Consider the following 115,343-nt stretch of genomic DNA (forward strand, 5'->3'; position numbering starts at 1 on the left):
GTTTCAAAACCCTCGACGAAGGCCAACGCGTACAATTCAACGTTGTTGAAGGCAACCGCGGCCCGCAAGCTGAGAACGTTGTAAAGCTGTAAGCTTTGACAACTTCAAACTGCCCTTAACTAAGTTAGGGGCAGTTTTTCTTTTCGTCTTCGAAAAATCAATTGAGGGGGCTTACCATGTATAATCGAGGAAAATCGCAAGAAGAAGTTCCACAGGTGGATACCGCGATCTGGACCTGCACCAAGGAAGATTGCAACGGCTGGATGCGGGACAACTTCGCGTTCGATGCTGCACCGACTTGTGTGCTGTGCTCCTCCCCGATGGAAAGCGGCACGAAACTGCTGCCGGTACTTGATAACCCGAATGGTGATTTGAAGGCAATAAAGAAAGGCACACAGATTGAGAGATCTCCTGAGTAAGATTTTTTGGTCTGTCTCAAAGCCTGTTCCCTCCTCGCGAGGGGGCAGGCTTTTTTGTTTTTTCCGGAAAAAACATGGAGGAGGTCACGGCAGACGGTCGAATTAAATAATAAAATGGAATTGATTCAAGTAGAAGGGTGTGAATTTCAGTGAAAGTTGGAGTTCTTGGCGCAGGTGTAATGGGTTCCGGTGTGGCGCAAAGCGCGGCACAGGCCGGGCATCAGGTGGTTGTAGTGGATTTGCATGAAGCGGTGCTGGAGAAGTCGAAAGCGTCGATTTACCAAAACGTGCGCTTCGCAGGCTTTTACCAGAAGGATAAACAGTTAGATTCGGTTGATGTCGTGATGCCGCGCCTGACGTTTACCACCGACTACGCGGCGCTGGCCGACGCGGAAATCATCGTGGAAAACGTGCCGGAAGTATGGGAGATCAAGCGTGACGCGTATGTCAAAATGAACGAGATCTGCGGCGAAGACACCGTGTTCCTCGTCAACACGTCCTGCATCTCGATCACCAAGATCGGCAGCTTGATGAAGCGCCCGGACAAAGTGATCGGCGTGCACTTCATGAACCCGGTGCCGATGAAGCCGACCGTTGAGTCGATCAAAGGCTGGCACACGTCGGAGGAAACCATTCAGTTCACCAATGACTTCCTCGGCTCGATGGACAAGAAAGCAATCATGGTCAACGACCTGCCGGGCTTTGTATCCAATCGCCTGTCGCATCTGCTGATGAACGAAGCGGCTTATGTCGTGCAAGACCAGGTCGCCGATCCGAAGTCGGTCGATGACATTTTCAAAGAGTGCTTTGGCCACAAGATGGGCCCGCTGGAAACGGCCGATCTGATCGGGCTGGACACCGTCGTGCAGTCGCTCGACATCTTATATGAAAGCTATCAGGACCCGAAATTCCGCGTCTGCCCGCTGCTGCGCAAGATGGTCGAAGCCGGACTGCACGGGCGCAAGTCGGGGCAGGGTTTTTATTCTTACTAATATCTACCAGAAATTAGCTCAATATGGTACACTAGCCCCAACAAACGTTGTGCGAGGGGGAGCATTATGAATACCAGAAGATGGATCGGTGCTTTGTTTCTTCTGATTGGCGTCCTGTTTTTGACCGGACAGACCGAATTTTTCGCAGAAACGTTTTCTCCGGGGATCATTTTCGGGATGTTTTGGCCAACTTTGTTTGTGATTCCGCTGGGGCTGGCGTTTCATGTTGGCTTCTTTGCGAGCGGCGGCCGGAATTCCGGGCTGCTGGTGCCGGGCGGGATTTTGCTTGGCGCCGGGGTCGTGTGCCAGATCTCGATGCTGTTTGACGCATGGGGCTACATGTGGCCGGGCTTTTTGGCGGCGGTGGCCTTGGGGCTGTTCGAACTGTATCTGTTTGGAGAACGTCAGCCTGGGCTGTTGATCCCGGTCGGAATTCTCGGCGCGCTGTCGATCATTTTCTTCATCGTGTTTGGGCTGGGGCAGCTGGCATCGTTTGGACAGTACGGGTTCGCCGCGCTGTTCCTGCTGATCGGGCTGGCGCTGTTCCTGCGCGGTGGCAAGTCGAACAACGGGCAGAAGAAGTTGAAAGATCTGGTTTAAAAAAACAGCCATGGCGGGCGACGATGCCCTGTCATGGCTGTTTTTTGTTTGGGCGCATCACATGCTCACGATGCAGTCCGGCACTTCGTTGCGCACGTTGCCGACCATTTTGTCGACCGGATAGGCGTACATCTCGTCCTCTGGGTACGGCACGAGCAGGGAGTGTAGCAGTTCTGCATCCTGCTTCTCGCGGTCGAGCCAGATCGCTTCGTCTTCGCGGCGCAGGATGACCGGCATGCGGTCGTGGATCGGCGCGACGAGTCCGTTCGGCTTGGTGGTCAGGACCGTGCAGCTGTGCAATTTGCCGCCTTCGGGGGTTGTCCATGTCTCATAGAGTCCGGCGAACGCGAACAGGTCTTGATCTTTCAGCAAAATACGCATCGGCTGCTTGCCGCCGTCTGCTGTCTTTTGCCATTCGTAAAACCCGTCGGCCGGAATCAGGCAGCGCTTGCGGAGAAAGGCGCTTTTGAAGGCCGGCTTTTCGGCGACCGTTTCCGACTTGGCGTTGATCATTTTGTAGCCGATCTTCTCGTCTTTGGCCCAATGCGGCACGAGGCCCCATTTGAGCTGGCCGATGCGGTTTTTCCCTTCGCTTTGGATCACGGCCGTGATGTTTTGCCCAGGCGCGATGTTGTAGCGGGGGACATAGCCAAATTCCGGCTCGGCAGCCTCAAAGCGCATCGCCAGCTGATCGGGCGTAACGGTCAATGTAAAACGTCCGCACATCGTTCGGAACACCTCCTGTTCCACTATCATACCATGATGGGCAGTTCCGCCAAAAATGTCATGCTTTACATGTGGGTTTAGAATGAAGTAACATTTAATTATACTATCTAGTCAGTACAAGAACAGGAAGGTGGCTATGTGTCATGGTGCTCGTGACCGAGCCGCCCCGGCTGCAATTGGTGCAGTGGGTGGCGGAAGTGCGGGAAAAAGCGGTGGGTCTGCCTTGGGAGCAGTACGAAACGGAGGCGGAGTTTGGCGCTTTTTCCGTGAGGCTGAACGAAGCGGAGACGGGCTGGCTGCTGGAGCGGAACACGACGGAAGCGGTGCTGCTCGCCGCTTTTTGCGTGGCGTTGTCCGAGTGGACGGGGCGCAATACGCAGTGGGTGAAAGTTGGCCGCCTGCCGATGCTGATCGACATGCAGGGGGAGGAGAACCCTGCGGCGATCTTGAAGCGGGTAGGGGAGCAAGTGCAGCGCGTTCGGGACAATGAAGAGCTGCGCGAATTGGCCGGGATGGAAGAGGTGCTCGCCAAATATGCGGTGCCCACTCCAGAAGTCAAGCTGCACGTCGGCGACGGCGCGCTGACCGAGCCGCACCGTTATCCGCTGGAACTGCGCGCGGAGTGGATCGAGGGGCAGTTGTTTATCCGGCTGCATTTTGCGAAAAGCGCACTCAGCGAAGTGACTGCAGGGTGGCTGGCGGAGCGGTTTCAGGCGGCGTTGCAGGAGCTGATTCGGGCGTAGAAGCGGGGGTTTTTGCCAAGATGGAATGGAAGACACTGGTCGAGTATGCCGACAGCATCAACAAATGGAACAGGGCCAGCGGATCGGCGCTGGTGGTGATGCGGCAGGGCGAGATCGTCTGTGAGCACTATGCCGGGTATCACTCGTACGAAGCGGGCGCACGCCCGGTGGGGGCGGATTCGCAGTTTAACGTGGCGTCTGCCCGCAAGAGCTACATTGGATTGGCAGCGGCGTGGGCGGTGCGGGAAGGGAAGATCGGGAGCCTGGATGATGCGGTGACCGACTACCTGCCGGAGCTGGATGCAGCGCTCTTGGCGGGGACGACGATCCGCCATCTGGTGACGCATACGCACGGGCTGCATGAGGACACCGCAGGTCGTCTGTTCCGCGAATTTGCGCCGGGCACCTCTTGGGCGTATCGCGGGGTGAATGTGGTGATGCTGACCGACATCATTGAGCGTGTGACCGGCAAGACGGTGGCGGAAATTTTGCAGGAGCTGGTGTTTGCGCCGCTTGGGCTGACCCAGACAGGATGGCGGACGGAAGCGTCGGAGCAGTTGGTGAAGGTGATCTTGGATACACCGCAGGAGACGGAACTGGTGCTGGGCACAGACGGCAGCGGCGGCGGCATGCAGCGCAATCTGTTTGTGTCGGCGAGGGATTTTGCCAAGTGGGGGCAACTGCACTTGACGCAAGGGCGGGTCGACGGCAGACAGGTTGTGTCGGCCGGAATTGTTCAATTGGCGACAAGCGTGCAGAGTCCGGAGCTGCCCGACCCCGATCTGCCGCCGAACGGATTTTTCTGGTATGTGCAGGATCGCCCAGCCGCCAGAAGCGAAATTGGCAGCACCGTTCCGCAGGGGGCGTTTCAGATCCTCGGCGTGACCGGCCCGCTAGTGCTGGTCGTGCCTGAGCACGAGCTGGTGGTCGTGCGGATGTCGAACAAACGCTACAACTACAGCGGGCCGGACGGGGACTATCTGCACTATTTGCGCGAGTTTGGCGACCGCGTGATGGAGTGTGTGCGATGAAGAAGCGGCCGTAAAGGTCAGACCTATTTTTACACATCTGGCGAAGGGGCTTGATGCTGACAGCCGTTTTGTGCTTAAATGGCGCAAAAGGGAGTGAGCTAAGCATGGAGCGGGACAAACGGCAGGGTATGACGCTGGTCTACACCGGGGATGGCAAAGGCAAGACGACAGCGGCGATGGGGCTTTGCGTGCGGGCAGTTGGGCGCGGGTACAAGGTGCTCGTGCTGCAGTTTATCAAGTCGCCAGAGCGTACATACGGTGAGGGGATCGCCTTGGAAAAATTGGGCGTGGAGATCCGCCAGCTCGGGATCGGTTTTACGTGGACGAAAACGCCGGAGGAGCATCGTGCTGCGCTGGCCCAAGCGTGGGCGGTCGCGAAGGAAAGCGTCCTGTCCGGGGCGTATGACGTGGTGATCTTGGATGAGCTGAACAATGCTTTGTCGATCGAGCGTTTCCCGGTGGCGGACGTGCTGCCGCTGGCGGAAGTGCTGGATGTGATAAGGACTCGTCCGCACTATGTGCATCTCCTGATCACGGGGCGCAACGCCAAGCCGGAAGTGATCGAATTGGCCGATCTGGTGACCGAAATGAATCCGGTAAAGCATTATTACGACGAAGGCATCCCGGCTGTTTTTGGCATTGAGTATTGATTTTTGTATTGATTTTTTGCAAAAGATGGCTTAGTCTTTTGCTTGAAAATTGAACCAGGAAACCAAGCCTGCACAGGGCTTGGTTTTTTTATATGCGAAGAAGGGATGATGCGGGATGATGCAAGCGGCAAAAGAGCGTTGGGACTTCTTGACCAAGCCGCCGGGGAGCCTCGGCAAGCTGGAGGAGATCGGGATTCGGCTGGCCGGACTGCAAGGCACGGTGTTCCCAAAAGTGGACAAGCGCGCCGTCGTCGTCATGTGCGGCGACCACGGTGTGACGGAGGAAGGGGTCAGCGCGTTCCCGTCCGAAGTGACCGGGCTGATGATGCAAAACTTCGCCAACGGCAAAGCGGCCGTCAACGTGCTGGCCCGCCAGATGAGCAGCGACGTGCTGGTCGTCGACGTCGGCAGCCGTGTGGAAGGCGAAGTGCCCGGCGTGATCTCGCGCAAAGTGCGCCAGGGCACAGCCAATTTTGCAAAAGGCCCCGCGATGAGCCGCGAGGAAGCAGAGCAGGCGATTGCGGTTGGCGTGGAGATTGTGGAGCAGTTGCACCAGCAAGGCGTGCAGGTTGTCGCGCTGGGGGAGATGGGGATCGGGAATACGACACCGAGCGCGGCATTGGCTGCGGTGTTCACGAGCAAGTCTGTGCCGGAATCTAGCCGTGCAACGAGCGAAGGAAGTGCGAAAGATGCTGGACACGGCAAAGCTGGCACAGCATTGGCGAATGGGTCAACCCTGCTGCAACTCGTCGGTCGCGGAACGGGCATCGACGATGAAAAGGTGCTGCACAAAGCGGGCGTCATCGAGCGTGCCATCGAAGTAAACCAGCCGGACGCAAGTGATCCGCTGGACGTGCTGGCTAAGCTAGGCGGCTTGGAAATCGCCGGTCTTGTCGGCGTGGTGCTCGGAGCGTGGGAGCGCAAAATCGCGGTGCTCGTCGACGGCGTGATCGCTGCTGCGGCGGCGCTGGTGGCAGTAAAAATGCAGTCGCAAGCGAAAGAAATCCTGTTCGCTTCGCACCTTTCCCAAGAGCCTGCACACCTCGTCATGCTGCAAGAAATGGGCCTTCAGCCTCTGCTGACGCTGGACATGCGTCTTGGCGAAGGAACCGGCGCGGTGCTGGCGATGCCGCTGCTCGAAGCGTCGTGCAGGCTGGTCGAGGAAATGGCAACATTTGCTGATTTGGGTCTCGACAAGCCCTGATTTTTCACCTATACTTTGAATCGTTCGATAACAAGTGCATAGGATAACGTTCAGGTGCTCGCAAGAGCTTAATAGGGAAGCCGGTGTAAGTCCGGCACGGTCCCGCCACTGTAATTGGGGAGCATCCTCTAACATGCCACTGTGTCAAATGGGAAGGCAGAGGATGTGATGATCCATGAGTCAGGAGACCTGCCTGTCATGTTTTCCATACCTTCTTACGGGGATATAAGGGGGATGGTCGATCTGGTTTGTCATGGACGTTTTTTCTGTATATACCCATGTGGACATTTGACGCCTTCTCTTTGGAGAAGGCGTTTTTTATTTGCAATTTTGCAGACAGGGAGTGAGTGGAGATGCGCGGGAAGCTGTTGATCATCGGCTTTGGGCCGGGGAGTTTTCAACACATCACAGAGCGGGCGCGGGAGGCGCTTCAGGAGTCGGACGTGATTATCGGGTACAACACCTACGTCGATCTGATCCGTGGTTTGCTGACCGACCAGGAGATCGTCCGCACCGGCATGACCGAGGAAGTCAGCCGGGCGATCGAAGCGGTACGGCAGGCCGAGCTCGGCAAAAAAGTCGCCGTGATCTCCTCCGGTGACGCCGGAGTGTACGGCATGGCCGGCCTCGTCTACGAGGTGCTGGTGCAAAAAGGCTGGCGGGAAGCGGACGGCGTGGAAGTGGAAGTGATCCCGGGCATTTCGGCGATCAACTCCTGCGCCTCGCTGCTCGGCGCGCCGGTCATGCACGACGCCTGCACGATCTCGCTCAGCGACCACCTGACGCCGTGGGAGCTGATCGCACGCCGGATCGAAGCGGCCGGGATGGGCGATTTCATCGTCGCCCTGTACAACCCCCGCTCCGGCAAGCGGACGCGCCAGATCGTCGAGGCGCAGCAGATCCTGCTGAAATACCGCCCGGCCGACACGCCCGTCGGACTCGTCAAAAGCGCCTACCGCGACCGCCAGTCGGTCGTGCTGACCACGCTCGGCGAGATGCTGGACCACGACATCGGGATGCTGACCACCGTGCTCATCGGCAACACCTCGACGTTTGTGTACGACGGCAAAATGATCACCCCGCGCGGCTACCAGCGCAAATATACGCTCGACAAAGCCGAGCAGCCGATCCGCGCCAACGAGCGCCTGAAAGAAGAGCACGAGCCCTGGGCGCTGCACGGCGGCGTGTCGGAGCGGAAAAAGGAAACTACACAGGCCCTTGCCCAACAGGCGGTCGCCATGCTGGCAGAGCGGGGTCTGCTCCAAACAAAAATCATCGAACCCAACACCAACAACCCGTACGACGCAATGCCTGCCATTTTAGAAATCGCAGTCTCGCCGGGAGTTGGCAACAAGAAGCTCTCCGCAAGGCAAATGACCGCGCTGATGACCGCAGCCGGAGCGGAAGGCGAGATCGAATACACACCGCACCACTACGTGCTGCTCCGCGTGATGACGAAAGAGCCCGAGCAGATCGTCTCCCAACTGGAACAGGCCGGGCTGCTCGTCCAGCCGATCGGCGACGTGGTGCAGGTGAAAGCTTGCGACTTCTGCAATGGCGAGAAATCGCAGTCGATCCCCGAAGCGGACGAGATCGCCGAACGCTTCGCCGGGCTCACCGTGCCCAAGGAATTGAAAATCGGTTTCGCAGGCTGCGCGATGGCCTGCTACGGCTCGGTGCATGAAGACATCGCCGTCATCTACCGCCGGGGCAAATTCGACCTCTTCCTCGGCGGCAAAACGATTGGACGCAACGCCCACGCCGCCCAGCCGGTCGCAGAAGGCATCCCGGCTGACGAACTGGTCGACACGGTTGGCCGCGTGCTGGCCGAATACAAGGAAAAAGGCCACCCCGACGAGCGCTTCCACAAATTTTTCAAACGCATCGGCTCGGTCGCAGGCTACCACCACAACGAACATGTACCCGCCGTCACCGTCGATACGGTCTGCGGGGATTAGGAGGATGACGCTCATGAAACATGCGATTTTGCTGGTTGGACACGGCAGCCGCGACCCGGAAGGCAATCAGGAACTGCTCGCTTTCGCCAAGCGCGTCGAAACGGAGCTCAGTCACGAATTTCCCATCGTCGAAACCTGCTTCCTCGAATTCGCCGCGCCAAGCATCGCCAAGGGCATCGACACCTGTGTGGCAAGAGGTGCGGAAAAAGTGACCTTGGTGCCGGTGATCCTCTTTGGCGCGGGGCACTCCAAACTGCACATCCCGCACGAGATCGACGAAGCGAAAGAGCGCCATCCGCACGTTAACTTCTCCTACGGCAAGCCGATCGGGGTGCATGCGAAGGCGCTGGACATCCTGACTTCGCGTCTTGACCAGGCCGGATTTTCCGCGCCGCAAGAAGGGCGTTCGGACGACGCGGTGCTGATCGTCGGGCGCGGCAGTTCCGACCCGGATGCGAACAGCGACCTCTGCAAGATCGCCCGGCTGCTGTTTGAAAAAGTGCCGGTGCGCATCGTCGAGACCTGCTACATCGGCGTGACCGAGCCCGATTTTGCCGGCGGGGTGGAGCGCTGTGTGAAGCTGGGAGCGAAGCGGATCTTCATCCTCCCGTACTTCCTGTTCACCGGCGTGCTGATCAAGCGGATGGAAGCGATGACGGGAGAGTTCTCCAAGGCGTATCCAGACGTACAGTTTGTGCTCGCGGAGTACTTCGGCTTCCACGACAACCTCGTGACCATCCTCCGCGAACGGGCGGTGGAAGCGGCGAACGGGGAGACGAAGATGAACTGCGATCTGTGCAAATACAGACTCGCCGCGATGGAAGACCATCACCATCATCACCACCACGATCATGATCACCATCATGAGCACGATCACCACCATGACCACGACCATGAGCATCACCACCACCACGAGGAGGTGGGCAAATGATCCTCCACCTCGCCGGAACGGGCGACGCCCGTGAACTCGCTGTGCAGCTTCGCGCGGCCGGACACGACCTGACCGCCTCAGTCGTCACCGACTCTGCTGCCAACTCGCTCACCGAAGCGGGCATCCCCGTCCGCATCGGACGCATGACCGCAGACGACATGTCCGCCTACATCCGCGCAAACAACGTCACCCTCGTCGTCGACGCCGCGCATCCGTTTGCCGAAGAAGCGCACAAAAACGCCATCGCAGCCAGCAAAACATGCGCTGTGCCCTACATCCGCTTCGAGCGCGAATCACTGTCTTTCGAACACAACGCGCTCCTGCACTTCGTCGACGACTACGCCGCTGCAGCCGACAAAGCGGCCGAACTCCAAGGCAACATCATGCTCACCACCGGCTCCAAAACATTGCAGATCTTCACCCAAAAACTGCTCGGCGCTGCCGGCGTCACCTTGACCGCCCGCATGCTCCCGCGCCTCGACAACATGGAAAAATGCGCCGAGCTGGGTCTCGAACAAAAACACATCATCGCCATGCAAGGCCCTTTTTCCAAAGAGCTGAACAAAGCGCTCTACCGCCAGTACAAAACGGACGTCGTGATCACCAAAGAAAGCGGCCAGCAAGGCTCTGTCGATGAAAAAGTGGACGCCGCCCTCGAACTCGGCCTCCACGTCATCGTCATCGGCCGTCCCAAACTGGAATACGGCCTGGCCTTCCATGATTTTGACGCCGTCATCCAACACATCAGCGCCCTTCGAGAGGAGATCCCCCATGGACTTTAAAACCGAATTTGTGCCGCTCACCGTACAGCCGCAGGAGATCGAAAGCTACAGCTTCGACATCATCACGCAGGAGATCGGCGAGCATCCGTTCAGCGAAGATCAATACCCGGTCGTGCAGCGCGTCATCCACGCTTCTGCCGACTTCGACCTCGGCCGCAGCCTCGTCTTCCACCCGGAAGCAATCGAGGCGGGCATCGCAGCAATCCGCGCAGGCAAGACGATCTACGCCGATGTGCAGATGGTGCAGGTCGGCATCTCCAAACCGCGTATCACCAAATTCGGCGGTGACGTCCGCGTCTACATCTCCGACCCGGACGTGGCGCTCGAAGCAAAGGCGGCCAACCTGACCCGCGCGATCATCGCGACGCGCAAAGCGGTTCGTGAGCAGCCGGACGGAATTTTCGTCATCGGCAACGCGCCGACCGCCCTGCTCGAGCTGATCCGCCTGATCAAAACCGGCGAGGCAAAACCGTCGCTGATCATCGGCATGCCGGTCGGCTTCGTCTCCGCCGCCGAGTCCAAAGACGAGCTTTCCAAGCTGATCGACGGCGACGTGCCGTTCATCACCAACATCGGGCGCAAAGGAGGCTCGCCCGTCTCCGTCGCCGCAGTTAACGCCTTGTCCCTGATGGCAGAAAAATGAGCGAAGCGGTCGCAGACAAGCCGATGCGCCACGGCTACACCACGGGAGCCTGCGCAGCGGCTGCAACCAAAGCGGCCTTGACCGCGCTGATCACCGGACAGCCCGTGGCGAGCGTCGACCTGCTCCTGCCGATCGGCGAGACGGCCGTCTTCCAGATCGAAGACCTTCGCATCCATGCAGACCGCGCCGCTTGCGGCGTGATCAAAGACGCGGGCGACGACCCCGACGCCACGCACCAAGCTTTGATCTGCTCCGAAGTGAGCTGGCTCGGCCCGGAGCGCGACGGCGAGATCGAACTGGACGGCGGCATCGGCGTCGGGCGCGTCACCAAGCCCGGCCTGCCCGTCCCGGTCGGCGAAGCGGCGATCAACCCGGTGCCGCGCCGCATGCTGCGCCAAGTGGTCGCCGCCCTGCAAAACGAATACGGCATCAACCGCGGCGTCCGCGTCGTCATCTCCGTCCCCGACGGCGAAGAGATCGCGAAAAAAACGCTGAACGCCCGACTCGGCATCCTCGGCGGCATCTCGATCCTCGGCACGAAAGGCATCGTCGTCCCGTTTTCCACTGCCGCCTACCAAGCGTCGGTCGTGCAGGCGATCAGAGTCGCCCGCGCCGGGGGCTGCGACCACCTTGTGCTGACCACAGGCGGTTCCAGCGAGAAATACGCGATGCGGATCTACTCCGAGCTGCCCGAGGAAGCGTTTATCCAGATGGGCGACTTTGTAGGTTTCTCCCTGCGCCACTGCAAGCGGCAAGGCGCGGCGAAAGTCTCGCTCGTCGGCATGATGGGCAAATTCTCCAAGGTCGCCCAAGGCGTGATGATGGTGCATTCCAAGTCCGCACCGGTCGATTTCAACTTCCTCGCCGACATCGCCGCCGAGTGCGGCGCAACGCCCGAGATGCTGGAGGAGATCCGCACCGCCAACACCGCCGCACAGGTCGGAGATATCATGCATGCGGGCGGCCATGGCGACTTTTTTGAAAAATTGAGCCGACACGCCTCCCGCCATGCTTTGAACGAAGTAAGGGGCGGGCTCTGGATGGAGACGGTGCTGACGACGATGAAAGGCGAAATGCTGGGGAGGGCAACCATCGATGAACGATAAGATCCACGTGATCGGCCTCGGCGATGACGGAGACGTCGCGCCGGAGCAGCACGCACTCATCTACAGATCCAACATCCTGATCGGCGGCGAGCGACACCTCGCGTTTTTCCCGGACTTTGAAGGGGAGACATGGGTGATCAAAGGCGCGCTGAACGAACTGGTCAAGAAAATCCAAGCTGCAAAAGGCATCATCACCGTCCTCGCCTCGGGCGATCCGCTCTTCTACGGCATCGGCGGCTACCTCGCGCAAAAATTGGACGGAGTGGTGATCCATCCGCACTTTTCGTCGGTGCAGCTCGCCTTCGCCCGTCTCGGGGTGAGCTGGCAGGACGCCTATATCGCTTCTCTGCATGGCAAGCCGATCCACGGCCTCGCGCAAAAGATCGACGGTCGGGACAAAGTTGCCTTGCTCACCGACGACAAGCAGACCCCGGCGGTGATCGCCGACTACCTTTTGTCGTTTGGCATGACCGAGTATCAGGCGTTTGTCGCGGAGAATCTCGGCGGCACCTCGGAGCGCTGCGGCCGCTACGGACTGGAAGAGCTGAAAGGTCAGACCTTTTCACCGCTCAACGTCGTGCTCCTCTTGAAAAAAGCGGGCCACGCTGCGCCGCATTGGGGATTGGGCATCGACGACGACCAATTTTCCCAACGCAAGCCGGACAAAGGCCTGATCACCAAAAAAGAAGTCCGTGTGCTCAGCTTATCTGAGCTTAATCTGCGCCCGGACAGCAGCGTCTGGGACATCGGCACCTGCACCGCCTCGGTCGCCATCGAAGCGGCCCGGATCGCTCGTGAAGGCGCGGTCTATGCCATCGAAAAAAACGAACCGGATCTGCAAAACGCCCGTGAGAACGCGCAGAAGTTCCGCGCCGACATCACCTTTGTCCACGGCAAAGCGCCGGAAGGATTGCAAAACTGGCCCGACCCGGACGCCGTCTTCATCGGCGGCAGCGGCGGCGAGATGGCCGACCTGCTGAAGCTCTGCGCCGAGCGCCTGCGCCCGAACGGCCGGATCGTGCTGAACGCCGCCACGATCGAAACGCTGTACGAAGCGACGCAGACGTTCGCCGCAGTTGGCCTGACCACCCGCGTCACCCTTTTGCAAACTTCGCGCAGCAAGCCGATCCTGCACATGACCCGCTTCGAGGGGCTCAACCCGATCTACATCATCACCGCTTACAAGGAGGCTCGCGAAGCATGAGCACTGCGACTACCACTACCACGAAACTCGGCCGTCTCTACGGCCTTGGCGTCGGCCCCGGCGACCCGGAGCTGATCACCGTCAAAGCGTTCCGCCTGCTCAAAGAAGCGGACGTCATCGCCTACCCGAAAAAGCGCCAGGGCAGCAAAAGCTACGCCCACGCCATCGCCGACACCTACATCAACCCCGGCGAAAAAGAGATGCTCGGACTCGTTTTCCCGATGACCAAAGACCCCGACATGCTCCGCGCCTCTTGGACGCAGACGACCGAGACGATCTGGTCGCATCTGGCAGCAGGCCAAGACGTCGCTTTTGTCACCGAAGGCGATCCCAACCTCTACTCGACATGGATTCACATGGCGCGGATGATGCAGGAAGCGCACCCGGAAGTGGAGATCTCCTCCGTGCCCGGCATCTCCTCCGCCCTCGGCGCGGCAGCACGGCTCGGCATTTTCCTCGCCGACGGGGATGAGCAGTTTGCGATCATCCCGGCGACCGACAACCGCGACGAGATGAAGCGCGCGCTGCAAACGCACGACTGCATCGTCTTCCTGAAAGTCGCCAAAGTCCTCGACGGCATGATCGACCTGCTCGGCGAACTCGGCCTGACGGAGAAAGCGTCTGTCGTTACGAAAGTCACGTCCGGCGAAGAGCAAGTCTGGCAAAATATCACCGAGCTGAAAGGCTCCGAACTCAACTATCTCACGCTGATGGTGGTGCGCAAATGACCGCGAACAACACACTGGAACCAAAAGTCTACATCGTTGGCGCAGGCCCCGGCGACCCCGACCTGATCACCGTCAAAGGCCTGCGCATCCTGCAGAACGCCGACGTCGTACTCTACACCGACTCGCTGGTCTCCGAAGACCTGATCGCCCGCGCCAAACCGACCGCCAACGTGCAAAAAAGCGCGGGCATGGATCTGGAAGAGATCGTCGACCTGATGATCACAAGCACCCGCGCAGGCAAAAGCGTCGCCCGCGTTCATACCGGCGACCCGGCGGTGTACGGCGCGATTTTGGAGCAGATGAGCCTCTTGAAAAAAGCTGATGTGACGGTTGAGATCATCCCCGGCGTCTCTTCCGTCTTCGCAGCGGCAGCCGCTCTGCAGACCGAACTGACCGTGCCGGAGCTGACTCAAACGCTGATCCTGACTCGCGCTTCCGGCCGCACGCCTGTCCCGGAGCGCGAAGAGCTGCAAAGCCTTGCCGCACACCACTGCACGCTGGCCTTGTACCTGAGCGCAACGCTAACCAAAAAGGTGATGCGCGAGCTGATCGACGCTGGCTGGAGCCCCGATACGCCGGTCGCCGTTGTCCAACGCGCTTCCTGGCCGGACCAGCTGATCGTCCGCACGACGGTAGCTGGACTGGACGATGCGATGCGCGAACACGGCATCCGTTCGCACGCGATGATCCTCGCAGGCTGGGCGCTCGACCCGACCCTCGTCGAGCAGGACGGACACCGCTCCAAGCTGTATGACAAATCCTTCACGCACCGCTTCCGCAAAGGGGTGACCGCGCATGAATAACCCGTACGCTCTCGTCGCAATCACGAAGCACGGGGTGGAGAAGGCCCGCGAACTGCTGGCAAAGCTGCCCGGGTCTGATCTGTACTACATGAGCAAGTTCGCGCGCGGGGATGAGGAAGAAAAGGGCATCGAGCTGTTTGAAGGTTCGGTGCGGCTGATCCTGCCCGACCTGTTCGCTCGCTACAACGGCATCATTTTGTTCATTTCACTCGGGGCGGTCGTGCGGATGATCGCGCCGATTTTGCAAGATAAAAAGACAGATCCCGGCGTGGTGGTCATCGACGACCGGGGCGAACATGCGATATCCGTCCTGTCCGGGCACCTCGGCGGCGCAAACGAACTGACCCGCCACATCGCGGAGCTGATCGGCGCGAACCCGGTGATCACTACCGCCTCGGACGTGCAGAAAACGATTCCGGTTGACCTCTTCGGGCGGCAATTCGGCTGGGAGATTGAAAGTTTTGAGCGGGCTACCCCCGTCTCGGCGGCGGTGGTCAACGAGGAGCCGGTCGTCATCGTTCAGGAATCGGGCGAGACCAACTGGTGGCAGTATGACCGACCTCTGCCCGACCACATCCGACGCGTCTCTACGGAAGAAGCACTGTCGAGCGCAGGAACGTGGAATGCAGCTCTTGTGATCACGCATCGTCTTTTAGATGAAGCAGAAACGCAAACCCTGCTGGCAAACGGCGTCCTTTACCGTCCGAAAAACATCGTGCTTGGCATCGGCTGCAATCGCGGCACGGAGCTTGCCGAGATCGAGGAAGTGGTGCAACAGACGCTGGAAGAGCTGCGCATTTCGATCAAAAGCGTGCGCAACATCGCGACCATCGACTTGAAAAAGGACGAAGCGGGCCTGCTCGCCCTCTGTGAAAAATACGGCTGGCCGCTGGTGACGTACACGCCGCAGGAGTTGAACGAAATCGCGATTCCCACCCCGTCCGAGACGGTGTTCAAATACACGGGCGCATACGGCGTCAGCGAACCGGCGTCGATGCGTTCGGCCGGCGTGACCGACCTGTTACTAGAAAAGAAAAAGTCAGGCAATGTGACCTTGTCCATCGCCATCGTACCGGGAGGATGACACCATGACAGACCACATCTCCAACCGCCCCCGGCTGGTCATCGGCGGCACGGGCAGCGGCGTTGGCAAAACCACGCTAACGCTCGGCCTGATGGCCGCCCTGAAGCGGCGCGGCCTCAAGGTTCAAGGCTTCAAATGCGGCCCGGACTACATCGACCCGACCTACCACACCGCCGTCACGGGACGCCCGTCGCGGAATCTGGATACGTGGATGGTCACGCCTGACGTGATGCGCGAGGTGTTCTGGCGGGGAAGTGAAGAGGCAGACATCTCGATCATCGAAGGCGTGATGGGCTTTTACGACGGCAAAGACCCCAAGACAAACCAAGGCAGCACAGCCGAAATCTCGATGCTGCTCGAAGCGCCTGCACTGCTGCTCGTCAACATCGCGAGCATGGCGAGGTCGGCAGCGGCGATTGTGAAAGGGTTTGCCACGCTGACCGAAGGCGTGCAGATCGCAGGCGTCGTCGCGAACCAAGGGGGCAGTGCCGGGCACATCACGCTGGCGAAAACGGCGATCGAGCAGGAATGCGGCATACCGCTGCTCGGCGGGTTCGTGCGCCAAGAGGGGATCGAGATTCCGGAGCGCCATCTGGGACTGGTGCCGGCCATCGAGCGCGGGGAGTTGACGCCCTTGTTTGAAAAGCTGGCCGATCTCGTGGAGGATGCGCTGGATGTTGATGCGATTTTAGAAATCGCGTGTTCGGCACCCGATCTTGCGCCTGCACCAAATGTGATTTTTGGAAAAGGGGCAGGGTCTGCGCGGGTGACGAAGATCGCGGTTGCAAGGGATGCGGCGTTCAACTTCTACTATCAGGAGAACTTGGAGCTGTTGGAGGAAAAAGGTGCCGAGCTGCTGTTCTTCTCGCCGCTCGCCGGAGAGAAAGTTCCGGCAGATGCAGACGGCTTGTACATCGGCGGAGGTTTCCCCGAGGAGTTTGCGGCGGAGCTTTCCGGGCATGAAGATGTGCGTGCCGATCTGAAGGAGCGCATCGAAGCGGGCTTGCCGACGCTGGCCGAGTGCGGCGGGTATATGTATCTCTGCAAGTCGATCACCGACCGCGCCGGGGCTGCTTTTGACATGACCGGCTTGGTGCCGGGGGATGTGAAGATGCAGTCGCGCCTGGCTGCTCTTGGTTACCGCGAAGTGACGGCACTGGCAGACAACTTCCTTTTTGCCAAAGGGGAGCAGGCGAGAGGACATGAGTTCCACTACTCGACATTGGCAGAAGACGGGGAGCTTCCGGCGGCGTATTTCATCAAAGGACTGCGCGGGGAAAAAGCGGAGGGGTACTGCACGGGCCAGCTCGTCGCGGGGTATACGCATCTGTACTTCCCGTCCAATCCGGCGCTTGCTGAACGCTTTGTGGAAGGGGCCAAACGCTATGGCCAGACACGGCGGTAATCTGCAGGCGGCGTCTGAGTTGTACGGGTTGCCTTGCGAGCAGTTTTTGGACTTCAGCGCAAATATCAACCCGTTTGGGCCGCCTTCGTCTGTGCTGCAGGCGATCTTGCACGGAGTGGAGTCGGTGGTGCATTACCCCGACCCGGATGCGTCCGACCTGCATCAGGCTTTGGCGGAAAAAGCGGGTCTGCCTGCCTCGCATGTGCTGGCGGGGAATGGTGCGGCTGAATTGCTGTTTGCTATCTTTCATGCTTTGAAGCCGCAAAGGGTCGGGCTGTTGCAGCCATGCTTTGCGGAGTATGCCGAAGCGGCGAAAGATGCGGAGCTGGTCAGCGTTTGGGCGCGGGCGGAGGAGGATTTTCTGCCTGCGAAGCCGGAGTTGCTGGCAGTTTGCAGGCAGGTGGATGTGTTTGTGATCGCTTCGCCGAACAACCCGAACGGGCGCGTTGTGCCGCTGGAGTGGTTGGCGGAAATGGCCGATGTTTTGGCGTCACGCGGGGCATGGCTGGTGGTGGATGAGGCGTTTGTGGATTTTCTGCTTGATCAGGAAAGTTTGCATAGGGCGAATGTGATTCTGCTGCGTTCGTTGACGAAGTTTTACGCCATTCCGGGTCTTCGGCTTGGCTACCTGCTTGCGGAGCCTGAGCTTGTGGAGCGGGTGAAGCGCGAACTGCCGCCATGGTCGGTCAACGTGTTGGCGCAGTTGGCGGGGAAGGCAGGGTTGCAGGACACCGCGTTTGCAACACGCATCTTGGCGTGGCTGGCGGAAGAGAGGCCTTTTCTTGCTGAGAGTTTGAAAGAGCTGGGGGCGACGGTGTACAGCGGGGAAGTCAATTTTATTTTGTTCCATGTTCCGCTGCCCGACCTTGCCGAGCGTCTTGGCAGGCGCGGCATTTTGATCCGCAGCTGTGCGGACTATCCGGGGCTAGGGGAAGGGTTTTACCGTGTAGCAGTAAGGATGCGTGCGGAAAATTTGCAGTTGCTGCAGGTGATGAAGGAGGAGATCGCATGCCATACGTTCTCGTAACCGGGGGAGTGCGCTCCGGCAAAAGCGGCTTCGCGGAGCAGCGGGCCGGACTCGACCGGCGAGTCTTATATGTCGCAACAGGCCAGGCGTGGGATGAAGAGATGCAGCAGCGCATCAACCTTCACCGCGACCGCCGACCCGCCGATTGGGGCCTGCTCGAATCCGGCGCTCTGCTCACCGAAACGCTTTCGAAGCACCTGGAAGAAGGCTGGGACTGCGTCCTCATCGACTGCCTGTCCACCTGGCTGTCCAACATCCTGATGAGCCTCCCCGAGTCCGACCTGCGTGCCGACACCACCCGCGCCCAAGTCCTCGCCGAAGCCGAGCGCCTCGCAGCGATGTTCAGCCGCCCCGACCTCCACGCCGTCCTCGTCACCACCGAAACCGGCCTCGGCGGAGTCGCCCTGACCAAGCTCGGCCGCGCCTTCGCCGACCTGCTCGGCGAAGTCAATCAACTCCTCGCCCGCCACGCGGAGGAAGTCCACCTCGTGATCGCAGGCAGGGCGTTGCAGTTATGAAAAAAGAATTGGATGCATTCTGGCATGCTGTTGCTTTTCTGACCCGATTTCCAGTTCCGAAAAAAATAGATGGGGACGCCTGGCCGATGAGCCCTCCTTACTATCCGGCAGCAGGGGCTTTGTTGGGGGGCGTATTAGCACTTATTTCCTTCTTAGTAGGTGAACACTTACCACCATTCGTTCTCGCCATGCTCCTCGTCACCGTCTGGGTCTACCTCACAGGCGGGCTGCACTTGGATGGGCTGATGGACACGGCGGACGGGTTTGGCAGCCAGCGCTCGCGGGAACGGGTGCTGGAGATTATGAAAGACTCGCGCGTGGGCGCGATGGGCGTGTTGGCGGCGGTGCTGCTGCTGGGGAACAAGGTGGTCTTGCTTGCCCATTTACAAGGGAACGAACTGTGGCTCGGCATCCTCACAGCCGTCATCTTAGGCCGCTCTGCGATGCTCGTCGCCCTCTACGCCTTCCCTTATGCAAGAACAGAAGGCCTCGCGCAAACGCTGCGCACCCGGCCGCGCTGGTATCGGCTCTGGCCGCTTTTGCTCGCCGCCCCCGGTCTGATTTTGCTGAACTGGACTTTGATCTTCCCAGCCCTTGCCTGCTGGATGCTCATCTCCACTTCCAAACGCAAGATCGGCGGACTCACCGGAGACATCTACGGAGCACTCTGCGAACTGGTCGAAGTCACCGTCCTGCTCGGATTCCTGCTGACATGACAACGACCCTTTTGCTGATCCGCCACGGCGAGACGGACGCCAACGTGCAACGCCGCTACATCGGCCGCACCAACGTCCCGCTCAACCAAAACGGTCACGCCCAAGCCGCCAAGCTCCGCACCGCCCTTGCCGATCACACCATCACTACCATCTACCACAGCCCATACCAGCGCACTCATGCCACCGCCCTCCATCTCGGCGACAACCTGCACGCCGACCTGCGCCTTGCCGAGCTGGATTTTGGCGACTGGGAACATCTCACGTACGACGAGATCCCCGACCGCGACCACCTCGACAAGTGGTACGACGACCCGTGGCGCCTCGCCCCGCCAAACGGCGAGACCCTGCACCAACTCGACCACCGCCTCACCCTCTGGCTGTACGACATCATACGCCTGCACCCCAACCAAACCATCGCCGCCGTCTCCCACGGAGGACCGCTGCGCTGGCTGCTGGCCAAATACCTGCACCGCGATACCGCCCAGTTCCACACCTTGCGCCTCCCGCCGGGCGGCCATGCCATCCTGAAGCTCACGGAAGGAGACCTGCGATGAAAACGATCCCAAGCATTATGATCCAAGGCACCTCATCCGATGCGGGCAAAAGCCTGCTCGTCACCGGCCTGTGCCGCATTTTCCGCGAAGACGGCCACCGCGTCGCACCGTTCAAATCGCAAAACATGGCACTCAACTCCTACATCACCCAGGACGGCGGCGAGATCGGCCGCGCCCAAGGTGTGCAGGCCGAAGCGTGCGGCATCGAAGCGACCGTCGACATGAACCCGATCCTGCTCAAGCCCAAAGCGCACATGGTCTCCGAAGTCATCGTCCACGGCCGTCACTTCGCCGACATGGAAGCGTTCGCCTACCGCAACGATTTCGTGCCGCAAGTGATGCCGAAAATCGAAGAGTCCATCAACCGTCTCGCCGAAACCTACAACCTGCTCGTCATCGAAGGCGCAGGCAGCCCGGCCGAAATCAACCTCAAAGACCGCGACATCGCCAACATGCGCATGGCCGACCTGCTCGACTGTCCCGTCTTTCTCGCCGCCGACATCGAGCGCGGCGGCGTGTTCGCTTCCATCATCGGCACGCTCGAACTGCTCGAACCGCACGAGCGCGCCCGCGTCCAAGGCTTCATCATCAACAAGTTCCGCGGCAAAAAAGAGCTGCTCGACAGCGGCCTCGACTGGCTTGAACAGCGCACCGGGATTCCTGTGCTGGGCGTCATCCCGCACTTTGAGCATGACATCGACCCGGAAGACTCACTGGCGCTCGACGCCTTGAAGCTGAAAAAGCGCGACCTGCTCACCGCCGACCTCGACATCGCCGTGATCAAGCTCCCGCGCATCTCCAACTTCACCGACATCTCGCCGCTGCAGGAAGAGCCCAGTACCAGCGTCCGTTACATCTCGTCCCTGCGAGGATTTGGACAGCCCGACCTGATCGTCCTGCCGGGCAGCAAAAACACGGTGGAAGACCTGATCTGGCTGCAAGAGCAAGGGCTCGCCGACGCCATCCGCACCGCACACGCCAAGGGGAGCCGGATCGCCGGCATCTGCGGCGGGTTTCAAATGCTCGGCGAGACGCTGCATGATCCGGAGCGCGTCGAGTCGACTTTTTCCACGCTCGACGGGCTGGGCCTGCTCGCCACATCGACTACCTTCTATGCCGACAAACGCACGATCCGCAACAAGGGACAACTGCTTGGCCCCTTCGCCGGACACGAAGTCGAAGGCTACGAAATCCACCTCGGCCGCACCGAGCGCCGCCACGACGCAGAGCCGTTCCTGCAGTTCGAATCGGGCGACCATGACGGCGCGGTCTCCGCAGACGGCACCGTTTTCGGCACCTACCTGCACGGCCTGTTCCAGAACCGCGCCTTCACGCGCCATTTCCTGAACAGCATCCGCGCCGAAAAAGGGCTGCCCCCGTGCGGCGACGAGGTGACCGGCGAAGCGGAGCGCCGCGAGCAGAGCTACCAAAAGCTCGCCGCCCATCTCCGCCAGCATCTCGACATCGATCTCGTCTACCACATCCTGAACACCTGGAGCGGGGTGAAACAAAGTTGAGCGACATTCGCCACACCGTCACCGGCGGCGCGCTGATCGTCACCGCCGACCGCCCGTTTCACACCGTCAGCTCGTCCTTGTTTGGCGGCGGTTGCCAGCAGAAAAAATACCTCGTCAACGCGCAGGTCCCGCACGGCTACAGCTCTGCCGACCCGTGGCGCGATCTCGAACAGCGCGTGCACGACCTCGGCTTGCCGATCGACGAGACGGCAGGGATGATGACCGCCGCCGATGTCGATCAGGTGGTGGAAGGCGTTGCGTTTGGCGACCAGTACTGCCTGCACACCTATGTCACCGCCGGAGTTGGCAACGCCGCCCGCGCCGGGGTGCGCCGCAAAACCTACCCCGGCTACATCGCAGGCACGATCAACATCATCGTCGCCATCGACGGGCGGTTGACTGAAGCGGCGCTGATCAACGCGGTGATCACGATCACCGAAGCGAAGACGGCCGCCTTGCAAGACAGCGGCATCGTGATCCGCGACGGTTCGGGGCGCACGGCGACCGGCACGACCACCGATGCGGTGATCGTCGCCGCCACGCAGAGCCCGCAGTACCAGGGCATCCATCAATACGCCGGACTCGCCACCGAACTGGGAGGAAGCATCGCCGATTCGGTCTACCACTCGCTGAGCCAGTGCCTCGCTTCCGCAAAAGGGGGGCAGCGCCAATGACGCTCGCCTTCGCGTACCTGATCGACCTGCTGGTCGGCGATCCGCGCTGGCTGCCGCATCCTGTGGTCTGGATGGGCAAAGCAATCTCCGCCCTCGACCGCCTGCTCTCCAAACGCCAGCGGAGCAAATGGGCGCAACGGCTAAAAGGCACCCTGTTCCCGCTCGTCATCGCAGGCGGCGTCTATGCACTGAGTTACTTTTTTCTAAAAGAGCTCTACGCGCTGCACCCGTGGCTGGGGCTTGCGCTGGAGGTCTGGCTGATCTCCACAACCATCGCCGTCAAAGGGCTCGCCGATGCCGGGCGCGGCGTGTATGAAGCGCTCCAGCAAGGCGACTTGCCTCTCGCACGCCAACGCCTCTCCTGGATCGTCGGGCGCGACACCGAGCATCTCAATGAGTCGGAAATCGCCCGCGGCGGCATCGAAACGGTCGCCGAAAACATCGTCGACGCTGTCACGTCCCCGCTGTTTTACGCGCTGCTCGGCGGCGCACCGCTCGCACTCGCCTACCGCGCCGTCAACACGCTCGACTCCATGGTCGGCTACAAAAACGACAAGTACCTGCACCTCGGCTGGGCTTCAGCCCGCTTGGATGACCTCGCCAACTTCATCCCGGCCCGGCTGACTGTGCCGTTCCTCGTCCTCGCCGCCGGAACAAAGGGCAACGCAGCTTGGCGTCTCGCCCTGCGCGACGCCAAAAAACACCCGAGCCCGAACAGCGGCTGGGCGGAAGCGGCGGTGGCCGGCGCGCTCGACATTCGCCTCGGCGGAGAAAATCAATACCACGGCGTGAAGTCCTTTCGCGCGTTTCTCGGCGACCCGGTGCGGCCGATTGCACCCGGTCACATTTTGCAAACGATCTCCCTGCTGTATCTGTCTACCGCACTATATCTGGCGTTTTTATTGATGATGAACTGGCTGTTTCGATAGGGGGTCTCATATATGAAAGTCTATCTGGTGGGCGCGGGTCCCGGCGACCCGAAGCTGATTACCGTGCGGGGCGTCGAATGCATCCGCGAAGCTGACGTGATCCTCTACGATCGTCTGGCCAACCCGCAATTGCTGGACTATGCAAAAGAAGGGGCAGAGCTGCTCTATGTCGGCAAACTGCCCGACCGGCATTCACTGCCGCAAGAGGAGATCAACGCTCTGCTCGTCGCGCAGGCGCTGCAAGGCAAAGTCGTCACGCGCCTCAAGGGCGGCGACCCGTTCGTCTTTGGCCGGGGCGGGGAAGAGGCATTGGCGCTGCGCAAACACGGCATCCCGTATGAAGTGGTGCCGGGCATCACCGCCGGAATCGCCGCGCCGGCCTATGCAGGCATCCCAGTCACACAGCGGCACATCGCGTCCTCATTTGCCATCGTCACCGGCCATGAGTGCCCTGGCAAAGAGCAATCGAGCATCCGCTGGGACAAGATCGCCACGGCGGTCGACACGCTGGCTTTTTACCTCGGGGTGAAAAATTTGCCTTTGATCTGCGAGCAGCTCATCGCGCACGGACGGGCTGCAGATACGCCGGTCGCGATCATTCACTGGGGCACGACGGCGGAGCAGGTGACGGTGCAAGGGACGTTGGCGACGATCACCGCGATCGCCCGCGAGCACAACGTACAAAATCCTTCGATCATCCTCGTCGGCGAGGTGGTCAACCTGCGAGAACAACTTCACTGGTTTGATTCGGAAAGGGGCAACCTCACATGGAATGGATCAGCGCGTTAACAATTTCGGCTCTGCTTGGCATGCGGCATGGCTTCGACCCGGACCACATCGCCGCCATCACCGACATGACCGGCACCAACACCAAGGCCCGACGCGGCTTGAAGCTTGGCATCCTCTATGCGCTTGGGCACGGCCTGATCGTCTTTTGCATCGGCCTGATCGCGATCTTCTTCGGACAGCACCTGCCGGAAGGGGTGCTGACCTTTACGGAAGGGCTGGTCGGGGCGAGCCTGCTGGTGCTGGGCTTCATCATGCTGCGCTCCCTGGTCACCGAGCGGAAGAACTTCACCTTCAAAAGCCGCTGGATCATGCTCTATGAACTCCTGTCCCGCAAAGGGCGCAAAGACGGCGCGCCGATCCATTTTGGCCTGATTGGTGCAGCTGTCGTCGGCGTCATTCACGGTCTGGGCGCGGAGACGCCAACCCAGATGATGGTGCTCGGACAAAGCTCGCAGGTCGGCAACACGATGCTCAGTCTGGTACTGCTGCTGATGTTTGTGGTCGGACTTCTTATGTCGACTTCGGCCGTGTCCTGTTTCACCGCGTGGGGCTTTTTTAAAGCTCGTTCCTTCCGCGTCATCAACGTGATTCTCGGCTTGTTGACGGGCGGTTACAGCTTGTATCTCGGTGCGGTCATCCTGCAGTCGGCGCTCTCTTGAGTTGCTGACTGCTTTTTTTATGTATACCGGGTGACGCGGAAACGAAACAGCTCTACGCCTTCCTCATCCTGCGCAATGCCCGCTTTTTCTTTGGCGTACATCAGCTGCTCTTCGACGGTGTTGACCCCTTCGAGGTCGGGGAGCAGGACGGCGCTGCGGTCGCCTTTTTGCACGATCAGGCCGTAGATGCGCGGGTTCAGTTCGCTGGTGTCGGTGACAGGCTTCTCCGGCTCCAGCACATCCACTTTGTAGATCAGCTCGTCCAGCTCATTCTCCTCGACCGGAAAAAAGCGGTCATCTGCGATCCCAGCTTCGATGGCGTTACGGATGATCTCTTCGGCGAGCGTCGGGGTCACCGCGTCGACTGTGCCGATGCAGCCGCGCAGTCGTCCGAGCTGCTTGATCGACACGAAGCAGCCTCCGGTGCGCTTCATTTCCTCAGGCATCAGCGTGGGCGGCGCGATCACTTTTTCTTCCTTCACATACGTCTCCAGCGCCTCACGCGCCAACCGCACAAACGGTGTTTCCGACGCGCGGATCTCCTCCAGTCGTTCCGCCCGAGATTCGATGATGTTTGGGAGCAGGGAAACGCCGTCGCCGCCCTTCGGCGTCACTGTTGCCACCGTGTAGCCAACGCCAAACGGCCCTTCGTAGGACAGCAGTTGGGATGCCAGCGGCACGCGGTCAAACGCGCCGCACAGCACCGTCATCGACCCAACCGTGTCTTCCGCCGCCGCTTCCAGCATCGACTCGTCGAGCGTAAGCAGCCGCGCCAAGTCACTATCCCGCAAACATTCTTGCAGAGCCGCATCAAACTCCACTCCTTCCTCGCGAAACCCCATCGGCGCGTCCTGCGCCAGCGCATGCGAGTTGTCGCCGCTGGCCAGTACCACCGCGCGACGGCCCAGATTTTGCACAGCAGTTTGCACGCACATCCCCGCCCGATACAGCATCTCCGCGCTCACTCCGCCGGGGCAGAGCAGGACGATCGGTCCTGTGTAGCCCGCCTTTTCCAAAAAGTAGAGCGGGACGCCTGCGCCGTAGTCCACTTCGCTTGCAATGCCAAACTCTGCCTTCAGACTGTCATCCATCAAATACAAAGACACATCCCGATCCTCTGCCGTCTTCACGATTTCGGCGGCCAGCTCCACATCGCTCTGATAGGAAAACGTCACATCCGACTGAAACTCCGCCAAGTCGCCTTGCAGCACGTCGCCGCCCATGATCGTCACCGCGTCTTCAAACATCGGCCCGTGCGGCGAGATGACGACTACCACGTCGGGGCTTGCCTGCACCAAGTCCTGTGCCGCGCGGAGCATCGCGTCTGCCGTGTCGCGCACCATGGCTGTCTCTTCGCCGCCGATATCCGGAATGATCAGCGGCGGATGAGGCATCAGAGCACCCAGCAAGATTTTTCCGTCCATACAAAAAGCCCTCCCGACAATAAGATTTGTCTTATTGTCGGGAGGGCGTATGCAAACTATACCAATTTAGCCAATCGCAACCGCTTGTTCCATCAGAACGCGGCGGCCTTTGCCAAACGGCACCAGCATCGGCGTGCCAAATACCGGGTCGGCGATGATCTGGCAGTCCATGTGGAACACGTCTTTGACGAGGTCGGTGGTGACGATCTCCTCCGGTGTGCCTTGCGCGTAAATCTGTTTGTCAGACAAGGCGACGATGTGATCCGCATAGCGGCAGGCGAGGTTGAGATCGTGCAGCACCATGACGACGGTGCGCTGTTCGTTGCGGTTGAGGTCAAACAGGATGTCGAGCACTTCGATCTGATGCGTCAGGTCGAGGTACGTCGTCGGCTCATCCAGCAAAATCGTGCTGGTGCCTTGAGCCAGCGTCATGGCGATCCAGGCGCGCTGGCGTTGACCGCCGGAGAGCGAATCGACCGCTTTTTCCGCAAACGGAGTCATGCCGGTCGCTTCCAGTGCGCCGCGCACCATCTTTTCATCTTCTTCCGACCATTGCTGGAGCCAGTTCTGGTACGGGTAGCGCCCTTGCTTGACCAGTTGCAGCACGGTCAGCCCTTCCGGCGCGACCGGGCCCTGCGGCAGGATGGCCAGACGCTTGGCGACTTCCTTGGTCGGCAGTTTCGCGACCGCCGCGCCATCGAGCAATACTGCGCCGGAGACCGGCTTCAGCAGGCGGGCCAGCGAGCGGAGCAGGGTCGACTTGCCGCAGCCGTTGCTGCCGATGAAGACGGTGATCTTGCCTTTTGGGATCGTCAGATTCAAGCTGTCGATGATTGTGGCCTCGCCGTAGGACAAGGTGAGGTTTTGCGTTTCCAACGCCTCCATGTGAATCTCTCCAATCTCATCTATTGATTGCGATGTTTATATAACAGGAAGATAAAGAACGGAGCGCCGATCGCTGCCGTGAAAATGCCGACCGGAACATCGAGCGGCTCAAAAGCCAAGCGTCCGATCATGTCGGCCAGCAGCACGATCAAGCCGCCGAACAGCCCGGCGGTCGGGATCAAAGCGCCAAGCGCCGAACCGACCATCTTGCGCGCGATGTGCGGAGCCAACAGCCCGACGAATCCAATCGCGCCACCCACCGCCACCGCCGAACCGGCCAGCGCCACGGTGAACATCAGGAGCAGGAAGCGGTGCTTGTGCACCGGGTTGCCGACGCCGGTCGCCACTTCATCGCCGAGCTGCTGCACGTTGATGCTGCGGGCGAAGACGATCGACAAGGGGACAAAGATCAAGACCCAAGGCAGGATCGTCAGCACGTTTTGCCACGAAGAGCCGTACACCGTGCCGGCCAGCCAGATCATCGCTTTCGAAGTCAACTGAATCGGTGCGGCTACGATCAGCAGTGTCGTAAGTGCAGTCATCGCCGACCCGATGCCGACGCCAACCAGGACGAGCCGCAGCGGCGTGACTCCATTTTTCCAAGCCAAGACATAGATGAGCAGAGTGACCAGCGCCGCTCCGACAAACGCCGCGAACGGAATGTAATGCACGCTGACCCCTTCAAAAAGCGTGATAAACGCGACCGCCGCCACCGACGCGCCGCCGGTGATGCCGACGATGTCGGGCGAAGCGAGCGGGTTGCGGATCAAGCTCTGCATGATCGCTCCGGCGACGCCAAGCGCGATGCCGACCAGGAGCGCCACGATGATGCGCGGCAGGCGCAGGTTGAGCACGACGAGCTGTGCGCCCGGATCGCCGCCGCCAAACAGCGCGGAAAGCACATCGAGCGGCGGAATGTACATCGCGCCAAGCCCGGTCGAGATGATCACAGCAAGTAAGACCAGCACGGTGAGCACGATCGACAGCACCAGCGCTTTGCGGTCGACGAGGAACGAAAGAGGCGGGGTATTCGTGCGGAAGTTCAAGTATTTCTTCATTTCCGGGTCAGCCCCTTTCGCGCCACGTAGACAAAGAACGGCACGCCGATCAGCGCAGTCATCACGCCAAGCGGCAGTTCATCCGGCATGACGATCCAACGCGCCGCAACGTCAGCAGCCAAGACCAGCACTGCGCCCAGCGCCGCGCTGTACACCAGCGCCCAGCGCAGATCGATGCCGACCATAAAGCGGGCGATGTGCGGAATGACCAGCCCGACAAATCCGATCGGCCCGGCGACGGCAACCGATGCGCCGGACAGAAGGATGATCAGGATGCCGGTGACGCCTTTAAGGAGAGCCGTGCGTTGCCCAAGGCCTTTTGCCACGTCATCGCCCATCATCAGGACGTTGAGCTGACCGGAGATGAGCAGCGTTCCGATCCAGCCGACAGCGAGGTAGGGCAGAACGGAGGTCAGGAATTCCAGCTTGCGTCCGGCGACCGAACCGGCCAGCCAGAACAGCACTTCTTCTAAAGCGCGTTCATTGACGACGAGCATCCCGTGCATCATCGACGAGAACAGCGCCGTCATCGCAGCGCCCGCCAGAGTCAGCTTGAGCGGCGTCAACCCGTCGCGGCCCAGCGCCCCGAGCACATAGACGATGACACCGCTGACCGCCGCGCCCAAAAAGGCGATCCAAGCGAACTGGGACAACGAGTTGACGGAGAAAAACGTGATTGCCAGTACAATAAAGAACGAAGCGCCCGCGTTGATCCCAAAGATGCCGGGATCGGCCAGCGGATTGCGCGTTAACGTCTGCATCAGCACCCCGACCATTCCAAGTGAGGCCCCGACGGCGACGGCGATCAATGCGCGCGGCACCCGGACTTCCTTGATGACGATCTGTTCATTGGTGCCGGTAAAATTCGTGTAAGCGTCGACCGCAGTCTGCCAGGAGGTGTCCATCACGCCAAAGACGATAGAGATGAACATCAGGCTGATGATCAACGCGATCAGCCCGATCAGGCCTGCGACTTTGCCAGTAGCATTCGGCAGCAGTACAAACATGAGTATAAGTCCTTCTTCCTGATAATTTGATGAGATTCTTGATGTCGAAACATGGATACGTACTTAGTGTAGGAAAAGGCAGAGTTCCTGTCAATGAATTTGAGACTCATTATCATTTGTCAAAATCACCTATTGACAAGGTACGCGGCGGCAGGTTAGGATATGGCTGTAAATGAGAATCATTTTCATCGAGGGGGAACCACAAAATGTTTTCGAAAATGAACCGGCTGAAAAAGTCCGGCTTCACCATGTTCACTGTACTCTTATCTTCTATGCTGATCCTGTCCGGCTGCGGCTCCAAGACGGAAGAACAAAAGCCGGCTGCAGAACCTGCAAAACAAGAAGTAAAATACACCGTGAAACACGCGATGGGCGAAACGCCGATCGAGGGCACACCGGAAAAGGTTGTTGTCCTGACCAACGAAGGCACCGAAGCGCTGCTGGCGATGGGCGTTAAACCGGTTGGCGCCGTTAAGTCCTGGACTGGCGACCCGTGGTATGCGCACATCAAAGCAGACATGGAAGGCGTGCAAGTGGTTGGCGACGAGTCCCAGCCGAACCTGGAAGCGATCGCAGCACTCCAGCCGGACCTGATCATCGGCAACAAGATGCGCCAAGAGAAAGTTTACGAGCAGTTGAAAGCGATCGCACCGACCGTCATGTCGGAAGATCTGCGCGGCAACTGGAGAAAGAACTTCACCTTGTATGCAGAAGCTCTGAACAAGAAAGCAGAAGGCGACAAAGCGCTGGCCGATTGGGATGCACGCGTAGCTGAGTTCAAAACCCAAGCTGGCGACAAGCTGAAGACCGAAGTATCCATGGTTCGTTTCATGGCTGGCAAGACCCGCATCTACTATAACAACACCTTCTCCGGCATGATCTTCAAAGAGCTTGGCCTGGCGCGTCCGGAAAAGCAAAACGTTGAAGAATTCGCAGCAGAAGTTGGCAAAGAGCGCATCCCGGAAATGGAAGGCGACATCCTCTTCTACTTCACCTACGACACCGGCAACGGCGAAGCAAACAAGACCGAGCAAGAATGGCTGAACGACAGCCTCTTCAAGAACCTCGAAGTTGTCAAAGCAGGCAAAGCGTACAAAGTTGACGACGCGATCTGGAACACCGCAGGCGGCATCCGCGCAGCAAACCTGCTGCTCGATGACCTCGGCAGCTACCTGCTGAAATAGTCTTTATAGGAAGAAAGAGCCCTTGCCCTGTGCAAGGGCTTTTTGTTTGCCCTATGATGAAGTTGGGATAAAATGGTTGACGATAACTTACTTACTATGTATTTTATTATTAAAACATTTCTTTTTGAGGAGAGATACTTTTTGAAAAAGCCTGTACTTAAAGCGTTGATTTTGACAACAGGGTTGTTAGGGGTGATGGGAGGGACTGCAAGCGCGAGCTCGAACGAGTCTGACCAAACGACATTAATCGTTGTGGATAAGGTGAAAGAGAAAAAACTCGATCAAAGGCTGCAAGCACTGGGATTCCCTTTCGCAGAACTGGCTTCTATGCCGTACGACATGAAAGAACACTTGATTAACCAAGGTGTTGTGAAATACATTGGTACTGAGAAGCGGGAATTTTATTACGATTTTGATGGTACTTTGCGTGAAAAAGACCCGAGTGGCACAGGCATTGAAGGCACCATCGATCTCACTGACTTGTCCTTAGTAATCACAACGTCTCAACTGGCCACCATGAACAGTAAAAAGCGTTTTACAGTCACTCAAAAATGGGAGTGGTCAAATACTGTTGGATTGAATGGCGACACCTACTTGAACTATGTTGATAAAATTGGTCTTTCTTACAGCAACGATTTTGATTCCGATCCGTATACCAATGGCGGGTATGCATGCTCCCACTCCGGTCAGCATTTCTTTAGTGGGAATCACTATTGGTTGAGCGACTGCGGTGGACGCCCGTCTGATATCTCGTATGGGGGTGTGGGCTGGAATGTCGATATTCGAGGAGATTATCGGGATTACGGTTGGTCAGCGATGAATGTTGTCGCGAAGAACACCTCCGACTGGAACACATCCACTCGTTTCTTGACCAAGTACGCGCACGATACTTCCACATCGGGTGTAGGTGTTGGTTTGAACATCGGTTTCTTCTCTCTCAACTTCACTGGAAACGGCAGCTGGGATGAAGGATCTGCACAAAAAACCATTTGGTACTAATCATCATTTTGATCTCATGAGGTGAGGATTATTAGAACTTGGTCTCCGAAAAAGAAGTATGGTTCAGCTTTCGTGGTAATTTTTCTGTTGGTGATCACCTTGGTTCTTCTTCAAAACAATGATACAAATACCAGCTCTACCTCAGAGATAAAGATCGTAAAGAAGTATGAAGAAGATGCCGAATGCTGGATTGTCGGTGTGAATCCCCAGGGAGATCCGCTTAAGCAGATAAAAATCAAGGTCGAGGAACGAGAAGTGTGGAAGTTGTTGCAGCTTAACCACGTTTATGCAATGACCTACTTCCAAGAAGGTGACCGAGACCCGGTATTTGTGGAGACCGTCGAGGAGTCCCGGTGATTTCATTAAAAAGAGCCCGTGCTTCTTGCAAGGGCTCTTTTTAACCGCATGTATGCAGAATTTGAATTAATCGCTCAGTCACAGGACGCAGGCACTATCCGGTGTCTCGACCAGATTATTATTGTTCATCTCGCCATGCGCCTCCTTTCATTATTTGGGGTTATACGTGAGAGGGAGGAAAAAGTTTCTAGGTTGAAGTGATGAATCATCACATGTTAGAATTATCTTATAGAGTTTGCGTAAACTAAAAAGAGACCATAGGTGCTGGAACACCTACGGTCTTTACACAACTGATACCCCAAAAGGGTGTCGGCTCATCGTTTGGCGAAGAAGTAGACCTCCTAGGCCGGGAAGCTCAAGGGAGGTCTACTTCTTTTTTAGTAAGTTGAGTATGCCGATCACCACTGACAGTACACCGAAAATGATCGCAGCAACTAACGAGCCAAATCCAATCATCACAGTGAACCATTGAGTATCCGTCATACCGATCTCACCCCCTTTCCATCGGGGATGAGCCGACCGCCCTTGAGGAGCCTATGCAATTGTGTGGTTGTATTCTATCATAGGGGAATGGAAATCGGTATGCTTTTTGATTTAGTTATAAATAAAAGTTTCATCCTATAGGCGGTTGATTTCTTTCCGAAGATCCTTATGGCAATACGCAGTACCTTATAGAAAGGTAACCATTCATTGTAACCTCAAGATGGATATTGTATTCTAATACTGGGAAACATAAGTAGAGATCCCAAAGTTTCGAGGATCGAACCGCTTTTTCAACAGAAATTGAATCCTCGAAAAAAGCAGCTGCCCAAGCCCGTTGTAATGTTCGCGGAACCCGCACCAGAACTGTATCTTTGTCCGACCAACTAGGTCGGTTACATTGAGAGACCCGAGTAGAAGGGGACTGAAAGTAAATCCGAAGGATACGAAATCTCAGCTTCCTTCGTTGTTACATTGAGAGACCCGAGTAGAAGGGGACTGAAAGAACATATCGGAGGTCATACAAAATGGCAGTCGTAATTGTTACATTGAGAGACCCGAGTAGAAGGGGACTGAAAGTTTCTTTTCGGAATATTAAAGATGCAGCCCGACCTTCAGTTACATTGAGAGACCCGAGTAGAAGGGGACTGAAAGGAGGAGAGCGCTGTTGTACGCCGCGTACCGCTCCATCGTTACATTGAGAGACCCGAGTAGAAGGGGACTGAAAGGATTCAGGCCAAGTACATCAAATACATCTTCTACGCCGTTACATTGAGAGACCCGAGTAGAAGGGGACTGAAAGAGAGAAACAGCGGCTTGAGAAGCGCGTCACAAAAGCGTTACATTGAGAGACCCGAGTAGAAGGGGACTGAAAGCGGGACCAGATTATATCCCGCCTGCGCCGCCTGTAGGCGTTACATTGAGAGACCCGAGTAGAAGGGGACTGAAAGAATCCTCCATCAGAACCAACTCCTGAGCCAGATCCCGAGTTACATTGAGAGACCCGAGTAGAAGGGGACTGAAAGGGCCTGATCGTAAAAGCCAGGCCGCACGATGAACAGAGGTTACATTGAGAGACCCGAGTAGAAGGGGACTGAAAGTCTCAATCTCGACAATCTCGTACAGTCCACGTGCGTTGTTACATTGAGAGACCCGAGTAGAAGGGGACTGAAAGAGAAGGTGCCGAGTGGATCGCACGCCGGCACATCATGTTACATTGAGAGACCCGAGTAGAAGGGGACTGAAAGTCTGCAGCATCGAGATCGCCGGATACGGCTGTCGGTTGTTACATTGAGAGACCCGAGTAGAAGGGGACTGAAAGCACAACACCGCCGAAGAACGATGATGAGACTGGTGCGTTACATTGAGAGACCCGAGTAGAAGGGGACTGAAAGGAACCTGGGAGTGAACGGAAAGTTCTCCGAAACGTCGTTACATTGAGAGACCCGAGTAGAAGGGGACTGAAAGGGAGCCGACGAAGGAGCCGGAGCAAATCCCGACCCCCCCGTTACATTGAGAGACCCGAGTAGAAGGGGACTGAAAGTGCTGCCGGACAGTCTGACTTTGATGTCTGCGTTCCGGTTACATTGAGAGACCCGAGTAGAAGGGGACTGAAAGCTCGTCCCGTCCGCGCTAACTCGCGCCAACTTCGACGGTTACATTGAGAGACCCGAGTAGAAGGGGACTGAAAGTTCCCGTTGGGACGAATAACATCGGCAAAGTCGACGTGGGTTACATTGAGAGACCCGAGTAGAAGGGGACTGAAAGTGTGGAGCCGTCGATGGAGCCGTAGAAGGCGCGGGGGTTACATTGAGAGACCCGAGTAGAAGGGGACTGAAAGTTCGACTCGACCATCTCTGCACATATCCTTGACATGCGTTACATTGAGAGACCCGAGTAGAAGGGGACTGAAAGATTGACACAAACAGCTTCCGAAACGCACTGGAAATCGTTACATTGAGAGACCCGAGTAGAAGGGGACTGAAAGGAACCTACGCATAGCAGCGGTTTTCATGACCATGTGGGGTTACATTGAGAGACCCGAGTAGAAGGGGACTGAAAGTGGGAGAGGCCGACGGCGATCGCCGCAAGAATCTCTGTTACATTGAGAGACCCGAGTAGAAGGGGACTGAAAGAGGTTGATCACCTCTTGCTTCGGTTTCCCGTGCTCCAGTTACATTGAGAGACCCGAGTAGAAGGGGACTGAAAGGGACAACCTGGCGGAGTCGGTCGATTACACCGGCCCGTTACATTGAGAGACCCGAGTAGAAGGGGACTGAAAGGGTGAGCTACACCGACGAGAAGGGCAAGAAGGTGGAGTAGTTACATTGAGAGACCCGAGTAGAAGGGGACTGAAAGGGACGATGGTCGATCTGGAAACGTCTCTCGCTGACAGTTACATTGAGAGACCCGAGTAGAAGGGGACTGAAAGGGCTTGTAGACCGGCCCAAACTTTTCGAACAACTTGCGTTACATTGAGAGACCCGAGTAGAAGGGGACTGAAAGACAGAGTCCAACCGGGTACTTCATCAAGCGTGCAACTGTTACATTGAGAGACCCGAGTAGAAGGGGACTGAAAGACCAAAGTTGGAGGTTCTCGTTGGGGACAGCCTCACCGTTACATTGAGAGACCCGAGTAGAAGGGGACTGAAAGAGGTTAGGATCGGCACGGTATCGCCGGTCTGTACGATGTTACATTGAGAGACCCGAGTAGAAGGGGACTGAAAGGACACGGATATTTACGGCTCAACCTCCTGACCTCCCCCGTTACATTGAGAGACCCGAGTAGAAGGGGACTGAAAGAGCACGACGAAGCCAAGTTCGACAAGGAACTTGACAGGTTACATTGAGAGACCCGAGTAGAAGGGGACTGAAAGTCGTGCTGCTTGAGCCAGTAGAAGTCCAACGACACATGTTACATTGAGAGACCCGAGTAGAAGGGGACTGAAAGACTCCGCACCGCTGCCCGGCAAGGCTTAGAGCGAGAGGTTACATTGAGAGACCCGAGTAGAAGGGGACTGAAAGTGGGATGCTGCGGATGACTCGAAACGGAATAAGGCGCGTTACATTGAGAGACCCGAGTAGAAGGGGACTGAAAGCGACGACATCCCGAATCCGATCGCCCGCACTCATCCAGTTACATTGAGAGACCCGAGTAGAAGGGGACTGAAAGACTCCCAAAGCTCTTGGAGAGGTAGGCCCGTCCAGTATGTTACATTGAGAGACCCGAGTAGAAGGGGACTGAAAGCATTAGCTAAGAACCCCCTATGCCTTCACGTTTTGCTGTTACATTGAGAGACCCGAGTAGAAGGGGACTGAAAGTCGCCGCCTTCGCCTTTGATCGCGTAGACACGGCGCGTTACATTGAGAGACCCGAGTAGAAGGGGACTGAAAGCTTTGTAGTAGACCGCCCGCACCTGCTGATCCGTCAGTTACATTGAGAGACCCGAGTAGAAGGGGACTGAAAGGGGCTTCCTTTGACCAACTGATCGCCCGCACCTGCAGGTTACATTGAGAGACCCGAGTAGAAGGGGACTGAAAGCGATCCGAAGCGGGATCACGTTTTGGGGAAGCCAGCGTTACATTGAGAGACCCGAGTAGAAGGGGACTGAAAGGTTACAGTCACGTCAGACAGGGCCGCAAACGTGCCAGGTTACATTGAGAGACCCGAGTAGAAGGGGACTGAAAGTGGAAGACTTCGGACAATCACTTGAGAACATTTACAAGTTACATTGAGAGACCCGAGTAGAAGGGGACTGAAAGTCAAGGCGAAGGGGCTGCACACCTACATGATGTGCATGGTTACATTGAGAGACCCGAGTAGAAGGGGACTGAAAGGAACATACAGCCGCGCTTGGAGTACGTCACCAAAGAGGTTACATTGAGAGACCCGAGTAGAAGGGGACTGAAAGCCGACGCACTCTTGCGAGGAGTCGACGGTAGTTTCGTCGTTACATTGAGAGACCCGAGTAGAAGGGGACTGAAAGATCCGGGAGTTCTTGCAAGCTGGTGTCGATCGACTTGTTACATTGAGAGACCCGAGTAGAAGGGGACTGAAAGAGAGTGTGTTGTACCTGTACATTGGCGGCGCGTTTGCGTTACATTGAGAGACCCGAGTAGAAGGGGACTGAAAGCCTTAGCCACAGTTCGGGCAGTAGGTGTGCGTCACAGGTTACATTGAGAGACCCGAGTAGAAGGGGACTTAAAGTCTTCGTATTGTTGCTGGTTTCCAACTTGAACTCTGCGTTACATTGAGAGACCCGAGTAGAAGGGGACTGAAAGATCGCGTTCTCGTTCGCCTTTAGTTCGATGAACGTTTTGTTACATTGAGAGACCCGAGTAGAAGGGGACTGAAAGTATGTGGCTGGATCTGCTCCGGCCTTGCGTGGCCGTGTTACATTGAGAGACCCGAGTAGAAGGGGACTGAAAGAGCTGTACCACTCCATCCGGGAACACTCTTCGCACCGTTACATTGAGAGACCCGAGTAGAAGGGGACTGAAAGTGAGCGCCCATTCAACCGCAACAAAAGCAAGGTGAAGAAGTTACATTGAGAGACCCGAGTAGAAGGGGACTGAAAGCAAATTAAAAGACCCCGCCTACCCGCGGAGTCCAGTGTGTTACATTGAGAGACCCGAGTAGAAGGGGACTGAAAGTCGACGTAATGGCCATTGTGATAAACGCGACCGGCCAGTTACATTGAGAGACCCGAGTAGAAGGGGACTGAAAGCCGGGCATACCGTCACTTCGTGCAGCTTCTGCATGATGTTACATTGAGAGACCCGAGTAGAAGGGGACTGAAAGGGAACTGTGCCGGGTACCAGGCGGCTACACATCGATCGGTTACATTGAGAGACCCGAGTAGAAGGGGACTGAAAGCGCAGGAGGGCTGTTGCGCGGTTTTTCGGGCTGTCTGTTACATTGAGAGACCCGAGTAGAAGGGGACTGAAAGCAGGAAAACGCCCAATCGGAGCCGACGGAGCTGCATTCGTTACATTGAGAGACCCGAGTAGAAGGGGACTGAAAGAAGAGGAGAAATTCAGACTGGCGACCATCACCGAGCAAGTTACATTGAGAGACCCGAGTAGAAGGGGACTGAAAGAGTTGGAGCAGGCCTGACGGCAATGGCCGCACTCTCAGTTACATTGAGAGACCCGAGTAGAAGGGGACTGAAAGTGATAAACAGACCAGTTCACAACGGTTACGATGCTATAGTTACATTGAGAGACCCGAGTAGAAGGGGACTGAAAGTCGGGTTTCATGATCTCCCCGACGATGTCTTGCAGAGCGTTACATTGAGAGACCCGAGTAGAAGGGGACTGAAAGCCTCTCGATCAGGTAGGTCAGAATCACGCCGCACGCAGTTACATTGAGAGACCCGAGTAGAAGGGGACTGAAAGGTTTGCTCGGACACGCAGCGACGGGTCGAACTCCAAGTTACATTGAGAGACCCGAGTAGAAGGGGACTGAAAGGGCCACAAACGGAATGTCCACAATAAAGGAGCCTGTTGTTACATTGAGAGACCCGAGTAGAAGGGGACTGAAAGAGTTGTGATGCAGGCGGCAGACACATACACCGTTGTCGTTACATTGAGAGACCCGAGTAGAAGGGGACTGAAAGGAAAGAGCGGTATTTCGGTCCCACGCTGGGAGGTTTCGTTACATTGAGAGACCCGAGTAGAAGGGGACTGAAAGAACCGGGCGGTGCGCTCCAGGCTGTCTCCGATCTTGAGGTTACATTAAGAGACCCGAGTAAAAGGGGACTGAAATTCGAGTGATCCACATTCCAGCGGTTTTTTGGTCGTAACAATGAGAGATCAGAGTAGAAGAGTACTGTAAGTTTGTCAGGAAGTCTGCACGCTTGCAAAAGAGTCGATTCTGCGGAGATGTTAAAACGAATCAATCCGAACAATATAGCCAGAAGATGCTCCCGATTTTTTACACCTGCGTTTCAACGTATCAGAGAATTGAGCTAAACGAATAATCATACAGGGATCTTCCTATGAACTGGGAAGGTCTTTTTTTATTGTAGCAAAGAATCGATAGTTTCATTTACATTAGCGTACAAATCTTTGATATCAATTAAAGTGAAAGCTTACAAAATATCCAGTAAATGTATAATGCATAAATGATTCGCCCATCATGAAAAGCATAGACGATTCAGAACGAAAGTTGGTGCTGGCCATGAGAGCGTTAGTCGAGCAAATCACAGAAGCGAAGTATCTCGCGCAAGACAACACGGACCGGTATCGACCGATCATCAGGTACCTGTTTGAGCAGCACGAGATCTATCGTTATCAAATCTTTAAAAAAGAGATTTACGAGCACATGAAAAGTTCGTACCCGGATGTCAAGTACACCGAAGAAGAAGTTGAGCAGGACCTTAAAATGCTCGTGAAATGGGGCAACTTGATCGAGAGACAAGACAACCGAACGAACAAGACCATTGCCGAGATTAAACAAAAAAACTTTCGATACCAACTCACGCCGCTCACCGTCGAATTTGAGCGCACTTTAACCGGATGGGAAAGCAAAGAAAACACCAGCCGAGGCGCGCTTGATCGGGCGATTTTTGATCGTTTGCTCGGCATCTTAAAACGCATTGTCGAAACACATTCCAGCCTCGACGATGCCGAACTGCATACGACATGGTCTGAACTGTTCCATTGGTTCAATGAACTCAGCAAAAATACGGTCGACTTCTTTGCCGACACCGAACACCTCGAAAAAAGCATGTCACAACAGTCGGAGAGTTTCCAGCAGCAGAAAACCGTCTTCATCGAATACTTGAAAGGTTTCATCATCACCATGCAACGCAGAGCTCCCCTCATCGAAGGGGTGCTCACCCAAGCCGATCCGCAAGCTGTCGAAATGATCATCACACGATTGGTCCAATACAGATTGAACGAGATGATCTCCTTAGGGGAAAAAAGGTCGGAAGCAGATCAAAAAACAGCTCTCCTTAAACAGTGGCAACGTTTACAGGACTGGTTTGCCAGCCGCAGATCTGAAGACAGCGAGCAAAATCAACTCCGGCAGCAAACGGCCCGCACCATTCAGAAGCTGACTCGACTGCTGGTACGCAACGATGACCGGCAATTGGCAGGACGTAATCGGCAAAACGATTATCTGTATCTGGCCAGGAAGTTTTTGCAAACCAGCGACTTGGCAGAAGCACACCAGTTATCCGCCTGTGTCTTCGGACTCTCAAATCTCCGGCATTTTGTCGGCGTGGAGACCAAGAGCGAACAGGAAGCAAGCCTTTGGGAGCGTCAACCGGACGTGCATACGACAAAGCCAAACTGCCTGCGCGGCGGACATGGCAAACGGGTCACCGGCGAAGTTACGGACCGCAGCGCCGAAAAAGACGCCATCCTAAAAGATCGCCAGGAAGAAGGCCGCTTCGAAGAAGAGCTGCTCACCATGCTGCAGAAAAACCAAACGATTGCAGTCGGCGAACTAGGGCTTTTGCACCCGAAAGCCCGGCGCGTGATTTTGGATTGGATCGCAAAATCATCCCGAATCGAAAAGGGCGGTCGCAAAGGCATGTGCCGAGGCTTGCATTTTACGATCACACGCCGCAGCGATCGTCCAGTCCAGATGGTCTGCTTGGACGGAACCTTAACACTGCCCGACTATTTGATTGAATTGCGGAGGTGAGAGACAGCATGGACGAACAGAATTTTGAGTTTGATGAGGAGACCAAAGAGTGCGTGCACGCCCTGTTCGAGAACTTTTGGATCTCCCGAACGATGAGCTTGGAAATGTACGTCAAAATTCGCGAGCGGGAAACGATCCTGCGAAAGTACTTTGAGGACACCTTCCGCTGGCGGTTACAGATCAACAAAGAACTGGTGAAGCTGGAGAAAGTGCCGGTCGTCGCTGAAACATGGATGGGAATCTCCGCGTTCCGAGAACGTTTGGACTATGTGTTGTTTTGCTGCCTGATGTCCTTTTTGGAATCCAAACTCCCTGGGGAAAGGTTCTTGTTGTCCACGCTCTGCGATGAACTGCTCCTGCTTCTTAATGAGATCCAGCCGGATACGTTGAAATGGACCGAACAGGCGCATCGCCGGTCGTTTATCCGAGTGTTAAAGTACGCGGAGACGTTAAAAATCCTCACCGTCGAGGAAGGGAATGTATTTGATTTCGGAGCCGATGAAGAACAGGAAGTCCTGTTTGTCATCACGGCGCTGTATCCCTACTTTTTGCGGCGAACGGCGAAAGAAATCAAAGCGTACACGCATTTTGAAGAGTTCCTCCAAGAGGAAAGTCTAAACGACTACCATCGATTGTACCGGCACATCTTCACGTCGCCGCTGGTCCACCGCAGCGAATTGACGCTCGGTGAGAAGTTTTGGCTGGATAACGTGCAGCGCAGAATTGGTGAGACCATTGTAGACACCACCAATTTTGAACTGGAGGTTTACCGGGAGGCCGCTCTGTTGACGAGCAGCTCTCCGATCTCCCATGAAACTTTCCCGGATGCAAAAGGCATCTCCATGGCCGTGCTTCACTTGGCCCAGGTGGTGCATGGAAAGGTGAGTGAAACTCATGAATGGGCGACCGATGTGCAAGGGCGACTGTTGCTCGCAAACGCGCAGTTTCGGGAAGGGGTACACGAGACCAAGCTCCGGTTTGGTTACGGGTGGAGCAAGGAAATTCAAACGTATGACCTCGATACCTTGGTCAGAGAAGTGCTGAACCTGCTGAAAACCTGGAAGTTGGCAGAGGAGAGCGAAGACAGCGTATGCTTGTTTGCGCCACTCGTTCGAATGGTCGGTCAATACCCGATAGACTATCAGAACAAAATTCAAGCAGAAGAGGTGAGCTAAGTGAAAAATCGATGGAAACTGCATCGCGCCGGCTTTTTTAACTTTTGGTACTTTGATGAGGAAGAGCTGTACTTTTCGGATGGCAAGATGCTCTTGCGTGGTCATAACGGGTCGGGGAAGTCGGTCACGATGCAGAGTCTGCTGCCCTTTCTGCTCGATGGCAACAAAAGTCCCAAACGTCTCGACCCGTTCAACAGCAGTGACCGCAGAATGCACGACTACCTTTGCGGCGAACGGGAGACCAATGAGGTCGAAGATCGGATCGGCTACCTGTTTCTGGAGTACAAAAAAGAAAAGACGGGACAGTACCTCACGACCGGTGTCGGCCTGCAAGCAAAAGCAGGTTCTAAGGATGTTGATTTTTGGGGCTTTGTTGTGACCAACAACCAGCGGGTAAACCGGGGGGATCTCTGTTTGTACCACCAGCCGGCCGCGGGGAACAGCAAACTCCCGCTCACGAAGAAAGAGCTGGTCAAGCTCTTCAAAGAAAAAGAGTGCGGCTCGATCGTCTCCGGTCAAAAAGAGTACATGGAGCTGGTGAACAAGCATCTGTTCGGCTTTGAGAACCTGGACACGTTCCAGCACCTGATCACGCTGCTGGTCTTGTTGCGCAGTCCCAAACTGTCCAAAGACTTCAAAGTCACAGACATGCACGACATTCTAACCAAATCGCTTCCCGAGCTTACGAATGAAGAGCTGATGCCGTTCACCGATTCGATCGAAAATCTTGACCAGCTCGACGAACGGATCAAGCAATACGAAGCCAGCAAATCCTCCGTACAGGCGCTGGAAACGATCTATCGGAAATACAACCGCTTCTTGCTGAGTCAAAAGGCGCGCGCCTATCTGGAGGCCGAATCGCTGTACGCAACGGCGACGGGCAATCATCACAAACTTGAGAAGCAGATCGCCGATACTGATGACAAACTCAGCCTGATCACAGCAGAACTGCAGCAGTTGCAGGTGGAGCGCAGCTCGCTGGAAGACCAACAACGAATCCTCCGCAAAAACAAAGTGTTCGATTTGGCGAAAGAACACCAAGGTCTGTTGCGCAAAGCAGAGGAATCCGCCGCTAAAATTCGAGAAACCGAAGCGGAACAAGTGAAAAAACAGCAAGCTGAACAAAAGCACCGTCTGGCGCTGCAGACGCAGGATGAGCAACTGTACGAGACAGAAAAAGAGATCCGCACCCTGGAAGGGGAACTCACACAATCCGCGCACGAGTCGGAGTATGCCGAACATCGGCTGGAGCTGGACAAGTTTCGCCGACAATTGTCAGAAGGCAAGTTTTCTTTCGATTATTGGAAGCAGTCTGCGCAACAATACCGGGATCGTCTGCGGGAGATCGTCACCAAAAGCCAAGCGGAACAAACGGCGAAAGGGCTCTACCAATCGAAAACGGATGAAATTGCCCGTGACGAGGAAGATCTGCGGCTCAGTATGGCCGCTCGGGACTCCGACTGGACGGCGTTTGAGCTGCATCAGGAGAATTTCCTCGACGCTTTCCATCTCTGGGCAACCGAGAACAAAGAACTGCATCTCGGAGTCGAAGAGCGGGATCGCATTCATCAACTCGTATTGAGTTTATACGACAAGGCAGAATTTGAAGAGATCCGATTGATCGTCGAAGCGGTATATGAGCGCCGGAGCAATACGCTGAATGAACGGATTGCCGATGTGCGCAATGAGCAAAAAGAATTGCAGCACAAACTCAAGACCCTGCAACAGGACCTCAAGGCATGGACGCTCCAGAAAGATCCGGAACCGGCACGCCACCCGGAAACACAGCAGGCGCGTGAGACGTTGGCACGCGAAGGGATTCCGTTCCTTCCCTTCTATGCGGCGGTCGATTTCCGTGAAGAAGTGCCGGCGGAGGTGCGCAATCGTCTGGAACATGCGCTGCGTGAAACGGGCCTGCTCGACGCTCTGCTGGTGAGCGCGATGCACGCTAACCGTGCACAGATCAGTGACAAAGTGCTGACGCCGGGCAGTCAACAGTCCGGTGCGACATTGGCCGCGTACCTGACACCGCTGCCGGGTCTCGCTCTGCCGACTGAGGAGATCATGTCGATCCTGCAAAGTGTTTCGATGGAAGACACTGCAAGCGAATTTCGAATCACGCATGATGGTCAGTACAAAATGGGAGTTCTGGAAGGGATCGCGCCGGATTTTGGCGATTCGGTTTTCATCGGCCACGAAGCGCGCGAAAGATTCCGCCAGCAGAAAATCGCCGAGCTGCAGGAGCAGATTCGTTTGCTGGAACACGAACTGTACAACTACCAACAGGCCGAAGAGTCATTTGTAGCTGCCTTGCATTTGTCCAAGGCGGAGAAAAGCAACTTCCCAAAGGAGCGGGAGATGAAAGCCGCATACAGCAAATGGAATCTTGCCAGCGGCATCGTCACCAAACTGCAGGAAAGTCTGCGGCACAAAGAAACTGTGGCTCAAACTTTGAGAAGCAAGTGGCAAAGCATCTTGCGTGAGTTGCTGGCGATGACGGAGGAACTCACGTTGGAGAATTCCCCCGAAGCATACGAGTTCGCGCATGAAAGCCAGCAACTTTACATCGGCTACCTGAACGACGTAGAGCGCATGTATCAAAGTTTGTTGTCCGGGCGCGCCAATCGCCAAACCGTGCTGACGATTTTGGAAGAAGTGACAGAGGACCTCGACCGGGTGAAGCATACCTTGTCCGGTTATCAAACGGAACGGGACAGTCACTTGCACGCCGCAGAGGCACTTCGCATCCTGTTGGATGAAAAAGGACTGGAATCCCTGCAACAGGAAGTCGCCAACATCGAACGGCGCCTGCATGGACTTCCCGCTGAGATTGAAAAGAAAAGTAAACTCCAAGGCAGGACCGAAGCAGACCTCAATCGTTTGGAAATGCATTTTGAATCATCTTCCAACCAACTGCGTTTCTACGATAAATATGCTTCGGCCTGGCAAGAACTCTTTCAGAAAGAAGCAGCCCTCGGCTTTATCCAATCGGAAGCAGCGGACGCCCTCCTCCGCCAAGGGGACATCAAGGGCATGGCAGAAACGATCGCCGGACAGCTGGAACTGTCGGATGTGTCGCTGGATCAGTTGAAGAGCGAACTCTTTGAGGCGTTCCATGTGCACAAAGATTACCTATTGGGGTACTACATGGAGCGCAACGAAATTGTGCTGACCGCGCCTGGTGACATCGACGCATTTGAGGATGCAGGTCTTACTGCCAAACGGAAAGAGCTTCATGAAGCAACGAAGCGATTCCTGATCACGCTCGAGCATGGGGATCATCGAGTTTCGCCCAAACAGATGGAAGAGCACTTTGACGATCGCATTGAAAGAACCAAACGGGAACTCAGTGAAAAAGAGCGGGAACTCTTCCGCAAGATTCTCATGAACAACATCGGAGAGGTCATCCGCAACAAGATCGCCAAAGTCGTGGACTGGGTTGAACAGATGCGGGAGCTGATGAAGCAGCGCAAAGGTGATGACAGCTCGAACGGTTTCAAAGTCTTCCTGAACTGGAAGCCCAAAGCCGACATGAAAACGGACGGCGGCGTCTCCATCATTGAATTGTTGCGCAAAGACCCCAAAGTGCTCCAAGAAGCGGATCTTGACCACATCGCAGCTCATTTCTCCGCCAAGATCAACAAGGCCAAGCTGATGCTTACTGACGAACGCAAGGACAAGGTCTTCCGTACCTTGCACCACATCGTCAAAGAGACGCTCGATTACCGGCAGTGGTTTGAATTTGTCCTGGACTGCCAAAAAGGCGAGGAAACCCTGCACGAGCTGACCCAGAAAAAATTCAACAAGCTGAGCGGAGGGGAAAAGGCGATGGCGATGTACATTCCGCTGTTTACCGCGGTGTACTCCCGCTACTTGGATGCCAATTCCGACGCACCGCACATCATCACACTGGATGAAGCATTTGCCGGTGTGGACCACTCCAACATCAACAAGATGTTTGCACTCGTGGAAGAGCTGGGTTTTGACTATGTGATGAACTCGCAAATGCTGTGGGGCGATTACGAATCGGTTTCCACGCTTTCCATCTATGAGTTGATCCACCCGCCGGGTGCAAAAGTTGTGGCGATGGAAAGGTACATCTGGGACGGAGAAAAACTGATGGAGCGACAAGCAAATGACATTGCGTAAAGAAGCTGCGCAGTACTTCAAGGAGGAGCCCGGCTTTCACCGGCTCCTTTCCTTGTTGATCAAGAGATACTACAGCCTGGGCCGCATCGGCGGCAGCGTGCGGCTGGAGCGGATGACCGAACGAGAGAAAAACGAGCTGTCTCGTTTCTTCAATAAAAATTATCGCCGCCAAGATCAAGTTTCGATCACCATGGAGCAGTTTGAGAAAGCATTGCAAGCCACCCGATTTGCCGAGGTGGATCTGTACGAGCTTCTGACGGAGTACAACGGCGCTCCGCTTCGCACAAAAGCAGAAGTCAAGGCGAGCCAACAAGAACAGCGCGCCCGATTCTTCACAGGTCTGTTTCGCGCTTGGAAGCATCCGCAAGCAGCCCGTTTGCTGGAAGCCATTCTGCAAAAGCAGGAGGGAACCCGCCGACTGCACCGCTGCTACGATGACAATCCAACAGAACTCCGGGCGAATCTGAAAACGGCGATGCGTGCTTTGCAACAACTGCCGCTCGCGAAGCCGATGCGTCTCCCGCTGTTTGCGGCTTCTGTTACTGGCAATCCCCATGCGTTCGACAAGAAGTTCAGCTCGGGAAAGATCTTCTTGGATCTGCTTCACCTGCTGGCCGATGGAAAAGGGGGCAAGAACGACAGCGAAGCCTTGACGGAATTGCTGTTTTCCTTTGGGTTGTTGCGAGATGACTTGCTGAACAACGTGTCCTGTACGGGCTTGATGGCATTTCATCGAGAGTCCGGGCAGCCGATTTTGTCCTGGCAGGCCGCTTTTCACGAAAAGCGCGTGCAAATTCTTCCGTTGCGTGATCTCGTGCAACCTCTGTCGATCCGTCCGGCCAGCACGGCCAACCTCGTGTTTGTCGTTGAGAATTCCGGCGTTTTTTCAGCGCTGTTGGACGAGTTTGCAGACGCGCCGCACGACCCGCCGATGGTCTGTGTGAACGGGCAGTGCAAGCTGGCCTCGCTGCTATTGATCGACGCGCTGGCACAAAGCGGGGCGACCGTGTACTACTCAGGTGATTTTGATCCGGAGGGATTGTCCATCGCCGACCGGCTGGTGCAACGACACCCGCAGCACGTGGTGCTGTGGCGGATGGGGCGAGAGGAGTACCAACGCTGCCGCTCGGACAAGACGGTTGACTCGCGCAGGCTTAAACAGTTGGAGCGGCTGCAGTCGCCATCGCTTGCCGAGGCAAAAGCAGCGCTGGCACAAAGCAAACGGGCGGGGTATCAGGAGCAGTTGCTTCCTCTGCTCAAAAGGGATATTCTGCAACATTTCTACGATCACCAGAGAAGTCAGGGGGAAGACAAGTATGCAAATCTTGGTTGACGGTTTCGGCACGTCGATTCGCAAAACAAGCGAGCGTTTGGTCGTGCGCGACAAAGACAAAAAAATCATTCAGGAAGTCCCCTTTTTCGACCTTGACGACATCCTCATTCTGTCGCGCGGGATCACGCTCTCCTCAGACGTGATCGAAAGCTGCGCCGAGCAGGGCATCCAGATTCATTTTCTCACCTCGCAAGGGCGACCGTTTGCTAAATTAGTGTCGCCTGGATTGCAAGCCACCGTCGCCACGCGGAGGGCGCAGATCAGCGCTTACGAAGACGGGCGGGGTGTGGAGATCAGCAAGCTGTTCGTCGGGGCAAAACTGCGCGCCCAGCTTAACCTGGTCAAATACTGGGCGAAAAACCGGCGCGGCCAAGACATTGCCGGGCAACTGAAACGGGCGGCCGACAAGATCGAGGAACGCATCGCCGAGCTGGAGGGCATTGATGGTGCACGGATTGAAGAGATCCGCCAGACGATCATGTCCTGTGAGGGCCGGGCTGCCAGCGTGTATTGGGAGGTCGTGAAGGCGTTGGTGCCCGACGCGCTGGGCTTTACCAGCCGGGATCATCGCGGTGCGCAAGACCCGGTCAATGCGGTCTTGAATTACGGCTACGGGATCTTGAAGTCGGAGATCTCCAAAGTGGTGTTGCTCGCCGGATTGGAAGAGTGTGCCGGCTTCTTGCATGCTGACCGTTCCGGACGGCCCTCTTTTGTACTCGACTTTATGGAAGAGTTTCGTCAGCCGATCGTCGATCGGCCATTGATTTCACTTTTGAATAAGGGATTCACCCCGGTTGTCAAAGACGGTGCGTTGTCGGGCGATACGAGGCGCACCATCTCCCAGGCGATTCAAGAGCGTCTGGAAGGCAAAGACCGCTACGAAGGCCGGCGCTGCCAATTGCGGACGATCGTGCAGCGTCAGGCACACCATCTCGCCACCTATTTTCGCGGCGAACGAAACTATAAACCATTTGTCTGGAGCTGGTAGCCGTGCAATTGCTCGTGATCTATGACGTTGAAAACGACCGCACCCGCGTCAAGGTGTCGGAAGCTCTTAAAGATTACGGTCTGTCGCGCATCCAATACAGCGCTTTTCAAGGGAATTTGTCCCCCAATCGGATGCAGGAGCTGTACTATCGATTGAAAACCACGCTGGGCGTTGAAGTCGGCAATATCCAGATGTTCCCGATTTGTGACAAAGACGCCAAGCAGATTAAGGAGATCGAAAATGTGTCCTGTGGCTGAAGACCTGATCCCGCTTGCGGTGACCGACCTCAAACAATATTTGTATTGTCCGCGCATTCCCTACTTTCAGCATGTCCTCAATGTGCCGCGCCCTGTGACGTATAAGATGAAACACGGCACGTTGCAGCATCTGGAGCTGGACCGTCTGGAAAAGCGGCGCGGCCTGCGCTCCTACGGACTGCGTGAAGGGCAGCGCATGTTTCATCTGGCAGTGACCAGCCCGGGATTAGGGTTGCACGGCATCTTGGATCTGGTGGTGAAGTACGAGGGCAAACAAGAGACGCGCTATCTGCCGATCGAGTTCAAACATCAAGAGGGTCCGGTGCATACGAACGTCAAGTATCAACTCGCCGCCTACGCGCTGCTGCTGGAAGAAGCGTATGGGACAGCTGTACACGATGGTGTCGTCTATCAGATCCCGGGCAAGACGGTGCGGCACGTGCGCATCACCGATGAAATGAGAACCTACGTACAGCATACGCTGTCCGCCATCCGCAACATGATGCGAAACGAAGCGTTCCCCGACCCGAAGACGAGAGCCCGCTGCGGCGATTGTGAATACAGGAGGTACTGCAATGACATCCGCTAACCGACTGCTGTTTATCGCCAGTCATCCGCTGCTGCTCCAGCGTCGCCGTCATGAACTGACCGTGCAAGCGGGCGGTTGGATCGGCATTCAGTGGCTGACGCTGGCTCAGTTTACGGACAAACTGCTGGAAGCAAACGGTTTGGCGTACATCCGGGTGACGCAGCCGCTCCGGGAAGAGATCGTGGAGAGCCTGGTGCAACACTTGGGGGTGAAAGGGGAGCTTCCGCACTTGCAGGCCGCGATGATGCACCCCGGGATGAGCAAATCGATTGCGCTCTGGTTAGAGGACTTATGCAAAGGAAAAGGAGCGGGATGGGAACAGGCGCTTGCACAGTCTCCAGACCCGTTGCTGCAGGAACTGCACACGGTGGCAACCGCTTATTTCCATTGGACGCTGACGGCGGACACTCCTTATAAAGAAGCGGAGCAACTTTACAGGAGAGCTGCAGCCCTGCTCCGGGAGCAGGAACTGCCGGGGTGGTTCGGAGAGCGGGTGATGGCAGAAGGCGTGCTGGCGGGCACTGCTGGTGAGCGCGAACTGCTGCAAGCGCTCCAAGAGCTGGACCGCGAAGTTGCGCTCAACTTCACTTTTGAAGAAAAAGCGAACCGGGACGAACCTGTCGCATTTCACTGGTACCAGGCGGAATCGGCGGCGGAGGAAGTGGAATTTTTACTGTCCGATCTAAGGGATCGCAACGAGTGTGCCATCGTGGTGCCGAATGAAGAGTACCGCAGACGGGTGAATCGGGAACTGAGCGCCACTTTCGGGCTGAAGCAGCCGGAGAACATTCCGTTGATCCATGAACGAGCGGTGCAGCAACTGCTGCTGTTGCTTCAGTTGAAAAAGACGGACGGTGAACGGGAGACCGTGATGCAAGCCGCTTGCGCATTCTCTGAGGTGTCAGGCATGGACTCGCAGGAACTGGCTTGGGGCAGGGAACAGCTGCGGTTGACCGGGATTGCCGGCGGGTTGGAGCGGATGTCACGGTTCTTTCACTCCGAAGCGGCTCGCAGCAGCAAACGGCTGGAGCATCTAGGGGAGGCTGATGAAGGCGAACCGGTGCGCAGACGGCTGCGGGGAGCACGATCTTGGCTGCGAATGCTTCGGGTGATGCGGGGCCTGATCAGCCAAATGCCGTCCAATTCGACATGGGCGGGCTATGCCCAGGCGATGAATCGGTGGCTGGAACATCGCTACGTACAGCCTCTGGAGAGCGTCCGCACCCTCTTGCGCCATCGGGAGGAGATCGACACCGCATGGGCGGCAGGCACGCAGAACGAGCCCATCCCTTTTCCCCGCTTTCAACAATGGTTTCAACAACGGGTCAGCGCCACACCGCTTGAACAGGAAGGGGCGAAAGTCGCCGAGCTTGCTGTTTTGCTGCCGGAGGAGTGCGCCGGAGTCACGTTTAAAAGGCTGTATCTGCTCGGAATGGCTGACGAACTGCTTCCCGGCACCTATGCTCCTCATTGGATCTGGGAGCTTTGCCAGCGGGGCGGGATCTTCCCGGTCGGACAGATCCCGGATCGGCATAGCCACGAACAGGAGCAGTTGCTTCGGCTCGCCTGTGTGTTTAGCGGTCAGGCCCAAGCGGTGATCGCCTTCGCCCCGCGCCAAGTGGGCCGAGGGCAGCCGGCATCGCCTTGCCGTTTCCTGCTGGCCGAATTCGGGGAGCCGGAGGAGCGGGAACGTGTGGAGCTAAAGAAGCGGGCTCGCAGACCGGACTATGTAAGACCTCCGCAACAAGAAGTGCCGTTCTATGATCCGATGATTCCATTGCATGTGACCGGATTGGATTTGTACAGACGATGCGCCTTCCGTTTGTTTGCCGAGCGCACCTTGCGAGTGGCCGATCATTTGGAACGCCGGGACGGAATCACGGCTCTCGACCGCGGCAATCTCCTGCACCGCGCACTGCGTCTCACGTTTGCAGAACAGGGCACAACGGACGAGATCGTGCAGCGTGCCGAGGCGCTGCTTACGGAGGAACTGGCTCAGTTTGAAGCGAGGTGGCACCTGTCCGACACGATCTGGCAAAGTCAGAAAGCCGCCATGCAACAGGAATTTCGCGCTTTTATACAAGGCGAGGCGGAGCGGGTGGCCGGGCAAGGGATCCAAACGTATGCGGAATGGGGATTTGGCATCGTGCATGCTGAAAAAATGTCGGCCGATTCGACGCCGGAACCTTTGGTGTTGCAAGATGAAGAACGGACGATGCGCTTATGCGGGATCGTGGATCGCATTGACGTCTTGAACGGCAGCTATTCGGTCATTGATTACAAGTTGTCCAACTCCCCGGCATCAAAAGCCATTGCCGAAGGAGAAGACTGGCAGATCGCCTTGTACTTGTTGGCATACCGGCATTTTGCGGCAGGGACGGTCCTGCCGAAACAGGGGCGCTATGCCGTTCTTCGCGAAGCAGGGGACGGGGGCGAGATCAGCTTCGAAGCGGATGGCAGCGATTTTCAAAGTTTTGCAGATCGTTTGAAAGACGACGTCTTGCAAGTGACCGACCGGCTCGTGGCAGGCGATGTGATGCCTCGTCCTTGGAAAGCGAGCGAGTGCAAGACCTGCTCTTTGCGACAGGTCTGCAGACATGAAGAAGTGCGACAGGGGGATGCCTAACTTGATCGAGTTGACGAAAATGCAACAGCAAGCGGTTGAAGCCAAAGGCGAACGAATTCTCGTGTCGGCCGGAGCGGGATCGGGCAAGACGAGGGTACTGGTCGAACGTTTTGCCCACCTCGTGGAACAGCACGGATGCCCGCCCGAGAAAATTGCAGCGCTTACCTTTACCGATCAGGCAGCAGCTGAGATGAAAGAACGCATCCTCGCCAGAATCAGAACTGGGCAGGCCGACCTGCACGTGTTGACCTTTCACCGCTTTTGCGGGCAGATTTTGCGTGAGAACCCTCTGTTGGCAGATGTGGACCCGGCTTTTTCCATTCTGCCTGATTCCAGAGCCAAGCATCTCTTGCGCCGACTGGTGATGCAACAACTGCGCGAGTCGGAAGATCCGCAGATCGGACTGCTTTTGCAGCAGGTGCAAAGCGTTGACCTTGCGGACATCCTTTTGGCACTGATGCAAAAAGGGCGGGAGCGCCCCCTGACGTGGGATGAGTGGCGTGTGCAGACAGAGCAGACTGCCATGGACTTGCGCAAGCGCGCATGGTCATCTTTGCAGGAGTCGTTGCGAGCCTTGCAGGAATTTGAGCAGAGCCGAGTTGTCACGGCTCCGGGCACAGTGCTGCGCATGGAGAAGATCGGGAAACTGTGGAACGGTCTTTCGCCGCAACTTCGAGCTTCCGGTCCGGAACGGTGGGACGCAGATGCAGTTTCCGAGATGTATCCTGTGCTGGAAGCGATCATGTCAGAAGTGACGCTGACGGTCGCACAAGCTGCCAAACCGTTGTTTGCCAGACTCAGCAAACTCAAGAAAGAAAAGCTTTGGGAAGACCTCTTAACCGACCAGACAGCTAGCCTGCGTCATTCCTTGTTCGATCTCATGAGCCGGACGCATCGCGAGTATGAGGCCAGCAAACAGACGGCCGGCTGGTGTGATTTTAGCGACTTGCAGGACCGGGTGTATCACCTGCTCAGCCGGCATCAGGGCGTTCGGGAGCGCTATGGCAGTTTGTACTCGCACGTGCTGGTCGATGAGTATCAGGACACCAATCCGCTACAGCAGGCGATTTTAGAACTGCTGGAACAAGGCCGTCGAGAAACGAACACTGCGGGGTCCCTCTTCATGGTTGGTGACCGTCGCCAGTCGATCTATCGTTTTCGCGGCGCAGAGGTCAAAGGTTTTGATGCGGTGCAGGCGGCATTGGGAGAACGGGATTGCTATCTCGAGCTAAGGGACAATTTTCGTTCAACAGCAAGTCTCCATGCGCTGGTCAGCGATCTCAGCGCCACGCTGTTTGCAGAGCCCGTTCCAGAGACAAAAGAGGCCGTGCGGGCAGATTTCCCAGACTTGGAGATTCTGGTTCCTGCCTTCGAGGAGCGCCGTTCCATGACAGAGAGCGAAGCGCACCTCTTGGCACGCCGACTGCGCCAATTAGGTCCGGGCGTGTGGGGTGACACAGCGATCCTGTTGCAAACGCGCACTCATCTTGCTGTATTTGCGAAGGCGCTGCATTCCTCCGGTATTCCTTATGTGATGCACGAGGACAGCCGTTTTTGGAGCAGTCAGGAGGTTCAAGATCTTCTGCATGTGCTGCGCGTCCTCGCCGATCCCGAAGACGCGGTGGCTCTGCTTGGCTTCTTGCGTGGTCCGCTGATTCGCATGCCGGATGTGGAACTGTGGAAACTGGCGGGGGCTTCGGGGCTTGTGCAGGGTTTCTGGATGGTGCAGAGCGCGGCGCGGGCAGAGCTCGAACGCTGGAGAGTAGAACTGTCCACACAGCCGCTCACCGATTGGCTGCATCATCTGCTTTATGGTGAGCGGTTGGAAGCCAAAATCGGCGGGCGTTCGCTTGGTATCTTGGTACAGCTGGCAGAAGAAGGCGAAGAGCATGGCATTGTGACATTGGATGCACTGCTGGCTTGGTGGCGCGACCTGGAAGCCGCCGGGGAAAAAGTCTCGGGACGATCCCGGACACAAGAGCAAAACGCCGTCAAAATTATGACGATACATGCCGCCAAAGGGCTTGAGTTCCCCATCGTCTGCCTGCCGGATCTCACGCACCGTCAAAGCGCGATGATGAAACGCTTCCATCTCTGTGAACAGCAGGGACTGGCCATTCGGTCGGTGGCGAAACAGGGCGGACAAACTCTTGCTTATGCCGCCGCTGCACAGCGGGAAACGGCGGCGCTGGCTGAAGAGAAAAAACGCTTATTTTATGTCGGCGTTACGAGGGCGAAGGAGAAAGTGATTCTCTCGGGGGCAGCTTCTGCCTGTACGGAGAAACGTGCGCTCGAAGAGTGTTCGAACTGGTGGGACTGGCTGCCGTTCCTGTTTCCCGACCTGCAGGAAAAGGGGCTCTGCGACAGAGAAATCCTCGGGCGCGGATGGAAGGCACAGGTGTTAAACGATGCGTCCATCCCCGTTTTTGCCAAGGTTCGTGTGCAGGAAGCGGTGGAGTTGCTGACGGAATCAGATCAAGCAGAACGCCAGGAAGTGCCGCGTCTGTTGTTCCGCCCGTCCCAAAAGATCTGGCGTGTCACTGAGCTAACGGCACGTTTAACTGGCCAAGAGGAGAACGAGGCACCCCCGTGGATGTATCAACCACGCAGCCAGCGCGAACAGGGGTTGCGACCGCAGGAGTGGGGGCAGATCGTGCACGCGGTGTTTGAGCATTTGACACCTCATGATGATGAGCAGGCCATCCGTGCGCAGCGAATACCGGCTGCCTTGGCGCGGGCGGGATATGCGGACGCCGCCTTGACCGCCGAGGTCTGGGAGCGTATGCGCGAGGAGTTGGCGATGTACCGGCGAAGTGCACTGTTTCAAGAGATGAGCCGCGCTGTCCACCGCGAGCATGAGGTGCCCTTTTCCATGGAACTGGCGCCCGGCCTGCAAGTGAACGGCGTAATCGACGCGCTCTGGCTGCGCGACGACGGAAAAGCCACGATTGTGGATTACAAGACCCGGCGTTGTGAGACGGAACGCGAGGTGGAGCAGTTGATGGCGCAATACGGCACGCAGGTCCAGCTGTACGCTCTGGCCGTCGAGCGCTTGCTGGGCTGGGAGGTGGACCGTGTCGGTGTGTATATGACGGCAATGGGGCGGTTTGTGGAAGTGGGATATGGGAAGGAAGTGCGGGAGGAGTTGTTAAAAGGGGCGAGTTTGGTGGCGGAAAGAGAGCAGGAAGTGTGGGACCTCTCCTCGTAAGGGGGGAGGTTTTTTCTAATATGAAAGATTCTTTACCTACTAAAATTTTCATTGGTTTTGGGGAGGTTCATATTCATTAGATCATGTATTGTATATACTATAGGCACAAGAAAGAATAATTGATTACGAGGTTTGTCAATACAAGGAGGATTTTATGCTTCAAGATATAAAATTTTCGAAGTATCGTTTTGTCTTAGAGGCAGGAGAAAAGGGATTGGAACTTCCTCCATTTAAGTCTTCTGCGTTTCGTGGTGGTTTTGGACATGTATTCAAGCAACTTACTTGTGCATTCCCTGGTAAAGCATGCTCAGAGTGTTCAATTCAGAACACTTGTCCGTACATCTATATTTTCGAAACAAAGCCGCCGGTAGATTCTAAAAAATTGAGTAAGAATGAAAACGTGCCCAGACCCTACATCATTGCTACGGAATTTGAGGGGAAGCAATACTTTCGACCAGGAGAACTATTAAGCTTCGAATTGTTTATTTTTGGAGATGCACTGCCATACGTGCCATTTTTTGTTCATGCATTTGAAGTGCTTGGCAGTGTTGGTATTGGAAAGGAGCGAAGGCCTTACATTCTGCATCGTGTCGAAGTAATTGATGTACAAAGTGGGTCAGCGTTCTTAATCTATGATGCGAAGTCAAAACGCATTAGGCATAAAGAAGTTCTTGTAACAGGTAAAGAATTGTTAGAGAGATCCTCGAAAATAAGTGAAGACACAGTAACCGTTTCGTTTACTACGCCTTTACGTATCAAATGGAAAGGACATTATACAGCGACTCCTGAATTTCACCTTTTGATCCGAAACGTGGTGCGACGCGTTTCCACACTCCTTTATTTCCATCATGGAGGAAAAGACCTGCAACTTAATTATTCAGAGCTTTTCCAAAAAGCGGAGCAGATTGAAATGATCGATTCCCGTGTCAGATGGGTAGATTGGGAACGTTATTCGGCCAAGCAGGGAACCCGTATGGCTCTTGGAGGAATTTTAGGAGAAGCCACATATCGTGGGGATCTTAAAGAGTTCATTCCTTGGTTGCTTTTTGCAGAAGCGATTCGGATGGGGAAGTCCACTGCATTTGGACTAGGAGCTACGCACCTTACATGGGGTGCGTAGGATCGAATATAGGCAGCTTTCTGAGAATATAATAATCACATGTTACTGAGGGAGGAGGGTAGTCGATCATGCTGATTCGGAAAGTTTTTCGATTAATTGTGTTCGGGTTGTTCACGCTCCATATTGAAAGAGTGGAAGTCCAGCATTAGGGACGGGCGGGAGGGGATATTTCTCTCCCGTCCTTTTGACACGTTGTAGTGGACTGAAAACAGTAACATGTCATTGAATTTTGACCCGCTAATAGGGGATTGAGGATGGCGAACGTTAACAAAATGTGGTATATAAGTATTAGTTCAAGAGTGTAAGGAGGCTAAACAGTGTTCGATTCCTTTCAAAATGCTTGTCGAGACGTAATGAAGTCGAGAGGATGGCAGTACCTGCTTGGAAAAGACAAGGAATACAAACAGTCACTTCTTGACCACAGCATGGCCTTGGTGAATCTCGGGCAGGTTCTGCTTCTGCACGGAATTATCACAGCAAGTGAGGAACAGACTCAAGCCCTCCTTTTAGCTCTTGCCGTTCATGATGCGGGTAAAGAACACGCCGCTTTTCAAACCTATATGACGGATGGTGGGAAATCCCCAGGTCATATTGATGTAGATCTCTCCAGAGAAGTTGCTCTTCAGATCAGTGAAAAGATGGAATGGAATCTTCCATCCACTGTCCTTGACGCAGCAGTATCTCTTCATATGAAGGCCTCTGACCGGAACGGGGACAACCTGTTCGAGGTGCTTATGGGTCACTCCGACACGGAGTGGAGGAAGATCGCCCAATGGGTGCAAGATATCGATCGAATTGCATCCGCAAAAACGCCACAAGCAGCCAAAGAGGTGTGGAACCGATCACAGTCTTTGTCTAAACTCCGCAAGGCCGCGCATCATTCCATACGTCTGCGCGGAGTAAGTTCCGTTTATGTACATAACGCGCTTCGCAACGCATTCCAAGAGGCAGGTTGGTCTGTTCTGATGTATTATCCGTTTGGCAACTTATATGTCGCAAGAGAACCAGATGCGCAACTGCCGGACCTGCCCGCCATTAAGGGGCAGCTCAAACATCAACTGGAACAGGTTATGGCGCAGGGAACAAAAGACAAAGTAAAACTGATGCATGGCAGTATCATTGCCACCTACTTTGTGAAACCAGATTTGTTTACGCTTGATGATTTGTCTCCTTTATTGGCTGAGGCAGAGATGCGTATTAACGAGCAGCCGGCGTCAAACGTTTCCACGGAGACGATACTGTCTTACTGGAACGTGCGGTCGATCCTATCTGAGACCGGCGATTCAAAGTTAGCCAAAAAAGCCGCTCAAAAGGATCCCAGAAAATTAGCAAATGCAATTCCGGAAGCGTATCATCCCAAACTCATTTTTGATGCATCTGACATTACAGACTCCGACCGCATCCGTTTGGCACAGCGTTTAGGGGAAGCTCGTAAGGAAATGGCGATCTTCAAGATGTTTAAAAATGTCATGTCCGCAATCCTGGAAGATAAGCTGTCTGCATTAGAACACAGCTATGATGAAGTATTTGGCAGTGGGGCATATGCATCCTTGCAAACGACGGCCACGTTGATGCCTGCGTTAGATATGGCGTTTGCGGTTGATTACTTTTGGGAACTGAATGCTGAAAAGTACGGTTTTCAGGGAAAGATGGGTCACCTGGAAAAGAAACAACGCCGGCATAAATTGATCAACATCTTGACTGATCTTGCCGGAAAAGTGTTTGCAGAACTCAAAATTGAGCGAACTGTGGAATCCCTTGTTCGTTCTATGAGCGAGCAATTCATAGAGGACATCGACTATCCGGTATTTTCATCAAAGGATATCGTCCAGTTGGCTAAGGAGCAATTGCAAGCAGCGATCGTGGCAAAAACCAATGTCAATTCTAGCAAAGCTGTACCTCACCTTTGCCCTTTGTGCAACAACGAGTTTAAAGAAGGCGTGCTTGCGATCTCTGATTTTGTAAACAAAGCGACCGCCTTTTCGAATCGCATCAGCGCTTACAATGCGAGCAAGTTTCAAATTTGTCGCTCATGCTACTATGAGCGATTGCTGCAGCAACTGCTGCTTGGAGGGAGACCGGGTGAATTCCTTTGCGTTATCCCGACGGGTCAGGTGCCTTTCACTTTTGATGAAAGGCTAGAGGAGAAAATTCAGAGTTTCGAACGAAGTGTGTGGAACTTTACAGAAGGGAAAGGCGCTGTAACCCACGCTTTGTCTCTGACATTCGAAAGCATGCTTGCTCGAAATTTGGATAACCACGGGGAATTGTTTGGGAGCGAGTCCTTTGCAGATCTCTTTGTTTACACAAAGTCAAAAGATCGCTTAAAGGAAGAGCGAAAGAACCTGTTGAGTATATTGACGGATCTGTGTGGTGATGATTTAGAACTCGGCAATGCCTTTGCAAACGCCTCCTACTCATCATTTGATGAACTGCTTGATGCCTTGCTCGATGGAAAGCATGTGGACGAGCCGTCTTTTGAAGAGGTAAGGCTTGCCGTCCGAACTTCATCACCGATCAAGGCGATTTATCAAACTCCGAACTTCATTCTTTTCCCGACCATTCCTCCGATGAGCCGGGATTCGGCACTGAAAAATGATGGGGACGGAGAGGCGAAGTATGCGTACAAGCAGTTGTTCCTCGCTACACTTTTTGCAGAATATCTTGGGATGTCGGTCGCAGTCCTGAATGATTTGGAATCTGTGCATCTCTTGGTAGAAGGTATGAGCGGAAGTGTATATGTGCCTGACCATCCGCGAGTTCGTAAGGAGATTATTGAGGCGAGAAAACAGAGCCCGGGTTCCTCCGCTTCTTGGCTGCTTGAGCACGAAGCGCTGACATGGCGCCGTGCCATTCAAGGTGCGATTTTGTTGAAAGAAGCGGTGGGTTTTCCAGAACGAGACGACATTCCAAGAATCCTTGCATTCACTTATCCGGGACAGTTGCTTAGACGCATCGAAGCCAAACAAGGGAATAAGCACGTCGTATCCCTCTTTGAATGGGAACAGATCCAAAAAATACAGGAGGTATTAGCATGATTCGAGCGCTGATTGTTGTCAAACGAAAACAAGGTAGCGATCCAACCAAAGATGCTCGTTTACAGGAAGCAGCTGAGGCATTTGCCCGCTATTTGCACTCTTTCCGTACTGAAAAGTCGAAGGAATCAAAGCATGGCAAGATGGGGCCGATCGGTAAGCTGTTGTCCCGTATGCGTTCAGGAAAAAGAGGCGACCAGGTATTAGGGGAAGCGATTCGCATTCATGAAATGACTGCTAAGCCCTTTGAAGGACAGAAGTCTACCTCGATCACGGTGGAGCAATTCAATTCGTTAAAAGAAGGTGTCTTCAAACTTACCGAAGTATTGGATGATCCTAATACTTCTCCGGCCGACCACAAGCGTATTTTGGAAACTGTTGATGCTGTGATCTACTTCCGATTGGAAAAAGCACGTAAAGAAAATCTGGTCAAAGGGCTGGAACGTTTCCGTGCCTATTTGCAGACGAAGTATGATACTCCGGAAGAGTTGGCGGAAGCATGGGACGATACTTCGGTGACGTGGGAAAAGATTCCTTTCCCTACTTCTAAGTATGATAAAAATCCAAAGATCAAAGCTGAAATTGCCGAGTACCTTGCAAAATTAAAAGAGGTACTTCTTGAAGAGGACATGGATGAGGAGGATACACAAGCATGAAGATTCCGAACGCATTTGAGCTGTTGAAAAACTATTTTGTGGAACAACCGAAAGCAATCACCGGTCTGAAGACCATTCAGATTTATCTCTATCGGGAAGTGCTGGATTATACCGTTCTCCGTACCGAGGAAGACCGGGAAATCAATACGATTGTTACACCGGCTATGATTGGGTTGGGGGAAGTCAAAACTCGTGTTGCTTTCTTGGGCAGCAAGCAAAAGGCTGTAGAATCGCGCCAATTGGAGAGATTGCTGAGGACTTCGGCTGAAGATGCCGGATATAAGATCGAGGAGTGCTACCTGAAGGATCATCTCTGCCTTGAATGCCCACGGTGCGGTCTTTTCGGGGGAACGAATGCTTCTTCCTCCAAAAAAACGAAATCGAATATCAAGCACCGGATCGCCTACTCTACTGCGTTCTCGCTTGATTCCGTAGACGACCTCCGCGAAGCGATCACTTTTAACGGTATCAGTGACCAGTCACAAACAACAGGCCAAACACTGGGGGAACGTGTTGCCGTAAAACCGGGGACGTTTTTTCCTTCCATTGTTACCTTGACCGGTGTTACTTGGCTAGAAGTTGTACTGGTATTGAAAACACTTCTTTCTTCTCATAAATATGGAGCGGAAAGCCGGATCGGCGGCGATATTCGGAACCATGTTGTGGGGATCGCTGCTGGTTGGGAGGAAGTGATGACACCACTTGAGTTCACACTCGAAATGCAGGCTGCGGATGAAATGAATGAAGGTTATGTGGAGCGGATCATCCAAAGATATGCTGAAGGCGCAGGAAACCCGGAAAAAATTCGTGTCTTGAACTCGGAAGAACTCTCGCAAGTGTTGGAAACTGCACGGAAACAACCTTTGGATCGAGAGTTTCTCACGGCAGCGTTTGACCACATCAAACAGATGCGTAAGGAGCAGGAATCGAAATGAGTACTGGCGTTTCGACGCAGGCTCATTTTCGCGACCCGCAAATGCGTATCTTTCATGTGAAGCTGATCCCGCATGATATCCTGTGGTTTGCTTCGTTCGATGCCGGTGCGGTCACTGTCACCGAACCGGCGATTCACAACTACGCTTTATCCTATGCGGTCAGCAGGTATGAGCGAGCGGTATCATTTTCGGATCAACCGACATACGAGTTGGACTTGGAACAGATGGACTGGTACGCAACTCCTGCCAAAGCGAAGAGATTCGCAAGGTTGAAGTTTACTTGGAATGCCATCGACACGATGACGCAAACCACGGAAACACCAAACTTTGAAAAAACCAATTCCCCCAAAATGGGCACTCGACATGTATTAGCTCCTGCTCCGGCTACAGAGTTTGAGTTTTATCTGTTCAGCCGAAAAGGGGAGATTCCACCGCGAATGATCCGGCTTGGCAAGAAAAGAGCTCCTTGCGTTTTGAAATGGGAGGAAGTAAAACACCAAGGGCCAGTCAAAGTCGAACTGGCTCGTCCCACTCATTTGGTCAATCCTTTGGATGTAGTTGGTGAGTTCGAGCAGTATCGCATGGTTTCCATACCGCCTTCTTTCTTGGCGGACGATGCTTACATTCGTCAGGGTTTGGTTGTGCGTGGAAGTGGACATGAAGTTGTGGTTCCTCGTCGATTGCTGGATTGGGACGGTGAAAAATGAGAGTCGAAGGGTATCAACTCGCTCTTGTAGAGAGCAGCACATACGACCAGTTCGCTACGGGTCGAAAACCTTATGCCCATCAAGCTCGAGTGCTTGAAGAATGGGACAATGAAGCGTGCTTTTTCATAACAACTCGTACTGGATCAGGGAAAACGGCCACTGCCGCTTTCCCTGTATTTGCAAAAGGCGAATCTGCTGTGTTTGTCTATCCCACAAACGCCCTGCTTGAAGATCAAGTACAGAGCCTGCAAGGGATTGGCAGCAGTCTTGGGAAAAAGGTTTTGGTTCTGGATGGAAGCGCTCCTTATGATTCTGTAAGTCTGCAAGAGTCAGACACGTTGATTCTTGTGCTCAATGGAGATACCCTGGATCATTTTCAGTATGTAAATAAGGATGTTCCGCTCAAAACCAAGGGTGAGGCAATTGTTCATTTGCTTGCGATCGATAAGCCAAAGATCATTGTCACGAACCCGGATGTTCTGTTCCTACTGAGCGGGATGAAATATTCAAATTCGGCAAAGTCAATCGGCTACTTACAAAGCTTCGTGTTTACAACTCTTGTTGTGGATGAGTTTCATTTGTACAGCGGACTTGAATTGTCGCATTTGTTGTTTCTGATCCATTACCTGCGGAGTCTGAATGTTTTCCAACGACTCCTGTTTCTTTCAGCAACTCCGAGTGAAAAAACCTCAGGATATGTAGAAAAACTCTTTAATCCAACTCTGGTTACAGCAGACCCCGGTCGTTACAAGGTGCAGGGCTACCGAGAAGTTATGCATCCATTAGATCTGCAAGCGGTGCTTACGGAGGATATCGTTGTTTCCGTCATGGCCGAAGTTAAAAAAAGGCTTAATGAGCTGCGCCAACAACCTCTCTCCTCGGAAGAAGACCCAGTGCCCTTGGTGATCATTGTAAATTCGGTCATACAGGCGATGCGAATAGAGGAAGAGTTAGTTAACTTGGAGATTTCCATCGAAGAGATAGCTTCCTATCGGGGATTGATAAATTCCAAGGAGCGCTCGTTGATGGGCAAGAGAATCGTAGTGGGGACATCCGCGATTGAGGTAGGTGTAGACTTTGATTGCTCCACTCTGTTTTTTGAAGCGTCCAACGCATCGTCCTTCCTTCAGCGCATAGGTCGTGCAGGACGGCACCGATTTGGTAAGGTATTGCTTTTTGCTGACCATCGTATCAGTCAATCACTCACAGAGTTACCCAATGAGATTGGACGCTCAGAGTTGGAAAATTGGGTTCGACGGTCTTATGTGTTAGCTGATGACATGGCTTGGTTTGTGGTGAGCAAGGAAGGACTCTTGAGCGCCTACTGTTTGATTGAAAGAGGAAACCGTGAACTTGAGGCAACCTGGAATTTGACAGAGGAACAACAGGAGTCTGCCAAGCAGAAGCTGTTGGAGATATTCCAAGTATATTTAGGATGTCTGTCTGACTGGATGAATAAGGCTGACTTCATACAGCTCGGGAGGCAATTTTCAAAGCAGATTGGACCTTGGGTAGAAGTGCTCATCAATTCACCTTCTTTTCGAAGTGGTAACTACAGTGTTTGGGTAAACAGTTCACGTGAGCTTTGGTTAGGCAGATCACCGAGGGCAGGTGAATTTACGGCAGATTTAAAGCGGGTTCTGGAACAGGGAGTAGGACTAGAGTTTTACCAAGTGACTTCAAAGAAAAAGAAAGGCCATTTTTCTGCGAAGGTCCAGACATTTGGTAAAAAGAAAAAGACTGAAGTGCGGATTCAGCTTACTGAGAACCGCAAAATGGCAGAAGTTGATCCCTTCGACCTAACATTTGTGAATGAGGAAGGCACTGTGGTCTCTCATCCGTATCTAAAAGGAATTCCGATGATCTATATAACGGTACCGAAGCGTGACGTACTGCATGTTTTAGATTGGCGGATCGAAACTTGGGATGTGGCCGGGAAGGACGAAATCGCAGCCTTTGGCGGTCATGCACTCTTGTTGAGCGCTCTTTTTTTTCTGACGAATCGTAATAGAAACATGCCGATTTCTCATTTGTGAAATAAATCAATGAGAGCGATTCCTTTTTTACAAAAGTATATGTTATATTTATAGTGAGAGGTGTAAGGGAGGAGTCGCCAATTGAATAATGTTATGACAGAAACGATAGGGGAAAAAATCAGAAGACTCCGTCTGGAGCGAGGCATGAGCCAAGGCGACTTGGCGGATGGCTTTGTCACTGTTTCGATGATTAGCCAACTGGAGCGCGGGAAGAATACAGCATCGATTGAACTGCTTCATCATATTGCACGAAAATTGCAAGTTCATCTGCATGAATTGGTGCGTAATGAACTGGATCAGATGGAACTGTACAACCGGCACAAGTTAGCAAAGATTTATTTAGACCTTCAGCAACCAGATTTGGCTGAGCCTATGCTTGATTTTCTGAGAGAGCAGGCGGAACTTTCGCATGCGGATCAGTTGGACATTTCAATCGACTTTTCTGAATGTTACAATCAGCAAGGCAGGTACGATCTCACCCTCGAGCTTTTATCACCGATTGTTGCGGAGTTGGAAAATCATCTGTTTGACGATGTGCATGTTATGGCCAAGATTCGCAAGCAGCTTGGAAATGCACGGTTTATGATGAACGACTTTACGCAGGCGTATTATAACTATCAGAAAGCATACGATTTGGTAGAGCGGTTTACGGAGCACGATGAGCAGGCCGCTTACATTTCGTTTAACTTGGGGCATACGTTGCGTAAGCTTGGACAGCACCAGTTGGCGATTTTTTATTTGGAGCGTGCACAGCGTTATTTTCAAAATAGGCAGGATGTCAGGCGCGTAGCAGACACGCTTTTTGCTAACGGGCAGATCTATTTCGAGGCCTCAGATCAGAAACGTGCCGCGGAGCTGTTCGAACAGGCACACGTTTTATACACGGGGTTGAACATGATCTCGTGGGCTGTAAAGGTTCAGCATAATGTGGCGGCTTTGTTGGCTTTGAAAGAGGACAAGGATGCCGCGATTGTAGAGTTGAAGAAATGTGCAGAGTTTTATTTGCGGGAGAGGGATCACAAGAATTATTTGCTTGTGCTCTCGAAGTTGGCTGAACTGTATGTAGGGTTTCTTCCTGAAGAAGCCGAGAATCATCTAAAGCTGGCGAAGGAGATAGTGGTTCAACATTCTTTAGAAGAAACTGAAGAGTGTGCCGCATACCTTCGGGTTTGTTCAAAACACTTTCTAAACTGTCAGAGAAATATTGAAAGTGTTCGTACCTCATTAAACTCAGCGGAACTGTATGCTAAAATGGGTATAATTGCTGAGCAAGTGGAATCCTTGGAAGTTGCTGTAGATGCTTACCGTGGATTAGGAGAACTTGATGCTGCACTCGACTTGGAAAGAAAGCGCGTTGTATTACTTGGAAAAATGTATCGAAGGGAGGGAGTAAAGTGAAAAAATTGATGCTGACACTTTGTTTACTGTTGTCTATCTCATTGGGACTTGGTTTGAGTGTAGATGTAAGCAATCAGGCTGAGACATTGCCTGGTCCGGGACCGATGGTAATTGCTGATATGGGTTGATGTCGTTATGCAATAAAGCGAATGGTGTTAAACCATTCATTGTTACCCCAAAACGGATAGCCTATTCGGGAATGGGAATAATAAGGGTAATGGAAAGAGGTTTCGAGGATTGAGGCACTTTTTCTGCAAAATCACGATCCTCGAAAAAGAAGGGGAAATACACCAGCTCTGAAGCCTGTGGAAGCCGCATCAGGGCTAGGTTTTTAACCGGACAAAAAAGTCGGTACCAATGAGAGACCCGAGTTGAAGGGGACTGCAAGCATAGCACCAGAACAGCGAGCAAGATTGTAACGAATAGTACCAATGAGAGACCCGAGTTGAAGGGGACTGCAAGAGATCAGACATTTCGCCTTTCCACCAATCTACCAATACTGTACCAATGAGAGACCCGAGTTGAAGGGGACTGCAAGTGACGACCAAACGCTAGTTGTGGCCGTGCAGAACGAGTACCAATGAGAGACCCGAGTTGAAGGGGACTGCAAGGCAAATACATGGCAGGAGGAGGAGTGGCTGTACTATGGTACCAATGAGAGACCCGAGTTGAAGGGGACTGCAAGGGATGGAGTGGTACAGCTGGGTACCAAGGATCATGGGTACCAATGAGAGACCCGAGTTGAAGGGGACTGCAAGTCAAATGGTTGTTCACACAGCGGGCACATACCGCCCGGTACCAATGAGAGACCCGAGTTGAAGGGGACTGCAAGCTCTATTCTTGGACGTGTGAGTCGATCGGTTCCGGCGTACCAATGAGAGACCCGAGTTGAAGGGGACTGCAAGAGGCAGACCGATTGACGAACTGCAGACGCTCTTTCATGTACCAATGAGAGACCCGAGTTGAAGGGGACTGCAAGACGTCGCGACGATCTGCGGAACGCACGGCCAAGCGGTGTACCAATGAGAGACCCGAGTTGAAGGGGACTGCAAGAAAAATCCTCTAGTTTGACTTCTTTGCCGGATATGCTGTACCAATGAGAGACCCGAGTTGAAGGGGACTGCAAGGAGGGTATCTTGACCAACACTAACATCGGTGAAGTTTGTACCAATGAGAGACCCGAGTTGAAGGGGACTGCAAGTGAGAACATCCCGAGAACAATGACTATACTTTTGTGAGTACCAATGAGAGACCCGAGTTGAAGGGGACTGCAAGAGGAACGTTCGTTGCTCCGGGGTCAGGTTGCCCTTTGGTACCAATGAGAGACCCGAGTTGAAGGGGACTGCAAGTCGGCTTCTCAGTCCACAGGCCGAGGTGCTTGCCGAGGTACCAATGAGAGACCCGAGTTGAAGGGGACTGCAAGGGAAGTCAAAAACCGGCTATCCTTCTGCCACCGGGACGTACCAATGAGAGACCCGAGTTGAAGGGGACTGCAAGTCCTATGGAGACGGCGGCAGGATCTCGCTGACGGCGCTCGTACCAATGAGAGACCCGAGTTGAAGGGGACTGCAAGTTTTGGTACTCCGAGTAGCCGAACCGACTCTCTTTCGTACCAATGAGAGACCCGAGTTGAAGGGGACTGCAAGACCATTGCTCCAATGTGTCCGGGTTGATGAGTGTTTGAGTACCAATGAGAGACCCGAGTTGAAGGGGACTGCAAGAAGTTAAGCGCATTCGGACTTACGCAGATCGGGCGTTGTACCAATGAGAGACCCGAGTTGAAGGGGACTGCAAGTACTGGTACTGGCAGCAACAAGCAGCGGAGAACTATGGTACCAATGAGAGACCCGAGTTGAAGGGGACTGCAAGTGTACGTACGCCACGATATGTAGATGCGGATGATACAGTACCAATGAGAGACCCGAGTTGAAGGGGACTGCAAGTCGGCTTTAGGAAACTCCAAACGTCCATAACCAGCGCGTACCAATGAGAGACCCGAGTTGAAGGGGACTGCAAGTCGGCTTTAGGAAACTCCAAACGTCCATAACCAGCGCGTACCAATGAGAGACCCGAGTTGAAGGGGACTGCAAGATCGGCTCGCCTTCGCCCGAACGTCGTCATCGCCTTCGTACCAATGAGAGACCCGAGTTGAAGGGGACTGCAAGTAGGGGACTGGCACCGGCGGGCCTTGGGGAACGGGCGGTACCAATGAGAGACCCGAGTTGAAGGGGACTGCAAGCATGGATACCGGCCATGTTTTCCGGAGTGTTCGACGTTCGTACCAATGAGAGACCCGAGTTGAAGGGGACTGCAAGATTCCCAGCTGTAGTGCTGCAGCACTGCTCCATCACGTACCAATGAGAGACCCGAGTTGAAGGGGACTGCAAGAAAAGAACCCGTTGCTTTACAGCTTTGCGCTCCGGGAGGTACCAATGAGAGACCCGAGTTGAAGGGGACTGCAAGAGTTTCATCGGCTGCACCTGACAGAGTTTTTTCCGTCGTACCAATGAGAGACCCGAGTTGAAGGGGACTGCAAGCCAAATGCGATTCAATGGCGTTCCAAAACGCAGACGAGTACCAATGAGAGACCCGAGTTGAAGGGGACTGCAAGTGACTACAAACTTTACTGAAACACTCGACAAACGAAGTACCAATGAGAGACCCGAGTTGAAGGGGACTGCAAGACGTTTGTTCTCACCTGGATCTCGGAGATGCCCAGGAGTACCAATGAGAGACCCGAGTTGAAGGGGACTGCAAGGACTTTGAGAGCAAACAAGGTACACCGGACTCATTAGGTACCAATGAGAGACCCGAGTTGAAGGGGACTGCAAGGAGGGGTCAAGATCGGTAAGACATACCGGCAAAGACTTCGTACCAATGAGAGACCCGAGTTGAAGGGGACTGCAAGAACGATTCATGGTGATATCACCTCCTTCCGTTGATAGTACCAATGAGAGACCCGAGTTGAAGGGGACTGCAAGGTCAAAGTCCTCACTCTCGCCTAGCATTCCCGCAAGAGTACCAATGAGAGACCCGAGTTGAAGGGGACTGCAAGGATTTTTGAAGCAGGGTCGGTTCTTTCTTTTCGCGTTGTACCAATGAGAGACCCGAGTTGAAGGGGACTGCAAGTGAGCCACCTTTGTAGACCAGGCGGTAATTGCTGGATGTACCAATGAGAGACCCGAGTTGAAGGGGACTGCAAGGGACGTAGGTGATAAGAGCGTTGCACAAACGGTAACAGTACCAATGAGAGACCCGAGTTGAAGGGGACTGCAAGACACGCAGCTTTAAAACTTCGACCAGGATAGCCCAAAGTACCAATGAGAGACCCGAGTTGAAGGGGACTGCAAGGATGGGGTTGAAACGCTACTGGTAAACGATGCACTGGGTACCAATGAGAGACCCGAGTTGAAGGGGACTGCAAGGACCGGCCCGGTCAGCAGAGCGAACGCACCGCTCACCGTACCAATGAGAGACCCGAGTTGAAGGGGACTGCAAGACGGTGTAAGTGAAACCGCGAGCGGGATCTCGATGCCGTACCAATGAGAGACCCGAGTTGAAGGGGACTGCAAGCTGTAAACGTCGATCATTACATTGCAATCGTGAAAGAGGTACCAATGAGAGACCCGAGTTGAAGGGGACTGCAAGAGTCACTCCATTGCCGTCAAGATCCTTGTAAGTAACAGTACCAATGAGAGACCCGAGTTGAAGGGGACTGCAAGCGAGTGGCCCGCCGCCGATGATCAACGTCACGGCCCGTACCAATGAGAGACCCGAGTTGAAGGGGACTGCAAGAGCGCAACTTCGACTCGACTGACAGCGTCAGCCTCGAGTACCAATGAGAGACCCGAGTTGAAGGGGACTGCAAGCTGCAAGTCGATTCTTGGCGATTCAACGACCTCGGGGGGTACCAATGAGAGACCCGAGTTGAAGGGGACTGCAAGCAAGGAAGCCACCGCCATCTGCCGTTACACCTTTGAAGTACCAATGAGAGACCCGAGTTGAAGGGGACTGCAAGAGGGAGCGGTCGGCACGTCTGCCGTTGCCATCTCGCCGTACCAATGAGAGACCCGAGTTGAAGGGGACTGCAAGCCTTCGACAAAATATGAGCTCCTTCTATCCTAGCATAGTACCAATGAGAGACCCGAGTTGAAGGGGACTGCAAGATTAGCGCACCCGAGAAGGTACATCCGCGCTGGATCGTACCAATGAGAGACCCGAGTTGAAGGGGACTGCAAGCGCAATCGTCGCAGACATCATCATACGTGCTGATCTCCGGTACCAATGAGAGACCCGAGTTGAAGGGGACTGCAAGTAAAAATCTCAAACGCCTGGTCGAGCGGCACGTCCTGTACCAATGAGAGACCCGAGTTGAAGGGGACTGCAAGTAAGATTTACTTTGTCCAGTTCATTCCGCCCGCGTTTGGTACCAATGAGAGACCCGAGTTGAAGGGGACTGCAAGGGTGTCGCAAACTCACCCGTTTCATGTGTTACGTCCGTACCAATGAGAGACCCGAGTTGAAGGGGACTGCAAGGAACAAACGCAAGAGAGAGCCATATTTGATCCTTGTGTGTACCAATGAGAGACCCGAGTTGAAGGGGACTGCAAGTCATCGAGATTGCGAGATGCGGCGTCGTGTTTTCGTCGTACCAATGAGAGACCCGAGTTGAAGGGGACTGCAAGAGTATCAAGAGCGCTTCACGCTGCAAAACGAAATCTGTACCAATGAGAGACCCGAGTTGAAGGGGACTGCAAGTTTCAGGTGCGCCGCGTCCGCCATATACGCCCGAATCGTACCAATGAGAGACCCGAGTTGAAGGGGACTGCAAGGGACTTGCGCGAGATCAAGGCAGTTGTTCTTAAAAAAGTACCAATGAGAGACCCGAGTTGAAGGGGACTGCAAGGATAATGCATTTCCCACCGGTCGAGGTACGCATATTCGTACCAATGAGAGACCCGAGTTGAAGGGGACTGCAAGAAGTCGAAGAGAACGAACGCCTCACGGTAGAACTCGCTGTACCAATGAGAGACCCGAGTTGAAGGGGACTGCAAGTCGTAACCTGCCGCAACCGCAGGCGCAATCCGACGCGTACCAATGAGAGACCCGAGTTGAAGGGGACTGCAAGTGTACGGGAATAGGTTGGTTAGAAAACACAACTAGTAGTACCAATGAGAGACCCGAGTTGAAGGGGACTGCAAGCGGCAAAAATTATCACCTTTGCGGAAGCTCTTAGCCGTACCAATGAGAGACCCGAGTTGAAGGGGACTGCAAGACTTGCTTTACTCCTTCTGGAAGGCCGCGACCAATGCGTACCAATGAGAGACCCGAGTTGAAGGGGACTGCAAGGCTTCAAGAGCTCTCGGAAATACGTGGTGTAGGTGCTGTACCAATGAGAGACCCGAGTTGAAGGGGACTGCAAGGCTTACTTCGGCCTTGAACTCGTCGTATGCGGCTTCGTACCAATGAGAGACCCGAGTTGAAGGGGACTGCAAGCCTTTGCTGTGAGATTTAGAATGCTTTCGGCGGTAGCAGTACCAATGAGAGACCCGAGTTGAAGGGGACTGCAAGGGCTCGTAGAAGTCGACGTGCATCTGCCATGCAAGCAGTACCAATGAGAGACCCGAGTTGAAGGGGACTGCAAGTTCAGTCCGTTGTTGGCGAATAAACCAAGGGCGTTCGTACCAATGAGAGACCCGAGTTGAAGGGGACTGCAAGCGGCAAAACGCAATCGCGTATACTGCCGCGGGCCGGAAGTACCAATGAGAGACCCGAGTTGAAGGGGACTGCAAGGGGTGCAGGTACGGATTGAGACAGTGGATGCCGAAACGTACCAATGAGAGACCCGAGTTGAAGGGGACTGCAAGCAAAAGTAGATTCGCGGTGGAAGACCTCTTATACAGGCGTACCAATGAGAGACCCGAGTTGAAGGGGACTGCAAGTGCTGTACATTTTTCTCTTCGATATACAAATGTCCGGTACCAATGAGAGACCCGAGTTGAAGGGGACTGCAAGCTTTAATTCACTGCTCTAAAACAGTGATGGTCATTCTTGTACCAATGAGAGACCCGAGTTGAAGGGGACTGCAAGTCATGGATACAACGAAACTTTCGGAGGTCAATCTGGCGGTACCAATGAGAGACCCGAGTTGAAGGGGACTGCAAGTCGTACCCCTTTGGGCTGCGATATACACCAATGACCGTACCAATGAGAGACCCGAGTTGAAGGGGACTGCAAGCCAATAAAACCGCTGATATCATCAGCCACCGCACTTCGTACCAATGAGAGACCCGAGTTGAAGGGGACTGCAAGTTCGATGAATTGCAACAGTTCGTCAAAACGCATGTGCGTACCAATGAGAGACCCGAGTTGAAGGGGACTGCAAGCATGTATAACTGCTGCCGGATTGATACCAATTCATTGCGTACCAATGAGAGACCCGAGTTGAAGGGGACTGCAAGTGATTTCATCCATGCTGTCCTTGACGACGATACAATGTACCAATGAGAGACCCGAGTTGAAGGGGACTGCAAGAGGAACTTCGCGGAGTGGCGCGACAGGAAACGATAGAGTACCAATGAGAGACCCGAGTTGAAGGGGACTGCAAGAGAATCGGATATTCCGCCCCTTCCGGTATTTCGCAACGTACCAATGAGAGACCCGAGTTGAAGGGGACTGCAAGTTGCGGTTCATGATTGGCAGAAAAACCTCGCCATCGCGCGTACCAATGAGAGACCCGAGTTGAAGGGGACTGCAAGACATTCGGATAAAAATGCTGCTCGTCGTGTTGCTGGTAGTACCATTGAGAGACCCGAGTAGAAGGGGACTGAAAGCGCCTCGAGGAGGCCGGGGCAACGGCCGCTGTCAACCGTCACATTGAGAGACCCGAGTTAAAGGGGACTGAATGCGGGCAAGAGGTTTGCTGCGCTTTGATTTAACGCAATCGTATCCATTTTGCTAGAGACCCGTGTAGAAGGGGACTGCAAGTGATATTATGGAAGTAAGGGAAAACAGTTAGTCACTCGTTACATTGGAATGCTTGTGTACAGGGGACTGAAAGCGGAAATAAAACTTATGCCGGAGCATTTGTCATGTATCATCAAGGATCCATATCGAGAGACTTCGGAAAGTTAATCTAGAATTCTACAACAGTTCGACGTTAGGACAAGGAGGGAAGTGCCTTGAAAATAAGGAAAGTTTCGATAAGCAATTTCAAAGGAATCGAACAGTTAGAAGTTCCTTTTGTGAATGAATATGAGGAAATACGAAAAGTGACTACCATTTTTGGTGATAACGGTTCGGGCAAAACCACTGTGTTGCAAGCGATTGCTCTCGTTATCTCCATGGCAACAAGAAAAACATGGAGCGCCGACCAATTTCAATGGCACGGATTTTTGCCTGGTCGGATGAGTTCGCTTGGGAAAACGAAAATCGTTGTCGAGATTGAGTTTGACGATCGTGAGATTGAATCGGTACATAAATTGTTTAGCATCTGGCGGCAGGGCCTCCCGGACGAGGAAAAAAGAAGACTTGTTGAACCTGGCCACGAGAAAAGGGTCACCTTGGTTTATGAAGATGGTGATGTAAGGGCTGAGGAAGGTTTGAGTGCAAAAATGCAGTTCCTTGGTCGCTGCTACATCAAATCATTACTCTCACGCGACCCGCATTTCCGTGATTTGTTCCATGGGGTAGGAGATGTATTTTGGTTTGATCAATACAGGAACCTTGCCAGTGGCTCTCAAACTGCGAAGGACGCACAAACAACAAGTTGGGCAGCAGGAGCAGGCGCTCTGCGGATGTATCTTGTGGGATGGTGGTTCCACAGGTCTGTATTAGGGAACAAAGCAAAGCTTGACTATATTGAGTGGCTGGAAGGCCAATTTTCGAAAATCTTCTCAGGAACCCGGTTTGAAGGTCCGGAAGCGATGCACGAGCTTGCTTCCGACTTAGAAGATTACTACTTTTTGTTAAGTCGACAAAACAAAAAATATGATGTGAGCGAAATGTCTTCTGGTGAACAGGCGATATTCTGTGTACTTTATGAGTTCATTCGCCAACAGATCGCACATTCGATCGTTTTGATCGATGAATTGGAACTGCATTTGCATCCGCCGGAGCAGCAGGCGCTCTTCCTGGCATTGAATAAAATGGGGGACGACTGTCAATACATCATCACAAGCCATTCTACCTACCTTCAGAATCTGATTCCGGATGAAGATATGTATCGGATACAGGGAGGTAAATTATGCCTGTAAACCAGCTCTATGTCATCCAAGGTCGGCAACATTGAGAGACCCGAGTAGAGGGACCGAATTGACCTGAATTAAACAAGAGCCCTTTTCCTCAAGACCGAAAAGGGCTCTTGTTTTTGCTTTAATCGAAGAATTTGACGAAGAGAGTTACAATCAGGCCAAACAGTAGGATTTCGATGAATGCTTTCAGTACCCAGCCCTTTTGTCTCTCGCGCTGGAAAAACAGTCGTAACAGGACAAAAATGATGTAAGAACCAATCAGGATTTTCAGATCGCTCATAACGAATCCTTTCCCTTCTTACTTGCTAGTAAACGGTCCAAGTTGTGACTTTTACACTTTGATCGGGGACTAGCTGTTACAGCCGATACTAAATGACCAAAAGCTGACGCTATTGCCTGTCCAAAAATTGACGGATATAATGACCACGTACACATTCAAAAAGGAAAAAGACGACTCTGTATGATGTGCCGCTGCTCTAACAGTTGCACCAGAGTCGTCCCCAAAAAATCACATGATCAGTTTATCAAATTATTGGCTCGATGAAAATAGAGAACGTGGTGTTTTTCGTTAGGAGTGCAGAGCAGCATATCTGCCCTGTTTGTGAGCATGAACTGTTCGTGATCGGTAGCCGGAGTCGCATTGGGCGTAAGCCAACCAGTGAACGGGTCACCTATATCATTCGTCGTTTGCGTTGTAAGGGTTGCGGGAAGATCCATCATGAGTTGCCGGACCTGCTCGTTCCTTATAAACGTTATGAAGCCGAATGCCTTGAAGCAGTCTTGTCTCAGGCGCAGACCCCGGACGTTGCCGCTGATGAATCAACCCTGTACCGCTGGCACATTTGGTTCAAGGCGTGCTGGCAATACTGGGTGAATTGTTTATCAACGATTGCGGCGCGTACAGGAAATCCGGTGGAGCCATTGTCCGTACCTTCACCGTCTGCACTCCAAAGGATCGGACAATACGTTGGACAAGAGGCAGGTTGGCTGGCGAGAGTTGTCCGACCCATCGTTCATTCTCAATTATGGGTACATACCCGTTTCGCCTTCTTGTCCGCGATTCCCTAAGGTATCGTGAATCTACATCCTATTGGAAAGGACTGTAGATTCCTATGAATAGTGAAAAAAGGGCAGAAGAGATCGCCGTCGAACGGATGCAACTGATCTCTCCGCTCTTGGCCGATGGTATTGACCCTGGAAAAGCCAAAGAGCTGAAGAAAGTCATTTGTGAGCAAACCGGCTTATCCGAGCGAACCCTCCGTCGTTACCTATCTGCCTACCGAACCGAAGGTTTCGCCGGACTTCGACCTCAAGGGAAGGGTCAAAGGCAAACAGCCGAAGCAATCACCCCCTATCTCCTGGAGCAAGCCATCCTGCTTCGCCGAGAAGTTCCCAGCCGCAGTGTTGCACAGATCATTCAGATCTTGGAGTGGGAAGGCTTAGCGAAGCCTGGTGAGATCAAGCGCAGCACCTTACAGGGAAAATTGATGGAGCGCGGCTACAGTACTCGCCACATGCGACTATACTCAACCTCTGGCCTTGCGGCCAGACGCTTTCAACACAAACAGCGTAACCAACTGTGGCAAGCTGACATCAAATTCGGGCCGTATCTACCGATTGGTGAAGGCGGAGCCAACAAGCAAGTCTATCTTGTTGCATTCATCGACGATGCAACTCGTTACGTGTTGCATGCGGCTTTTTACCCAACACTCGATCAAACGATTGTGGAAGACTGTTTCCGTTACGCGATTCAAACAAATGGCGTACCTGATTCTGTCTACTTTGATAACGGCAAGCAATTTCGAACCAAAAGTATGACACGCACATGTGCCAAACTTGGCATACGTCTTCGTTTTACGAGACCTTATGCAGCTGAATCCAAAGGGAAAATCGAGCGCTTCAACCGGGTCATAGACAGTTTCCTAACGGAAGCTGCGCTTGAAAAGCCCCAGACACTCGACCAGCTCAATCTGTTGTTCCAAGTTTGGCTCACCGAATGTTACCAGACCAAACCCCATTCCGCACTCGATGACAAATCTAGCCCGCAGGTGGCATTTCGAAGCGACTCGACGCCGCTCCGGCTCGCCGAGGAAACTCTCATTGCGGATGCGTTTTTACACAGCGAAACGAGAAAAGTGGACAAGGCTGGCTGTATTAGTTTTATGGGGAAGAAATACGAGGTCGGGCTTTCTTTCATTGGACAAAAGGTTGAAGTCGTCTACGACCCGCGTGACATCTCGACGATTACAGTTGAGTATGGAAGCCATACACCGTGGCAGGCGAAAGAACTGATCATAGGTGAATGGGCAGGAAAACGCCCCTCTATCCCGTCGACGATTGAACCGCTTACAGTCGAAGGTTCACGGTTACTGGACGCTGCGGAGAAGAAGAATCAAGTCAGGAAAGAACGTCAAACACGCGCCGTCTCATTCCGCAAAATTCGGGAGGAGGCGAACCGAGATGTTTGAGGCGTTTTATGAAATGGCGAGAACCCCTTTTTCTCGTGATATGCCTACTCATGAGCTGTATGCGTCGGATGTTTTGGAAGAAACGCTTGAGAGATTGGAATATACGGCCGAAAGGCAATGGTTCTCCGTTGTGACCGGTGATTGCGGGACTGGTAAAACAACGACCATCCGCCGATTCGCGGATGTGCTCGACACATCGAGATTTAAACTGTTGTACCTATCCGATTCAAAGCTAACGCCACGCCATTTTTACAAGGGATTGCTTGAACAGTTGGGGTGTGAGGCGAAGTTTTATCGAGGGGACAGCAAGAGACAACTGCATCGGGAAATTGAGCTGATGCGGGGGATTCATCGCTTGCAACCAGTCGTGGTAGTCGATGAAGCGCATCTGTTAGACAAAGAAATGTTTGAAGAAGTGCGGTTTCTGCTGAACTTCAAAATGGATGCCCAAAGTCCAATGGCTCTGATCTTGGTCGGACAAAATGAACTGTGGGATCGCCTTCAACTTCAGATGTTTACGGCCATTCGACAAAGGATTGATCTACAGTGCAAACTGATTCACTACGACCGCGCACAGATTGGGGCGTACATAGCTCGTCATCTGGAATATGCGGGCGTTAGCCGTGACATTTTCACGGATGGTGCGGTCGATGAGATCTATCGTTATTCAAGCGGTACGGTTCGATTGGTGAATAAGGCGGCAACACATAGTCTGATCTATGGAGCAGCAAATAAGCATCGAATCATTGACGACCACATGGTGAAACGGGTGATCGCGGGAGAATTGACTTGATTCTCCCGTTTTTTCTTTCCTGTTTAACACCGCTCACGCGGTCATCTTCTCCGTCAATTCTTGGACAGTAGAGACTGTCAAATTACGGACATTATAGGGCAGTAGTAACAACTAGCGTAAAACGAGCGCTGATCGCCCAGTCTTGGTAATTAAACGGCGTGGGCATGCCGTATTTGTCGTTTAACCATCGTAGGCGGTTACAGCCGATGATAACCACTAAGTTCCCAATCGCTAAGGATTTTAACTATAGAGAATAAAAACCTCAGTCGATGACTGAGGTTTTCCCATTGTCTTAATATGCATTGCCCGCTCCGCGAACATTGTAGTAAGACAAGATTTGCATTTTGATTTGGAGACCGCTTTTGTTGAGTGGGATGGAGTTAATGGTTTTACTGTACCAAGCTCCAGATTGTCGGTACGTGCCATTAATATCAGCCGGACTTCCATGAACGGTGTCATCTCCGAAGTAGTTGTAGGTCACTACGGAATATTTCACTCGTGGGACAAATTTAGTAGGGTCGTCGTTTTCTTGCCACCCATTCAATACAATCGTACCGGAAGAGTCTGATGTGAAACTGGAACTATAGACTGTTGCACCGTATTCCAAACCTTGATTTTGGCAGCAGCCAAAAGAATAGTAAACCAGGTCAGCCTCAGGAGAAACTGCTGCGTTCGTAACTCCATGAAAAGAAAACAAAGTTGCAGCCATGGTTGCTAGGACAAGTGCTTTTTTCATATTAGTTTTGTCTCCCCAGTGATTATTTCTTTGCAGGTTTCTCTTTGATTTCGGAGTAAACAACCTTCCAACCGGCATCTTCTTTTACCATTGGCAGCACAGAAGAGTCCTTTTCACCCTCAGAAGTTACATACTCGATCGTAATATCAACATGCTTAGAATTTTTCTTCTTGATATCTGTGATTGCGATATTCGTAACAGGGCTAGACTCGTTCATTTGTTTATACGCAGCCAAGAGAGAAGCTTCGTCGGGGAATCGCACATCCTCAACATACTTCACTGCTTCCTCAGCGTTTCGATCTTCTACCGCATCAAGATACTTTACAGCAATCTGCTTCGCTTCTTCTTCAGCGGTTGCAGATGCGAAAGTTTGGATCGAACCGAATGTGAGTGCGCCTGCCACTGCAATGACAGCGGCACCAGCAACAAACAGGTTCTTCTTTTTCATATCAACAGCTCCTTTTGGATAGATATGGCATACCTTTATTAATGCACAATAGTTATCTAAAAATCAATCGATCAAAAGATGTATACTTATGTTTTGGACTCGTTATGCAAGCGTCCATTTTCCATCTGTTGTCAGAATAGTGCCAAGTAGAATCTCTCTAGGTGTTTCCTCATTATTCTACTGTATAATTTGTTTATACAACACCTACCTTAAATGATAATACTGTGATATGTTATAAGAAGGTAGTAAAGGGAGGCTATACTATTGAATGAAAACAAAACGGAGACCATAGGCGAGAAAATAAGACGGCTCAGATTACAAAAAGGGATGAGTCAAGGAGAACTGGCCGATGGTTTTGTGACCATATCCATGATCAGTCAACTTGAGCGCGATAAGAATACCGCTTCTGTCGAGCTGTTGCAACATATAGCAAGAAAACTACAGATACAATTGCACGAACTGGTTCGGAATGAAGTTGATCAAATGGAACTTTATAACCGCCACAAACTTGCCAAGATTTATCTCGATATTCGTCAACCGGAATTTGCAAAACCACTTCTACTATTTCTTAGGGAACAGTCAGAACTCTCTTACGCGGATCAACTAGAGGTTATGATTGACCTAGCCGAGTGTTTGAACCAGCAAGGTGAACATGACGCAGCAATTGAACTTTTAGATCCTATAGTGATCGAATTAGAGAAAAACTTTTTTGATGATATTCATGTCTTGGCGAGTATGCGCAAGCAGATCGGTAATGCACATTACTCCAAGAGTGAGTATACGAAAGCGTACTATAACTATCACAAAGCTTTTGACCTGATCGGACGTTTCTCTGATAATGATCAACAGTCCGCGTACATCGCATTTAACTTAGGTCAAACCTTGCGAAAATTAGGGCAGCATCAACAGTCGCTTTTTTATCTCGAACGTGCCCAAAGGTATTTCCAAAACACTCAAGATGTTCGACGTGTAGCAGATACATTGTTCGCAAATGGACTTGTGTATTACGATGCACTAAATCAGAAGCAGGCTGCCGAGATGTTTCAACAGGCACACGTACTATATACAGGTCTAAACATGATCGAATGGGCAGTAAAAGTGCAGCACAACGTGGCTACCTTTATTACCCCGGCTGAGGATAAGGACGCAGCTATTGAAGAGTTGAAAAAGTGCGCTGATTTTTATCAAACAGAAAGTGATCATAAGAACCATTTGTTAGTTCTTGCAAAATTGGCAGACCTGAATATTAATCGACAACAGGAGGAAGCGATAAGAAATCTTAAATTGGCAGAAGAGGTCGCCTCAAAACATACGTTAGAAGAGACGGAGGAATACGCTTCCTACGTAAGGGTTTCCGCCAAATTCAATCTTTGTTGTAAAAGATATGAAGAAAGTATTCGTAATTCATTAAACTCGGCTGCGATTTTTGCTAAACTAGGTATGGTTGCCGAACAAGTCGATTCATTAGAAATTGCTGTGGATGCGTATCGTGGATTGGGTAAGCATGAGTCAGCACTGGATCTAGAGAGAGAACGAAACGTATTGCTCGGAAAATTGTATCGAAGGGAGGTAGTAAGATGAAGAAGATTGTTTTTCTGTCAGTGTTAGCAACCTGTCTGATATATGGGTTGGTTTTCCAGGTAGAAATAAAAATTAACGCGGAAGTAACACCTGGTCCAGGGCCGATGGTAACTTCGGAGGGGAAATAACTTTTACATAAGCCATGGTAGCTAGCTATGGCTTTCTTATTTTATAACCGATAGCAGGTAGGTTAAGGAGAATGTCAGCGAGGTTGACGAGTAGAAGAAGAAGTATGCCTTCGCTGTTTAATAGTTCGTATTCCATGGTTTATTTTCCATCAAGATTTTCGGAAGACATGATGCCAACTCTCCAAATGAGAGAATTCCTCATGCACCAACTGCACAACGCTACGCAGATAGCAAATGGTTTGTGGGGGCAGGTATGGTTGGCGTATCTGATGAGATAGCGGCTGTCTTTCATGCATGGGGTGAGTATCGGTTCGTGCAGGACGCCTAAACGTAGTATGAACTGACTGGTATAATCCGTAAAGAAAACTCATGGTTCTATGCAGTCAGCGTTGACTCGAAAAAGGGAAGGAAAGACATCTGTACTACATCGTCAGAGCCATTGGAATTTCATAATAACATTGGATGTAGAGGTGATAACTAAATGAACAAGTTTTGATCAAGAATTTATTTTTGGAAATTAACCCTATATTGTAGAGTAATAGATTGAGTGATACATTTGAAACATATGCACTTACCAATTTATAGTAGGGAGGATTATTATGAAGCAATATCAGAAGATGGTCGTTATCTTTGTAGATTTATTAGGCACCGAAAACAATGTAAAATTTGAAGATAAATTATTTATTCACCGGATTTTTCACAGTGAAGCAAAACAAAATGAATCAAGAAATTTGGAAAATGTGGTATATGATCGGAAAGTATATAGTTTTTCAGACTGTGCCTATTTCTTCTATTATTACAAGGATGGTATTGAGGAAAGTAGAAAAGATGATATGAAACTTTTACAAATAGCTATGCATAATACTGCGCTTTCATTGTTGAGAATACTTAATTCAGGTTATTTGGTACGTGGCGGTATAATGTTAGGTGATGCATATTTTGATGAACTTGGTTTTTTTGGTCCAGCAGTTGAAGTGGCCTATAAATTAGAAAGTAAATATGCAAAGGTGCCAATAGTTGCATTACAACCGGAATTGGGGCAAAGATTCAGTTCTTGGGAACTATCTCAGACCAATATGGAGTTAGTTGAGTTACTAATGACAGGTAGGCCAAAGTTGGTTGAACAGTTTGAGGAGAAATATTTCCTTAATATGTTTTATCAATTAGAAGCTTTTAACCCCTCGTTACATTTAGAAACGGAAGAAATAGAGATCAATTGTCTTAAGAAGAAACTTTTTGAAGTTATCTCAAGGGATAAAGTCAAATGTGCAGAAAATGCTGATGTTATGTTGAAGTTGAATTGGATGGAGGAGTATGTCAAAACTAAACGCAATTATTTGAGACATGACATCGTTGGTAATGGCTTTAGTGGAATAGTTTCTGATGAATAGATTCGAGTATAATAAGTCACCGTTCAATATTGGACGGTGACTTATTGTACAAGAAAGAGGTCTCACAATATAATTAGGGGTGAAAAAATGACGCATCTTATCACGGCTTACTTTGATCTGTTAGGTATAAATTTTCTTCTTCCTACCAAAGGAAGCACAAAGTTTTATGCTGTAACTGTACACGCATTGGCAAGAAATATCTGTTTGATAATTTATCAAATTCATCATGATATATTAGGTGGTATTGACTCGTTGGATAATGATTACAAAAAAATCAGAAACAAGGTTCACCTACATCAAAAGAAAAATAATATAAAAGTGTATAACGAAATATCCTCCTACCATATGGAGACATTTGGAAGTGATATTGATAACATTGGGTTCTACTTAGACGGTAAAGTATTAGCAGGCAGTACAGTATATCCAACCTATCTCTTCTACGACACAACATTTTATTCTAGTGGCAGCATTGAAGCAACAGGGAGAAGTATTCGACACTTCTATGAAAAAACAGGACAGTTATCTGTAGACTTAATGGTAAAAATTAATGAACTTGCTAATGAGGAATTGCCATTTTTCAAGCAATCATCTTTGTTCTATGATGAGGATACGAGTTACAGGTTAAAAGATACCCATTGGGATTTAGTGTATTCTAACGATCAAACGCAAAATGTATTTACTACAAGACTACTGCTCATCACTCAGGAAGCAACCTCGTGCATTTGGTTAGGAAACGCCCTTCAATCAGAGCAGAACTTAGGGTGGTATAACAATTATATATTGTTACGTTTCATATCAATAAGTATGGACGAGATTATGGATAATCTGATGAATATGAAGCAGCACATGACACTCTATTTCGACATGTTAGATATGCATAGTAATGGACGTGTTTCGTTTTTGATTGACCAATATTGTAAAGGGATACAAAAGGAATGTCAGACTCTACGAAATATGCTCCATTATGATAAAAATGGGGAGAATTATTGGGATTACTTTCATAATAAACTGTATAACCAGCCTGGATATGTAGAAATTATTATAAACTCCATTTTGAATGAATATTTGGTCCCGATAAGAAAAATAATATCAAACTATCTTGATGTGGATAACAAAAGAAGCATGAGTGATTTGGAAAAGATCATGGTCAGGTTACGCGGTAGAATTATGGGGAATTTGAGATAGATATTGATGTTACGTAAGCGTAAAACAGCCCCCACCTTGTGTCGTTTGCCGAAAGGTGGGGACTGATTGAAAGATATTCATCGTAAACAAAGCACGAATAACCTTCAGCTACGCAAGAACTGAAGGTTATTCGTGCTTTTTATTAAATACTCGGCAGATGAGCGGCAGCGTGTCCGACCACGGGAGCAAGCGATCCAGCTCATGGTGATCATGAGGGTTCGCAAGGTTGGGCAGGGTCTCGAAGAGATAGGTCAGGTAGACCAGCGGATTTAACCCGTTCGCCTTCGCCGTCTCGACAAGACTATAGATCACAGCACTTGCCTTTGCGCCGCGTGGAGTATTGGCGAACAGCCAATTTTTACGTCCAATCACGAATGGTTTGATGGCGCGTTCACTTCGGTTGTTGTCGATCTCCAAACGCCCATCGAGCAAAAACGCCGCCAATGCTACCCATTGGTTCTGGCAGTACTTTATGGCCTGCCCCAGTGCGCTCTTCGGTAACGCGCGGGATTTTTGAGTCTGTAGCCATACCGAAAATTCGTCCAGTATGGGCCGACTGCGCTCCAAACGGGCCGTGTACCGTTCTTCCGGCGAAGCATCTTTCATCTCGCGTTCGATCGCGAAAAGACGATTGCAGAACTCGAGCCCTTCTTTCGCGGTTACAGCTGCGGTTCGGCTGGAGGCCGGCAATGCTTTCAGAGCCTCGTCGAACTTGCGGCGAGCATGTGCCCAACACCCGACCAGGGTTACGTTAGGAATCTTCTTATACCCCGCGTATCCGTCCACATGCAGGTAGCCGTGAAACTCGGACAGGAACTGTCGCGGGTGTTCGCCTGCTCGTGTCGGCTGGTAGTCATACACGATGATCGGATGACTGTTGCGCCCGGTACGGTAAAGCCAAAGATACGATGTGCTCTTGGCTGCCCGACCCGGCTCACGCAGTACTTGCAGGGTCGTTTCATCGGCATGCAGAATGTCTTGCTTCAGCATGTGCTCTCGCATACGATTCTCCAGCAGGCTCAGCCAGCGGTCAGCCGCATAGATCATCCAGTTGGCCATCGTTTGTCGCGACAGATTAACTCCGAGAAGCATGAGTTGCTGCTCTTGACGATATAAGGGCAAACCTTCCCCGTACTTTTGATTCATGATAAAAGCCAATGCGGATGGGGAAGCCAAACTGCCAGGATATACAGGTTGCGGCATGGGAGCTGTCAGCACGGGAGTGCTGATCTCCTCACGTTCACAACGGCGGCACGCATACACATAGCGAACATGCTTTAACACTTTTATTTGAGCCGGGATGATTTTCAGCTCTTGGCGAACCTCCGTGCTCATTTCATGGGTGGGACCACCGCAGCACGAGCAGACCTGCTCGTCTTCCGAGAGACGGTATTCCACCGTTTCAACCGGCAGGTTTTCAAGCAACTCTTCTCGCTGTCCGCGTTTCTTCTTGCGGACGTATTGAATCGTTTCTGCGGTCGGCTCTGGCACGGCAGTGGAGGATTCGGATTCCGCTTCGTTAAACAGTTCCAACTGATCCGCGTTTGTCCGCTCACTTGAGGCACCGAAACGCTTCTGTTGGCTGAGACGAAACTGTTGTTCCAACCAGTTGAGCTTAGCTTTCAACTCTGCGTTTTGCATTCCAAGTTGTATGTTCTGTTTTTGAAGTTCTTCAATGGTGGTTGGGATGGTTATTGTAGGTTTCATATTTTTTTCTTCGCCTTGAAGCTCCCATTCTCCTAGTGAGAACAAGAATTTTTTCATACTAAATCACCGTCTGTGCGGTGAGTTTCGGGTGTGCTTTTCGTTGCTGAAGCGACAAGCCATCCAGAAGCCACCGCAACTCTCTTCGACTGATCTGCATCGTTGGACCAGATGTCTCTTGCGGCCATTGGAAGGTTCCTCGCTCTAAACGGCGATAGTAGAGCCAAAAGCCGTTATGCTCCCAGTGTAGGATTTTAAGTTTGTCGCGTTGCCGGTTGCAAAAGACAAACAGGCATTGGGAGAAGGGATTCAGTTCGAAGCTCTCCTGAACCAAGGCGGCCAAACCGTCTATCGACTTGCGAAGATCCGTGTGGTCGCTGGCTAAGTAGACACGAGTTATGTCGGTTTCGTTTAACATATCGTTTGCAAGGCGAGGACGACATCCGCCAACAGGTCTCGATTGAAACCTGGCTTGACTTCGATCACGGCAGAGCCAATTTTGACCTGCAAGCAGGAGTCGGTTTCGTTGCTTGGCTGTTGGTCTGCGCAGACCTCCAACCAACGAGGTGAAGGCATCTCAGTGTTGGAAAGCTTGCGCAGCCAATAGTAGTACTGGCGAGGATTGATCTGATGAGTTGCACACCACGCCGCTACACTTTGACCGCTGGTGCGGCAGTCAGAGATTCGAGATTCCCATACAGCTCGAAGCTCGCTTCGAGTCATAAAAAATTCCTCCTCATTTCCGTCTGAGGAGGATTATCTCATGCTCTATGTTTCGTGTGGAGGTGGGGAGTATTAGACGCTTACGATGTTACGTCCACAAGTGCTACGAGCACATGCGTTATTTGTACCTGTTGCCACAAAAGGAGGTTGGTACATTACCTCTAAGTCGGGAAGTTCAAGGTAGGTCTGCTTCATTTTAGAATGTTGAGTATGCCGATGACTCATTTGTGAGTTAGAAATAATAAGCTATATGAAACTGACAAAAGACCTTTGCATAACTGCGCAAAGGTCTTTTTCCTGTGCTATGAACTCATACCTCACAAAGGTAAACCGCTTCGGAGTAGAGGCGGAGCGATTGCTTCCACCGATCACACAACCCTTCCCACACGTCCTCTTGGAAGTCGGGCGCAGTGAGGAGGTCGAGGGGGACGCGGAGGTTGAGGAGGCGGCCTTGGACGATGCAGCGGGTCACACCGGCCGGCATGACTTGGTTGGCGGTGACGAGGGCGTCGAGCTCTTCGACCGTGGTCGCCGGGTAGCGCAGGAGCACATGGCCGGGGGACGGGATCGAGACTTCGCCTGCGGCGATGCGTTGGACGGAATGGTCACGGCAGTAGGAGGTGACGATTTGGTGCCACGCGTTTAGGCGAGAAGATGGGTCGTCAGCGGCTGACGCCGGGTAGAAGAAGTACTCGGTGCCTGTCGAGTCGACTAGGGTGGCGACAGGCTCAATCGCAACCAGATTTGCTGATTCGGTGTTCAGAGTTTGTGCAAAATCGGCTGTCAGTAACGATACTGATTCAGCAGTCAGCGAAGTTGCTGTTTCAACTCGCAACAGCGGATCTTGCAAGAGCTGATCCAGCCAATCCCCGGTCGGAACGACATGATGCCAGCTCTCTAATTGAAAGAAATCATCATGCACCAGCTGCACGACGCTGCGCAGGCAGCCGAGCTTTTGCAGGGAGCAGGTGCGGTGGGCGCCGTCGAGGATGAGGTAGCGGCCGTCTTTCATTTTCGCAGCGAGCGGCGGGTTGCGCAGGACGCCTTCGACGAGGATGGACTGGCAGGTCTTGTCGAGCCGGACACACTCGTGGGTCTCATGCAGGCAGAGCTGATCCATGTCGACGACTTTTAACTGGGAGATCGCATCATACATGATCGTCACCTCCAAGGTAGATATGATCTGGGTGCGGGTGGCTCAGGAAATCGTGGTGCGAGATCGACCAGCCGTACGCGCCCGCATACAAGAACAGGATGACATCGCCGATCCGCAGGTTTGGCACGGTCACGTCAGACGCCAGGACATCTTTGGGCGTACAGAGCTGGCCAACGACGGTCAACTGCTGGTCTTCCACACCTTTGCGCTCGAACCCATACTCCCAACGCTCACTCGGCACGACGACGAACGGATGGTTGTGCTGCCACGAAACGGGCAGGCGGAAGTGCTGGGTGCCGCCGCGGATGATGGCGTAGGTTTTGCCGTGGTTTTCTTTGATGTCCAGCACTTCGACCGCATAGTAGCCGCAGGACGCGGTGTTGTATCGACCGCATTCGAAGAGGACGGTCATGTTTTCCGGCAGGTTGGCTTCGAGCATTGGCTGCAGCCCCCCGACGAACAAATCCCAATCAAACTGATCTTCCAAATCCGCATAGTTCACGCCGATTCCGCCGCCCGCATTCAAATACGAAAGCTCAAGGTCATGTTCCGCTGCCCAGCCTTTGATGCGCTCGATGTAGTACTTGACGAGCTTGACATGCTCGGCGGCATTGAGGTTGTTGGAAAGCGAATGCAAGTGGAAACCTTCTAACTTCACATGCGGCAGGCTCTTAGCGAGCTGGATCGCTTCCGCAATCTGCATCTCATCAATCCCAAACTGGGTCGGACGGCCGCCCATCGCCAGGGTCGCGGTCGGCAGCGGGCCGCGCAGGTTGACGCGGAGCAGGATCGGCATGACGGTGTCGCGCTTGGCGCAGAGCTCGTTCAGGCGGCGCAGTTCGTGCATGCTTTCGACGTGGATCAGGGAGACGTTGTGCTCCAGCGCACCGATCAGCTCTTCGTCCGACTTGCCCGGGCCGCCGAAGATGATCGGGGTGTCTTGAGAAACGGAACGCACTTTGCGAACTTCGCCGATCGACGCGACTTCGAAGCCGTGGACGATCGGGGCGAGCGCGCGGAGGATCGGGAGCTCGGAGTTGGCTTTGATCGCGTAGAAATAGCGCGTGTTGGCCGGCATCGAATCGACTCGCGCCTGCACATGCGCGCGCAGATGATCGAGGTCGTACAGGAAGGCGCAAAACGGTTTGTCGCTTTCCAGTTTGGCGGTTTGGATGTAGTCGGCGATTTTATTCATGGGGTGGGTACCTCCGTGGGGATCAGGTTGTGAAACGTTTTCCGATGCGCATTAAGGGCGCGAAACGAGATGCCCCGCTCATCGCCGAGCACAAAGGCGCGGACGCCGCTCACATACAAGGGCTCGATATCGTCTGCAGAACGCGGGATGGCGCAGTAAGGAACGCCGTGCGCTTGCGAGCGTTTATGCACGTGGCGCAGCGCCGTCTGCACCGTTTCGCTGCGGGTCTGCCAGGGCAGGCCGTAGGATTGGGACAGGTCGGCTGAGCCTTCGAGGATCATGTCGATGCCGGGGACGGACAGGATCTCGTCGATGTTTTCCACGCCGGTGCTGCTTTCGATCATCGGGATGACGAGGATCTCTTCATTCGCTCGTTTCATATAGTCGACCAGGCTGCTTTTGCCAAACGCGCCGGGACGGCCGCCGTTCAGACTGCGCATGCCTTCCGGGTAGTAGCGGGAGGCGCGGACGATCGCTTCGGCCTGCTCTCGGGTCTCGACGTGCGGGACGACGATGCCCATGGCACCGCCGTCGAGCGCGCGGAGGATCGTTTCTTTGCTGGAGTCGGCGACCCGCACCAGCGGCGTGATGTCCAGCGCTTCGGCGGCACGGATCAGATGTTCCAAGGTCTCGGGGTTGACCAGCACATGCTCGGTGTCGAGGATCACAAAATCATAGTCGGCCAGCGCGATCATCTCGACCATCACCGGATGAGGAACGGAGCAAAAGAGGCCAAACGCGGGGTGTCCCGCCTGCAGCTTCTTTTTCAACTCATTCGGTCGCAGCATATGCCTTCACTTCCTCTCTTTTCAGAAACGACAAGGATAACGGATTGGGAACTTCCTGAATGCGAATCTCCGTCTCCGGGTAGAGGCGGCGCTTGGTCAACTGCTCGACATAGGAGGTCTCTGCGAACAGGTCAAACAGCTCGAAACGCTCTTTCATCGCCGGAAAACGTGCCTGATACGCTTCGATCACGCCGCGCAGGAGCATCCAGAACTTCGCTTCGTCATAACCAAAATGGCGGTCGAGCAGCAGCGCAAGTTCGCCGAGGTTGACGAAGAAAAAGGCATCGTGCATAAAGTCGCGCACGTGGATCAGATCGTCCGTCTCCAAGAACGAGTTGCGGTTGACGCGCTGGTGCGCTTCCGGGGTGGCGAGCAGCGCCGGGATCGCATCGGGGTCAGCAACGTGTAACGGAGAGAAGCGGACGCCGTCGTGGAAGTCTTTCAGCGCAACGCGGACCGGGCGGCCGTTTTCATGCACCAGCACCATGTTTTGCGCATGCGTTTCTAAAGCCAGACCGTGCGCGTAGAGCAGGTGCAACACGGGCAGGACCGTTTTTTGGAACAGGTCGGTCAGCCAGGTTGTGATGCCGTATTTCTCAATCCACGGCGCGATCAACGGCGTGCCGTCGAGGTCGAGGGCGGTCAGGCCGTTGTAAGGCACCGCTTCTTCTCCGGGAGCTAGGAAGTTGTGAATGCTCTCCCGCCAGATGCAGCCGAGGATGCCGTAGGTGACGCTTTGCACGAGGTCGGACAGCGGCTCCGGGTTGTAGGTGACGCCCAGCACTTCGCCGAGCAGGATCAGGCGGGACTCGTCGCGCAGGAAGGGGTCGTTTTCCGCGATGCCTTTCAGCCAGTCGGTCACTTTCGGCGCGTTTTGCACGGTGTGCGGCGCAAGGACGCGGCCGGTCGAGGTGTTGACGATGCTCATCGAGAGCTTGAGGTAGGCGCGCTCCGGTGCTGTCGCGTTGCTCAACGTGCGGATCGACTGCTGCGGGTGGTAGGCGTCTTGGGACGCGCCGAGCAGGATGATCTTGCCTGTGCGCAGTTTGTCGTGGAACGCGGACTGGATGCGATTTTCCCACTGCCACGGATGGGCAGGTACGAAATAGTAGTCAGCCGGGTCGAAGCCTTGCGCACGGATGGTGTCATGGAAGCGCTGCACTTGTTCAGCACCAAGTTCTGTTTTCCAAAATTCAGCCAGGTCGATGCGCTGCGAGGCAGCCAGACGCGTCTCAGCGGTATGTACGGCAAACCAGACCGGGCGAACATCCGGGCGCGTCTCCGGGCCGTACTGGTACTGGTCTTCCGCATCAAAACCCATGCGGGACTTGTAGCTCGGATGGTAGGGGTGGCCGTCCATCACATACGATTCCAGCTCGTCATACGGGCGGTCTGCAAAGCGCAAGCCCTGCTCATGGCGGAAGTGCTGAGCCAGCGCGTCGTTAAACAGCGTCTGCTCCAGCTCCCGGCAAAACGCGGCCAGACGGTCCGGGTCGGCGCCGAGGTGCTCTTGCACGTCGATCATGAACTGGGTGAGCGATTCGGCTTCTTCTCCGTTGCGAAGCACAGGCTCCGCAGTCAGTTCAATGCGCCCGAACGTATGCGTGCGCTTGCCGTGGCAGGTGTAGGTCACGCCGTTGCCTTGAATTTCAAACTTCCCGCCGTTTTCAAGCGGCTTCAACAGACCTTCGTAAATCAAACCTTGCACAAGCTGGCGGAAGATCCGGCGTCTGACGTTCACGTATTGCTCCGACTGCAGGGCCGGGATCAGGGATTGATGGGACTGGCTCATTGTGTCACCTCGCGTTTTTGAAAAAGGGGATTGGGAATCTCAACGTACAGCGGCGTTTCACCGCGCTCTTGGAATCGGGAAATCAGATTGGCTTTCGCTGCAAAATGCGGCGTGGTCAACAGGCTATGCACCCCGCGCAAAGCACGCTCCGACGCAAAACCGGCATGGCTTTGGATCGTATCGGCCACCACCGCCCACAGGTCGCCTTCCGAAACTTCGGTATCGTGCGCCAACGCATGGAGCAAGTGGCCGGTGTGGTTGACGAGGATGTAGTACTTGAAACGGTGCCACGCCTGCGCGTCCTCATACAGCGCCACGCTGTCTGCCGTCAGCACATCGCCTGCTACCTCGCGGGAGACGGAGACGCCTTCCAGGTCGCGGACGTAAAAATGGGCCGGCCAGCCGTGGTCAAGCGTGACCATCGAGTTTTGCACATGCGCTTCAGCGCTGTACCCGTGGCGGAAAAACAGGTCGAGCAGCGGGAGCAGGGAGATCTCCACATACCGCTTCAGCCAGGCTTTTACAAAATCAGCATCGAGCGCCGCGCCGCGCACTTCTGCGGCTTGCTCAACAAAACGGTACAGGGGTGCTGTCGTTTCACCGGGGCGCGTTTCCAGCAAGGAGGCTACCACGACGGGCGTCTGTGCATCGTCGTGTTCAGTGCGAACCGGATTTTGACGGAAGATGACCGCAAAGCTTTCGATCAGCTTCATCCGTGTTGCTTCGGGCAAATGGGAGGCAACCAGCGTCCGATAGCCCGCCTCGGCCAGAATTGTAAAACCTTCATACGGCAGAGGCCGCAGACTTTCCGTATACGTGGCCGCGTCCAGCGTGCGCTCCAACTGGTCGAGCGGGTTGACGCGGATGAAGTTGGTGATGCGGACGTTCAGCGGGAGTTTCAGATACGCTGCCAGCTCCGGCGACCAGACCGTTCTTACCGACGAGGTCGGATGCACCGGCACGCCGAGCGCACCGAGGTAGACGAGCTGCCCGCTTTGGATCAGTTCCTGCACTTCCGGCCAGGTCAAAAGGTGTTTGGCCTGCCACGGATGGCACGGGAGCAGTTGATAATGCTGGCGGTCGAAGGACAATTTCAGATGCGCTTCTTCCAGCAGTTCGGTCGGGAAGGGGGGATGCCGGTGCCTTCGACCCACGCTTCCTGCACCAGTTCCGGCGCGGCGGCGAAATAGCAGAGCGTAAACGAGGCGTGCAGCTCCGGCGCGTACAGTCCGAGATCGTCTGCCGAAAATCCTTCCGAGCTCTTCGGTGTCGGATGGAACGGATGCCCAAACACGAGACCGCTTTCCGCCCGCTTCGTGCGCTCGCCGCCGGTCAGTTCCCAGAGGTTCGCGCCGTACTCCGTGTGATGCTCGACGAACCGGGTCGTTTTTTCAATCGAGTTCTGCACTTGTGCCACCAGATCGGCGACGCGGCGGCTGCGCGACGCGGCGTCCGGGTCGCGCTGGCCGACTTCGGTCAGCAGAGGTTCGGCCAACAGCGCACCGTCCGCTTCCTGAAGCGGGGAGTCTTCTGTTTGCAGCCAGAAGCTTTGGCCGTAGCGGTGATGTCCGAACAGGGAGGTGTAGGTGACCGCGCCGTAAATGCGCGTGTGTGTCGTCGGCAGTTCGAGGCAGAACGGATGCCCTTCCGCTTGCATCGCTTCCAGCACAAGCGCAGGCAGCTTTGCAAGACGCGGGTCGTCAGCGGCGAGGACGGGTGCCGTTTGACCCGTCTCGCGTAAAAAGGTGTTCAGGAGGCGTTCGGCAGCAGCAGAAGTTGCTGCCGAACGGGCCTGGTTGAGTTGAATAGCCATCAGAATCCCCCCTAGTACAGGTTCAGGCGGGTGCCTGCGTTTTCGCGGACTGCGCGCTGGTATACTTCGTGAGCGGAAGCGATGTCTTCGATCGCGAGGCCCATCGGGTTGAGCAGGATGATCTCGTCTTCATTTTCACGGCCCGGTCTGGCACCGGTCAAAATCTCGCCGAGCTCGGCATGCAGTTTTTCGCGGGAGAAGGTGCCTTCGAGCACGAGCTGGTTGATCACTTTTTTCTCGCGGTTGCATTGATCCCAGTCGTCGACGACCACTTTGTCCGCTTTCAGGAACACTTCTTTTTCCACGTCCATGATCGAGATGTTGGAGACAAACGCGCCTTTTTTCAGCCAGGAGAACGGGATGTACGGCTTGTCGGTGACGGTGCAGGTGACGACGAGGTCGCCTTGGCGGACGGCCGTTTCTGCATCGGGGGAGACGATGACTTGCAGCCCGGCGTGTTTTTCGGTCAGTTCATTGGCGAGACGGCCGGCCGCTTCCGGGTTGAGGTCGAACAGGTGGATCGTGGTGATCGACGGGAACTGTTCGAGCAGGGATTGCAGCTGCATTCTCGCAATGATGCCGGAGCCCATGCAAGCGACGGTGGTGAAGCCTTCGCGGGCCAGGTATTTCGCCGCCAGCACGGTAACGGCTGCGGTGCGCATGCCGGAGATCAGCGAGCCTTCCATCACGGCGATCGGGTAGTTGGTCTCCGGGTCGTTCAGCACGATCAAGGCGGACGCACGCTCCATGCCGCGCTTTTGCGGGTTGTCAGCTTTGGAGCCGATCCACTTGATGCCCGACACTGGCGCTTCGCCGCCAACATACGCGGGCATGGCGATGATGCGGTCGGCGATGTGGCCGTTTTTCTCATCGACGCGCAGGTAAGGCTTGAGCGGTTGGACGATGTCTTTTTTCGCGTGCAGTTCGAGGGCGTTGCTCAGGGCTTTCACGTACAGGTCGGAGCTGCCTCCGCCGATCGAGATGATGTCTTGCTTGCTCAGGTAGAGAATGGACGGGTTGTTCATGATTGTGGTTCTCCTCTCAGGGTTGAAGTTCATAGGATTTAGATGGTGTTGGTTGGGACAGGTCTAGTGGCGGCGCAGGGTCTGCACCCAGTCCGCGTCATACACGGTGTCGAGATAGCGGTCGCCGCGGTCGGGCAGGATGACGGCGATACGCGCCGTTTCCGGCAGTGTCGGCAGGATTTTCTGGAGTGCGGCGATCACCGAGCCGGACGAGCCGCCGGCGAAGATGCCTTCTTCGGCGAGCAGTTGGTTGCAGCCGGCGACCGACTCAAGGTCATCGACATGCACGACTTGCTGGATCTCTGCCGGGGTGAAAATTTCCGGCACACGCGACGCGCCGATGCCGGGCAGTTCGCGCGGGCCCGGTTTGGCGCCAAAGATGACGGAGCCCACCGCGTCGACGGCGATCACTTGCAGCTGCGGGAACTTTTCGCGCAGACGGCGGGAGATGCCGAGGATCGAGCCGGTGGTCGAGACCGGGGCGATCAGGTAGTCGAGCGCGTCGAGGCTCTCGGCGATCTCTGTGCCTGCGCCGTGGTAGTGCGCCTGCCAGTTCAGCTCGTTGGCGTATTGGTTGATCCAGTATGCGCCGGGCACCGTCTGGATCAGCTCTTGCACGCGGTCGATCCGCGTCTGCAGGTAGCCGCCCGCTGCGTCGGGGACGCTGACCATGTCGATGTTCGCGCCGTATTGGCGGATGATGTTCAGGTTGGTCTTGGTGATCTTCGGGTCGACGACGGCGGTGAAGCGCAGGCCGTACAAGCGGGACACCATAGCCAGCGCGATGCCGAGGTTGCCGGAGGTGCTTTCGATCAGGTGCGTGTCTTTGCTGAAAATTCCGTCGGCCAAGCCTTTTTCGATGATGTAGCGGGCGGGGCGGTCTTTCATGCTGCCGCCCGGGTTCATCAGCTCCAACTTGGCATATATGTCATGGCTTTTAAACAGCCTGCTGAGCTGCACGAGCGGCGTGTTGCCGATGCAGTCGGCGATCGAGTTCAGGGCCGGGCGAATGCGCTCCGGCGTAAGTATGGAGGATGCGGTCAAGGTGGACACCTTCCTTTTCGTTGCGGGAATGAGAATCATTATCACACCCAACTTATATTGAATGATAACGATTCTCATGTCAATATATTTGTTACTGAGAATTGTTATCATTGACATTTGTTTGATGTTCAAGTACCATGCAAATGAGAATGATTCTCTTTGATAACGAGAGCCCGGAAGTGAAAGGGGACATGAGGATGAAAAATCGAGCGACCGGCGTTTCTGCTGCAGGCAGGCTCGAGATGGAACGCATGGCGGAGGAGCAGGTGTTGCTCGATCTGATCGGGGCATTGCTTACGGAAAATGTTTGCGGGATCGCAGACGCTGCTGTGGAAGTCATGCAGGATGAGGAACTGTTTTTGCGCGTGGACCTGGAAGGGGAGCGGCGGTATCTGCTGGTGCCGGTGCGTCCGGGGTTCACGACGCGTTATATATGCAGAGGGGCCGATGTGGTGGAAGTGCAGGCCGGGGAATACGGCGCGGGTGTGAGTGCGCGGTTGAACCCCCTGCAGCTTTTGCGCCGTGTCGGGGAATTGGCACAGGTCAGAGGCGAGAAGTTGCCGGGCTTGGAAGGGTTTGCGCGGGATGTGGAGACTTCGTTGGTACATACAAGGCTGTCGTTGGAGGCGGTGTTTGGGCAAGGGCTAGCGGAGCCGGATGTGCAGGATGTGCAGGATGTGCAGGCAGTGCAGGCAGTGCAGGCAGTGCAGGCAGTGCAGGCAGTGCAGGCAGTGCAGGCAGTGCAGGCAGTGCAGGCAGTGCAGGCTGTTGACCCGTTTGCATCGTTTGCTGAGGCTGAACGCTATGCCGCGTTCCGAGATCGCCCGTTTCATCCGACCGCCCGAGTGAAAGGCGGTTTTGATGCTGAAGAGTACCGCCAGTACTGCGCCGAGTACGGCGGGGAAGTCGTGCTGCGCTGGCTGGCGGTGAGAAGAGATGTCGTGCTGGCGGGGGCTAAGGCGGGAAAGGGTACGCAGTCGGAAGCAGAAGGTGAATTGCCGGATGACGCAAATCGGAGAACGGCTGACTGGAAGAAGAGCGATGTGGGCTGCGAGAAGTCAGAGATTTCTCAAGTGGGCAACTTGCGCCGATTGCATGCCGATGTTGCAATGCCGGTGGAGCCCGCTGAACTGATTTTGTCTCAGGAAGAGCAAGTGCAGCTCTGGAACGCTTTTGCAAAAGCGGGCATTTCCCGCGCGGACTACCTCGCGCTTCCAGTGCATCCGTGGCAGTACGAAAGGGTGGTGCTGAAGGAGTTTGCACCGGAGATTGAAAAGGGCGTGTTTGCGCCGCTGGAGTATGCGGGCGGGAGGTTTACAGCCACTTCGTCGGTGCGGTCGCTGGTGCCGGTGGCCGACACGCTGGATCACGTGAAAGTGCCGATCGGCATCACGTCGCTTGGGGCGATGCGCTTTTTGCCGGCTCTGTACATGCTGAACGGGGAGCGGGGGCAGCGCGTGCTGTCTGACGCGATCCGCGCGGATGAGGTGTTGGGGCGGACGCTGCAGCTGTGTGACGAAGGCATCTGGTGGGCGTATGTTGTGCCGGGCAGCGACCTGTTCGAAGACCGTCCGCGCCATGTATCGGCGCTGATCCGCCGTTTTCCGCAGGAGGAGCAGTTGATTCCAATGTCGGCGCTGTGCGTTTACGGACTGCCGAACTCCAAAGATCATCTGTTCAACACCTGGCTGGCCCGGCGCGGGGAAGCGGTCACGCCTGACTCGATCCGCAACCTGTTTGGCGAAGTCTGCGCCACGTTCCTGGACACCGCCCTGCGCCTGCTGCGCCTCGGGATGCTGCCGGAACTGCACGGGCAAAACGTCGTGCTCGTGTTAAAAAACGACCGGGTGCAAGGCCTGCTCCTGCGCGACCACGACACGGTGCGCCTGCATCTGCCGTGGCTGGAAGCGGCTGGACTGCAAGACCCCGGCTACATCGTCAAGCCGAACCGCCCGAACTCGCTCTACAACCAAGCGCCCGAAGCGCTGGTCTACTACCTGCAGACGCTCTGCATCCAAGTCAACCTCTACGCCATTCTCGACGCGCTCTCCCGCACGTACGGAATCGCCGAAGAGGAGCTCTGGCTCGTGCTGCGTGAAAAATTAGACTCTGCGCTCTCCGACGTTCCGTTCACCGCTGAACAGCGTCGTGTTCTGCACCAACAGCTCTTCGAAACTGCCGAATGGCCGACCAAACTCCTGATCACGCCGCTGCTCCAGCAGGACGGCCCGGCTGGCGGCAGCATGCCCGCAGGCATCGGCGCGGCGGTCAATCCGTTCCGGCAACAGGCGGTCAAGGCGGTCCGGGCATGAGTTCGAGCATGAAAGCATCCAATTGGCTCTGGAACTTCCGCGTGCTGTGGAGCGCGCACTTTTTCTCGGTCGCGTCGCTGACCGTGCTGGCGCCGCTTTTGCCGTTTTACCTGAACGAGATCGGCGCAGGCGACACCAAACAAGTCCTGCTCTGGAGCGGCCTCGCCCTCGCGGCGCCTGCCGTCTCCTACTCGCTGACCGCCCCGCTCTGGGGCAAGCTCGGCGACAAATACGGTCGCAAATTGATGGTCGTCCGTGCTTTGTTTGGCTTGGTACTGACCCTGCTCTTGATGTCGATCGCGAAAAGTCCGTTTGAGTTCTTCCTTTACCGCCTGTTCCAAGGCGCATTCGGCGGTGTTGTCGACGCGGGCGCGGCATTTGCCGGGTCGCAAGCGCCGGAGGACCAGCGCGGCCGCGTGTTTGGCAAGTTAGAGAGCGCCGTCTCCGCAGGCTCCTTGATCGGGCCGCTGCTCGGCGGACTGCTCGTCAGCTTCTGGGGATTCAAACCGCTCCTGCAAGGGCTGGCTGTGCTCGTCGCGCTGATGGCGGTCGCTGCGATCTTCCTTTTGCATGAAAAACGGAGTCGGGAAACGACCGAAACCGAGGCGTATGAAACGTCCTCCGGCGTCTTCCGCACCTTGCAGTCTTTCCTGCGGTCGCGCCGTCTGGTCGCGTTTCTCATCGGCGGACTGTGCGCCAATGTCGCTGCGTACGGACTGGTTCCCGTCTTTGCGCCGCATGTGCAGAACCTGACCGGCGATGGGGAAAACGCCGCCGCCTGGGTCGGGATGCTGCAAGCGGTGATGTGGGGCACCGCCTTGTTTGGCGCGGCCTGGTGGGGCAGACGCAATGACAAAGCTCCTGTCGAACGCAATTTTGCCTGGGCAGCGCTGCTCTGCGGCATCGCCGTCATCCTGCAGGCAGTGCCGGAAAAAGTGGAGTGGCTGTTTGCCCTGCGCATGCTGCAAGGGTTCGCTTTTTCCGCGCTTCTGCAGTCCGTGTTCTTAGAAATCTCGAAAAGCTCCTCCGCCGCCAATCGCGGCGTGCGGATGGGCAGCGCCTCGTCGATCCTCGTCGCCGGACAGGTCGGCGGCGCGATGCTGGGCTCGACGCTCGGCGGTTTTTTGAGCGCGCCGTACGTGTTCCTTGTACTCGGTTCCGTGCTGATCTTCGGCGCGGTTGTGGTGAAATTTGCCGGTCATCTGCCGAAAGTGTCTTCTTTGCGCTACGGCGGCGGGGTCTTTAAACGATAAAAATGGTTGAGGTGACAGTGATGAACGCTAGCCTGTTAGAAAGCGCTTTGGAATCTGTGCAGTGGACAGAAGTGCGCAGACGAATTTTCCGCCAGTTGATCGAGTCTTTGATCTACGAAGGCATTGTAAGTCCAGAGACGGCGCACAACGCGGACGGGACGGAAACGTACCGCTTCAGCGGCCGGGATGCGGATGGCACCGAGGTGGCGTATGTCTGCACAGGACGGCGCGCGCTGTCTTTTGGGCGCATTCGCCTGACGCACGACCCGGTGCTGCGCGTGGCAAACGGGGAGGAGCGCGAGGCGGACTCGTTGTCTGCATTTCTGCTGGAAACGGCAGAGCTGCTCGGAGCGGATGACGACAAGCTGTCCACGTTCCTTGAGGAGATTTCCCAGACCTGGTTGAAAGACGCGGTCGCTCAAGAGCATCGTTTTGCAAAAGGGGCTGCGGTGAGTGAAGCGACCCCTTATGACGATCTGGAAGCGGACGTGATGGAAGGCCACCCCTACCATCCGTGCTACAAGTCCCGCATCGGTTTTGACCTGCAGGATCATCTGGAGTTTGGGCCGGAGTTCAAGCCGGGGCTGAAGCTGATCTGGCTGGGCATTTTGCGTGCCGAAGCAAAGTGGTCGCATCTGTCGTTGTTTGATGAGCAGAGCTTTTTGCGTGAAGAGTTGGGCGAAGAGTACGACCGTTTTGAAAACGTGCTGCGTAAAAAAGGGCTCGATCCGGCGCAGTATGTCATGGTGCCGGTGCATCCGTGGCAATGGCGCGAAGTGGTGGCGGGCGGCTTCCTCGACCAGTTCCGCAAGCAAAGCATCGTTTTGCTGGGCGAAGGGCGCGACGAGTACCGTCCGCAGATGTCGATCCGCACGTTGTCTAACGCTTCGGTGCCGGAGCGGGCGTATGTGAAAACGCCGCTTTCGATGACGAACACGTCGACCGGGCGTATTTTGGCGCAGCATACGATTTTGAACGCGGCGACGCTGTCGGAGTGGCTGGGCGAGCTGCATGCCGGGGATGCGTATTTGCATGATGATCTGCGCGTTGTGCTGCTCAAAGAGGTGATGGGCATCTCCTACAACCACCAGGGCCTGCACCCGCTGCTGGAAGCAAAAGTGTACGGGGTGCTCGGCGCGATCTGGCGCGAAAGCCTGCACGGGCAGTTGGAACCGGGCGAAGCGGCGGTGCCGTTTAATGCGCTGTGCCATCTTTTGACCGACGGAACGCCGCTGATCGATGCGTGGGTGCAGCGTCATGGCTTGGAAAACTGGCTGCAGTCGGTGCTTAATGCGTCGATCACGCCGCTGATCCACTTACTCTACGCGCATGGCGTGGCGATGGAGTCTCATGCGCAAAATATGATCCTGCTGCATGAGAATGGCCTGCCGACGCGGGTCGCGTTGAAAGATTTCCACGACGGGCTGCGCTACTCCCGTGCACATCTGGCCGACCCGAACCGCCGTCCGGAGATTCAGTATCCGCCGGCGAACCATCCGCGTTTGAACCGCAACTCGTTTATTGAAAAAGAGGACCCGGCGGAGATCAAAGACTTTTTCCAGGATGCGTTTTTCTTCATCAACATGGGCGAGCTGGCGTTGTTCCTGCAGGAGCAGTATGGTCTTTCGGAGGAGCGTTTCTGGGAGCTGGCGGCAGGTGTGATCCATGCGTACCAGCGCAAGTTCCCGGAGCTGGCGGAGCGTTTTGCTACGTTTGATCTGTTCTCCGACACGATTGAAGTCGAGCAGTTGACCAAGCGACGCTTGTTTGCGGAAGGCGGCGTGCGCGTGCATGCGGTGCCAAATCCGCTGGCGCTGTATCGGGCAGGGGAGGGGCGGTAAATGCGCGTCCTCGAACAGATTGCCGAACTGAAAAAAGACTTGGGCAGCAAGCCGCTCAAAGCTTATTTTTACGACTTGACCGAACTGACCCGGCACGTGCAGCGCTTCGTGCAAGCGCTGCCGCCGCAGTGTCGGTATTTCTACGCGATCAAAGCCAACTCGGAGCATGAAATGCTGAAGGCATTGGCGCCTTATGTGCATGGATTTGAAGTGGCTTCGATCGGGGAAGTTCATAAAGTCCGCGCGGTTAGCCAAGACGCGCCGATCATCTTCGGCGGCCCGGGCAAAGCGGACGTGGAGTTGGAAGGGGCGATCGAGCAGCGCGTGACGTTGCTGCATGTGGAGAGCTTGCATGAGCTCGACCGTTTGGAGGAGATCGCAGCAAGGAAAGGCGCGGTGATGGAGATCTTGCTTCGCGTGAACCTGCGCGGACCGCTTCCGAGCGGCACGTTGCAGATGGCCGGTGTGCCGACGCAGTTTGGGATCGATGAAGCGGTGATCGGCGAGGGAATTCAACGGACGATGGCGTGTGAGCATGTGCGTTTGAAAGGGTTCCACTTCCATTCGCTGTCCAACAACCTCGATGTTGAGGCGCACTTGAACATGGTCGAGCATTACGGCAAAAAAGCCCGTGCGTGGGCGGATGAGTATGGTTTTCAGCTCGAATACATCAACGCAGGCGGCGGTGTTGGCGTCAACTATGCGGACCTCACCGCCCAGTTTGATTTTGAAAAATTCGCCTCGGCGCTCCCTGAGAAACTTGAGGCGGCTGGCTCGGATGTGACCGTGCTGTTCGAGTGTGGCCGTTACGCCGTTGCTTCCTGCGGCTACTATGCCACCGAAGTCCTCGACATCCGCCAAAGCCACGGCCAGTGGTATGCGGTCGTCGAAGGCGGTTTGCACCATTTCCTGCTGCCCGGCGCGTGGAAGCATACGCATCCGATGAGCATCGTCCCAATCGAAGACTGGCAGTACCCGTTCGAGCGGCCGGAAGTGCAGAATGAGAGCGTGACGCTTGCGGGTAAGATGCATATGCCGAAGGACATTTTGGCGCACAATGTGCAGATTGAAAAGCTCCGTGCAGGAGACTTACTCCTGTTCCCGTACGCAGGCGCGTATGGCTGGGAGATCTCCGCGCATGATTTTAGTGACTTGGAGCATCCGGACTTCATCTACTATCGATAGGGCATATCGAAAACACCAAAAAAGCCTTGGCTTCGAAAGAAGCCAAGGCTTTTATCATCTAACATTAGGCGTTATAAGCGGTCAACAGTTCGGCACGCTCGGCACTGCAGACCAGCGGGCAAGTGGTGCAGGACTTGTTGCCGGGGAACTGGTTCCACAGGCAGCAGGAGTTGCGCACGCGAATCTTGCGGGCCGGGGAGATCTCTTCGAACCAGACTTCCTGGAACGTCTCAGACAGCGGCGGCGCAGTAAAGCCGACCGAGTTGAACACGAGTTCCTTGTCTGCCGCAGCGCCTTGTTTGTAAACCGGGTGCTCGCACAGCTCGCCGTACAGATAGCCGACGAAGTTGCCGACGTTGCCCCACATGACCTTCGGGGAGAGCTTGAACTCGGATGCGATCAGGTAGATCAACGGCCCCAGCGTGTTATCAAACACCGCCTTTAGCACATGCTGCACAGCTGCGAGGTCTTCATGCACATGACCGCCCATGTTCTGCACATCGTGCGGCATGCGGTTCACCAGCAGCATCTGCTGTTTCCCGCCAAGGATGACGCTCGACGGCAGGTTGTCGACCAGAACGATCTCCGTCGTATCCGCATCTGCGATCAATCCCAAGCCGACGGTCGACAGGGGAGTGAGCACCGACGCAAGCAAAACGCTGGCCAGACGCTTCTGGAACAGGGAAGCGGCCGCGACCAGGTTGTCAGATTTCATCTGTTTCGCCACGTTGTGCATCAGTTCGCGCAACAAAGCGGGATCTTTCAGCAACCGGCCGATCGCAATGCCTTCCGGACGGTCTTGTTCTTCAGCAAATTGGAACGGCAGACGCATCCCTTCCTCGCGCAAACGATCCAATACTACAACCTGCTGGTGTAACTCTTTCATATCTATCCTGACTCCTTTCAAGGAAAAGAGGGTACGGTTTTTCTCATTACACCCAGCATAATTGATAATGATTCTCGTTGTCAAGGTTTCTGTAAAAAAGCAGGCGCCCATTTTTCCGAGGGCGCCTGCTTTTTCGTTACGAGTACAGTCCATTCTTCAGCAAATTCGCGTATTCATCCAATTCCAAACCAATTTTTTCGGCATCGTAATGCAGTTTGCCATCGGCATCCGTATTCTCAGCCACGTATTGATTCCCGTACTGTTCCATCGTCCACAAAATGACTTCCAGCGCCTTTTGCACATTCACGCCGGGGCGAAACAGCGCGTAGTCCAAACCTTCCAGCAATTTGCCGAGATAACGCTCTTTCAGCTCGGCCGTCAATTGCAGGTACTCCGCCATCAGCTCCGGGTCGGTCTCCCGGGCCAGCTTCAAGAGAAGGTCGTATTCTTTGGGGTAATGCTTCATCTGATGCATCTTCATCACTGTCAGCTGCTTGATCCGCTCAAACACATCGGGTGACGTCTCCGGCAGAAAATCCTCATATTCCTGCCCCAGCACCTGCACACAGTGGCGCACCAGATACGTATACAAGCCCTTTTTGTTGCGAAAATAATGGAACAGAAGCCCCTTCGAGATCTCCGCTTTCTCCACGATGCGGTTGGTCGATGCCGACGCATAGCTCTGTTCGGCAAACTCGTCGAGGGCGGCCGACAGCACCTTGCGCCGTTTCTCTGCGGGGAGATTGTCAAACACGGCAGTCAAACCCTCACCTCTAGTCACGTTGCATTTTCAAGCTTTCCGCCATCGAGACGGACAGCACCTTTTTCTTGGACAGCAATTTCGACAGTTCATACGTGCCATAGATGATCACAAAGCCAAACACCAGATGCAAGGGATCAAACTGAATCGGGATCGCCATGTCGATGCCTTGCAGAGAGTTTTTCAACAAAGATTCCAGCGAGCTTAACGTCAGCGGAATCCCCAGCAGATAGCCGAGAATCACCGGGATCATCCCGGCGTTCAGCACCAGCCCGTTGATCTCCTTGGGCGTATACCCGAGGACTTTCAGCATCGAGATGTTACCTTTGTTTTCTTCAATGATCAGCGATGTGATCACATAGATCACGATCAAGGCGATCACAAACGCAAACGCGCCCGTCACATACAGCGTATACTTCATCGGCTCCAGCGCGGAGTCGAGCGCCCGCTGCACATCGGCCCGATTCTCCACGCGCAGCACCTGAGACGATTCTACATCTAATGGCTGCAGCGAGTACACCCCGATGAAGCTCGTTTCCGGCAGTTTTAAGTGGTAGTTGAGGATGTCCAGCGGCAGATAGACCGCATTGCCGGTGTAGACTTCGGCGACCGCGTCGATTTTCAAGTCGTAGTATTGATCGTCTTTCAGCAGATTGCGCACCGCCAGCGTATCGCCAGCCTGCAGTCCGGTCGACTCGGCCAGCGCGCGGGTGATCACCGTTTTGTTCTGCAAAGGAAACTCCTTGCCATCCGCATCTTGCAGCGACAGGAGCTTCATGTCGGGACGCACGCCGTAGAGCGAGAACTTCACATCCTCATTCCGGGTCAGCGCGACAGGCAGCATATTGTACACCTCGCCGCCGTAGGTGTTTTCCGTCTGCAATTTATTGAACATCGTGTTGTACTGATACTTGTAAGTATCCCCAAAGCTGTCTTTGACGATATAGTCAATCGAGCTCTGCGCCGCAAAGCCAAACAGCAGAAACACGGAAGCCAGCATCACGCCAAACAGCATCAGGAGCGACTTCGGCACATTGCGCAGCAGTTCACGCACTTTAAACTTCGCGGTAAAACTCAGCTTGGACAGCTTGATCTTGCGCATCAGTCGTCCTGTTTTGACCGTTTTCGAATGCCCGCGCATCAGCGTGACCGGCTTCAGGCGCAAGGCGCGCCAGACGACGATCGCCGCGGCCGGCAGCAGAAAGACCAGCGGGATCAGCACCGATCCGGCCAGATAAGCCGGGCTCCAGTCCACGTTCAGCATTGGCAGGTTAAAGTACATCGCCACATACCCGAGCATCGGCGCCAGGCACAACATGCCAAGCACCGTTCCAACTACGCCGCCGATCAGCCCGATCAGCAGAGGGAAGCGCAAGTAGTGACGCAGGATCTCGCCTTTTTTGTACCCCAGCGCATAGAGCGTGCCGATCTGCGTGAACTCCATTTTCACCAAGCGCCACATCGCCGTCGCCAGCAGCAGGCAGGTCAGAGACAGCATGATCGCAGGGATCTTTGCGGCCAGATCGACCGTCTGTTGAATCTTGCTGTGTGCCAGCTGATAGCGCGGATTTTCCGTGACCGGCTTCCAGAGCAGGAGCTTGTGGCGTTGCTCCAGATAGGCTTTCAGTTCCGGAGAGTTGCCTTTGATGTTGTAGTATAAAGTCCCTTGCTTCAGCTCCTGCATCTTCTCTTTCGTGATCACCGCCACGCCAAACGCCTGCGGGTCCATCATGATGTCCGAATCGGTCTTCAAGGCGTAAATATAGTCGGGCACCGCCATCAGCCCGCGCACATGATACGCTTCTCCGTCGAGCGTGATCTCCGACCCGAGCTGCACGTTGTGCGCCTTGGCAAACGATGGGGAGAGCAGAATGTCGTTGTTCCCCTGCAAAGGCGACCCTTCGATCAGCGCCGGCACGTTCACTTTCGCGCTCTCATCGAACAAACGCAGGGTCACCTGCGGTTTCCACTCCACATCAAATTCATAGCGCGGCTCGATCTGCACGCCAAACGCCTGCTCGACTTCCGGGATGTTGGGAATCGGCAACTGCACGACCGTTTTCACATCTTCCAGCGCGTAGTCCTTGATGAACTGCTCTTCGTTGGTCTGCAGGTTGAAGGCCATCACCGAGAGCAGGGTAAACAGCAGGCAGGAGAGCGCCACCAGCACCATCGACGAGACGTATTGCGCCTTGTTTTGTTGGATGATGCGCCAGATCCGCTTGTTGAGGCTCATCACCATTCCACCTTTTCCGCTGGGAGTTTGTTCGGGTTGGGAACGTCTTCCACGATCTCGCCGCTGCGCACGCGGATGATGCGGTCGGACATCGCCTGCAGCGCCGGGTTGTGCGTGATGATCAGGATGGTGGTGTTGTAGGTCTTGTTGATGCTCTCCAGCAGTTTCAAAATCTCTTTCGACGTTTCAAAATCAAGCGCGCCGGTCGGCTCGTCGCAGAGCAGCAGGTCCGGATTTTTCGCGACGGCCCGGGCGATCGAGACGCGCTGCTGCTCGCCGCCGGACAGTTCGGACGGGAACTTGTCGCGTTTGTCGTACATCCCGACGGCGCGCATCACTTCGTCGATCGGCAGGGGAGACTTGGCGATGTTGGTGGCCGCTTCGATGTTTTCCTGCACGGTGAGACTCTGGATCAGGTTATAAAACTGAAAGACGAATCCGATCTTGTCGCGGCGGTAGATCGTCAACTGCGCATCGGTGTACGCGGAGATCTCTGGCCCGTCGACGAACAGCTGGCCGCCGTCGGGGCGTTCGATTCCGCCGATGACGTTGAGCAGCGTCGATTTCCCGGAGCCGGAGGGGCCGAGGATCGTGACGATCTCGCCTTGCTCCACGGCGAAGTCGACCCCTTTCAGCGCGTAGAATTCAGACTCGCCCATCGGATATTTCTTGCTGAGGCCATGTGCGTTGATCAGCATGGAAAGTCGCTCCTTTCAGATTGACCACGTGGTCATTGACCATATGGTCAAAGCATACTCCCGCGCAGATTCGCTGTCAAGATCGAAGAGAGCATATCCAAATTCAGACTCTTTCGTTTATAATGGAATTAAAAATTGAAGGAGTCGTCAGCATGCTTGAGATCAGAAAGTTAGGCCTCGAAGATACCGCATCCTATGCCAAGCTGTACCGCAATGCCTACCCGGGTTTTGGCGGCACGCAGGAGCAGGCTGTGGCGACGATGAACCGGATGTTCAGCTTTCCGGAGCGCGCGTTTTACGGCGTTTATCGCGATGATGTGATGGTGGGCGGCATGTGCCTGCTCGAATTTGAGATGAACCTGCGCGGCCAGGGCATGGTGCCGGTCGGCGGCGTGGCTTTGGTGGCAGTGGATCTTTTATACAAAAAAGAAAAGATCGCCAAAGAGATCATGTCTTTCTCGCTGCACCATTTCCGCGACAAAGGGATCGGCTTTGTCACTCTGTTCCCGTTCCGCATGTCCTTTTATAAGCAGATGGGCTTTGGCTCCGGCGTGGAGCATCGCCGCTACAGCATGGAAGCGGCATCGATTCCGAATTTCGGCAGCAAGGCCAATCTGGAGATCCTGTCGGCCGACAATCTGGAAGAAGTGATCGCGAGCTACAACCGCTACGCTTTGACCCGCAACGGGCTGACCCCGCTTGCGAAGCACCACCTCGAAGGCTTTTTCAAAGCAGACACGGCCCGCGTGATCGGCTTCCGCAAATACGGCGAGCTGAAAGGGTACATGCTGATGCGCTTTATCAAAGACCACATGCTGGTCAATCAGCTCTACATCCCGCATATCGTCTATGAGACGGGTGAAGCGCTGCAGGAGATGCTGACCTTCCTGCATACTCAGGGCGACCAGTTCCATAAAGTCAACATCGCCACACAGGACGAGAGCATCCATTACATGCTCAGCACCACGTCGACCAATATGCATGACGTGTTTGATTCGATCTTCCTCGAAACCAGCGTCACCGGCTGCGGCCTGATGGTGCGCGTCATCGATGTGCCGAAACTGTTCAGCGACTTGCAGCACCATAATTTTAATGGCGAGACGTTGAAGCTGAAACTGACCCTGGAAGACAGCTTCCTCCCGCAAAACACGGCCAGCGCCGTGATCGACTTCCGCGAAGGACGCCCGCATGTGCTGACCGACGCTGACGGCACCGCCGATGTCGAGCTGACCCTGGAAGTCTCCAACTTCTCCAGCCTGCTCGCCGGCACCACCACGTTCGACCGCCTGCACCGCCTCGGCGTGGCCAAGCTGTCGGATGATGCCCATGTGGAGACCTTGACCCGTTTGTTCCGCACGAGTGAGCGGATGATGTGCATGTTTGCGTTTTAAGATTGGAAAAGAAGCCTTCATGGGGAGGCTTCTTTTCTTGTTGTAATATGTGTATGATGTAATTAGTTAGATGCTATCGTCAAACTTCTCGCATCTTTGATGAATACATCTAACATTAGGTTTCTTAGACGATTACGTCTAACAATAATCGAGGAGGACGATTGATGAAAACACCCATCTCGATCTTAATAATGGATGTGACTAACTCTACGGGCTTTACAGACACAAAAGAACTAACAAACTATCTAGGTCAAGTTGTAGATTGGATTGATATGTGGACCCGCGGAATAGTTAGTACAAAAGTAAAAAAACGCTATGGCGATGAAATTATTGTAGTCACCGAGAATTATTTTACAGCTTATTTGCTGGCTTTTTACATAATTTTGTTCTGGAAATACGAGAAGCATCCACCGTATTTGGGTATAACTTTTGGAATGACAGAGGATGATGTTTTGGATATCGACTTAGAAGAATGGAATGATCCATTAGTCAAATCTGCCCGAATTGCAAGTGAAACTATCAAGCAGTCTAAAAGAAGACCTCCAATACTATTTCATAGATTGAATTCAGAAAATGACACCGAGTATCCTATGGTATCAGTCCTTAATATTCTTTCCGAAATGCAGTTTAAATTGATTCGGGAGCAATCTCCGTATCAACATGCAGTGTTTAAACTTTATCTTCTCTATCAAAAGCAGGTTGATATAGCAAATCGAATTTCAAGAAAGCCTGCAACGATTTCCAAACAACTGAAAGATGGTAATAGTGAAACAATTATCGATGCTCTTGATACAATCGAGAGAATGTTAAACAGAGCACAAACTGCTGGGGTGGGAATTAAGCCGAATTCCATCGCAAAGAAAACTGATGTCTTGAAAAAGAAAATTCGCAATTCGCTTCTGAGCGACATTCCATTTGAATTAGATTGAACATTTTTCTGCGTCTCATAGCATTAATAATATGTACTTATTCGGGAGACAATATTGTATTGGAATGGAGGTGTGGAAGGTGGAAAACTATTGTGCTATGATATTTGACATTCAAGGATCAAAGAAGCTTTCCAATCGGTCGGAAGTGCAATTCGAACTGATCGATACAATAAATGATTTCAACAATAAACATAAGGATTTCCTTGTTTCTGATTTCAACATTAGCGTAGGAGATGAGTGGCAGGGCTTATTAAAAGATAAGAAGTACTATCCAATCGTCCAAAATTTCTTTGCTGAAAAACTTAGTGTCCCATTTTATACTGGCGTAGGAGTAGGACCATTGACTGTTTTCTCTTCGAGTTTACCAGTAAATCAATTGGATGGGCCTTGTTTTCATAAAGCGCGGGAAGCATTAGAGCTTGCTAAGTCGAAGAAATATAAAGAGGTTCTATTGAACTAAATAAAGGGATGATGAGATGGTAGTATTATCATTACTCTTAAGTTACTTGCTTGCTGAATTTTATTTTATTTCAGAGAAAAAACTAGTAGGATTATTTAAGTGCGTGATTCTAACATTGACACCTTTAGTAATTTGGTATTTTTGTTTCGATTCGAAATTTTTGTTCAGTGTCTTATACGCAGCTTTGTTTCTAACCTTTTGTCATGTGGTTATCGATTGGATTTTTTCAAAATTAGAAAAGTCACGAATGCTATTTGGCGAGAGAAAGATTGAGAGTCTAAAAACAAAGAAGATGACACTTTTTGTTTTAGAACAATCAGCTCATACGGTAAGTGTACTTTTAACTAGTTACTGGTTTCTCTACATTGATCTTTGGGAAGTGTGGAGAAAGATCTCTGTCCGGTTCAACATAGCGCCAGGAACTAAATTTGAGTTGTCCTCTGTGTCATCAATACTGGCAATCATTATTATCTTTATCGGAGTTACCAAGATAAGCGGTCATATTGTGCGGATTTTAGTAGGGGAAGCACCGACACGAGAACATTTTATCGAAGAGAAACTCACACTCGAAAACTCGTGGAAGAGATCTATCGTGTATCCCACTGAATATAAGACAACTACCGAGTGGTCCATTGTTCCGCTTACAAAATCTCGAATCAACCAAGGAGGTTATATCGGTTACGTTGAAAGATTAATTGTCATGATTCTAGCCTATTATAGTGCATTCCCTGCAATTGCATTTATTGCTACTGCGAAGTCACTAACTCGTTTTAAACAGCTTGAAGACCGAGATTTTGCAGAATATTTTCTAGTTGGGACGTTGAGTTCCATCCTGTTAGGAATCGTATCTGGTATTTTTCTTCGGTTAGTCTTTCGGTAAACTAATAGTAGAACAAAAAGGTCATTCAAATAAATTTGAATGACCCCTTTAATTTTACCAATTAATTTTGCGAATCCCTTTTTGCGCCCTCATCAAGAAAAGCATGGATGATCCGTTGAATTGATTCCAGCGGGATCTCGATGATCCGTTTTTGCAAATTGGGGATAGGGCGTCCGCCCAACGTATATTGGTCTGTTCGCAGGCTGTTCAAGAGTTCCTTGTAAGGAAATTCGAATGGGCGTTCCGAATTGTATGAACGCTTGACGAGTCGAGGATCGTCGGTGCGTCCGAGGAGATAGTCTAGTGAAACGTTCAGGTTGTTGGCGATGTTGACCAGGGTGGCGAAATTAGGCTCGCGGCTGCCGTTTTCATAGTTGGAAAGGGCACTTTTGGTCAGGTTTAGCATCGTAGCAAACTTTTGTTGCGAGTAGCCGTTCGTGGTACGGAGTTCGGCTAATCGTTCACAAAATGTGTTCGTCATTCTACACCTCTTCTCTTAAATCACGTATTGTGATTATAGTATTTCCCTTATCCTAACATCCCGGTGGATTTTAGCATAGTCTATAAATGTACACAATACGTGAACCTGAATTGAAGTGGACACGTTTCGTGTCTATAATGATGGAAAGAGTATGCATATTGTGTTCGGGAGGTCCCATGAGAAATGAGAAGATGACCGCATTGCGCGGGGAACGGACGCAAAAAGAGATGGCAAAGGAGATTGGTATCCCGGTCAGCACTTACGCAATGATCGAATCGGGGCACAGGTTCCCGCGCAGAGACTTGCAGATCAAGCTGGCGAGGTATTTTAATCTGACTGTGGACGAGTTGTTTTTTAGCCAGGAGGCAGCGCAGGATGACGAGAGTTGACAAGTTTTACTAGCCAATAGTAGGATGACTTTGGTGATAAAGTATTAATTATAGTGTTGATATGTAGGTTAATTCTTAGGAGAGAGGCCGGCGACATCTGGATGTCGCAATCGTACCGGAATTTGACGTTACAACGGGATACTATCTTAGCGGAGGTTTCACCCGCTGAACGTCTCAGGTGTCGACCGGACTGCTCTTCTAAATGATTACGCGGGGATTAGAGCGCTGTTGCTTGCAGCACTTTGATCCCCCAATAGATGCATCGCAAGGTCTCCGCCGCAGCTGCTCCGGCGAATGAAAAGAGCAAAAGTTTACTTCGTGTGCGTTTGGTGTTCAGTCGGAGAAACAATTTAGTTTTCAAAACACAAACACCTCTTTATGGTAGACACGACATCGCTTTGATTTTAACTGGAACATTCTTCTTATGCAATGGTTGCAAACAAATTTTTTCATAAGTGTAATAAATGTATTCTTTACTTGAATTATTCTAAAAAAGAAGCGAGGCACAACAAAAGTTGTGTCTCGCTTTCTTCAATTGCTAGAGCGATTTCATAAACTTGGCTAACCGCTCCATCGCTTCCTGCAACTGCTCCATCGAGGCGGCGTAGGAGATGCGGATGAATCCTTCGCCGAGCGGAGAAAACGCAACGCCGGGCACGACGGCGACGCGGCCTTGTTCGAGCAGGCGCGTGGCGAAGTCGAAGGAGGACAGGCCGAATTTTTTGATCGACGGGAAGATGTAGAACGCGCCGCCTGGCACGACAACATCGAAGCCCATCTCCACAAGGCGCTCGCAGACGAAATCGCGGCGCTTGCGGTACTCGTCGCGCATCGGTGATGCATCGTCGAGGCCGCCCGTCAGCGCTTCCAGTGCGGCGTACTGCGAGACGGATGCGGCGCAGGCGGCGTTGTACTGGTGGACTTTGACCATCTGCTTGGTGATGTATTCGGGTGCAAATGTGAAGCCGATGCGCCAGCCGGTCATCGAATGCGACTTGGACAGGCCGTTGATGACGATCGTCTTGTCGCGCATGTGCGGGATCGAGGCGATCGACGCATGCGTGCTTTCATAAAGCAGTTCGCTGTAGATTTCGTCGGAGATGACAAACACGTCGCGCTCGCGGAGCACTTCGGCGATCTCCTGCAGGCTCGCCGCATCCTGCACCACGCCGGTCGGGTTGGACGGGGAGGGGAGGATCAGGCAGCGGGTCTGGTCGGTCAAAGCCTGGCGCACCATGTCGCCGGTGACGCGAAAGCCCGTTTCTGTCGTGTCGAGGTAGACCGGTTTCGCGCCGCACATCGTGATCAACGGCTCATAGCCAGGGTAGATCGGTCCGGGCAGCAGCACTTCTGAGCCTTCTGCCAAGATGGTGCGCAAGGCGATGTCCAGCGCTTCCGACGCGCCGTTGGTGACGATGATCTCCGTGTCCGGCGAGTAGGACAGGCCGTATTTTGTATCCAAAAAGGCACTCGCTGCCTTGCGCAAGGCGGGCAGTCCGGCGTTGGGGGTGTAGGAGGTATGGTTGTTGGCGATGGCGGTCTGGCCCGCAGTCTTGATGTGCTGAGGTGTCGGGAAGTCCGGCTGGCCGAGGGTGAGCGAGATCGCGTCTGTGTATTCGGCGGCGATCATCGCGAATTTGCGAATCCCCGACATCTGAATGTCCCGTACGCGCTGGTTGAGCAGGTGTTCCATCATCGATCAGTCCTTTATCCGTGAGGTTTTCTCATTATCTTACTCCATGTGCGGCGAAGAAAAAAGCGTTATGCATTTTATTATAAATAGCGATAGACATATCATGAATAATCGCTGTATATTGTCTATATAGATATTATTTTCTGTAAATTCTTAAAAATAGACAAACGGGAGGAAATTCAAAATGAAAAAGGTGCCTTTTGCGGTGGTCAGCTCGGCGTTGGCTGTCTCGATGCTGCTGTCCGCTCCGGCCGCTTTGGCGGAGGAGAATCATGCGCAGCACAAGCACGTATTAGAAGGAGAGATCGACCGTGCGCTCGATACGGACGGCGACGGGCTGAAAGACTATTTTGAGCAGACGATCTCGCACGCAGAACGTGCCGACACCGATGGGGACGGCATCTCCGACGCGCAAGAAGACGCCGACGGGGACGGACTTTCCAACATCGCCGAGCAGTCGCGCGGGCTGAACCCGACGACGGCCGACAGCGACGGCGACAGTTTGACCGATTATCAGGAAGTATATAAGTATCATACCGACCCGGCCGTGTTTGACACCGATGGGGACAACCTTTCGGACGGCACCGAAGTGCTGTACTATGCGCTCGACCCGAACCGCGCAGACCCGAACGTGCCGCGCTCGTGGAACATCCCGGACAACGCAGTTGGCGTGACCGGCACGATGACCGGCCTCGGCGACATCCCGACCAAATTGACGGTGCGTCAGTCCCCGGTTTTGCTCGTGCAAGATCTGCAGGCAGCTGCGTCGTTTGATCTGGAAAGCCTCGACCGCACGGCCGCTTTTAACATCAAAGTTTCCTATCAAGACACCGGGGCGGAAGACTTGCGCCTGTTCCGCTACAACGCGAAACAAGCCTCGCTCGAACCGGTGCAAAAGCAGCACAAAGACCCGCAAACCAACACGATCTCCGCAGAGTTTACCGATGGCGGCTCGTTTGTCGTCCTGCCGATGAGCGAGTGGAAGAAAACGGAGCAGCCTGCGAAATCGTCCTATAAAGGCAAATACAAAAAGTTCACCGGCAAAGCCAAGCTGGCCGGACTGCCCGGCGTGGAGATCGACGGCGCGGCGGTTGACACGAATGGCGTGTTTGAGATCAGCCGCAATGTAACCAACGCCGACGGCACGACCCAGACGCTGAAGGCGAAATATCAGGTGCAGGAGCTGCAGCAGAGCGACGAAGGCACGTTCCTGACCGCATCGTCCGTCTCCACCGAATCGGGCCTGCAGCCGACGATCCTCGTGCACGGCTTCTACGGCTCGTCGACAACATGGGGCTTCAACCAAAAATGGAGCAACGGCGGCGCGACCCCGTCTGCGCAGTCGGCGATCGCCTCTTACGAGACGTTCACCGGCAAAACGTACGCCAGCGGCACCGCTTCGACGTATGGCAACATCGACGTGCAGTTTATCACGTCCGTCTCCGATTCGGCCGAGCTTGGCCCGGTGCTCGATGTGAACAAAGGCTATACGCGCAACGTTGACCTGTTCAATTTCGAATATCACAGTGACGGCCACGTTTCGAACGGCGCACAGCAGTTGAAAAACTTCATCGCCGGCCTCCGTTCGCGCGGATTGATCGGCACTTACGACTACCCGAACCTGCTCGCCCACTCCAAAGGCGGCCTGATCTCCCGCTACCTGATCGAAAACCTGAGCGGCTCATGGGACATCGACCGTCTGGTCACGCTTGGCACGCCGCACTTCGGTTCCGACCTGTCCACATTTGGCGACATGGACCGCGACGACAGCGATCTCTGGCTGTCCAACAACAACGACCCGTACTGCAACACGTTCACCAACTCGCATCCGTACACCACGTACTATGCGTTTGGCGCGTGGAAAGCGGGCGCGAGCGATCTGAACGCCACGTCGCCGAGCCAGCGCGGTGTCTGGACGGTCGGCCAGCTGTCCGGCAGCTATGACACCGATGTGCGCAACCGCTTTGCCAATGCGGGCCGCAGCATCTCCTGGTTCAGCTACGCCGACATCGGCGACACGGTGGTCAACATCGACTCGGCAATGGGTTCCGACCAGGAGCCGGACTACGACGGCACACTGCCGAAAGTGTCGATCTACAAGCGCTGGTACGTGTTCCATGAAACGTACGGCGACCACTCCGGGATGAGAAAATACTCGACGGTGCAGAATCTGGTCACCGATGTGCTAAAAGGGTTCTACTAGGCGTTTGCAACGACAAAAGGGATTTGCTCCTCTGCGGAGCAAATCCCTTTTTGAGCGGGGCTCTGAATTAGTAGCCCGGAGTGAGCAGGATGAACAGCACGAAGATGATCAGGAATACGACCGCCCAACGGGTGTAAGGACCGAATACACCGTACATAGCAACGTCACCCCCTTCGTGGTTCTCTTGGTATATAGAATGCAAAACAGGGTCTGATAGCAACGGACAGGTACCCACGTTGGCACAGTTTGGGCGGTCTGTGCTACAATGATTGGAAAATTTGTGAAGATCGCGAGGCGGTACATCATGTTGAGAATGGAATTGTTTGCAGACGCAGAACTGCGCCTGCTGGAGGAGCACCACGCGGAGGAAGTCTACCGTTTGATCGACGGCAACCGCGAGCATCTGCGTGAATGGCTGCCGTTTATCGACTTCAACACATCGTCGGCCGATTCGCTGGCTTTTATCAAAATGTCCCGCGAGCAGCTGGCGAAAAACAGTGGCACGAACTACGGGATTTTTTACAAAGGACGGCTGGCCGGTGTGGTCGGCAACCATTTTATCGACTGGAGCAACCGCTTGACCTCGATTGGCTATTGGCTGGGCAAAGAGTTCACCGGGCATGGCCTGATGACTGCTGCCACCAAGGCGCTGGTCGAGCAGGCTTTTGCGGAGTACAAGCTGAACCGCGTGGAAATTCGCGTCGCGACCGGCAACTTGAAGAGCCAAGGCGTGCCGGAGCGGCTCGGCTTTGTCAAAGAAGGCGTGTTGCGCCAGCGCGAGTGGATGTATGACCGCTGGCTGGATCATATCGTCTACTCGATGCTCGCTTCCGAGTGGGAAGGGCAGTAGATCATGTCGGAGATCCAAACGCTGGCCCGCTGGATCAAGGAGTCGAGTTTTACGGTTGCGCTGACCGGGGCGGGGATGTCGACGGAGAGCGGAATTCCCGATTTTCGCTCCCAAAGCGGGTGGTGGAACAACATCGACCCGGCCACGGTGGCGACGGTAGAGGCGCTGGAGGAGAACTACGAGCTGTTTCAGCAGTTTTACGCGTCGCGCATGCAAGGGCTGCGCGCTTGCACGCCGCACCGGGGGCATGCGATCTTGGCGGAGTGGGAGCAGCGCGGCTTTTTGCACAGTGTGGCGACGCAAAATGTGGACGGGTTCCATCAGCAGGCCGGCAGTCGGAACGTCTATGAACTGCACGGCTCGATCCGGACGGTCAGGTGCAGCACCTGTGACGATCAGACGGAGCTGGAGGACTTTTTGGCAGGGAAAGCATGTCCACACTGCAAAGGGCGCTTGCGGCCCGATGTGGTGCTGTTTGGGGAGATGTTGCCGCAAGAACCTTGGCAGCGGGCGCTGGCCGACATTCGCAGCGCTGAGTTGGTCATCGTGATCGGGACGAGCCTGCAGGTCTATCCTGTGGCGCAACTGCCTTTGATGACGCAGGGGCGGGTGGCGATTCTCAATTACGAGCCGACCGCACAGGATGATCATTTTGAACTGGTGATCCATGGCAAGGCGGGCGAGCTGCTGCAGCAGATCAATTCGCAGATTTAATGGAAAAAAGGCACTCGCAGGTCGAGTGCCTTTTTCCGTACCGTGCTGCCCGTTAGCTTTGCACGCGGGGCTGTGTCGGATCGCAGGCGGGCTGTTTGACGTTGGAGACTTGGGACAGTTTGGTCAGGTAGTAGCACTCTTCCCGGAACATGTGGTCGGGCATCAGCGGGGAGAGGATGCTGAGCAGCGTATGGTCGAGCTCCATCTCTTCCACTTCGTTCAGGAACTCCTGGAACATGATGATCTCCAGCTCGGCTTCTTTGTTGAAGCGGGCCAGCGGCGGAAAGTCCTGCAGTCCGGTGCGCAGGAAGCCGGTCAGCTCGACCGCTTTCAGGTAGAGGTCGGTGAAGTGTTTGCTGAACGATTTGGCTTTGGCGATGACCAGCTTTTCGCTCATGTCGGTGAAGGAAGCGAGACCGTCCGCATGCCCGTACGCGTCAGACAGCCAGAGCAAGTGATGATGCACCGGGTGGAACACGGGCGGGAGCTTGCCTTCGAGCAGATTGTTCAGGATGCGGGTGTATTCGTCCAGTTCGTTGACCATGTGGTTGATAAACGACGGCGGAAGATTGACGGCGATCTCTCCGGTCAGTTGGCGGCGGATGACGTGCAGTTTAAACTCGCGGAATTCCTTGACCCTTTGAGCCGCCTGCCGGTTCAGCGTGATCAGTTCGGCGTCAGACAAGTCGCGGCGGGCCGTTTCGAGCAACTGGTCAAAGAGAGCGACAAACGAGTTGATCCGCTGCACCTCCTGCACTTCTTTCGCTGAGGTGGTGAGTTGGAAAAAGCGGGCATGATCGCCGAGGATCTGCAGCCAGAACCGATGTTCAAAGAGGGCAGCGTGCTGGTAATTGTGCAAGTCGGTTCTCCTCCTTTTCGTTAGTAGTCAACATATGTGCGGACGCCTAAACGAGTGCCTTTCCGATTGCAAGAAAATTGTGTATTATTGGGAATAGACAAGTTGAACGAGAAGAGGAGACGGGATCGATGAGCATCCAAAAAGAGTTGCCAAAGACGTGGAATCTGGAAGTGATCTTTAAAGGGGCAGCCGCTCGAAGGAGTTGGCGGCGTTTTTTGAGGAACTGGAAGCTGATATTCAGCGTTTTGAGGAAAAAGTCGCCGGAGCTGCGGCTGCAAAGTCTGATGCGGAACTTGGCGCTTGGGTGGAACGGATCGGGATGGTCAATGATCTGAACGGCCGCTTGGAAGAGGTGTCGGAGTTCAGCATCTGCATCTCGTCGGCCGACACGTCGGACGAAGGGGCGCCGCTGGTGGCTGGACGTGTCGCAGCGCTGGGAGCGCGCTTGAAGGCGGCGATGATCTCCTTTGATGCACAGCTCGCGGCGATTCCGGAAGCATTGTGGGAGCAGCTGTTGGCGCAAGACGGGGTGCGCGAGGTGGAGTTTGCGTTGCAGGAGCGCAGACGCCTGGTGCAGGAGATGCTTCCGGCGGGGCAGGAGACGCTGATCAGCGCTTTGGCGGTCGACGGATTTCAAGCGTGGGAGCGCTTTTTTGAAAAGGTGATCGGTCGTGTGCGGATGGAGATCGAGCTGGACGGCGACGTGCAGGAGCATTCGCTGTCGACGATCTTCAGCCTGTTTCAGAACACCGATGCCAAGATCCGCCGCAGCGCGTTCCAGCAAGGCGTTGAGGTGCTGAAAGGCGAGGCGGAGCTGTGCGCGGCCGCATTGAACTCGATCGTCGGATTCCGCTTGCAGACGTACAAGGCGCGAGGCTGGGAATCGCCGCTGCATGAATCGCTGCTGATCAACGGCATGACCGAAGCGACGCTCACCTCGATGTGGAGCGCAGTGGAAAAAAACCTCGGGCGCGTCGCGCAGTATTTAGAGCGCCGCAAGCAGCTGCAGGGGCAGGAGACCCTGCATTTTGTCGACCTGTATGCGCCGGCGGTGGGCAAGAGCTCGAAAAAGGTGACGTGGGAAGAGTGCGCCGAGATCATTATCGAACAGTTCGGCACCGTGTCGGGGCAGATGCAGGATCTGGCACGCCGCGCATTCGAAGAAGGCTGGATGGACTGTGAGCCATCGCCGCAAAAAGCGCCGGTCGGCTTCTGCGCGTCCTTCCCGGTGACGGGGGAGTCGCGGATCTTGGGCACGTTCAGCGGCAATCTGTCGTCCGTATCGACGCTGATCGCCCATGAGATCGGACATGCCTTCCACTACTCGGTGCTGAAAGACCTGCCGCGTCTGGCCCAGATCTATTCGAAGAGCACGGCGGAGACGGCATCGACGTTCGCCGAGCGGCTGGTGATGGATGCGCTCTTGAAGAAGGTGGAAGATCCTGC

The 115,343-nt window shown here is 54.1% G+C and carries 92 protein-coding genes, 2 CRISPR repeat arrays and 1 riboswitch (2 of these 95 only partly in view); of the genes, 67 read left to right on the forward strand and 25 right to left on the reverse strand.

Annotated features, from left to right (window positions below; translation table 11 throughout):
* The 4 genes from CBW65_RS11060 to CBW65_RS11075 form a co-directional block, all read left to right on the forward strand.
* Positions 1–92 carry the final stretch of a cold-shock protein gene (locus tag CBW65_RS11060; protein WP_087456860.1) on the forward strand. 109 nt of this gene lie to the left of the window's left edge, so only the last 92 of its 201 coding nucleotides appear in the window; its start codon lies beyond the left edge, outside the window; it ends in the stop codon at positions 90–92.
* Between the two features lie 84 nt (positions 93–176).
* Positions 177–419 carry a cold-shock protein gene (locus CBW65_RS11065; RefSeq protein WP_087456861.1) on the forward strand — a complete coding sequence of 81 codons (243 nt, stop codon included), beginning with the start codon at positions 177–179 and terminating at the stop codon, positions 417–419.
* A 143-nt stretch (positions 420–562) separates the two neighbouring features.
* Positions 563–1,411: a 3-hydroxyacyl-CoA dehydrogenase family protein gene (locus CBW65_RS11070; RefSeq protein WP_087456862.1), complete on the forward strand. Its 849-nt coding sequence runs from the start codon at positions 563–565 to the stop codon at positions 1,409–1,411.
* Between the two features lie 66 nt (positions 1,412–1,477).
* Positions 1,478–2,011, forward strand: coding sequence for a hypothetical protein (locus CBW65_RS11075; RefSeq protein WP_087456863.1), 534 nt, complete (start codon positions 1,478–1,480; stop codon positions 2,009–2,011).
* Between the two features lie 57 nt (positions 2,012–2,068).
* Here CBW65_RS11075 and CBW65_RS11080 read toward each other — a convergent pair whose 3' ends face one another.
* Positions 2,069–2,737: an SOS response-associated peptidase gene (locus tag CBW65_RS11080; RefSeq protein WP_087456864.1), complete on the reverse strand. Its 669-nt coding sequence runs from the start codon at positions 2,735–2,737 to the stop codon at positions 2,069–2,071.
* A gap of 143 nt (positions 2,738–2,880) precedes the next feature.
* Here CBW65_RS11080 and CBW65_RS11085 point away from each other — a divergent pair, with 143 nt between their 5' ends.
* The 23 genes from CBW65_RS11085 (at position 2,881) to CBW65_RS11195 (ending at position 24,392) form a co-directional block, all read left to right on the forward strand.
* The gene (locus CBW65_RS11085) at positions 2,881–3,480 is read left to right on the forward strand and encodes a condensation domain-containing protein (protein WP_087456865.1); all 600 of its coding nucleotides are present in this window, start codon (positions 2,881–2,883) and stop codon (positions 3,478–3,480) included.
* 20 nt (positions 3,481–3,500) lie between these two features.
* Entirely contained in the window at positions 3,501–4,511 is a 1,011-nt protein-coding gene (locus CBW65_RS11090) for a serine hydrolase domain-containing protein (protein WP_087456866.1), read from the forward strand.
* A gap of 104 nt (positions 4,512–4,615) precedes the next feature.
* A complete protein-coding gene (cobO, locus tag CBW65_RS11095) occupies positions 4,616–5,161 on the forward strand; it encodes a cob(I)yrinic acid a,c-diamide adenosyltransferase (protein ID WP_087456867.1) in 546 nt (181 codons plus the stop codon).
* 115 nt (positions 5,162–5,276) lie between these two features.
* A complete protein-coding gene (locus CBW65_RS11100; RefSeq protein ID WP_087456868.1) occupies positions 5,277–6,365 on the forward strand; it encodes a nicotinate-nucleotide--dimethylbenzimidazole phosphoribosyltransferase in 1,089 nt (362 codons plus the stop codon).
* Between the two features lie 35 nt (positions 6,366–6,400).
* Positions 6,401–6,576, forward strand: a riboswitch (cobalamin riboswitch).
* Positions 6,577–6,718: 142 nt separating this feature from the next.
* Positions 6,719–8,323, forward strand: coding sequence for a precorrin-3B C(17)-methyltransferase (gene cobJ, locus CBW65_RS11105; protein ID WP_087456869.1), 1,605 nt, complete (start codon positions 6,719–6,721; stop codon positions 8,321–8,323).
* 13 nt (positions 8,324–8,336) lie between these two features.
* The gene (locus CBW65_RS11110; protein WP_087456870.1) at positions 8,337–9,254 is read left to right on the forward strand and encodes a sirohydrochlorin chelatase; all 918 of its coding nucleotides are present in this window, start codon (positions 8,337–8,339) and stop codon (positions 9,252–9,254) included.
* Positions 9,251–10,036: a precorrin-6A reductase gene (gene cobK, locus CBW65_RS11115; protein WP_087456871.1), complete on the forward strand. Its 786-nt coding sequence runs from the start codon at positions 9,251–9,253 to the stop codon at positions 10,034–10,036. Before CBW65_RS11110 ends, cobK begins: the two co-directional genes overlap by 4 nt.
* A complete protein-coding gene (locus CBW65_RS11120; protein WP_087456872.1) occupies positions 10,026–10,679 on the forward strand; it encodes a precorrin-8X methylmutase in 654 nt (217 codons plus the stop codon). The genes cobK and CBW65_RS11120 overlap by 11 nt, the downstream gene beginning before the upstream one ends.
* The gene (locus tag CBW65_RS11125; protein ID WP_087456873.1) at positions 10,676–11,785 is read left to right on the forward strand and encodes a cobalt-precorrin-5B (C(1))-methyltransferase; all 1,110 of its coding nucleotides are present in this window, start codon (positions 10,676–10,678) and stop codon (positions 11,783–11,785) included. Before CBW65_RS11120 ends, CBW65_RS11125 begins: the two co-directional genes overlap by 4 nt.
* The gene (gene cbiE / locus CBW65_RS11130) at positions 11,775–12,989 is read left to right on the forward strand and encodes a precorrin-6y C5,15-methyltransferase (decarboxylating) subunit CbiE (protein WP_087456874.1); all 1,215 of its coding nucleotides are present in this window, start codon (positions 11,775–11,777) and stop codon (positions 12,987–12,989) included. Before CBW65_RS11125 ends, cbiE begins: the two co-directional genes overlap by 11 nt.
* Complete coding sequence (cobI, locus tag CBW65_RS11135; RefSeq protein WP_087456875.1) at positions 12,986–13,717, forward strand: precorrin-2 C(20)-methyltransferase; 732 nt, start codon at positions 12,986–12,988, stop codon at positions 13,715–13,717. The genes cbiE and cobI overlap by 4 nt, the downstream gene beginning before the upstream one ends.
* Positions 13,714–14,520: a precorrin-4 C(11)-methyltransferase gene (cobM, locus tag CBW65_RS11140; protein ID WP_087456876.1), complete on the forward strand. Its 807-nt coding sequence runs from the start codon at positions 13,714–13,716 to the stop codon at positions 14,518–14,520. The genes cobI and cobM overlap by 4 nt, the downstream gene beginning before the upstream one ends.
* Positions 14,513–15,604: a cobalt-precorrin 5A hydrolase gene (locus tag CBW65_RS11145; protein WP_087456877.1), complete on the forward strand. Its 1,092-nt coding sequence runs from the start codon at positions 14,513–14,515 to the stop codon at positions 15,602–15,604. Before cobM ends, CBW65_RS11145 begins: the two co-directional genes overlap by 8 nt.
* 4 nt (positions 15,605–15,608) lie before the next feature.
* On the forward strand, positions 15,609–17,009 hold the full coding sequence (locus CBW65_RS11150; RefSeq protein WP_232463483.1) for a cobyrinic acid a,c-diamide synthase CobB: 1,401 nt from the start codon (positions 15,609–15,611) through the stop codon (positions 17,007–17,009).
* The gene (gene cobD / locus CBW65_RS11155; RefSeq protein WP_087456878.1) at positions 16,990–18,036 is read left to right on the forward strand and encodes a threonine-phosphate decarboxylase CobD; all 1,047 of its coding nucleotides are present in this window, start codon (positions 16,990–16,992) and stop codon (positions 18,034–18,036) included. The genes CBW65_RS11150 and cobD overlap by 20 nt, the downstream gene beginning before the upstream one ends.
* Complete coding sequence (cobU, locus tag CBW65_RS11160) at positions 18,018–18,554, forward strand: bifunctional adenosylcobinamide kinase/adenosylcobinamide-phosphate guanylyltransferase (RefSeq protein ID WP_087456879.1); 537 nt, start codon at positions 18,018–18,020, stop codon at positions 18,552–18,554. The genes cobD and cobU overlap by 19 nt, the downstream gene beginning before the upstream one ends.
* Positions 18,551–19,270, forward strand: a complete 720-nt coding sequence (cobS, locus tag CBW65_RS11165) for an adenosylcobinamide-GDP ribazoletransferase (protein ID WP_087456880.1) — start codon at positions 18,551–18,553, stop codon at positions 19,268–19,270. The genes cobU and cobS overlap by 4 nt, the downstream gene beginning before the upstream one ends.
* The gene (locus CBW65_RS11170) at positions 19,267–19,824 is read left to right on the forward strand and encodes a histidine phosphatase family protein (protein WP_087456881.1); all 558 of its coding nucleotides are present in this window, start codon (positions 19,267–19,269) and stop codon (positions 19,822–19,824) included. Before cobS ends, CBW65_RS11170 begins: the two co-directional genes overlap by 4 nt.
* On the forward strand, positions 19,821–21,341 hold the full coding sequence (locus CBW65_RS11175; RefSeq protein ID WP_198299811.1) for a cobyric acid synthase: 1,521 nt from the start codon (positions 19,821–19,823) through the stop codon (positions 21,339–21,341). The genes CBW65_RS11170 and CBW65_RS11175 overlap by 4 nt, the downstream gene beginning before the upstream one ends.
* Positions 21,338–22,015, forward strand: coding sequence for an adenosylcobinamide amidohydrolase (locus tag CBW65_RS11180; protein ID WP_157721894.1), 678 nt, complete (start codon positions 21,338–21,340; stop codon positions 22,013–22,015). The genes CBW65_RS11175 and CBW65_RS11180 overlap by 4 nt, the downstream gene beginning before the upstream one ends.
* The gene (cbiB, locus tag CBW65_RS11185; RefSeq protein WP_087456883.1) at positions 22,012–22,944 is read left to right on the forward strand and encodes an adenosylcobinamide-phosphate synthase CbiB; all 933 of its coding nucleotides are present in this window, start codon (positions 22,012–22,014) and stop codon (positions 22,942–22,944) included. The genes CBW65_RS11180 and cbiB overlap by 4 nt, the downstream gene beginning before the upstream one ends.
* 12 nt (positions 22,945–22,956) lie before the next feature.
* The gene (cobA, locus tag CBW65_RS11190) at positions 22,957–23,733 is read left to right on the forward strand and encodes a uroporphyrinogen-III C-methyltransferase (protein ID WP_087456884.1); all 777 of its coding nucleotides are present in this window, start codon (positions 22,957–22,959) and stop codon (positions 23,731–23,733) included.
* Positions 23,712–24,392 carry a HoxN/HupN/NixA family nickel/cobalt transporter gene (locus CBW65_RS11195; protein ID WP_087456885.1) on the forward strand — a complete coding sequence of 227 codons (681 nt, stop codon included), beginning with the start codon at positions 23,712–23,714 and terminating at the stop codon, positions 24,390–24,392. Before cobA ends, CBW65_RS11195 begins: the two co-directional genes overlap by 22 nt.
* Before the next feature lie 17 nt (positions 24,393–24,409).
* Here CBW65_RS11195 and amrA read toward each other — a convergent pair whose 3' ends face one another.
* From amrA to CBW65_RS11215, 4 genes are all read right to left on the reverse strand, one after another.
* Entirely contained in the window at positions 24,410–25,816 is a 1,407-nt protein-coding gene (gene amrA / locus CBW65_RS11200; RefSeq protein WP_087456886.1) for an AmmeMemoRadiSam system protein A, read from the reverse strand.
* 66 nt (positions 25,817–25,882) lie between these two features.
* Positions 25,883–26,701, reverse strand: a complete 819-nt coding sequence (locus CBW65_RS11205) for an ABC transporter ATP-binding protein (protein WP_087456887.1) — start codon at positions 26,699–26,701, stop codon at positions 25,883–25,885.
* A 20-nt stretch (positions 26,702–26,721) separates the two neighbouring features.
* Positions 26,722–27,759, reverse strand: coding sequence for a FecCD family ABC transporter permease (locus CBW65_RS11210; RefSeq protein ID WP_087456888.1), 1,038 nt, complete (start codon positions 27,757–27,759; stop codon positions 26,722–26,724).
* On the reverse strand, positions 27,756–28,766 hold the full coding sequence (locus CBW65_RS11215) for a FecCD family ABC transporter permease (RefSeq protein ID WP_087456889.1): 1,011 nt from the start codon (positions 28,764–28,766) through the stop codon (positions 27,756–27,758). The genes CBW65_RS11210 and CBW65_RS11215 overlap by 4 nt, the downstream gene beginning before the upstream one ends.
* Positions 28,767–28,972: 206 nt before the next feature.
* Between CBW65_RS11215 and CBW65_RS11220 the strand changes: the two genes are divergently transcribed.
* The 24 genes from CBW65_RS11220 to CBW65_RS11335 all read left to right on the forward strand — a co-directional run bounded on the left by CBW65_RS11220 (position 28,973) and on the right by CBW65_RS11335 (position 75,168).
* Positions 28,973–29,950 carry an ABC transporter substrate-binding protein gene (locus CBW65_RS11220; RefSeq protein WP_087456890.1) on the forward strand — a complete coding sequence of 326 codons (978 nt, stop codon included), beginning with the start codon at positions 28,973–28,975 and terminating at the stop codon, positions 29,948–29,950.
* 141 nt (positions 29,951–30,091) lie between these two features.
* Positions 30,092–30,949, forward strand: coding sequence for a hypothetical protein (locus tag CBW65_RS11225; protein WP_157721895.1), 858 nt, complete (start codon positions 30,092–30,094; stop codon positions 30,947–30,949).
* Positions 30,950–31,021: 72 nt separating this feature from the next.
* Entirely contained in the window at positions 31,022–31,306 is a 285-nt protein-coding gene (locus CBW65_RS11230; RefSeq protein ID WP_087456892.1) for a hypothetical protein, read from the forward strand.
* An 874-nt stretch (positions 31,307–32,180) separates the two neighbouring features.
* A CRISPR array of direct repeats spans positions 32,181–37,623; the repeat unit is 37 nt; unit sequence GTTACATTGAGAGACCCGAGTAGAAGGGGACTGAAAG.
* 302 nt (positions 37,624–37,925) lie between these two features.
* Positions 37,926–39,443, forward strand: a complete 1,518-nt coding sequence (locus tag CBW65_RS11240) for a TIGR02677 family protein (protein ID WP_087456894.1) — start codon at positions 37,926–37,928, stop codon at positions 39,441–39,443.
* Positions 39,444–39,451: 8 nt separating this feature from the next.
* Complete coding sequence (locus CBW65_RS11245; RefSeq protein WP_087456895.1) at positions 39,452–40,618, forward strand: TIGR02678 family protein; 1,167 nt, start codon at positions 39,452–39,454, stop codon at positions 40,616–40,618.
* The gene (locus tag CBW65_RS11250; RefSeq protein WP_087456896.1) at positions 40,619–44,767 is read left to right on the forward strand and encodes a TIGR02680 family protein; all 4,149 of its coding nucleotides are present in this window, start codon (positions 40,619–40,621) and stop codon (positions 44,765–44,767) included.
* Positions 44,754–46,100 carry a TIGR02679 family protein gene (locus tag CBW65_RS11255; protein ID WP_087456897.1) on the forward strand — a complete coding sequence of 449 codons (1,347 nt, stop codon included), beginning with the start codon at positions 44,754–44,756 and terminating at the stop codon, positions 46,098–46,100. The genes CBW65_RS11250 and CBW65_RS11255 overlap by 14 nt, the downstream gene beginning before the upstream one ends.
* A complete protein-coding gene (cas1, locus tag CBW65_RS11260; RefSeq protein ID WP_087456898.1) occupies positions 46,084–47,088 on the forward strand; it encodes a CRISPR-associated endonuclease Cas1 in 1,005 nt (334 codons plus the stop codon). The genes CBW65_RS11255 and cas1 overlap by 17 nt, the downstream gene beginning before the upstream one ends.
* 2 nt (positions 47,089–47,090) lie before the next feature.
* Complete coding sequence (gene cas2 / locus CBW65_RS11265; RefSeq protein ID WP_087456899.1) at positions 47,091–47,345, forward strand: CRISPR-associated endonuclease Cas2; 255 nt, start codon at positions 47,091–47,093, stop codon at positions 47,343–47,345.
* Positions 47,329–47,934, forward strand: coding sequence for a CRISPR-associated protein Cas4 (cas4, locus tag CBW65_RS11270; RefSeq protein WP_087456900.1), 606 nt, complete (start codon positions 47,329–47,331; stop codon positions 47,932–47,934). Before cas2 ends, cas4 begins: the two co-directional genes overlap by 17 nt.
* The gene (locus CBW65_RS11275; RefSeq protein WP_087456901.1) at positions 47,921–50,560 is read left to right on the forward strand and encodes a PD-(D/E)XK nuclease family protein; all 2,640 of its coding nucleotides are present in this window, start codon (positions 47,921–47,923) and stop codon (positions 50,558–50,560) included. Before cas4 ends, CBW65_RS11275 begins: the two co-directional genes overlap by 14 nt.
* 1 nt (position 50,561) lies before the next feature.
* Entirely contained in the window at positions 50,562–53,768 is a 3,207-nt protein-coding gene (locus CBW65_RS11280; RefSeq protein WP_198299812.1) for a UvrD-helicase domain-containing protein, read from the forward strand.
* A gap of 154 nt (positions 53,769–53,922) precedes the next feature.
* Complete coding sequence (gene cas6 / locus CBW65_RS11285; RefSeq protein WP_087456903.1) at positions 53,923–54,888, forward strand: CRISPR system precrRNA processing endoribonuclease RAMP protein Cas6; 966 nt, start codon at positions 53,923–53,925, stop codon at positions 54,886–54,888.
* Positions 54,889–55,205: 317 nt separating this feature from the next.
* Positions 55,206–57,926: a hypothetical protein gene (locus CBW65_RS11290; RefSeq protein WP_087456904.1), complete on the forward strand. Its 2,721-nt coding sequence runs from the start codon at positions 55,206–55,208 to the stop codon at positions 57,924–57,926.
* Positions 57,923–58,579: a hypothetical protein gene (locus tag CBW65_RS11295; protein ID WP_087456905.1), complete on the forward strand. Its 657-nt coding sequence runs from the start codon at positions 57,923–57,925 to the stop codon at positions 58,577–58,579. The genes CBW65_RS11290 and CBW65_RS11295 overlap by 4 nt, the downstream gene beginning before the upstream one ends.
* Positions 58,576–59,514: a type I-D CRISPR-associated protein Cas7/Csc2 gene (cas7d, locus tag CBW65_RS11300; protein WP_087456906.1), complete on the forward strand. Its 939-nt coding sequence runs from the start codon at positions 58,576–58,578 to the stop codon at positions 59,512–59,514. Before CBW65_RS11295 ends, cas7d begins: the two co-directional genes overlap by 4 nt.
* Positions 59,511–60,221, forward strand: coding sequence for a type I-D CRISPR-associated protein Cas5/Csc1 (cas5d, locus tag CBW65_RS11305; RefSeq protein WP_087456907.1), 711 nt, complete (start codon positions 59,511–59,513; stop codon positions 60,219–60,221). The genes cas7d and cas5d overlap by 4 nt, the downstream gene beginning before the upstream one ends.
* Positions 60,218–62,257, forward strand: a complete 2,040-nt coding sequence (gene cas3, locus CBW65_RS11310) for a type I-D CRISPR-associated helicase Cas3' (protein ID WP_087456908.1) — start codon at positions 60,218–60,220, stop codon at positions 62,255–62,257. The genes cas5d and cas3 overlap by 4 nt, the downstream gene beginning before the upstream one ends.
* Before the next feature lie 81 nt (positions 62,258–62,338).
* Positions 62,339–63,655, forward strand: coding sequence for a tetratricopeptide repeat protein (locus CBW65_RS11315; protein ID WP_087456909.1), 1,317 nt, complete (start codon positions 62,339–62,341; stop codon positions 63,653–63,655).
* Positions 63,652–63,783, forward strand: a complete 132-nt coding sequence (locus tag CBW65_RS25070) for a hypothetical protein (protein WP_269768014.1) — start codon at positions 63,652–63,654, stop codon at positions 63,781–63,783. Before CBW65_RS11315 ends, CBW65_RS25070 begins: the two co-directional genes overlap by 4 nt.
* Positions 63,784–64,006: 223 nt before the next feature.
* A CRISPR array of direct repeats spans positions 64,007–70,562; the repeat unit is 37 nt; unit sequence GTACCAATGAGAGACCCGAGTTGAAGGGGACTGCAAG.
* 274 nt (positions 70,563–70,836) lie between these two features.
* Positions 70,837–71,910, forward strand: a complete 1,074-nt coding sequence (locus CBW65_RS11320; RefSeq protein ID WP_087456910.1) for an AAA family ATPase — start codon at positions 70,837–70,839, stop codon at positions 71,908–71,910.
* 537 nt (positions 71,911–72,447) lie between these two features.
* Positions 72,448–72,975, forward strand: a complete 528-nt coding sequence (locus CBW65_RS24830) for a DUF6431 domain-containing protein (RefSeq protein WP_232463427.1) — start codon at positions 72,448–72,450, stop codon at positions 72,973–72,975.
* Between the two features lie 44 nt (positions 72,976–73,019).
* Positions 73,020–74,375: a DDE-type integrase/transposase/recombinase gene (locus CBW65_RS11330; protein ID WP_087455396.1), complete on the forward strand. Its 1,356-nt coding sequence runs from the start codon at positions 73,020–73,022 to the stop codon at positions 74,373–74,375.
* The gene (locus CBW65_RS11335) at positions 74,368–75,168 is read left to right on the forward strand and encodes an ExeA family protein (RefSeq protein ID WP_087455397.1); all 801 of its coding nucleotides are present in this window, start codon (positions 74,368–74,370) and stop codon (positions 75,166–75,168) included. The genes CBW65_RS11330 and CBW65_RS11335 overlap by 8 nt, the downstream gene beginning before the upstream one ends.
* A 292-nt stretch (positions 75,169–75,460) precedes the next feature.
* Here CBW65_RS11335 and CBW65_RS11340 read toward each other — a convergent pair whose 3' ends face one another.
* On the reverse strand, positions 75,461–75,904 hold the full coding sequence (locus CBW65_RS11340) for a hypothetical protein (RefSeq protein ID WP_087456911.1): 444 nt from the start codon (positions 75,902–75,904) through the stop codon (positions 75,461–75,463).
* A 22-nt stretch (positions 75,905–75,926) separates the two neighbouring features.
* Positions 75,927–76,352 carry a DUF4878 domain-containing protein gene (locus CBW65_RS11345; RefSeq protein ID WP_087456912.1) on the reverse strand — a complete coding sequence of 142 codons (426 nt, stop codon included), beginning with the start codon at positions 76,350–76,352 and terminating at the stop codon, positions 75,927–75,929.
* 264 nt (positions 76,353–76,616) lie between these two features.
* Between CBW65_RS11345 and CBW65_RS11350 the strand changes: the two genes are divergently transcribed.
* The 3 genes from CBW65_RS11350 (at position 76,617) to CBW65_RS11360 (ending at position 80,637) form a co-directional block, all read left to right on the forward strand.
* The gene (locus CBW65_RS11350) at positions 76,617–77,933 is read left to right on the forward strand and encodes a helix-turn-helix transcriptional regulator (RefSeq protein ID WP_087456913.1); all 1,317 of its coding nucleotides are present in this window, start codon (positions 76,617–76,619) and stop codon (positions 77,931–77,933) included.
* Positions 77,934–78,660: 727 nt separating this feature from the next.
* Positions 78,661–79,452 (forward strand): hypothetical protein, encoded by a 792-nt coding sequence (locus CBW65_RS11355; RefSeq protein WP_087456914.1) that lies wholly within the window; start codon positions 78,661–78,663, stop codon positions 79,450–79,452.
* Positions 79,453–79,539: 87 nt separating this feature from the next.
* Positions 79,540–80,637 (forward strand): hypothetical protein, encoded by a 1,098-nt coding sequence (locus CBW65_RS11360; protein WP_087456915.1) that lies wholly within the window; start codon positions 79,540–79,542, stop codon positions 80,635–80,637.
* Positions 80,638–80,763: 126 nt separating this feature from the next.
* Here the strand turns inward: CBW65_RS11360 and tnpC are convergent, their stop codons facing one another.
* The 11 genes from tnpC to sbnA form a co-directional block, all read right to left on the reverse strand.
* Entirely contained in the window at positions 80,764–82,344 is a 1,581-nt protein-coding gene (gene tnpC, locus CBW65_RS11365; protein WP_087459205.1) for an IS66 family transposase, read from the reverse strand.
* Between the two features lie 58 nt (positions 82,345–82,402).
* Positions 82,403–82,759, reverse strand: a complete 357-nt coding sequence (tnpB, locus tag CBW65_RS25350) for an IS66 family insertion sequence element accessory protein TnpB (protein WP_087456916.1) — start codon at positions 82,757–82,759, stop codon at positions 82,403–82,405.
* A complete protein-coding gene (gene tnpA, locus CBW65_RS11375; RefSeq protein WP_087456917.1) occupies positions 82,753–83,064 on the reverse strand; it encodes an IS66 family insertion sequence element accessory protein TnpA in 312 nt (103 codons plus the stop codon). Before tnpA ends, tnpB begins: the two co-directional genes overlap by 7 nt.
* 310 nt (positions 83,065–83,374) lie before the next feature.
* Positions 83,375–84,220, reverse strand: coding sequence for a ParB N-terminal domain-containing protein (locus tag CBW65_RS11380; RefSeq protein ID WP_087456918.1), 846 nt, complete (start codon positions 84,218–84,220; stop codon positions 83,375–83,377).
* Entirely contained in the window at positions 84,213–85,415 is a 1,203-nt protein-coding gene (locus tag CBW65_RS11385) for a type III PLP-dependent enzyme (protein ID WP_087456919.1), read from the reverse strand. The genes CBW65_RS11380 and CBW65_RS11385 overlap by 8 nt, the downstream gene beginning before the upstream one ends.
* Positions 85,412–86,203, reverse strand: a complete 792-nt coding sequence (locus CBW65_RS11390; RefSeq protein WP_087456920.1) for an HpcH/HpaI aldolase family protein — start codon at positions 86,201–86,203, stop codon at positions 85,412–85,414. The genes CBW65_RS11385 and CBW65_RS11390 overlap by 4 nt, the downstream gene beginning before the upstream one ends.
* Positions 86,187–87,995: an IucA/IucC family protein gene (locus CBW65_RS11395; RefSeq protein WP_087456921.1), complete on the reverse strand. Its 1,809-nt coding sequence runs from the start codon at positions 87,993–87,995 to the stop codon at positions 86,187–86,189. Before CBW65_RS11395 ends, CBW65_RS11390 begins: the two co-directional genes overlap by 17 nt.
* Complete coding sequence (locus CBW65_RS25075; protein WP_087456922.1) at positions 87,992–89,149, reverse strand: IucA/IucC family protein; 1,158 nt, start codon at positions 89,147–89,149, stop codon at positions 87,992–87,994. Before CBW65_RS25075 ends, CBW65_RS11395 begins: the two co-directional genes overlap by 4 nt.
* On the reverse strand, positions 89,089–89,808 hold the full coding sequence (locus tag CBW65_RS25080) for an IucA/IucC family protein (protein ID WP_087456923.1): 720 nt from the start codon (positions 89,806–89,808) through the stop codon (positions 89,089–89,091). The genes CBW65_RS25075 and CBW65_RS25080 overlap by 61 nt, the downstream gene beginning before the upstream one ends.
* 11 nt (positions 89,809–89,819) lie before the next feature.
* Positions 89,820–90,833 carry a 2,3-diaminopropionate biosynthesis protein SbnB gene (sbnB, locus tag CBW65_RS11410; RefSeq protein WP_087456924.1) on the reverse strand — a complete coding sequence of 338 codons (1,014 nt, stop codon included), beginning with the start codon at positions 90,831–90,833 and terminating at the stop codon, positions 89,820–89,822.
* A 63-nt stretch (positions 90,834–90,896) separates the two neighbouring features.
* Entirely contained in the window at positions 90,897–91,877 is a 981-nt protein-coding gene (gene sbnA / locus CBW65_RS11415; protein ID WP_269768015.1) for a 2,3-diaminopropionate biosynthesis protein SbnA, read from the reverse strand.
* A 197-nt stretch (positions 91,878–92,074) separates the two neighbouring features.
* Here sbnA and CBW65_RS11425 point away from each other — a divergent pair, with 197 nt between their 5' ends.
* The 4 genes from CBW65_RS11425 to CBW65_RS11440 are packed head-to-tail and all read left to right on the forward strand — an operon-like array spanning position 92,075 to position 98,468.
* Positions 92,075–94,189, forward strand: coding sequence for an IucA/IucC family protein (locus CBW65_RS11425; protein WP_157721897.1), 2,115 nt, complete (start codon positions 92,075–92,077; stop codon positions 94,187–94,189).
* Positions 94,186–95,442, forward strand: coding sequence for an MFS transporter (locus CBW65_RS11430; RefSeq protein ID WP_157721898.1), 1,257 nt, complete (start codon positions 94,186–94,188; stop codon positions 95,440–95,442). The genes CBW65_RS11425 and CBW65_RS11430 overlap by 4 nt, the downstream gene beginning before the upstream one ends.
* A gap of 20 nt (positions 95,443–95,462) precedes the next feature.
* A complete protein-coding gene (locus CBW65_RS11435; protein ID WP_232463484.1) occupies positions 95,463–97,283 on the forward strand; it encodes an IucA/IucC family protein in 1,821 nt (606 codons plus the stop codon).
* On the forward strand, positions 97,284–98,468 hold the full coding sequence (locus CBW65_RS11440; protein ID WP_087456930.1) for a type III PLP-dependent enzyme: 1,185 nt from the start codon (positions 97,284–97,286) through the stop codon (positions 98,466–98,468).
* A 64-nt stretch (positions 98,469–98,532) separates the two neighbouring features.
* Here the strand turns inward: CBW65_RS11440 and CBW65_RS11445 are convergent, their stop codons facing one another.
* From CBW65_RS11445 to CBW65_RS11460, 4 genes are all read right to left on the reverse strand, one after another.
* A complete protein-coding gene (locus CBW65_RS11445) occupies positions 98,533–99,354 on the reverse strand; it encodes an IucA/IucC family C-terminal-domain containing protein (protein ID WP_157721899.1) in 822 nt (273 codons plus the stop codon).
* A 136-nt stretch (positions 99,355–99,490) separates the two neighbouring features.
* Positions 99,491–100,108, reverse strand: coding sequence for a TetR/AcrR family transcriptional regulator (locus CBW65_RS11450; protein ID WP_157721900.1), 618 nt, complete (start codon positions 100,106–100,108; stop codon positions 99,491–99,493).
* Positions 100,109–100,127: 19 nt separating this feature from the next.
* Positions 100,128–102,350, reverse strand: a complete 2,223-nt coding sequence (locus CBW65_RS11455) for an ABC transporter permease (RefSeq protein ID WP_198299813.1) — start codon at positions 102,348–102,350, stop codon at positions 100,128–100,130.
* The gene (locus tag CBW65_RS11460; RefSeq protein WP_087456933.1) at positions 102,350–103,048 is read right to left on the reverse strand and encodes an ABC transporter ATP-binding protein; all 699 of its coding nucleotides are present in this window, start codon (positions 103,046–103,048) and stop codon (positions 102,350–102,352) included. The genes CBW65_RS11455 and CBW65_RS11460 overlap by 1 nt, the downstream gene beginning before the upstream one ends.
* 152 nt (positions 103,049–103,200) lie before the next feature.
* Between CBW65_RS11460 and CBW65_RS11465 the strand changes: the two genes are divergently transcribed.
* The 4 genes from CBW65_RS11465 (at position 103,201) to CBW65_RS11480 (ending at position 106,708) form a co-directional block, all read left to right on the forward strand.
* Positions 103,201–104,439, forward strand: coding sequence for a GNAT family N-acetyltransferase (locus CBW65_RS11465; protein WP_198299814.1), 1,239 nt, complete (start codon positions 103,201–103,203; stop codon positions 104,437–104,439).
* 164 nt (positions 104,440–104,603) lie between these two features.
* Positions 104,604–105,368, forward strand: coding sequence for a hypothetical protein (locus CBW65_RS11470; protein WP_087456935.1), 765 nt, complete (start codon positions 104,604–104,606; stop codon positions 105,366–105,368).
* Between the two features lie 79 nt (positions 105,369–105,447).
* Positions 105,448–105,828, forward strand: coding sequence for a SatD family protein (locus CBW65_RS11475; RefSeq protein WP_157721901.1), 381 nt, complete (start codon positions 105,448–105,450; stop codon positions 105,826–105,828).
* A 16-nt stretch (positions 105,829–105,844) separates the two neighbouring features.
* The gene (locus CBW65_RS11480; RefSeq protein WP_087456937.1) at positions 105,845–106,708 is read left to right on the forward strand and encodes a hypothetical protein; all 864 of its coding nucleotides are present in this window, start codon (positions 105,845–105,847) and stop codon (positions 106,706–106,708) included.
* Positions 106,709–106,769: 61 nt separating this feature from the next.
* Here CBW65_RS11480 and CBW65_RS11485 read toward each other — a convergent pair whose 3' ends face one another.
* Entirely contained in the window at positions 106,770–107,189 is a 420-nt protein-coding gene (locus tag CBW65_RS11485; protein WP_087456938.1) for a helix-turn-helix domain-containing protein, read from the reverse strand.
* 176 nt (positions 107,190–107,365) lie between these two features.
* Between CBW65_RS11485 and CBW65_RS11490 the strand changes: the two genes are divergently transcribed.
* On the forward strand, positions 107,366–107,578 hold the full coding sequence (locus tag CBW65_RS11490; RefSeq protein WP_087456939.1) for a helix-turn-helix transcriptional regulator: 213 nt from the start codon (positions 107,366–107,368) through the stop codon (positions 107,576–107,578).
* Positions 107,579–108,116: 538 nt separating this feature from the next.
* Here CBW65_RS11490 and CBW65_RS11495 read toward each other — a convergent pair.
* Entirely contained in the window at positions 108,117–109,271 is a 1,155-nt protein-coding gene (locus CBW65_RS11495) for an aminotransferase A (protein ID WP_087459207.1), read from the reverse strand.
* 184 nt (positions 109,272–109,455) lie between these two features.
* On the opposite strand from CBW65_RS11495, the gene CBW65_RS11500 reads away from it, so the two are divergent.
* The 3 genes from CBW65_RS11500 to CBW65_RS11510 all read left to right on the forward strand — a co-directional run bounded on the left by CBW65_RS11500 (position 109,456) and on the right by CBW65_RS11510 (position 113,038).
* On the forward strand, positions 109,456–111,474 hold the full coding sequence (locus CBW65_RS11500) for an esterase/lipase family protein (protein ID WP_087456940.1): 2,019 nt from the start codon (positions 109,456–109,458) through the stop codon (positions 111,472–111,474).
* Positions 111,475–111,778: 304 nt separating this feature from the next.
* Entirely contained in the window at positions 111,779–112,324 is a 546-nt protein-coding gene (locus CBW65_RS11505) for a GNAT family N-acetyltransferase (protein ID WP_087459208.1), read from the forward strand.
* A gap of 3 nt (positions 112,325–112,327) precedes the next feature.
* Positions 112,328–113,038 carry an SIR2 family NAD-dependent protein deacylase gene (locus CBW65_RS11510; protein ID WP_087456941.1) on the forward strand — a complete coding sequence of 237 codons (711 nt, stop codon included), beginning with the start codon at positions 112,328–112,330 and terminating at the stop codon, positions 113,036–113,038.
* Positions 113,039–113,090: 52 nt separating this feature from the next.
* Here CBW65_RS11510 and CBW65_RS11515 read toward each other — a convergent pair whose 3' ends face one another.
* The gene (locus CBW65_RS11515; RefSeq protein ID WP_087456942.1) at positions 113,091–113,897 is read right to left on the reverse strand and encodes a DUF2935 domain-containing protein; all 807 of its coding nucleotides are present in this window, start codon (positions 113,895–113,897) and stop codon (positions 113,091–113,093) included.
* Positions 113,898–114,099: 202 nt separating this feature from the next.
* Here CBW65_RS11515 and CBW65_RS11520 point away from each other — a divergent pair, with 202 nt between their 5' ends.
* Positions 114,100–115,343 carry the 5' portion of a M3 family oligoendopeptidase gene (locus CBW65_RS11520; protein WP_087456943.1) on the forward strand. The gene runs 484 nt beyond the window's last position, so 1,244 of the gene's 1,728 nt are visible here — the first part of the coding sequence; it begins with the start codon at positions 114,100–114,102; the stop codon falls past the right edge of the window.

The sequence above is a fragment of the Tumebacillus avium genome, assembly GCF_002162355.1.
In the GTDB taxonomy this organism is placed as follows: domain Bacteria; phylum Bacillota; class Bacilli; order Tumebacillales; family Tumebacillaceae; genus Tumebacillus_A; species Tumebacillus_A avium.

Bases quoted from the DNA above. Each gene is read 5' to 3' on its own strand.
- CBW65_RS11330 (WP_087455396.1), top strand. From the start codon at position 73,020: ATGAATAGTGAAAAAAGGGCAGAAGAGATCGCCGTCGAACGGATGCAA.
- CBW65_RS11120 (WP_087456872.1), top strand. From the start codon at position 10,026: ATGGACTTTAAAACCGAATTTGTGCCGCTCACCGTACAGCCGCAGGAG.
- CBW65_RS11465 (WP_198299814.1), top strand. From the start codon at position 103,201: ATGCTTGAGATCAGAAAGTTAGGCCTCGAAGATACCGCATCCTATGCC.
- cas6 (WP_087456903.1), top strand. From the start codon at position 53,923: ATGCTTCAAGATATAAAATTTTCGAAGTATCGTTTTGTCTTAGAGGCA.
- CBW65_RS11170 (WP_087456881.1), top strand. From the start codon at position 19,267: ATGACAACGACCCTTTTGCTGATCCGCCACGGCGAGACGGACGCCAAC.
- cobO (WP_087456867.1), top strand. From the start codon at position 4,616: ATGGAGCGGGACAAACGGCAGGGTATGACGCTGGTCTACACCGGGGAT.
- cobU (WP_087456879.1), top strand. From the start codon at position 18,018: ATGCCATACGTTCTCGTAACCGGGGGAGTGCGCTCCGGCAAAAGCGGC.
- cobD (WP_087456878.1), top strand. From the start codon at position 16,990: ATGGCCAGACACGGCGGTAATCTGCAGGCGGCGTCTGAGTTGTACGGG.
- CBW65_RS11490 (WP_087456939.1), top strand. From the start codon at position 107,366: ATGAGAAATGAGAAGATGACCGCATTGCGCGGGGAACGGACGCAAAAA.
- CBW65_RS24830 (WP_232463427.1), top strand. From the start codon at position 72,448: ATGAAAATAGAGAACGTGGTGTTTTTCGTTAGGAGTGCAGAGCAGCAT.
- CBW65_RS11335 (WP_087455397.1), top strand. From the start codon at position 74,368: ATGTTTGAGGCGTTTTATGAAATGGCGAGAACCCCTTTTTCTCGTGAT.
- CBW65_RS11205 (WP_087456887.1), bottom strand. From the start codon at position 26,701: ATGGAGGCGTTGGAAACGCAAAACCTCACCTTGTCCTACGGCGAGGCC.
- CBW65_RS11385 (WP_087456919.1), bottom strand. From the start codon at position 85,415: ATGAATAAAATCGCCGACTACATCCAAACCGCCAAACTGGAAAGCGAC.
- CBW65_RS11510 (WP_087456941.1), top strand. From the start codon at position 112,328: ATGTCGGAGATCCAAACGCTGGCCCGCTGGATCAAGGAGTCGAGTTTT.
- CBW65_RS11110 (WP_087456870.1), top strand. From the start codon at position 8,337: ATGAAACATGCGATTTTGCTGGTTGGACACGGCAGCCGCGACCCGGAA.
- CBW65_RS11345 (WP_087456912.1), bottom strand. From the start codon at position 76,352: ATGAAAAAGAAGAACCTGTTTGTTGCTGGTGCCGCTGTCATTGCAGTG.
- cobA (WP_087456884.1), top strand. From the start codon at position 22,957: ATGAAAGTCTATCTGGTGGGCGCGGGTCCCGGCGACCCGAAGCTGATT.
- cbiE (WP_087456874.1), top strand. From the start codon at position 11,775: ATGAACGATAAGATCCACGTGATCGGCCTCGGCGATGACGGAGACGTC.
- CBW65_RS11460 (WP_087456933.1), bottom strand. From the start codon at position 103,048: ATGCTGATCAACGCACATGGCCTCAGCAAGAAATATCCGATGGGCGAG.
- tnpB (WP_087456916.1), bottom strand. From the start codon at position 82,759: ATGTTAAACGAAACCGACATAACTCGTGTCTACTTAGCCAGCGACCAC.
- CBW65_RS11085 (WP_087456865.1), top strand. From the start codon at position 2,881: ATGGTGCTCGTGACCGAGCCGCCCCGGCTGCAATTGGTGCAGTGGGTG.
- CBW65_RS11125 (WP_087456873.1), top strand. From the start codon at position 10,676: ATGAGCGAAGCGGTCGCAGACAAGCCGATGCGCCACGGCTACACCACG.
- CBW65_RS11150 (WP_232463483.1), top strand. From the start codon at position 15,609: ATGACAGACCACATCTCCAACCGCCCCCGGCTGGTCATCGGCGGCACG.
- cas7d (WP_087456906.1), top strand. From the start codon at position 58,576: ATGAAGATTCCGAACGCATTTGAGCTGTTGAAAAACTATTTTGTGGAA.
- cas5d (WP_087456907.1), top strand. From the start codon at position 59,511: ATGAGTACTGGCGTTTCGACGCAGGCTCATTTTCGCGACCCGCAAATG.
- CBW65_RS11355 (WP_087456914.1), top strand. From the start codon at position 78,661: ATGAAGCAATATCAGAAGATGGTCGTTATCTTTGTAGATTTATTAGGC.
- CBW65_RS11360 (WP_087456915.1), top strand. From the start codon at position 79,540: ATGACGCATCTTATCACGGCTTACTTTGATCTGTTAGGTATAAATTTT.
- CBW65_RS11220 (WP_087456890.1), top strand. From the start codon at position 28,973: ATGTTTTCGAAAATGAACCGGCTGAAAAAGTCCGGCTTCACCATGTTC.
- CBW65_RS11275 (WP_087456901.1), top strand. From the start codon at position 47,921: ATGACATCCGCTAACCGACTGCTGTTTATCGCCAGTCATCCGCTGCTG.
- CBW65_RS11100 (WP_087456868.1), top strand. From the start codon at position 5,277: ATGATGCAAGCGGCAAAAGAGCGTTGGGACTTCTTGACCAAGCCGCCG.
- CBW65_RS11210 (WP_087456888.1), bottom strand. From the start codon at position 27,759: ATGAAGAAATACTTGAACTTCCGCACGAATACCCCGCCTCTTTCGTTC.
- CBW65_RS11425 (WP_157721897.1), top strand. From the start codon at position 92,075: ATGAAAAATCGAGCGACCGGCGTTTCTGCTGCAGGCAGGCTCGAGATG.
- CBW65_RS11175 (WP_198299811.1), top strand. From the start codon at position 19,821: ATGAAAACGATCCCAAGCATTATGATCCAAGGCACCTCATCCGATGCG.
- CBW65_RS11435 (WP_232463484.1), top strand. From the start codon at position 95,463: ATGAACGCTAGCCTGTTAGAAAGCGCTTTGGAATCTGTGCAGTGGACA.
- CBW65_RS11340 (WP_087456911.1), bottom strand. From the start codon at position 75,904: ATGAAAAAAGCACTTGTCCTAGCAACCATGGCTGCAACTTTGTTTTCT.
- CBW65_RS11215 (WP_087456889.1), bottom strand. From the start codon at position 28,766: ATGTTTGTACTGCTGCCGAATGCTACTGGCAAAGTCGCAGGCCTGATC.
- tnpC (WP_087459205.1), bottom strand. From the start codon at position 82,344: ATGAAACCTACAATAACCATCCCAACCACCATTGAAGAACTTCAAAAA.
- cas4 (WP_087456900.1), top strand. From the start codon at position 47,329: ATGTGTCCTGTGGCTGAAGACCTGATCCCGCTTGCGGTGACCGACCTC.
- CBW65_RS11245 (WP_087456895.1), top strand. From the start codon at position 39,452: ATGGACGAACAGAATTTTGAGTTTGATGAGGAGACCAAAGAGTGCGTG.
- CBW65_RS11470 (WP_087456935.1), top strand. From the start codon at position 104,604: ATGAAAACACCCATCTCGATCTTAATAATGGATGTGACTAACTCTACG.
- cobS (WP_087456880.1), top strand. From the start codon at position 18,551: ATGAAAAAAGAATTGGATGCATTCTGGCATGCTGTTGCTTTTCTGACC.
- CBW65_RS11080 (WP_087456864.1), bottom strand. From the start codon at position 2,737: ATGTGCGGACGTTTTACATTGACCGTTACGCCCGATCAGCTGGCGATG.
- tnpA (WP_087456917.1), bottom strand. From the start codon at position 83,064: ATGACTCGAAGCGAGCTTCGAGCTGTATGGGAATCTCGAATCTCTGAC.
- CBW65_RS11195 (WP_087456885.1), top strand. From the start codon at position 23,712: ATGGAATGGATCAGCGCGTTAACAATTTCGGCTCTGCTTGGCATGCGG.
- cas3 (WP_087456908.1), top strand. From the start codon at position 60,218: ATGAGAGTCGAAGGGTATCAACTCGCTCTTGTAGAGAGCAGCACATAC.
- CBW65_RS11395 (WP_087456921.1), bottom strand. From the start codon at position 87,995: ATGAGCCAGTCCCATCAATCCCTGATCCCGGCCCTGCAGTCGGAGCAA.
- CBW65_RS11065 (WP_087456861.1), top strand. From the start codon at position 177: ATGTATAATCGAGGAAAATCGCAAGAAGAAGTTCCACAGGTGGATACC.
- cobI (WP_087456875.1), top strand. From the start codon at position 12,986: ATGAGCACTGCGACTACCACTACCACGAAACTCGGCCGTCTCTACGGC.
- CBW65_RS11075 (WP_087456863.1), top strand. From the start codon at position 1,478: ATGAATACCAGAAGATGGATCGGTGCTTTGTTTCTTCTGATTGGCGTC.
- CBW65_RS11255 (WP_087456897.1), top strand. From the start codon at position 44,754: ATGACATTGCGTAAAGAAGCTGCGCAGTACTTCAAGGAGGAGCCCGGC.
- CBW65_RS11495 (WP_087459207.1), bottom strand. From the start codon at position 109,271: ATGGAACACCTGCTCAACCAGCGCGTACGGGACATTCAGATGTCGGGG.
- sbnB (WP_087456924.1), bottom strand. From the start codon at position 90,833: ATGAACAACCCGTCCATTCTCTACCTGAGCAAGCAAGACATCATCTCG.
- CBW65_RS11380 (WP_087456918.1), bottom strand. From the start codon at position 84,220: ATGTATGATGCGATCTCCCAGTTAAAAGTCGTCGACATGGATCAGCTC.
- cobJ (WP_087456869.1), top strand. From the start codon at position 6,719: ATGCGCGGGAAGCTGTTGATCATCGGCTTTGGGCCGGGGAGTTTTCAA.
- CBW65_RS11505 (WP_087459208.1), top strand. From the start codon at position 111,779: ATGTTGAGAATGGAATTGTTTGCAGACGCAGAACTGCGCCTGCTGGAG.
- CBW65_RS11090 (WP_087456866.1), top strand. From the start codon at position 3,501: ATGGAATGGAAGACACTGGTCGAGTATGCCGACAGCATCAACAAATGG.
- cbiB (WP_087456883.1), top strand. From the start codon at position 22,012: ATGACGCTCGCCTTCGCGTACCTGATCGACCTGCTGGTCGGCGATCCG.
- CBW65_RS11430 (WP_157721898.1), top strand. From the start codon at position 94,186: ATGAGTTCGAGCATGAAAGCATCCAATTGGCTCTGGAACTTCCGCGTG.
- CBW65_RS11240 (WP_087456894.1), top strand. From the start codon at position 37,926: ATGAAAAGCATAGACGATTCAGAACGAAAGTTGGTGCTGGCCATGAGA.
- cobK (WP_087456871.1), top strand. From the start codon at position 9,251: ATGATCCTCCACCTCGCCGGAACGGGCGACGCCCGTGAACTCGCTGTG.
- CBW65_RS11480 (WP_087456937.1), top strand. From the start codon at position 105,845: ATGGTAGTATTATCATTACTCTTAAGTTACTTGCTTGCTGAATTTTAT.
- CBW65_RS11455 (WP_198299813.1), bottom strand. From the start codon at position 102,350: ATGAGCCTCAACAAGCGGATCTGGCGCATCATCCAACAAAACAAGGCG.
- CBW65_RS11500 (WP_087456940.1), top strand. From the start codon at position 109,456: ATGAAAAAGGTGCCTTTTGCGGTGGTCAGCTCGGCGTTGGCTGTCTCG.
- CBW65_RS11445 (WP_157721899.1), bottom strand. From the start codon at position 99,354: ATGAAAGAGTTACACCAGCAGGTTGTAGTATTGGATCGTTTGCGCGAG.
- cas1 (WP_087456898.1), top strand. From the start codon at position 46,084: ATGCAAATCTTGGTTGACGGTTTCGGCACGTCGATTCGCAAAACAAGC.
- CBW65_RS11390 (WP_087456920.1), bottom strand. From the start codon at position 86,203: ATGCTGCGACCGAATGAGTTGAAAAAGAAGCTGCAGGCGGGACACCCC.
- amrA (WP_087456886.1), bottom strand. From the start codon at position 25,816: ATGGACGGAAAAATCTTGCTGGGTGCTCTGATGCCTCATCCGCCGCTG.
- CBW65_RS11485 (WP_087456938.1), bottom strand. From the start codon at position 107,189: ATGACGAACACATTTTGTGAACGATTAGCCGAACTCCGTACCACGAAC.
- CBW65_RS11295 (WP_087456905.1), top strand. From the start codon at position 57,923: ATGATTCGAGCGCTGATTGTTGTCAAACGAAAACAAGGTAGCGATCCA.
- CBW65_RS11145 (WP_087456877.1), top strand. From the start codon at position 14,513: ATGAATAACCCGTACGCTCTCGTCGCAATCACGAAGCACGGGGTGGAG.
- cobM (WP_087456876.1), top strand. From the start codon at position 13,714: ATGACCGCGAACAACACACTGGAACCAAAAGTCTACATCGTTGGCGCA.
- CBW65_RS25080 (WP_087456923.1), bottom strand. From the start codon at position 89,808: ATGGCTATTCAACTCAACCAGGCCCGTTCGGCAGCAACTTCTGCTGCT.
- CBW65_RS11440 (WP_087456930.1), top strand. From the start codon at position 97,284: ATGCGCGTCCTCGAACAGATTGCCGAACTGAAAAAAGACTTGGGCAGC.